Annotated in this window: 96 protein-coding genes, 1 tRNA gene, 1 pseudogene and 1 riboswitch; of the genes and pseudogenes, 36 read left to right on the forward strand and 62 right to left on the reverse strand. The window is 48.2% G+C overall.

The window, feature by feature from the left end; translation table 11 throughout:
- Positions 1-609 precede the first annotated feature (609 nt).
- Genes WH43_RS01210 through WH43_RS01220 form a run of 3 tightly spaced genes read left to right on the forward strand, consistent with a single transcriptional unit; the run spans position 610 to position 2,340 of the window.
- Positions 610-1,257 (forward strand): class I SAM-dependent methyltransferase, encoded by a 648-nt coding sequence (locus WH43_RS01210; RefSeq protein WP_053422842.1) that lies wholly within the window; start codon positions 610-612, stop codon positions 1,255-1,257.
- Between the two features lie 53 nt (positions 1,258-1,310).
- Positions 1,311-1,865 (forward strand): Der GTPase-activating protein YihI, encoded by a 555-nt coding sequence (yihI, locus tag WH43_RS01215; protein ID WP_053422843.1) that lies wholly within the window; start codon positions 1,311-1,313, stop codon positions 1,863-1,865.
- Between the two features lie 10 nt (positions 1,866-1,875).
- Complete coding sequence (locus tag WH43_RS01220; RefSeq protein WP_053422844.1) at positions 1,876-2,340, forward strand: DUF2489 domain-containing protein; 465 nt, start codon at positions 1,876-1,878, stop codon at positions 2,338-2,340.
- Between the two features lie 41 nt (positions 2,341-2,381).
- On the opposite strand, the gene WH43_RS01225 is transcribed toward WH43_RS01220, so the two are convergent.
- The 3 genes from WH43_RS01225 to WH43_RS01235 form a co-directional block, all read right to left on the reverse strand.
- Positions 2,382-3,662, reverse strand: a complete 1,281-nt coding sequence (locus WH43_RS01225; RefSeq protein ID WP_053422845.1) for a metal-dependent hydrolase family protein — start codon at positions 3,660-3,662, stop codon at positions 2,382-2,384.
- A 126-nt stretch (positions 3,663-3,788) separates the two neighbouring features.
- Entirely contained in the window at positions 3,789-4,325 is a 537-nt protein-coding gene (locus WH43_RS01230; protein WP_053422846.1) for a DUF1285 domain-containing protein, read from the reverse strand.
- Positions 4,326-4,435: 110 nt separating this feature from the next.
- Positions 4,436-4,511, reverse strand: a tRNA-His gene (locus WH43_RS01235).
- A 168-nt stretch (positions 4,512-4,679) separates the two neighbouring features.
- Here WH43_RS01235 and WH43_RS01240 point away from each other — a divergent pair.
- Together WH43_RS01240 and WH43_RS01245 are read left to right on the forward strand one after the other, a co-directional pair.
- The gene (locus WH43_RS01240) at positions 4,680-5,498 is read left to right on the forward strand and encodes a mechanosensitive ion channel family protein (protein WP_053422847.1); all 819 of its coding nucleotides are present in this window, start codon (positions 4,680-4,682) and stop codon (positions 5,496-5,498) included.
- A gap of 3 nt (positions 5,499-5,501) precedes the next feature.
- Complete coding sequence (locus tag WH43_RS01245) at positions 5,502-6,272, forward strand: DUF481 domain-containing protein (RefSeq protein WP_053422848.1); 771 nt, start codon at positions 5,502-5,504, stop codon at positions 6,270-6,272.
- A 189-nt stretch (positions 6,273-6,461) separates the two neighbouring features.
- Here WH43_RS01245 and WH43_RS01250 read toward each other — a convergent pair whose 3' ends face one another.
- From WH43_RS01250 to WH43_RS01275, 6 genes are all read right to left on the reverse strand, one after another.
- Positions 6,462-7,058 (reverse strand): response regulator transcription factor, encoded by a 597-nt coding sequence (locus WH43_RS01250; RefSeq protein WP_053422849.1) that lies wholly within the window; start codon positions 7,056-7,058, stop codon positions 6,462-6,464.
- Positions 7,058-8,113: a sensor histidine kinase gene (locus tag WH43_RS01255; RefSeq protein WP_053422850.1), complete on the reverse strand. Its 1,056-nt coding sequence runs from the start codon at positions 8,111-8,113 to the stop codon at positions 7,058-7,060. Before WH43_RS01255 ends, WH43_RS01250 begins: the two co-directional genes overlap by 1 nt.
- Positions 8,114-8,161: 48 nt before the next feature.
- Positions 8,162-8,854, reverse strand: coding sequence for a tetratricopeptide repeat protein (locus tag WH43_RS01260; protein WP_053422851.1), 693 nt, complete (start codon positions 8,852-8,854; stop codon positions 8,162-8,164).
- A 118-nt stretch (positions 8,855-8,972) separates the two neighbouring features.
- Positions 8,973-12,332, reverse strand: a complete 3,360-nt coding sequence (locus WH43_RS01265; protein ID WP_053422852.1) for an AAA family ATPase — start codon at positions 12,330-12,332, stop codon at positions 8,973-8,975.
- Positions 12,329-13,573, reverse strand: coding sequence for an exonuclease subunit SbcD (sbcD, locus tag WH43_RS01270; RefSeq protein ID WP_053422853.1), 1,245 nt, complete (start codon positions 13,571-13,573; stop codon positions 12,329-12,331). Before sbcD ends, WH43_RS01265 begins: the two co-directional genes overlap by 4 nt.
- A 73-nt stretch (positions 13,574-13,646) precedes the next feature.
- Positions 13,647-14,648 carry a M20/M25/M40 family metallo-hydrolase gene (locus WH43_RS01275; protein ID WP_053422854.1) on the reverse strand — a complete coding sequence of 334 codons (1,002 nt, stop codon included), beginning with the start codon at positions 14,646-14,648 and terminating at the stop codon, positions 13,647-13,649.
- 152 nt (positions 14,649-14,800) lie between these two features.
- On the opposite strand from WH43_RS01275, the gene rhtA reads away from it, so the two are divergent.
- The 4 genes from rhtA to WH43_RS01295 all read left to right on the forward strand — a co-directional run bounded on the left by rhtA (position 14,801) and on the right by WH43_RS01295 (position 18,995).
- Entirely contained in the window at positions 14,801-15,682 is an 882-nt protein-coding gene (rhtA, locus tag WH43_RS01280; protein ID WP_053422929.1) for a threonine/homoserine exporter RhtA, read from the forward strand.
- Between the two features lie 210 nt (positions 15,683-15,892).
- On the forward strand, positions 15,893-16,723 hold the full coding sequence (locus WH43_RS01285; RefSeq protein WP_053422855.1) for a hypothetical protein: 831 nt from the start codon (positions 15,893-15,895) through the stop codon (positions 16,721-16,723).
- Positions 16,724-16,896: 173 nt separating this feature from the next.
- A complete protein-coding gene (locus tag WH43_RS01290; RefSeq protein ID WP_053422856.1) occupies positions 16,897-18,591 on the forward strand; it encodes a S41 family peptidase in 1,695 nt (564 codons plus the stop codon).
- Positions 18,591-18,995 carry a hypothetical protein gene (locus WH43_RS01295; protein ID WP_053422857.1) on the forward strand — a complete coding sequence of 135 codons (405 nt, stop codon included), beginning with the start codon at positions 18,591-18,593 and terminating at the stop codon, positions 18,993-18,995. Before WH43_RS01290 ends, WH43_RS01295 begins: the two co-directional genes overlap by 1 nt.
- Positions 18,996-19,009: 14 nt before the next feature.
- Here the strand turns inward: WH43_RS01295 and WH43_RS01300 are convergent, their stop codons facing one another.
- The gene (locus WH43_RS01300; protein ID WP_053422858.1) at positions 19,010-19,255 is read right to left on the reverse strand and encodes a Cro/Cl family transcriptional regulator; all 246 of its coding nucleotides are present in this window, start codon (positions 19,253-19,255) and stop codon (positions 19,010-19,012) included.
- A gap of 280 nt (positions 19,256-19,535) precedes the next feature.
- Complete coding sequence (locus tag WH43_RS01305; RefSeq protein WP_053422859.1) at positions 19,536-20,069, reverse strand: AidA/PixA family protein; 534 nt, start codon at positions 20,067-20,069, stop codon at positions 19,536-19,538.
- 219 nt (positions 20,070-20,288) lie between these two features.
- On the opposite strand from WH43_RS01305, the gene WH43_RS01310 reads away from it, so the two are divergent.
- Positions 20,289-21,647: a phosphohexomutase domain-containing protein gene (locus WH43_RS01310; protein WP_053422930.1), complete on the forward strand. Its 1,359-nt coding sequence runs from the start codon at positions 20,289-20,291 to the stop codon at positions 21,645-21,647.
- A 27-nt stretch (positions 21,648-21,674) separates the two neighbouring features.
- On the opposite strand, the gene WH43_RS01315 is transcribed toward WH43_RS01310, so the two are convergent.
- From WH43_RS01315 to flgB, 38 genes are all read right to left on the reverse strand, one after another.
- Positions 21,675-22,226 (reverse strand): SRPBCC family protein, encoded by a 552-nt coding sequence (locus WH43_RS01315; protein ID WP_053422860.1) that lies wholly within the window; start codon positions 22,224-22,226, stop codon positions 21,675-21,677.
- Between the two features lie 97 nt (positions 22,227-22,323).
- Entirely contained in the window at positions 22,324-22,746 is a 423-nt protein-coding gene (locus WH43_RS01320; protein ID WP_053422861.1) for a hypothetical protein, read from the reverse strand.
- A gap of 4 nt (positions 22,747-22,750) precedes the next feature.
- On the reverse strand, positions 22,751-24,076 hold the full coding sequence (locus WH43_RS01325) for a FliI/YscN family ATPase (protein ID WP_053422862.1): 1,326 nt from the start codon (positions 24,074-24,076) through the stop codon (positions 22,751-22,753).
- Positions 24,069-24,710, reverse strand: a complete 642-nt coding sequence (locus tag WH43_RS01330; RefSeq protein ID WP_053422863.1) for a FliH/SctL family protein — start codon at positions 24,708-24,710, stop codon at positions 24,069-24,071. Before WH43_RS01330 ends, WH43_RS01325 begins: the two co-directional genes overlap by 8 nt.
- Before the next feature lies 1 nt (position 24,711).
- Positions 24,712-25,731, reverse strand: coding sequence for a FliG C-terminal domain-containing protein (locus WH43_RS01335; protein WP_053422864.1), 1,020 nt, complete (start codon positions 25,729-25,731; stop codon positions 24,712-24,714).
- On the reverse strand, positions 25,712-27,454 hold the full coding sequence (gene fliF / locus WH43_RS01340; protein ID WP_053422865.1) for a flagellar basal-body MS-ring/collar protein FliF: 1,743 nt from the start codon (positions 27,452-27,454) through the stop codon (positions 25,712-25,714). Before fliF ends, WH43_RS01335 begins: the two co-directional genes overlap by 20 nt.
- Before the next feature lie 12 nt (positions 27,455-27,466).
- Positions 27,467-27,784, reverse strand: a complete 318-nt coding sequence (gene fliE, locus WH43_RS01345) for a flagellar hook-basal body complex protein FliE (protein ID WP_053422866.1) — start codon at positions 27,782-27,784, stop codon at positions 27,467-27,469.
- Positions 27,785-27,803: 19 nt separating this feature from the next.
- The gene (locus WH43_RS01350; RefSeq protein ID WP_053422867.1) at positions 27,804-29,117 is read right to left on the reverse strand and encodes a sigma-54-dependent transcriptional regulator; all 1,314 of its coding nucleotides are present in this window, start codon (positions 29,115-29,117) and stop codon (positions 27,804-27,806) included.
- Positions 29,118-29,134: 17 nt separating this feature from the next.
- The gene (locus WH43_RS01355) at positions 29,135-29,971 is read right to left on the reverse strand and encodes an OmpA family protein (protein WP_053422868.1); all 837 of its coding nucleotides are present in this window, start codon (positions 29,969-29,971) and stop codon (positions 29,135-29,137) included.
- A 194-nt stretch (positions 29,972-30,165) separates the two neighbouring features.
- A riboswitch (cyclic di-GMP riboswitch) is annotated at positions 30,166-30,254 on the reverse strand.
- A gap of 331 nt (positions 30,255-30,585) precedes the next feature.
- Positions 30,586-32,658 (reverse strand): flagellar biosynthesis protein FlhA, encoded by a 2,073-nt coding sequence (gene flhA, locus WH43_RS01360; RefSeq protein ID WP_053422869.1) that lies wholly within the window; start codon positions 32,656-32,658, stop codon positions 30,586-30,588.
- The gene (gene flhB / locus WH43_RS01365; RefSeq protein WP_053422870.1) at positions 32,655-33,809 is read right to left on the reverse strand and encodes a flagellar biosynthesis protein FlhB; all 1,155 of its coding nucleotides are present in this window, start codon (positions 33,807-33,809) and stop codon (positions 32,655-32,657) included. The genes flhA and flhB overlap by 4 nt, the downstream gene beginning before the upstream one ends.
- A gap of 14 nt (positions 33,810-33,823) precedes the next feature.
- Complete coding sequence (fliR, locus tag WH43_RS01370) at positions 33,824-34,600, reverse strand: flagellar biosynthetic protein FliR (RefSeq protein ID WP_053422871.1); 777 nt, start codon at positions 34,598-34,600, stop codon at positions 33,824-33,826.
- Positions 34,601-34,607: 7 nt separating this feature from the next.
- The gene (locus tag WH43_RS01375) at positions 34,608-34,877 is read right to left on the reverse strand and encodes a flagellar biosynthetic protein FliQ (RefSeq protein ID WP_053422872.1); all 270 of its coding nucleotides are present in this window, start codon (positions 34,875-34,877) and stop codon (positions 34,608-34,610) included.
- On the reverse strand, positions 34,874-35,611 hold the full coding sequence (gene fliP, locus WH43_RS01380; RefSeq protein WP_053422873.1) for a flagellar type III secretion system pore protein FliP: 738 nt from the start codon (positions 35,609-35,611) through the stop codon (positions 34,874-34,876). Before fliP ends, WH43_RS01375 begins: the two co-directional genes overlap by 4 nt.
- Positions 35,604-35,960: a FliM/FliN family flagellar motor switch protein gene (locus tag WH43_RS01385; RefSeq protein WP_152342756.1), complete on the reverse strand. Its 357-nt coding sequence runs from the start codon at positions 35,958-35,960 to the stop codon at positions 35,604-35,606. Before WH43_RS01385 ends, fliP begins: the two co-directional genes overlap by 8 nt.
- Positions 35,960-36,841: a FliM/FliN family flagellar motor switch protein gene (locus WH43_RS01390; RefSeq protein WP_053422874.1), complete on the reverse strand. Its 882-nt coding sequence runs from the start codon at positions 36,839-36,841 to the stop codon at positions 35,960-35,962. The genes WH43_RS01385 and WH43_RS01390 overlap by 1 nt, the downstream gene beginning before the upstream one ends.
- A gap of 3 nt (positions 36,842-36,844) precedes the next feature.
- Positions 36,845-37,273 (reverse strand): PilZ domain-containing protein, encoded by a 429-nt coding sequence (locus WH43_RS01395; protein ID WP_053422875.1) that lies wholly within the window; start codon positions 37,271-37,273, stop codon positions 36,845-36,847.
- A gap of 1 nt (position 37,274) precedes the next feature.
- Positions 37,275-38,264, reverse strand: coding sequence for a flagellar motor protein MotB (locus WH43_RS01400; protein ID WP_053422876.1), 990 nt, complete (start codon positions 38,262-38,264; stop codon positions 37,275-37,277).
- Positions 38,264-39,121, reverse strand: coding sequence for a flagellar motor stator protein MotA (gene motA, locus WH43_RS01405; protein WP_053422877.1), 858 nt, complete (start codon positions 39,119-39,121; stop codon positions 38,264-38,266). Before motA ends, WH43_RS01400 begins: the two co-directional genes overlap by 1 nt.
- A gap of 18 nt (positions 39,122-39,139) precedes the next feature.
- A complete protein-coding gene (locus WH43_RS01410; protein WP_053422878.1) occupies positions 39,140-39,859 on the reverse strand; it encodes a FliA/WhiG family RNA polymerase sigma factor in 720 nt (239 codons plus the stop codon).
- A gap of 8 nt (positions 39,860-39,867) precedes the next feature.
- Complete coding sequence (locus WH43_RS01415; RefSeq protein ID WP_082335624.1) at positions 39,868-40,299, reverse strand: flagellar basal body-associated FliL family protein; 432 nt, start codon at positions 40,297-40,299, stop codon at positions 39,868-39,870.
- A gap of 22 nt (positions 40,300-40,321) precedes the next feature.
- Positions 40,322-41,542 (reverse strand): flagellar hook-length control protein FliK, encoded by a 1,221-nt coding sequence (locus tag WH43_RS01420; protein WP_053422880.1) that lies wholly within the window; start codon positions 41,540-41,542, stop codon positions 40,322-40,324.
- On the reverse strand, positions 41,542-41,877 hold the full coding sequence (locus tag WH43_RS01425) for a hypothetical protein (protein ID WP_053422881.1): 336 nt from the start codon (positions 41,875-41,877) through the stop codon (positions 41,542-41,544). Before WH43_RS01425 ends, WH43_RS01420 begins: the two co-directional genes overlap by 1 nt.
- A gap of 230 nt (positions 41,878-42,107) precedes the next feature.
- Positions 42,108-42,497, reverse strand: a complete 390-nt coding sequence (gene fliS / locus WH43_RS01430) for a flagellar export chaperone FliS (RefSeq protein ID WP_053422882.1) — start codon at positions 42,495-42,497, stop codon at positions 42,108-42,110.
- Between the two features lie 13 nt (positions 42,498-42,510).
- Positions 42,511-43,800: a flagellar filament capping protein FliD gene (fliD, locus tag WH43_RS01435; protein WP_053422883.1), complete on the reverse strand. Its 1,290-nt coding sequence runs from the start codon at positions 43,798-43,800 to the stop codon at positions 42,511-42,513.
- A 90-nt stretch (positions 43,801-43,890) separates the two neighbouring features.
- Entirely contained in the window at positions 43,891-44,766 is an 876-nt protein-coding gene (locus tag WH43_RS01440) for a flagellin N-terminal helical domain-containing protein (RefSeq protein ID WP_053422884.1), read from the reverse strand.
- A 154-nt stretch (positions 44,767-44,920) separates the two neighbouring features.
- The gene (locus tag WH43_RS01445) at positions 44,921-45,934 is read right to left on the reverse strand and encodes a hypothetical protein (protein ID WP_053422885.1); all 1,014 of its coding nucleotides are present in this window, start codon (positions 45,932-45,934) and stop codon (positions 44,921-44,923) included.
- A 15-nt stretch (positions 45,935-45,949) separates the two neighbouring features.
- Entirely contained in the window at positions 45,950-46,846 is an 897-nt protein-coding gene (gene flgL / locus WH43_RS01450) for a flagellar hook-associated protein FlgL (protein ID WP_053422886.1), read from the reverse strand.
- 10 nt (positions 46,847-46,856) lie between these two features.
- On the reverse strand, positions 46,857-48,191 hold the full coding sequence (gene flgK / locus WH43_RS01455) for a flagellar hook-associated protein FlgK (RefSeq protein WP_053422887.1): 1,335 nt from the start codon (positions 48,189-48,191) through the stop codon (positions 46,857-46,859).
- Positions 48,188-48,625, reverse strand: a complete 438-nt coding sequence (locus WH43_RS01460) for a rod-binding protein (RefSeq protein WP_053422888.1) — start codon at positions 48,623-48,625, stop codon at positions 48,188-48,190. The genes flgK and WH43_RS01460 overlap by 4 nt, the downstream gene beginning before the upstream one ends.
- A gap of 2 nt (positions 48,626-48,627) precedes the next feature.
- Positions 48,628-49,731: a flagellar basal body P-ring protein FlgI gene (locus tag WH43_RS01465; protein WP_053422889.1), complete on the reverse strand. Its 1,104-nt coding sequence runs from the start codon at positions 49,729-49,731 to the stop codon at positions 48,628-48,630.
- An 11-nt stretch (positions 49,732-49,742) separates the two neighbouring features.
- A complete protein-coding gene (gene flgH / locus WH43_RS01470; protein ID WP_053422890.1) occupies positions 49,743-50,414 on the reverse strand; it encodes a flagellar basal body L-ring protein FlgH in 672 nt (223 codons plus the stop codon).
- Positions 50,415-50,424: 10 nt separating this feature from the next.
- Entirely contained in the window at positions 50,425-51,210 is a 786-nt protein-coding gene (flgG, locus tag WH43_RS01475) for a flagellar basal-body rod protein FlgG (protein ID WP_053422891.1), read from the reverse strand.
- A 13-nt stretch (positions 51,211-51,223) separates the two neighbouring features.
- Positions 51,224-51,952 carry a flagellar basal body rod protein FlgF gene (locus tag WH43_RS01480; protein WP_053422892.1) on the reverse strand — a complete coding sequence of 243 codons (729 nt, stop codon included), beginning with the start codon at positions 51,950-51,952 and terminating at the stop codon, positions 51,224-51,226.
- Between the two features lie 19 nt (positions 51,953-51,971).
- Positions 51,972-53,348, reverse strand: a complete 1,377-nt coding sequence (locus WH43_RS01485) for a flagellar hook-basal body complex protein (protein ID WP_053422893.1) — start codon at positions 53,346-53,348, stop codon at positions 51,972-51,974.
- Positions 53,349-53,359: 11 nt separating this feature from the next.
- Positions 53,360-54,031, reverse strand: coding sequence for a flagellar hook assembly protein FlgD (locus WH43_RS01490; RefSeq protein WP_053422894.1), 672 nt, complete (start codon positions 54,029-54,031; stop codon positions 53,360-53,362).
- 10 nt (positions 54,032-54,041) lie between these two features.
- Complete coding sequence (gene flgC / locus WH43_RS01495) at positions 54,042-54,458, reverse strand: flagellar basal body rod protein FlgC (RefSeq protein ID WP_053422895.1); 417 nt, start codon at positions 54,456-54,458, stop codon at positions 54,042-54,044.
- Positions 54,459-54,460: 2 nt separating this feature from the next.
- Positions 54,461-54,835, reverse strand: coding sequence for a flagellar basal body rod protein FlgB (flgB, locus tag WH43_RS01500; protein WP_053422896.1), 375 nt, complete (start codon positions 54,833-54,835; stop codon positions 54,461-54,463).
- A gap of 79 nt (positions 54,836-54,914) precedes the next feature.
- Between flgB and flgA the strand changes: the two genes are divergently transcribed.
- The 3 genes from flgA to flgN all read left to right on the forward strand — a co-directional run bounded on the left by flgA (position 54,915) and on the right by flgN (position 56,476).
- The gene (gene flgA / locus WH43_RS01505; protein WP_053422897.1) at positions 54,915-55,673 is read left to right on the forward strand and encodes a flagellar basal body P-ring formation chaperone FlgA; all 759 of its coding nucleotides are present in this window, start codon (positions 54,915-54,917) and stop codon (positions 55,671-55,673) included.
- An 84-nt stretch (positions 55,674-55,757) separates the two neighbouring features.
- Entirely contained in the window at positions 55,758-56,045 is a 288-nt protein-coding gene (gene flgM, locus WH43_RS01510) for a flagellar biosynthesis anti-sigma factor FlgM (protein ID WP_053422898.1), read from the forward strand.
- Positions 56,042-56,476 (forward strand): flagellar export chaperone FlgN, encoded by a 435-nt coding sequence (gene flgN, locus WH43_RS01515; protein ID WP_053422899.1) that lies wholly within the window; start codon positions 56,042-56,044, stop codon positions 56,474-56,476. Before flgM ends, flgN begins: the two co-directional genes overlap by 4 nt.
- Here the strand turns inward: flgN and WH43_RS01520 are convergent.
- A complete protein-coding gene (locus WH43_RS01520) occupies positions 56,473-57,675 on the reverse strand; it encodes an acyltransferase family protein (RefSeq protein ID WP_053422900.1) in 1,203 nt (400 codons plus the stop codon). The genes flgN and WH43_RS01520 overlap by 4 nt on opposite strands.
- Positions 57,676-57,799: 124 nt before the next feature.
- Between WH43_RS01520 and WH43_RS01525 the strand changes: the two genes are divergently transcribed.
- Positions 57,800-58,693: a LytR/AlgR family response regulator transcription factor gene (locus WH43_RS01525; protein WP_286049386.1), complete on the forward strand. Its 894-nt coding sequence runs from the start codon at positions 57,800-57,802 to the stop codon at positions 58,691-58,693.
- 216 nt (positions 58,694-58,909) lie between these two features.
- On the opposite strand, the gene WH43_RS01530 is transcribed toward WH43_RS01525, so the two are convergent.
- Positions 58,910-59,860: a LysR family transcriptional regulator gene (locus WH43_RS01530; protein ID WP_053422902.1), complete on the reverse strand. Its 951-nt coding sequence runs from the start codon at positions 59,858-59,860 to the stop codon at positions 58,910-58,912.
- 98 nt (positions 59,861-59,958) lie between these two features.
- Between WH43_RS01530 and WH43_RS01535 the strand changes: the two genes are divergently transcribed.
- From WH43_RS01535 to WH43_RS01565, 7 genes are all read left to right on the forward strand, one after another.
- The gene (locus tag WH43_RS01535) at positions 59,959-60,393 is read left to right on the forward strand and encodes a DMT family transporter (RefSeq protein ID WP_053422903.1); all 435 of its coding nucleotides are present in this window, start codon (positions 59,959-59,961) and stop codon (positions 60,391-60,393) included.
- Between the two features lie 9 nt (positions 60,394-60,402).
- Entirely contained in the window at positions 60,403-60,882 is a 480-nt protein-coding gene (locus WH43_RS01540) for a DMT family transporter (RefSeq protein ID WP_053422904.1), read from the forward strand.
- A gap of 470 nt (positions 60,883-61,352) precedes the next feature.
- Positions 61,353-64,442, forward strand: a complete 3,090-nt coding sequence (locus tag WH43_RS01545; RefSeq protein WP_082335625.1) for a TonB-dependent receptor — start codon at positions 61,353-61,355, stop codon at positions 64,440-64,442.
- 162 nt (positions 64,443-64,604) lie between these two features.
- Positions 64,605-65,342, forward strand: a complete 738-nt coding sequence (locus WH43_RS01550) for a SapC family protein (RefSeq protein WP_053422905.1) — start codon at positions 64,605-64,607, stop codon at positions 65,340-65,342.
- A gap of 23 nt (positions 65,343-65,365) precedes the next feature.
- Positions 65,366-66,397 carry a cupin-like domain-containing protein gene (locus tag WH43_RS01555; RefSeq protein WP_053422906.1) on the forward strand — a complete coding sequence of 344 codons (1,032 nt, stop codon included), beginning with the start codon at positions 65,366-65,368 and terminating at the stop codon, positions 66,395-66,397.
- A gap of 39 nt (positions 66,398-66,436) precedes the next feature.
- Positions 66,437-67,918: a tryptophan halogenase family protein gene (locus tag WH43_RS01560; RefSeq protein WP_053422907.1), complete on the forward strand. Its 1,482-nt coding sequence runs from the start codon at positions 66,437-66,439 to the stop codon at positions 67,916-67,918.
- Positions 67,897-68,604, forward strand: coding sequence for a DUF6445 family protein (locus WH43_RS01565; RefSeq protein WP_286049387.1), 708 nt, complete (start codon positions 67,897-67,899; stop codon positions 68,602-68,604). The genes WH43_RS01560 and WH43_RS01565 overlap by 22 nt, the downstream gene beginning before the upstream one ends.
- A gap of 87 nt (positions 68,605-68,691) precedes the next feature.
- On the opposite strand, the gene WH43_RS01570 is transcribed toward WH43_RS01565, so the two are convergent.
- Genes WH43_RS01570 through WH43_RS01590 form a run of 5 tightly spaced genes read right to left on the reverse strand, consistent with a single transcriptional unit; the run spans position 68,692 to position 78,204 of the window.
- Positions 68,692-70,611 carry a sialate O-acetylesterase gene (locus tag WH43_RS01570; protein ID WP_053422909.1) on the reverse strand — a complete coding sequence of 640 codons (1,920 nt, stop codon included), beginning with the start codon at positions 70,609-70,611 and terminating at the stop codon, positions 68,692-68,694.
- Positions 70,612-70,624: 13 nt separating this feature from the next.
- Positions 70,625-73,213 (reverse strand): glycoside hydrolase family 3 protein, encoded by a 2,589-nt coding sequence (locus WH43_RS01575; RefSeq protein ID WP_053422910.1) that lies wholly within the window; start codon positions 73,211-73,213, stop codon positions 70,625-70,627.
- Between the two features lie 22 nt (positions 73,214-73,235).
- Positions 73,236-75,686 carry a glycoside hydrolase family 3 N-terminal domain-containing protein gene (locus WH43_RS01580; RefSeq protein ID WP_053422911.1) on the reverse strand — a complete coding sequence of 817 codons (2,451 nt, stop codon included), beginning with the start codon at positions 75,684-75,686 and terminating at the stop codon, positions 73,236-73,238.
- Positions 75,687-75,710: 24 nt separating this feature from the next.
- A complete protein-coding gene (locus WH43_RS01585; protein ID WP_053422912.1) occupies positions 75,711-76,712 on the reverse strand; it encodes a glycoside hydrolase family 43 protein in 1,002 nt (333 codons plus the stop codon).
- A 4-nt stretch (positions 76,713-76,716) separates the two neighbouring features.
- On the reverse strand, positions 76,717-78,204 hold the full coding sequence (locus tag WH43_RS01590; protein WP_053422913.1) for an MFS transporter: 1,488 nt from the start codon (positions 78,202-78,204) through the stop codon (positions 76,717-76,719).
- A gap of 174 nt (positions 78,205-78,378) precedes the next feature.
- Between WH43_RS01590 and WH43_RS01595 the strand changes: the two genes are divergently transcribed.
- From WH43_RS01595 to WH43_RS01610, 4 genes are all read left to right on the forward strand, one after another.
- Positions 78,379-79,875 (forward strand): sugar porter family MFS transporter, encoded by a 1,497-nt coding sequence (locus tag WH43_RS01595; protein ID WP_286049388.1) that lies wholly within the window; start codon positions 78,379-78,381, stop codon positions 79,873-79,875.
- Positions 79,876-80,034: 159 nt separating this feature from the next.
- A complete protein-coding gene (locus WH43_RS01600) occupies positions 80,035-80,967 on the forward strand; it encodes an aldose epimerase family protein (protein ID WP_053422914.1) in 933 nt (310 codons plus the stop codon).
- A 41-nt stretch (positions 80,968-81,008) separates the two neighbouring features.
- Positions 81,009-82,136: an endo-1,4-beta-xylanase gene (locus WH43_RS01605; protein ID WP_082335627.1), complete on the forward strand. Its 1,128-nt coding sequence runs from the start codon at positions 81,009-81,011 to the stop codon at positions 82,134-82,136.
- A gap of 477 nt (positions 82,137-82,613) precedes the next feature.
- On the forward strand, positions 82,614-82,994 hold the full coding sequence (locus WH43_RS01610; RefSeq protein ID WP_053422915.1) for a hypothetical protein: 381 nt from the start codon (positions 82,614-82,616) through the stop codon (positions 82,992-82,994).
- A 160-nt stretch (positions 82,995-83,154) separates the two neighbouring features.
- Here WH43_RS01610 and xylA read toward each other — a convergent pair whose 3' ends face one another.
- Together xylA and xylB are read right to left on the reverse strand one after the other, a co-directional pair.
- Positions 83,155-84,474 carry a xylose isomerase gene (xylA, locus tag WH43_RS01615; protein WP_053422916.1) on the reverse strand — a complete coding sequence of 440 codons (1,320 nt, stop codon included), beginning with the start codon at positions 84,472-84,474 and terminating at the stop codon, positions 83,155-83,157.
- Between the two features lie 273 nt (positions 84,475-84,747).
- Positions 84,748-86,202, reverse strand: coding sequence for a xylulokinase (gene xylB, locus WH43_RS01620; protein ID WP_053422917.1), 1,455 nt, complete (start codon positions 86,200-86,202; stop codon positions 84,748-84,750).
- Between the two features lie 245 nt (positions 86,203-86,447).
- Between xylB and WH43_RS01625 the strand changes: the two genes are divergently transcribed.
- The 8 genes and pseudogenes from WH43_RS01625 (at position 86,448) to WH43_RS21160 (ending at position 97,146) form a co-directional block, all read left to right on the forward strand.
- Positions 86,448-87,644 carry a XylR family transcriptional regulator gene (locus WH43_RS01625; RefSeq protein WP_053422918.1) on the forward strand — a complete coding sequence of 399 codons (1,197 nt, stop codon included), beginning with the start codon at positions 86,448-86,450 and terminating at the stop codon, positions 87,642-87,644.
- A gap of 169 nt (positions 87,645-87,813) precedes the next feature.
- Positions 87,814-88,796 (forward strand): annotated as a pseudogene (locus WH43_RS20185) (glycoside hydrolase family 43 protein); the annotation flags it as partial.
- A 135-nt stretch (positions 88,797-88,931) separates the two neighbouring features.
- Positions 88,932-89,507, forward strand: coding sequence for a beta-xylosidase family glycoside hydrolase (locus WH43_RS20190; RefSeq protein ID WP_286049389.1), 576 nt, complete (start codon positions 88,932-88,934; stop codon positions 89,505-89,507).
- Positions 89,504-92,368, forward strand: a complete 2,865-nt coding sequence (locus WH43_RS01635; protein WP_082335628.1) for a glycosyl hydrolase 115 family protein — start codon at positions 89,504-89,506, stop codon at positions 92,366-92,368. Before WH43_RS20190 ends, WH43_RS01635 begins: the two co-directional genes overlap by 4 nt.
- A gap of 52 nt (positions 92,369-92,420) precedes the next feature.
- Positions 92,421-93,362: a transaldolase gene (gene tal, locus WH43_RS01640; RefSeq protein WP_053422919.1), complete on the forward strand. Its 942-nt coding sequence runs from the start codon at positions 92,421-92,423 to the stop codon at positions 93,360-93,362.
- A gap of 9 nt (positions 93,363-93,371) precedes the next feature.
- Positions 93,372-95,360, forward strand: a complete 1,989-nt coding sequence (tkt, locus tag WH43_RS01645; protein ID WP_053422920.1) for a transketolase — start codon at positions 93,372-93,374, stop codon at positions 95,358-95,360.
- 89 nt (positions 95,361-95,449) lie between these two features.
- A complete protein-coding gene (locus WH43_RS21155; protein WP_053422921.1) occupies positions 95,450-96,280 on the forward strand; it encodes a glycoside hydrolase family 9 protein in 831 nt (276 codons plus the stop codon).
- Positions 96,281-96,294: 14 nt separating this feature from the next.
- Complete coding sequence (locus WH43_RS21160; RefSeq protein WP_053422922.1) at positions 96,295-97,146, forward strand: glycoside hydrolase family 9 protein; 852 nt, start codon at positions 96,295-96,297, stop codon at positions 97,144-97,146.
- 46 nt (positions 97,147-97,192) lie between these two features.
- Here the strand turns inward: WH43_RS21160 and WH43_RS01660 are convergent, their stop codons facing one another.
- On the reverse strand, positions 97,193-98,371 hold the full coding sequence (locus tag WH43_RS01660; protein WP_053422923.1) for an MFS transporter: 1,179 nt from the start codon (positions 98,369-98,371) through the stop codon (positions 97,193-97,195).
- A 98-nt stretch (positions 98,372-98,469) separates the two neighbouring features.
- Here WH43_RS01660 and WH43_RS01665 point away from each other — a divergent pair, with 98 nt between their 5' ends.
- A complete protein-coding gene (locus WH43_RS01665) occupies positions 98,470-99,396 on the forward strand; it encodes a LysR family transcriptional regulator (RefSeq protein ID WP_053422924.1) in 927 nt (308 codons plus the stop codon).
- 47 nt (positions 99,397-99,443) lie between these two features.
- Here WH43_RS01665 and WH43_RS01670 read toward each other — a convergent pair whose 3' ends face one another.
- Positions 99,444-100,379, reverse strand: coding sequence for an alpha/beta fold hydrolase (locus WH43_RS01670; RefSeq protein ID WP_082335630.1), 936 nt, complete (start codon positions 100,377-100,379; stop codon positions 99,444-99,446).
- 126 nt (positions 100,380-100,505) lie between these two features.
- On the opposite strand from WH43_RS01670, the gene WH43_RS01675 reads away from it, so the two are divergent.
- Positions 100,506-101,120, forward strand: coding sequence for a CGNR zinc finger domain-containing protein (locus WH43_RS01675; RefSeq protein WP_053422925.1), 615 nt, complete (start codon positions 100,506-100,508; stop codon positions 101,118-101,120).
- Between the two features lie 59 nt (positions 101,121-101,179).
- Here WH43_RS01675 and ssb read toward each other — a convergent pair whose 3' ends face one another.
- Complete coding sequence (ssb, locus tag WH43_RS01680) at positions 101,180-101,839, reverse strand: single-stranded DNA-binding protein (protein ID WP_053422926.1); 660 nt, start codon at positions 101,837-101,839, stop codon at positions 101,180-101,182.
- 11 nt (positions 101,840-101,850) lie between these two features.
- The gene (locus WH43_RS01685; protein ID WP_053422927.1) at positions 101,851-103,218 is read right to left on the reverse strand and encodes an MFS transporter; all 1,368 of its coding nucleotides are present in this window, start codon (positions 103,216-103,218) and stop codon (positions 101,851-101,853) included.
- A gap of 216 nt (positions 103,219-103,434) precedes the next feature.
- On the opposite strand from WH43_RS01685, the gene WH43_RS01690 reads away from it, so the two are divergent.
- On the forward strand, positions 103,435-104,535 hold the full coding sequence (locus WH43_RS01690; RefSeq protein WP_053422928.1) for a DUF5694 domain-containing protein: 1,101 nt from the start codon (positions 103,435-103,437) through the stop codon (positions 104,533-104,535).
- The last annotated feature ends 185 nt before the right edge of the window (positions 104,536-104,720 follow it).

Below are 104,720 nucleotides of genomic sequence, written 5' to 3' on the forward strand. Positions count from 1 at the left end.
CCTGCTACATCTCTGTTGCAGGCCTTTATACATCAACCACTGGATCGGTCAACCGGTCTGAAAAATGCTTATCTGATCGGCATTAGGCTTTATGCCTGGTTTTTTTATGCGTTGCTTTAAATTCTTTACTTCCGGGTGAGATATATCTCACAACCATGTAAGAGATAACTTACACCACAAAAAGCAGACCACAAAATATATGTAACATATTGATTTATAATTACATTACAAAAAAGTTCATTTTTTTTGTACTTTTTTTATACCGCTGTATTGCCATTCTGAAAAATCGGAGTAGATTTAAGTCCGTTACATTTAGTAACCTTTGAAAACATGGAAAGCAGGCACGGAAAGCAGCAGTGCATCAGTAAGTTTTTGCAGCATCAAGATGATGACAATGTGTATTTTACACAGCGCAAGGAAGGACCACTAAGTATCAGGATGATCGCGAATAACTATCTTTATAGGGAATTTGCGTAAAAATATAGGGAACTTGTGCAGACAGGGTGTTGAACTCCCGTCAGGACGACTTAAAGCAGATTATGTGTCGCGCTAGACACCTTATATAGAGGGCGGTAACATCTTATACCGCCCTTTTTATTTACCCTCATCATGAATTCAGTTTGCCCTTTATGTCAGCATTCACAAACCCAGATTTTTTGCAGCGACAAAAAACGCGCTTATTTTCAATGCCAACAGTGTTTTTTAGTCTTTGCTGATCGTACGACTTTGTTGACTGCCGAACAGGAAAAAGCACAATACGATTTACATCAAAACCAATTGGATGACCTAGGTTATCGTAAATTTTTGTCTCGCTTGGCTTCCCCCCTGCTCAGCATGCTGAGACCTGAGCAAAATACCGGATTAGATTTCGGTTGTGGCCCGGGGCCTTTATTGGCACATATGCTCCGGGAGGCGGGCAAAGAGATGCAGGTGTGGGATCCCTTTTATGCGCCGGAACCCATAGCTCTGCAGCGAAAATATCATTTTGTCAGTTGCACTGAGGCCATAGAACATTTTATTAATCCGGCGAAAGAATGGCATCTGTGGTTGAATTTATTGCAGCCTGAAGGCGTGCTTGCTCTGATGACCAAACGTTATACGGATAAAAATAGCTTTCATAACTGGCATTATAAAAATGACCCTACTCATATCAGCTTTTTTCACCAACGTACTTTTGAATTTCTGGCACAACGAGATCGGTTGGAGCTTGAATTCCCTGCGGATGATGTAGTGATATTTAAAAAACGAAATACCTAGGTTTTCTCAGATAAACTGGTTAAAATACGCGCCCTTTTTTGTAGGTAAAAGATATGACCCGGATTAAAAAAACTCGCACCTCAGGCCCACTTGGTACCAGGCACAGACCGGCTGAAGAAGCTCGTCAGGATCGCACGCGCGCGCCTGAAACTAAAAAGAAAGGTGCAGGCTTAAAATCCGGTAGTCGCCATTCTCCTTCAGCTGAAGATAAACAAAAGCAGTCGTCCAAAAGCTCGAAAGATCCACGCCACGGTAGTAAAAAGCCTATAGCGCTGATCGTCACAGAAGCAGAACAAAAGCTAATGGCACAGCCAAAGCAGTTCAAGCCTGTAGTCCAGTTGACTAAAGCAAAAGAGCCGGAAATGCCGCCGGAACAGGAATTAGCGCTGCTTGAAAACGATGAAAAACTGCTGGAATTATTAGATAAAGTCGATCAGGGCGAAATACTGACCGGCAAAGATGCCAAATACTTTAATGCCAAAACAGCACGCCATGCCGAACTTGTTGCCCTGTTAGGTTTAGATCAGGACGACGAGGAAGAGGAAGAGCTGGATCCACTAGCCAAATTAGAACGTACTGACTGGCGTAAAGAATTTTTAGGTGAATAGGGGATAAAGTTTGACCTTCAACTGGATACTAGCCACCTTAGCGGCAGTTTTGATTATTGCTGGTCTGAGTTTTTATCTCGGCCGTTTGTTATGGTTGATTAAACAACAACAGCTGCAACAACAGCAGTTGGTTGACGCCAAAAACGCTGATCTGACTCAAAGCATAGTCTTAATTGCCAAAGCTATGCGCGAAGAGCAGTGTGAATTGTCTGAAGGCGCATTGCGGATTTGGGTATTGCTGGACCATCTGCAACTCCCCAATAAACCCGATGCAGTACAGAGCTACCCTGGCTTGTTTAAAATGTATGAAGTGGTCAAAGATATGCCGACTCATCAGGCGCGCAAAGAGCGGGATAAAAAAGAAATCCGCCATCTGGATCACCTGCGCGAGCAAGCGGAAATTGATTTAAAGGCTGAAATAATGGCCGACGTACATAAGTTGCTGGAGTTTTTCCATCACCAGCAACAGAAGTAGAAAAGGCAGCTAACGCTGCCTTTCTTATTGTTGAACTGCTGTTATTGCTTGTACACAACTCCGGCTTTCATCACAAAACTGACTTTCCCCATCAGCTGAATATCTTGCAACGGATCGCCAGGTACTGCCACTAAATCAGCCATCTTACCCGGTGTTACAGACCCCAGTTCCTGTTCTACTTTTAGCAAGCGGGCTGAGTCGATAGTCGCAGCTTGTATAGCTTCCAACGCTGGCATGCCGGCTTCAGTCATAAAAACAAACTCACGCCAGTTGTCGCCATGGGCACCCACTCCTGAATCTGTACCAAAAGCTATTTTGACGCCTTCTTTGTAGGCGTCAGCAAAGGTCTGCTGAATTTTAGGGCCTATAGCTAAGGCCTTGGGACGAACTAACTCAGGGAAGAAGCCTGGCATCGCAGCTTTTTCAGCAGCCCATTTGCCTGCACTGATGGTGGGCACATAATAAGTGCCATGTTTTTTCATCAGTTTCATCGTAGCTTTATCCATCAAAGTGCCGTGTTCTATCGAATCCACACCCGCCTCAATGGCTCTGTCCATGCCTTCTTTACCATGCGCATGCACAGCTACTGTCATACCATAGTCTTTAGCCGTCTCAACAATAGCTTTTAACTCTTCACTGTTAAACTGCGGGTTCGAACCACTTTTGGCCACACTCAGCACGCCACCTGTGGCCGTGATTTTAATAAGGTCTGCACCCTCTTTATAGCGCTGGCGCACCGCTTTGCGAGCTTCATCAGGACCATTGACCACGCCATCTTTTGGACCAGGATCGCCCATCAGCGCATAAGCTACGCCATTAGTCGGGTCAGCGTGCCCACCTGTTGTAGCAATAGATTTACCAGCTGTGTAAATACGTGGACCTGTGACATACCCCGAGTTAATAGCTTTACGCAGCGCAGTGCTGGTGTGATGGGTATCCCCCAGTTCACGCACTGTAGTAAAACCTGCCATCAGGGTTTTTTCGGCAAAAGTAGCGCCACGTAAGGCCACATCGGCTTCATTTAGTAAAAAATCTTCGGTGTAGGAGCCCGGCCCCATTTGACTGGAGAAGTGAGTATGCATATCCATTAAACCAGGCATCACCGTATGATTTTTTAAATCTATAACCTGGTCACCGTTGGCCGGTGTTTTATAACCAGACTCCACGGCTAAAATTTTGTCATTTTCCACAATCACAGTCTGTTGTGTCAGCACTTTGTTTGTGTCAGCAGTAATGAGTTTACCGGCATGAATTAAAGTAGCGCCCTGCGCAGTTCCTGCTATCAATAAAGCGCTGGTGATAAAGCTAAGTTGCAGTTTCATTCTATCTCCTGGTGGATAAACACAGCTTTTTCCAGCTGCTTTACATCGACTATGAAACAGGAATGTCAAAGCAGCAAGCACAGAAAAAATGAATGCGATACAGAGCCTTAGATCTGGGATTAATGGTTAGTCCAAGGCACCAAGCTCAAAACTGAGCCCGGCAGAGCTGATCTGCAACACATCTTTGCCATTGCACTCCACAACAGAGGCTAACTCCACCAACTGATAATAGGTATTTCTGCTGAATTTAGCCGTCAAGCCACGCCATAACCGCATATAAGGCAGTAACTGACCGTCCTCTTGCTCCTGCAAAAATAACGGATATTCAGCGCCAATTAATAACTGCTGGCCTAAGTTGGTGGTCGCTATCAGAACAGGATCGGTTTCCTGTTGTTCCAGCGCTACAATCAGAAAAGCTGCGTCTTCCACCTGGATCCGGACTTTTTCCACAGGTGTCAGCAAAAAGTAGTCTTGCTGTTGCCGGGTTAATACAGAGGCAAAAAGCTGAATCAGTTCAGGACGCTGAATTTTAGAGTCCAGATAAAACCAGTCACAGTGCCGATCGATACGAATAGGGATATCACCGCAAAAAGCTGGATCCCAAAGTTCCACAGGGGCTAAATGGGGCTGCTGCAAAGATAACTGTAGTTGTTTTAAATCCATGATGATGCAACTAAATAAACAAGAACCTTGCAAAGCATAACAACAGAATGGCTTCAAGGATATTTGTGAGAACTAGTAGTTTGGGATTATGGATGTCTGCTGAGGATAATTGGGGTGACTGATGGGGCTCGAACCCACGACAACCGGAATCACAATCCGGGACTCTACCAACTGAGCTACAGTCACCACAAGCGGCGCGGATTCTAGCGAAATTCTGTGATGAAGCAAAGTTATTTTTTACGAAACATAGCGCAAAGGCCCGTTCGGCTTGGGTCGGGCTGTTGATTATGCTAGGGTATGGCCGTCAGATGAACCGATATTGATGAGACCAGCTGCTCGAAAATGGAGAAAAACATGCAACAATTCCTGGATTTTCTGGAAAAAAATCAGCAATTAATTTTAAGTTACAGCGTCAAAGTTCTGGTCGCTTTAGTCATCTTATATCTGGGTCGCTGGCTCTCAAAAAGTCTGACCCGCATGCTGGAAAAAGCCTTAATTCACCGCAAAGTAGACAGGGCTGTAGTGTCATTTTTAAGCGGAATTATTCAAGCCGCCATTATGGTCGCCACCATCCTGATTGCATTGTCTCAGGTCGGCATTCAGACTGCGTCTTTTATCGCCATTTTAGGTGCCGCAGGTTTAGCTATAGCTTTGGCCTTACAAGGTTCGTTATCCAATTTCGCATCCGGCGTACTGATTATTTTATTCCGCCCTTTCCGAGCCGGTGACTTTGTCGATGCGGCAGGTGTTTCTGGTGTGGTAGAAAAAATAGAAATCTTTCAGACAGTGCTGAAAAGCCCAGACAATAAACGCATTATTGTGCCGAACTCGCAAATTACCGGCTCGGCTATAGTGAATTATTCAGCCGAAAAAACCCGCAGAGTCGACTTAACAGTGGGCATTAGCTACGACTCTGATCTGAAAAAAGCCAAAGAATTACTGGAACAAATACTCAAAGCAGACAGTCGTATTCTGGCCGAACCCACTGCTGTCATAGCTGTTGGCGCTTTAGCCGACAGTTCAGTCAATATTTTAGTCCGTCCATGGGTCAACGCAGCCGACTACTGGCCTGTGTACTGGGACACTCTGGAAAAAATCAAATTGAGCTTTGATCAGCACCAGATTGTGATCCCTTTTCCACAAATGGACCTGCATTTCAAAAAGGAAAAATAACGCATGAAAAAAACTCTCTGCTCTGTGTCAGTGTTGAGCAGTCTGTTCATTCTGAGCGGCCTTGTCACAGTCCAAGCCGAAGAAAGTGCTTCCAACGAGACGAAACTGGGTTGGAGTACATCGGCCGAATTAGGTGCTATCACCACCTCCGGTAACACCAAGGGTACATCCATCACAGGAAAAATCGACTCCAAACAAGAACTGGAGCAGTGGTCAAACGACTACACTTTCAGTGCATTTTTTAAGCGCGACGAAACCGAAGCTGACGATGGTCAAACCCTGGTAGAAACCTCAGCCGAAAGATATGCAGCCTCTGCCAAAGGCGGTTACAAACTGAATAAAGACACAGCACGGTTGTTTATTTATGGCTCTCATGTTGATGACCGTTTTGGTGCGTATACTGAATACACCACTGTCGCTGTAGGGTACGGCGATGAACTGTTTAAAACTGACACTATGTCGCTGGAAGGTGAAATAGGTCCGGGTTATTACAGAGGCAAAACGGACCTGGAAGAAACCGAAAATGGCATGATAGTGCGTAGTGCCGCTACCTATCGTTGGCAAATCAGTGAGTCAGCCCGCTTTAAACAGACCCTCAGTCTGGAGTATGGTGAAGACAATAAACGTACTATCGCTGAATCGTCGTTAACCGCCAAAATTAACGGCCGGATGCAGATGAAAGCTGCTTTTTTAGTGCAAAACGACTCGAAAGTACCTGTAGGTAAAAAGAAAACCGATACCCAAACTTCTTTAACTTTTGTGTATTCGTTTTAATTCGTCTGTTTTTATCGGGGCGCGGTCTATACCCAATGGATTTCAAGCTGCTCGTAGGCGGCAAGTGACTGAATCCTCATGAGCATAGAGATCCTATGTGATTGAGGTGAAGGCGCGCGGCCAACAACCGAGCATCTTGAAAGACGAAGGATATATTCGCGTCCCTGGCTGCAGCTTCAGGTCTGGTTATCATAACCAGCCTTTTTGCCGTGCAATTCTGGCTGCATCCACCCGGTTTGCTGCATTTAATTTGCTGATAGCCTCCGACAAATAATTTCGGGCTGTACCTTCGGCGATATAAAGTGTGGCCGCAATATCAGCAGTACTTTTGCCTTCTGACGCTAAACGCAGAGCTCTACGCTCCTTGTCACTTAACGGGTCTTGTTCACCCAAAGCTGACAAAGCCAGCTCAGTATCTATCACCCGTTTTCCAGCCATCACCTGATAAATCGCCTGCACCAGCTGCTCTGACGGCGCGTCTTTCAGTAAAAAGCCTTGCACACCAGCGCTAATAGCACGCTGAATATAACCGGCTCGGCCAAAAGTGGTGATCACTATCACTTTCGTCGGATTTTGTTGCTGCTGCAGATAAAGCGCCAGCTCCAAACCGGTTCGGCCCGGCATTTCAATATCAGTCAACAGCAAATCAAAGTTCTGCTGCTTCAAAAGTGCCAATGCCTGATCGCCATCGGCCGCCTGAGTGATCTGAAACTCTGAATTCAGCCCCAACAAAGCGGCTAAGGCCCCCCGCACCATCGCCTGATCTTCAGCCAGTAAAATATGCATCAGGCCTCCTTAGGCAAAGTAAAACTAAAGCGACTGGGCGATAATTGCCATTCCAGTTGGCTGTTCAGCGCAGCCAGACGCTCCTGAATGCCAGTCAAACCATGGCCTTGTTTCAGTTCACTGAGTTTGCCGTTATCCGACACCATCAGTTGACGCCCCTGCTGATTTTCGCTAAAGCTGATCTGCACTTCATCGCCATTACTATGTTTTAACACATTGGTGACCAGCTCAGTCAGGATCAACACTACAGCAGTTTCTTCCCGAGCTGACAGCGTCGGGATTTCGCCCTGAACATCGACTCCAAATCCGGCTTCACGTAACTTAGTGCTTAAAGCCTGAACCTCGCCTGCCAAACCTTTATGTTTATAACCGGACACCGTCTGACGCACCTGACTTAAACTTTCACGCGCAATCTGAGCCAGCTCCTGCAGTTGCTGGTGGGCAGCCTGAAACTGCTGCTGTTGTAATAACTTATCGGCTAAATCCGCTTTCAGCACTATGCCAGACAAACTATGTCCCATAATATCGTGCAAGTCGCGCGCTATGCGTTCACGCTCCACTATAGTGGCCAGTTGCTTAATTTCTTCTGCACTGCGCTGCTCTTTCAACAAACTATCACGCCTGGCCCGGTCGAGCACACCAAATACCCCTATGGCGAGTACCAAAGCTGAACCGTAAAGCAAGAAATAAGGCGCACCTTTGACAAAAAACTGATCCAGCAGCACCAGCACACAAAGCAAGGCAGCAACACCAACTAAAAATTGACGGAAATTATAGGCAAAACCAATAAAAAAACTGACATAGGCAAACATCGCGATAGAGCCATAATTCAGCGGCGTGATCACACTGGCGATCAGAGCCATCAGCAGGATAGGCACTAACATCTGTGAGCTGTGACTGCGGTAAACCCAGTAATAACAACCAACAAAAGCCACTAAGGCCACTGTCATCCAGAGATACTGAAGCGGACTGTAATTGATGTAAAAAAATGGCGCTATATAGAACACCAGATTGATGAGATACACCCAGGATAAACGTTTTTCCAGCTCTAACATCTTCGACTCCTTCAGAGCGGGGCTCAGCAGAGCCCCGTGCCAGAAAAATTAACGATTCTGACTGTAACTTTGTTGTTGTGTCAGCAGAAACCTGGCCCAGCTATAAGAAGGTTCCACTTCTGTCGCTTTAGTCCAATCGGCAATAGCACCGGCTTTATCCCCTAGTTCTTGTTTCGCTAAACCCCGCCAGGTGTAAGCTTCAGCATGACCCCAGCACAGCTGCTGACAAGGCTGGGCATAGAGTTCAATGGCCTTGCTGCTCAGGTCAATAGCACTTTGTTTGCTGCCGCCAAAAGCAGCCGGGGTATTGTAAGCTGAGATGGCTTTGATCAGAGCAACACGCGGATTCGCCGGGTCCAGCTTGGTTGCCTGTTGAATAGCTTTGTTGGATTTTGGACCATACAACGCACCTTTTAGTGGATTATTGCCAATCTGCATGCCATACACGCTGGACAATAAAGCCAGACTCTCGGCTTCAGGCTGGGCTGAAGTCAGTTGCTCCAGCGTCGACTGCGCTACATCTAAAGCTTGTGCAGCCTGATCCTGTTGCCCTGTAAGACCCGCCATAATGGATAATCGATAGTTGGCATAGGCTTTGTTGTAATCGGCCGGATCTTCAGCAGCATACACAGCCAGCTGTTTCAGATCCATGCGGTTCGAAGCCGCATCAATTTGTTCCACAGTGGCCGCCTGAGCCGCAGTCAAAGTTAAAATGCTGAACGTCATCAGTAAAGTTTTCATCGTGATAGTCCTTGTGCTGTTTCACCTCAGTGGTGTGAACTCAGTATCAAAGAACTACAGAAAAAACATCAGACACAAAAGTCATGACTTGAGCATGACTTTTGTCATCCAACCAAATTTAATAACTTAAACTGCTGTACCCCAACCCCTGCTGCTTCTGCAGTTTAATCTGTACCGGAATACGCTCTTTTAACGCCTCCACATGGCTGATAATGCCGATCATCTTGCCACTGGCATTCAGTTGGTCCAAGGCGGCCAATGCAGTTTCCAGCGTGTCCGGGTCCAAAGTGCCAAAACCTTCATCCAGAAATAAAGATTCTATGCGGGTTTTGTGGCTGACTAAATCCGACAAAGCTAAAGCCAGAGCCAGACTGACTAAAAAGCTTTCGCCACCGGATAAAGTTTTAGTATCCCTTGTGGTATCAGCCTGCCAGCTGTCCAGCACTTGTAGTTCCAGCTCAGCGTCGGCTTTACGTGCCAGTTGATAACGACTATGTAGTTTATCCAGTTGCTGATTCGCTAAGCCCACCAACTGCAATAAAGTTAACCCCTGAGCAAAACGGCGGAACTTAGCGCCATCGGCAGAGCCTATTAAGCTGTTGAATTTATGCCATTGCTGCACCAGTTGCTGTCGTTGCTCAATCTGGTTATACAGCTGTTGCTGCTGCTGTTGATGCTGCTGATCACTTTGCAGTTGTTGCCTGCATTGGCCAGCCTGCTCCAGCGCACTAAATAACTGCTGTTCAAGCTCTACGCTTTGTTGCTGCAACTGCTCCAGGCTTTGCTCTGTCAATTGCTGCTTTTCTAAAGCCTCCACTTGCTGCTTCGCTTGCTCCAGCTGGCTTTGACAACGAATTTTTTCAGCGGCCAGCTTGTCTTTTAACTCTGTTAACTGCTGCACTTGCTGCTCAGTCAGTAACATAGCCAAAAAGCTGGTTTCGCTGCCAAATTGTTGCTGTTCCAGCTGTTTTTGCCAGTCTTGCTGCAATAGGGTTAACCTCGATTGCAACTGCTGCAACTGGGCCTCGCTTTGTTGTTGCTGGCCGGTTTTTTGCTGCAGTTCGTTGCTTAAGACCGTGAGCTGCTGCTGCACTTGCTCAAGTTCTTGCACTGGTACTGCACTCTGACTGGCCGATACCTGCGCTAAACCCGCCTGTTGTAGCTTATCTACCCAGCTTTGGTACTGTCCATCAGCCTGTTGCTGCTGCATCAGCGCTTTATCCAGTTGCTGACTCTGGCGCTGTAACTCTTGTTGCCACTGCTGCCATTGTTGCGCTTGTTTTGACCAACCTTGCCAGGCCTGCTGTTGCTGAGCCGCTGCGGGCAAAACAAAACCAAAAGGCTGAAGCTCTTGTTGCCACTGCTGTTCCAGTTGCTGCACGTAAGTTTGGTTTTGTTGCAAAGCCTCGCCTAGCTGCTGCTGATGCTGCTGTTGCACAGACAGTTGCTGTTGCAGCAGTTGCTGCTGATGGGCCAGTTCATGTTGCTGCTGTTGCCAAAGCTGGCGTTGCAGCAATTGTTTCTCCGTCTGCAGTTGTAACTCCAAAGCCTGCTGGGCCTGCTGCTGAAATTGCTGCAATAACGCTTTTTTTAAGCTGGCCTGTTGCAGTTGTTGTTGCTCTGCTGTTGGCAGATTTTGCAGTAACTCAGTCCATTGTTCACTTTGCTGCTTAATATCTTCAGCCAGCTGCTGTAACTGATGTTGCTGTGCTTTTTGTTGCTCTTCCAGCTGTAGCTGCTTCTCACGTAAGGCTTTGCCCTGCTCTTCGACCTGTTTCAGTTCAGTAGTTAAGGCCGCCAGCTCTGTTTCAGTCTGTGTTAGATCCAGTGCCTGATAACTGCTAACCGCGGGATGGGTGGTGCTGCCACACAGCGGGCATTCATCGCCTGGTTGCAGTTTGGCTCTGTGACTGCTGAGTTCAGCAATAAGTCGCTCCTGCTGCACCAGTTTCTGTTTATCTGCCACTCTGTCGTTGTACAACCTGAACTGCTCACGTAATGCCGCTATTTGTTGCTGCAACTGCTGGCTGTCGCTTTGTTTTTGTTGCAGTTCCAATTGCTCTGTTTGCTGTTGCTGCAATTTTTGCTGCAAAGCAGCGGCAACCCGCAGTAATAACGGGTACGTATGCAACTGAGTTTTGTAATGCTGTAGTTGCTGTTGTAACTCTGACAGCTCAATGGAGAACGCAGGAGCACTCTGTTGCAACTGCTGCTCCAGTTGCTGTAATTCGGCCTTTACCTGCCGCAGCTGTTGTTGCAATACCACAATGTCCGACTGGCTAAGCTGCATCTGCAGGTTTTTCTGCAGCTCTAAGCCTTGTTGACGTTGCTGCAATAAAGGTTTCCAGCCCGCAACTGCGGCCGCGAGATCGGCACCTAGAGGCTGTTGTGCCAATTGTTCAGTTAGAATCTTCCCCTGTTGCTGCAGTTGCTGGACCTGTTGCTGAAGCTGCTGCTGTATTTGCAGCGCTAAGCCCTGACCTTGTTGCAACTGGAGTTGTTGCTGATGCTTTAAATCATCTAACTGGCGGGACTGCAGTTGCTGCTGCTCTTGTGCTTCTGTTACAGCCGAACGTTGCTGCTGCAACTCTTTGTACAAAGGCAATAACACTGCGGCTTGTTGATAATGCTGTAACTTAGCCAGCGCACTTTGTTGCATCGCCTGTTCTTGCTCAAACTGCTGCTGCTTCAGCTCTGCCTGGTGCAGTTGCACTACGGCCTGCTGTTGCTGCTGACGCCAGGCTAATAAAGGGGCTTGTTGCTGCTGTTTTGTTTTCAGCTGCTGCTGTTGTTGTTCTAACTCCGCCAACTGCTGTTGCAACAACTGGCGCTGCTCTAAATCCAGCAACACCAGACCCGAGGCTTTGGCCTGTAATAATTCCAACGCCGTTTTATGCTGGCGGTTTTGTTCAAACACCTGCATCGAAATCTGACCATATATCTCAGTACCGGTCAGCTCTTCCAATAGCTCTGCCCGCTCATTGGCCGGCGCATTTAAAAAGGCAGCAAAACCGCCTTGAGCCAACAGCATCGACTTGGTAAAACGGCCAAAATCCAGACCAGTAATCTGTTCCGTCAGCCTGAGCTTTTCGTTGCTTTTATCTGTCAGTATTTCGCCATCGGCTTTAGCCAGTTCCACCTTGGCAGCCTGCAAGTTGCCATCCACTGCACCACGGGAACGACGCTGACTCCAGAACGCGCGGTAACGCTGGTCGCGTACCTGAAACTCCACTTCAGCCAGGCATTCGCTGGTATGGCGGGTCATCAGCTCGTTGCTGCTTTGCGACAAGAGTTTTAAGCGCGGCGTCTGGTGATACAACGCCAGGCAAATCGCATCCAGTATGGTACTTTTGCCTGCGCCTGTTGGGCCTGTAATAGCAAACAAATTACTTTGATCAAAAGGCGGCTGGGTGAAGTCAATTTTCCACTCGCCTTTTAATGAATTTAAATTTTGCAGCCGCACCGATAAAATTTTCATGACAACACCTGCGGTTCTGGCGGCTGATCAGCTTGTTCCAGCTGCGCCATCACCTGTTGTAGCATCAACTGAAATTCCGCTCTTTCGTCGTCAGTGAGCTCCTCTGCCGCCAGTCGTCGCTCCAGCACCAGATCCGGTGTCATCTCATGCAAAGACTCTTGTTGTTCTGCGGTTAGAGACGCTACTGCCGCGACTCTGGCGCGACGTAGTTTCAATAACTCCACTGGCAAGCCATCCAATTGCTGCTGCACCTGACTTTGTAAATCACTCAGGTACCCATCACTGCCGGTTAATACCAGCTCTAACCAGAGTTTTTGTTCTGCTTTAAGCTCTGCCAGAGGTTGCTGTAATAAGGAATTCAGTTCAGGTAAGCTGCATTTCAGGCTCAAAAGCGGCTGAAAACAAGGGATAGGCAACAACTCAATCGCACCTTCAGCAGCGGTGAAATCCAGCAACACCATGGATTTTTGCTGTTTGGCCTCATCAAAACTTAATGGAATAGGCGAGCCGCTGTAACGGATATGAGGTTTGCCAGCCACCAATTGCGGCTGATGAATATGGCCCAGGGCTATGTAATTAAATTCTGGAAAAGCGCTGGCAGGAAATGCCTCTAACGAGCCAATATAAATCTCCCGCACCGACTCACTACTGCTGGCACCCACTGTGGTCAGATGCCCTGTGGCTAACAAAGGCAGTTCCAATCCGAGTTCAGCTTTGAGTGCCTGAGCTTTGGTAAAACACTGCTGATAACAGTCTGCTATGGCTTGTTGTAACTGCTGTTGTTTATCGCTGGCCTGCTGGCCACTCTGGCTTTGTAACAAATCGCGGGCACGCAAAAAAGGTAAAGCGGCCAGAATAGCACCGTGCTGACCTTGCTTATTCTTCAGTACCATCAGATGAGACTCTGCAGCGCCCAGCCAGCCTGGCACCACCTGAGTATGTAAACAGGCCAGCAACTCTTTGCTTTCCTGCAGCACAGCCACCGAATCGTGATTACCACCCAGCATTACCAGTTGGCAGCCTGTGGGCTGCAAATCCACAATCAACTGGTGATACAACTCGCGGGCATAACTAGCTGGAGTGGCGGTATCAAAGATATCTCCGGCTACGATCAGGGCATCAACCTGATGAATTTCAATCTGTTGTTTTAACCAGCCAAACAAAGCTTTGTGCTCGTCTGCCCTGCTTTTGCCAATAAAATGCTGGCCTAAATGCCAGTCGGAGCTGTGAAGAATTCGCATAAAAACTGAAAAGTCGCCGCACTATGCCGGAATAGGGCCAGCATAGCACAGGGTCCTGAGTTTCATAAGTTGGTTAGCTGGCGTCAAATAACAGTACAGCATCCAGCAGGGTTTCACTCACTTCGCGGTAAAACTCTGGATCAATATTTTCAGCTGTATCGCTCGGCTGATGGTAGTGAGCATGGTCCGGCACACCAAAATAGACAAAGGGTACAGCTCTTTTGTGGAATTCTCTGTGGTCTGAACTGAAAGTCCAGTCCTGATGAGTTCCCACTAGCCAGGCGGGTCTGTCATAGCCCAATAATAAACGCACTGAACTTTGTTGTTGCAGTTGTTGTAAAGGTTTCTCTAATTCTGGGTAATGATAAGAACCCACAGCAATCAGCTGCTGTTGGGTATTCTGACTTAACATATCCATATTAATATTCAGCTTGATCTGTTCTGGTTTGAGCAGCTCTTGCTCAAACAACATACGGGCGCCCCACATGCCAGTTTCTTCGTTGTCCAAAGCAGCAAATAACAGGGTATGACGAGGTGGATATTGCTTAAAATAACGCGCCATTGCCAATAAAGCGGCAACTCCTGATGCATTGTCATCTGCACCAAAATAAATCTTGCCCTGATGTAGACCTAAATGATCATAATGCGCTGTCAGTACCAACATAGGTAAAGCCGGGTCTGAACCTTCAATCCGACCTAACACATTGGCGGCGCCCTTCATCAGTTGAGCTTTGCCTGTAGTAGGCTGATAAGGCTGTAAATAACCTGCTGTGCCAGCTGCAACCAAACCTATGTGAGTGAACTCTGCCACCAGCCATTGCTGAGCTTTAGCTCCACCGGGTTGTCCTGTGCCACGGCCCGCCAATTCATCGGACGCCAGATAACGTAAATCTGCCATCTGCCGCCCAAAATCTAGCCGTTCCGGCATCTGCTCAACCACAGGTTCAGGCTGAGCCAACAGACGTTTTTGTTCCATCTGCATCATTTGTGCTAACAGATAAGGATGAAAAGCATAACCCAGGCCTGCAACTACAAATAACAACCACAGCCAGAGCGGAATACGGAATAACTTCATAACTATCCTGACAAACAAAAAAACAATGCAGCAGACTAGCGCAAACTGCATCAGCCCACCAGTCAAAGACTTTGAAAGATCTGATATTTTCTGTCGCCCGACAGCGGCTTTGAGTGGTAAAATCTGCTTTTCCCAGTGATTCCGAGAATGTTATGCCACACAGCCGTAATGCGTCATTTTGGTGGGCCATCGCCAGTGTCTTAGTGGCTATGGTGGTGATCCAATCTGGTGCCTCTTTAGCTAAAACCCTATTTCCTGTGATTGGGCCAGAGGGCACCACAGCATTAAGGGTGGGTTTTGCCGCTTTGATCTTGTCCTTAGTGTTTCAGCCCTGGAAAAAGTGGCCCGCCAAACAGGATCAAAAAGCTCTGTGGTTTTACGGCATAAGCTTAGGGGGGATGAACCTGATGTTTTATCTGGCGATTGAACGAATTCCTTTAGGAATAGCAGTCGCATTAGAGTTCACCGGTCCTTTAGCTGTCGCTTTACTGTCATCCAAACGTAAACTGGATTTGCTTTGGGTGGCTTTAGCTATGGCAGGTATAGGCCTGTTGTTGCCCTGGCAAACCGAAGCCACAGCCCTGGACCCACTGGGTGTAGCTCTGGCTCTAGGCGCAGGCGCCTGTTGGGCTGGTTATATTATCTTTGGTCAGAAAACCGGTGGTGCTCTGCATGGCGGTACTGCTGTGGCTTTAGGTATGGCTGTGGCGGCTTTATTTTTATTTCCTATCGGCTTAGTCTCTGCCGGAAGTACACTTTTTAGCTGGAGTGTCTTGCCTTTTGCTTTTGCCGTCGCGTTGCTATCCAGTGCGATTCCGTACAGTCTGGAGATGGTGGCACTCAAACGTTTACCAGCGCAGAGTTTTAGTATCTTAATGAGTATGGAACCCGCTATAGCCGCTTTAGCTGGTTTGATTATTCTGGCCGAACAATTAAGTCTGTTGCAGTGGCTGGCGATCTTTTCTGTTATCGCGGCCTCATTGGGCAGTAGTCTGACCGCAGGGAAAAAACCTGTAACAGAAGTAGTGTCATAACTGTATTCAATAGTTGTATGGCCAGAGCGCTATAACGTCTGGGATTGCAGTTTTTCCAAATAAAGCGGTTTGAACACAAAAACAATGATCGGCAGCAACACTGGTCAGGCTTTTTTAACTTTTTCCGCTTTCAGCCATTGTGAAAGTCTGAGTGACTCAGTTACTTTAGAGACTTAAATTTTACAGCAAATTTGTGCAGGTTTTATCGATATGCAGCCAGTTGAGGAACATCAGTCAGCATTAATTCTGGCAGCAGATCTGACACAACAACAAAAATTACAAACTCGCCAGCAGTGTTTTTATGGCTGTGTTTTCTGTGGCGCCCCTGTATTTCGTTACTACCAGCAGCCCAATCATCAGTCTGCTGTGCTGATTTGCCCCTTGCATGCAAAACAACTCAACAGCACCTTACTGAGCCGTTCCACTCTGGCGGAACGTGTTAATCAGCCTTTTAACCAACAACGTATCAATAAACCTGGTTTTAGTTTTGATCCACATCGCAGGGTGCAGGTCTCTGTCGGGATGAATACTGTCTATGCTGACTTTGCTGCTACGGAAACTGAACAGTATTGTATTTGGGTGAACGGGCAAGAGTTTTTTACTCTGTATTCAGAATCCGGCTGGTTATGTTTTTCTTTTATGATGTCAGATGCTGCAGGTCAGGTGCTGATCGACGTGGAAAAGGGTGAACTCAAACAAAGCCCCGAACACTGGGAGTACAGCTATGAAGTCAATACTCTGAAAATCAGGGATCAGCAACGCAGATTGCAGTTTACTGCTCAGCTTTGCAACGACAGAGTCCTGCTGACCAAGGGACATTTTGTCGATCCGTCGGGAGATGGTTTTGTCGTCGAAGGTAACAGAGTGATCGCCATGCTGGATGGGCAAAAAGGTGGCCAGTATATGCATCGTATTGAACCCGGACGCTACAAAGGAGGCTGGGCTTTGTTTAATAAAATTCGCCATCCAGATTTAGTGATGCCCGGAAATTTTGCTTTTGTCTGTGCGGCAAAACGAAAGTATCCCGGCACAGAGCGCTAAGACTGCTGATTCAGGCCCTGCCGTCTGATGTAAATATACTGACACAACAAGCTCCGGAAGCTTTACTATCTGAACAAACCAAAATCATAAAGCTGGCATACACTGACAGAAGATCCGTTGAGGCATAAGGCGTGCAGCGCCAGCCTTGTGGTGCAGTCAAATGGAGAGATAGAATGTCAAAGAATGTTAAATTAACCTTATCCTTTTTCTTTGCTCTGACAACCTTAATTGCATGTGGCGGTGGCGGTTCTGAGAGCGGCAGTACCGGTAATACTGCTGGAACTGGTAATACCGGTGGCACGGGAAATACGGGGGGTAATGGTGGCACTGGCAGCACCATTCCGGCGGCTCCCATCTGGACTGCAGGTCAATTTAATGATGAATCTCAGTTTAAAAACTTTTGTGTAGCGCCGCGTTCAGGCACAGATCCTTTCAATGGAGGAGCCTACCCGGATAAAGCAGGCACAGCCATGCACGAGAAAATGTGGTTACGCTCCTGGAATAACAGAACCTACCTTTGGTATCGCGAAGTTGCCGATGTGGATCCCGCGAGCTACAGCATCACGGCTTATTTTGACTTGTTAAAAACAACAGCAGTCACAGATTCCGGCGTCGCTAAAGATCAATTTCATTACACTGAAAATACCGCTGAATACCAACAGCAATCTCAATCCGGTGTCAGCTCTGGTTATGGCATTAAATGGTCAGTTGTATCGACCAGTGCACCACGCTCTTTCACTGTGGCCTATACCGAACCCGGCTCTCCCGCTGCTCAGGCCGGGGTCAAAAGAGGTGACTTTTTACTTGAAGTTGATGGCATAGATTTTGTGAATGAAAACAGCAGAAGCGGCGTCAATAGCTTAAATGCCGGCGTGTTTCCCGACAGTGCAGGCGAAACACATAGTTTTAAATTCAGGACCGTCGAAAATACCGACGTCAGTTATCAGCTCAGATCAGCGGATGTCGCGTCCAGCGCGGTACAGAATGCAAAAGTGATCAATACCGACTCCGGCGCTGTGGGCTACTTTCAATTTAACAGCTATATAGTGCCAGCGCAGCAGCAACTGATTGACGCTGTTGAGTTGTTCCGTGAATCTGCTATTTCTGAGCTGGTGGTGGATTTACGCTATAACGGCGGCGGTTTGTTGGCCCTAGCCTCACAATTGGGTTACATGGTCACGGGTCCGGATATTATTCAGGGCAGATATTTTGAACGTTTGCGGTTTAACGATAAATATCCTAATACAGACCCAATCACAGGTGACAGCTTAACCCCCACTCCTTTTTACAGCCGTGAAATAAACTACGAAGCAGGGACTTTAACCAATACCACCTTGCCCAGTTTAAATTTAAGCCGTATTTATGTATTAACCACAGACAATACTTGCTCCGCCAGTGAAGCTTTTATCAATGGACTGAGGGGAGTTGATGTGGAAATCATTCAGATAGGGGGCAAAACCTGTGGCAAACCTTATGGTTTTTATCCACAGGACAACTGCGGCACAACCTACTTTAGCATCCAATTCAGTGGTATTAATTTCAAAGGATTTGGCGACTACGCAGATGGGTTTAATCCAACCAACAACCCTGTCTTTAGTGCCGATGTGAAAGGCTGCCCTGTGGCCGATGATTTATCTAAAGCCTTAGGCGACCAGCAGGAAGATATGTTAGAAGCTGCATTGTATTATATGGAAAATAATAGTTGCCCGACTCTGCCAGCTTCTGCTGCGACTAATAAGTTTGGAGCCAAAACCACTCTGGCTACTGCTTTATCAGGCGCCGCTGTAGCAGATGGCTTCGCAGTCAAAAATCCAACAGACAACGTATTCAATAATAGTATTCGTCAACCCATCAGAGACCAGCAGTAGTGAAGACAACCTTATTTTTAAAATATGCCACTTTAGGCAGCATGTTGCTGATAGTCAGCGCTTGTCAGCAAGTTCAGGCAGTAGCAGAACCAGCAGTATTGACAGAAACCTCACCAGAAGTGAAGCTGGAACTACAGCAACAGATCCAAAAAGCCGTAGGCGGCCCTTTGGTAAAGTTGGCCGACAATGTTTATTTATTTGAAAGCCAGATCTGGGTCGAGTCTGCCGTGCTACGGGATGATAAAGGTCGTCCTTTGGATGGCCGTCATATGGATTTAGCCAACTTGTTTATCCTGCAAATTGAGCAGGGACAGTGCCAGTTGAAACACAATAAATCAGGACAACTATTTACATTGACCAAAGCAAAATGTATGGCTGAAAAACAACGTTTTCCTGAAAAGTAACGCTCAGAATCCGGCTAAACCTGGCCGGAGTCAGCTGATTCCTGCTGTACCAAAGACAAAGCCGGCACAGCGTAAAATGCGGACAATTCCCGTACTGTGCGGTAACTGACTTTTTTGCCTGTCTCCGCCCTTTTAATGGTCGCCAATGAGACCCGCAACGAACGCTGCTGGCAGGCATTAAATAGATCTTCCTGACTAAGAAAACGTTGCTGCCGCAGTGATTTAAGCAACTCCACTTTTAACACCAGAGCTTCTTGCATAAGGCCTTCACTCCATGAATTGGAAAACAGAATGGCGGTAGTTAAGTCTGCATGATTTTGTTTTCAAAAAAGAGACAAAATTATGAACCTGACACTACTTTTAGTCCAGCTCAAAATTTACATATGATTAACCTGAGACCAAACTGATACGAAATTGCCCCCTAAACTGTTATGCAGCAACGAGGCTTAATCCTGATAGACCAGCGGAGCGTTAAGCAGTGTGGCTTTGCAGCAGACTGAAAAAAGGCCTGAAATCTCAGGCCTTGTCTGCAACAACAATTTAGTTCGAAATACTGATAAATGGATCCCAGGTGAAGTAGCCAATAATGGCTCCGGTGCTGTTGTTGACCAGTTTAAAGCTCAGGGTGTATTGAATTTTCTGACCAGCTTCAATCACAGTACCTTGGGTCGCATAAGCATTGTTGTGGAACAGCTGTAAAGTACCATTGACCGGATCTGAGCCACTTGGCAGATAAACACTGGTATGCATATTAAAGTAATTCAAAGCCGTAATGCTGGTAGACGGATTAAAACTGCCATTGTATAAAAACGCTGTGTAATCTGTGTCTCCGTCAAAAGTACTGACAGTCCAGCGTACTGTATCACCTGAGTTCGCTTTGATATCCAGCTCAGAACCCCCCTGATCACTGGCAACATAGCTGTTTTGAGCAATCATAGAGACAAATACATCAGAGCCTCCCCAGGCCCCTAAATTGGTTGGACTGCTGACAGAACCAGGCTTCATAGAACCATCAGCTAAACGTGATGCCAGTTCAGAGGCATTCACTGCAACAAGAATATTGATAAGAGCCATGATCATTCCTTTTTCATAGTGAAATAAATAATTAACTGAGTTGCTGTTGCCCCATCCACTTCCCACCTTGATGGTAGATAGTTTTGGGTACAGAGAGCTTATCCGATGCAAACAAAAGGTCAGTCTCAGAACAGCGTCAGTTTGGTGTCAGCCTCAGATGTCGGTGGAAATAAAAAGGCGGTATACTCTGGCATTATTGACGTCAGAAAAAATGAACTTATGTGGCCAGTCTCCTGTTTTAAAACCTATGATATTCGTGGCACTGTGCCAGAACAGCTGAATGAAGAATTGGCCTGGCGGATAGGCCGGGCTTTATGTCAGGTGTTAGCAGCAAAAACTGTGGTAATTGGGCATGATATCCGCTTGTCCAGTCCGACCTTAAGCGCAGCATTAGCGCAGGGCCTCACTGAAGGTGGTGCAAAAGTCATAGATATTGGCCTTTGTGGCACTGAACAAGTGTATTTTTCGGTGTTTCACCTCAATGCAGATGCCGGTATTTGTATCACCGCCAGCCATAATCCGGCCCATTACAATGGTATGAAACTGGTCGGAAAAAATGCTGTGCCTTTGAATGCGCACACTGAACTGGAGCAGATCAAACACTTAGTCGCTACGGCTGACTTTAGTCAGAGCGCCGTGCAACAGGGGGACCATCAGCAGCTCTCCACCTTGCCAGCTTACATCGAACACGTGTTGACTTACATTCAGCCCGACAAATTCAAGCCACTCAAAGTAGTGATGAATGCCGGCCATGGTGGCGCAGGGTTGGTCGTTAATGCCTTAGCGCCAAAACTGCCGTTGCAGATCATAGCGTTAGAATTTGAGCCTGATGGTACTTTTCCAACTGGCGTACCTAATCCTTTATTGGTCGAAAACCGGGCTGTGACCAGTCAGGCGGTGCTTGAGCACAAAGCGGATTTTGGTGTGGCCTGGGATGGCGACTTTGACCGCTGTTTTTTCTTTGATGAACAGGGTCAGTTTATTGATGGTTATTATGTCGTAAGTTTGTTGGCGCAGTCGTTACTCAGCGCCAACCCAAAGCAAAAAATTGTGCATGACCCCCGTTTGTATTGGGCCACCCAACAAAGTGTCGCCGAAAGTGGTGGCATCGCAGTGCCAAGTCAGACCGGTCATGTTTTTATGAAAGAAAAAATGCGCGCTGAAAATGCACTTTATGGCGGTGAAATCAGCGCTCATCACTATTTCCGCGACTTTGCCTACTGCGACAACGGCACTATTCCCTGGTTACTGGTAGCACAGTTGCTGTCGCAGCAGTCAGTGCCACTCTCGGCACTGGTGAAACAACTGCAACAGCAATTTCCATGCAGCGATGAAATCAACTTCAAGGTGAGAGACGCAGATGCGGTCATGCTGTCGATTCGACAGCATTATCAGGCCGAATTGCAGAGTATCGACCTGCTCGATGGTCTGGATTTGGTGTTTAACGACTGGCGGCTGAGTTTACGCAGCTCCAATACCGAACCTTTACTGCGGCTCAATATTGAAACCAGAGCGGATCGTGAGTTACTGCAACAAAAAATCACTGAAGTATCGGCACTGATTACTGCATTAGCCTAATCGACAAGGGGACCAGTTCCCCTTGATTTAACCTGCGTCGGGTTGTTCCAGCATCAGTTTCAGCTTATCCAGGCCTTGTTGTAGGTCATTACCTATCAGTCCTTCCATATCCATCACCAACAGCAACAGGTTCATCGGATATGGCATATGACCCTGAAAGCCCCAACGAACTGTGGTTTGTTCGGCCTGCGGTGCTTCAAGTTGCATATAAGCCTGTGCCACAGACGCAAAAGGTTGTAAAAACCTCAATTCGTATTCAATACGTTCACCGGCTTTAATGGCTGTGATTTCCTGCTCGCCTGAACCTACTTCCTGTTTTTCACTTTGCCAGACTGAGACAAAACCTACAGTGCCATCTTCACCCTGATAGGTTTTTTTCACATTTGGATCCAAAGCCATCCAGACGCTGAAGTTATCCTGATTTTTTAACAGTACCAGATAACTGAACACCTGATCTTTGGGTTTATTTATAGTGACGCTGCGTTCCACCTGATAGGACGAAGGCAACACCAAAGCGGCCAGCAACACCAGCGCCACAGCCAGCAAAAAACCAATCAGTATTATTTTTATAAGTTTCATAAGGACTCTCTTCTGGTGATAAAGGCTAAACACAGCCCTCTACCAGTGTAGTCCGAAAATTTTGATATAGAAAAGAGTGACTTAAGCTATGCTAGGTTCAGGCTGGCTTTCTTAGCTTCAACTGAAACAGCTGCATCGCAATTTCATCGGCTTGCTGTTGCTCGGCTTTTTGCTGTTTTTGCTGAGCTGTAAATTCACGGTTATGGATCACAGCTTCTATGCCTTTGCTGTACGCCACTTGTTTTTGGCAAACTTGCTGCTGTTGTTGTAATTCAGCGTAAGCTGCCTGAGTTTTATGCTGTTGCTGCTGTTGCATGTCCTGCAACACAGTTTTCATCGACGCCAGATTCTGTAAACCCAAAGCCGATTTCATCTGATAACTGCGTTCCATCCCGGAAATATGCTCAGTCAGCAGTTGCAGACGCCGCTCTTCATTAGCGGCCTGCTGATTCAGCTGCTGCTGGCGTTGTCCCATTTGCTTTAAATTGGCTTGCTGTTGTTCCAGGTATTTTTTCAACATAGGCTTAACTCAACAATTTAGTTAAATCGGCTTGGGATTGCTGAAAATCAGAGCTTTGTTGTAAGCCCTGACATAAAAAATGTTCGATGGCCGGATAAAGTTGCACCGCTCTGTCGAGCTCCTGATCTTTGCCCATCTGGTAAGCGCCCAAAGGGATTAATTCCTGCACCTGTAAATAACGTGAATAGAGTCGTTTCAGGGCATAAGCATGTTTTAGCTGTTGATCCGGTACTATTTGTGGCATCACGCGGCTAATAGAAGCGCCAATATCAATGGCTGGATAATGTCCACGTTCGGCTAAAGTCCGGCTTAATACCACATGGCCATCCAGAATAGCGCGCGCTGCGTCTGCTATCGGGTCCTGCTGATCATCGCCTTCGGCCAACACGGTATAAATAGCCGTCATACTGCCTTTGCTATCGGCACTGTTGCCTGCTTTTTCTACCAGTTGCGTCAGTTTGCTAAAAACTGACGGAGGATAACCTTTGGTGGCTGGCGGTTCTCCGACAGACAAGGCAATTTCACGCTGCGCCTGAGCATACCGGGTGAGTGAATCGACCAGCAGCAAGACGTTAAAACCTAAGTCGCGATAATAAGCCGCCAGTCTGTGACTCAACTCTGCCGCTTTTAACCGCAGCAAAGGCGACTGATCGGCTGGTGCTGCAATGACGATGGCTTTTTTTAATCCTTCAGGTCCCAGGCTGTGTTCGATAAAGTCTTTCACTTCCCAACCGCGCTCGCCAATCAGGCCCACTATTACCACATCGGCCTGGGTATAACGGGTCATCATGCCCAGCAACTTACTTTTACCCACGCCTGAACCGGCAAATAAACCCATGCGCTGACCCTGCCCCACAGTAAACAGCGAGTTAATGGCGCGAATGCCTACATCCAAAGGGGCGCTGACGCCTTTCTTTTGTAATGGATTCACCGCAGGTAATGCCGCGCTGATGCGATCGCCGGTTTTGATGGCAGGCTTACCATCAAGCGGGCCCATTAAACCGTCCAGTACCCGACCTAATAATTCGGTGGAAACCAGCAACTGACTGGCTGTTGCGACAGTGCGGACCCGGGCGCCAGCCCTTAAGCCATCTACTGCAGTTAATGGCATTAAAAACGCCTGATCGGTATCAAAACCTACCACTTCAGCGTCAAACCACTGACCATCTTCGCTTTCAATCTGACAGCGCTGACCTAAGGTAAAACTGTGACCTGCGGCGGATAAGATCATGCCGTTGACGCGCAACAAACGGCCATAACTATGCACCCAGTCCGGTGGCTGAATTTGCGCTCTGGCCAGACTCAGGCTGTCGCTGAATGACTTACGCATCTTCGCCCAACAACTGCCGACGCACAGGTACCATGGCTTGTTCTAAACGCTGCTGAAAATCCAGCTGATGCAATTGCTGACGACCATTAAACTGCACCCGGCCTGAGGGCAAGGCGGCATCAAACTGCAACGGGATCTGCTGAATATGGCGGATACCGTTAAAAAGCGACGCATCGGCCTGAGACAACTGGATCGAGACTAAAGGATCCGTTGCGCCCAGTTGTGGCAACAACTGATCAATCGCCAGTTGTAACAGAGACGGCTGCAACACCAGTTCAGTCTGCAACACTGTGCTGGCCAGTTGCTGTACCAGCAATAACAATTCCTGTCCCAACTGTTGCTCTTTATGTTGGAGCTGCTGATTAAATTGTTCGGTGAGGAAATCCAAAGCCCGCTGTTGCTTTTGCTTCAGTTCGTTTTGCTGTTTTTCCAGCTCTTTTTGCCAGAACTGCTCTAGTTGCTGCTGACCCTCAGCCACACCACGCTGATAAGCTTCTTGCTCAGTCGCAGCCACACCAGCCTGGAAGCCCTGCTGATAAAACTGCTCGCTGAGTTGCTGCGCTGTAGCGCTGCCATCCTTGCGTTGTAACACGGGAAAGCGAAATTGTTGGTCCTGCTGCAGCACGGCGCTCATATCAACCTACCGTCTCTTCAGGATAGAGGCGATATTCCAGTCGCCCTGCAGCCATCATTTGTTTGACTATAGTCATGATCTCAGCACGGGCCGCTTCGACTTTACGCACAGGCTGAGGTTTCATCGTCTCAATTTGCTGACGGTAGACCTGCGCCAGACGTTTGGGCAACACAGCCAGAATACTTTCGGTCAGCGCCACATCGGCGCCTTTGAGTGCGGTGACCCAAAGCTCGTCCGGTATATCGGTCAGCAACTGATTCAACACATCTTCGCTTTGGCGACTTAAGCTGTAGAAGTCATACATTTTGTCTTCAATAGCTCCGGCCATCGCCAGGTCGTGCATTTTTAATAAATCCATTACCTCAGCTTTATTGCCGCTGTACCTGTTCATAATGTCAGCCACTTGCTGCACACCATTAATACGGGCACCAACCTGTTCGCCAACATACTCAATACAACGTTCCAGCGTGTACCGTAAATCTTCGATCACGTGCTCGCTGACTTCACGCATATTGGCAATGCGGAACAAAATATCGTCGTGTTTTTGCGCCGGAAATAAACCTAAAATAGTGCTGGCCTGCTCGGCTGGTAAAAAGGCCAGAATCAGCGCCTGCATCTGAATATGTTCCTGCTCCATAAAACGCACCAAAAGCTCAGCAGGTACCCATTCCAGACGACGTACATCATCAGCCAAAGCGCCACCGTAAATATCATCCAGCATGCCACGGGCTAATTTGCGGCCTACAGCTTTATCCAAAGCCCGTTCCAGATAGACACGGGACGCGCCGCTGACACCACTCTCGGTGCGGTACTGGTCAAAAAAATCGGTCAGAATAGTAGCAACATCGTCCTGAGTCACATTGGCAATTTTGGCCATACGCTCCGACAAAGCACGCACTTCATTACGGCCTAACTTCTTGATGATACAGGCTGCGTTTTCCTCGCCCATACTCAGCAGCAGGATAGCGGCTCTGTCCAGATCCGAGATTTGTTTACTTTGTTCAGCTCTTAACGGATTCAATGCTGACTCCTCGTTCAATCCAGTATTTGATCACTGCGGTCACCCGGTCCGACTCACGGTTGGCTAGTAATTGCAGATGGTTGATTTGCTGGGCAAATTCAGAGCCCACTTCAGGCAAATGAATACTGTGTTGCGGCCCTGTCGCCTGAGCATTCGGCAGAGCCGGATCGGCTTTGGCATCCAGTACGGCTGGCCCTGTCGCCAAGTCCGCATTTTCCATTTGAGCCTGGTCCTGTGCACCAGCTATGCCCTGAAATCCAGTAGCATTGTGTTGTTCTTTGTTTTTACGGCTGACTAAATGATTGACCAAAGGACGAACACCAAAAATCACCAGAGCCAGGCCAATAATAGCGCCGATCAGATAACGCAAATATTCTTTCATTTCAGGCATCTGCCACCAGGCCATGCCTTCCATTTGAGTTGCAGCATCGCTGGGGACAAAACTGAAACTGGTGATATTGAACTGATCACCCCGTTCAGCCTGATGGCCGGTCGCGGTTTTGATCATTTCGCCTAACTGAGCTAAACGCTCTGGAGTCCAGGGTGTTGCACCTGCAGCAGCTTCATTCACCAGCACGGACACACTTTGACTGCGCACCCGGCCTATTTCATAACGGGTATGGGTAATGGCTTTGCCGGTATCAAATTCACGGCGCATTTCATTACGTTGTGAGGTACGTTCATTGTTTTCAGCTGGCGCAACTGCACCTGGCTGTGCTGGTACAGGCGGCTGGTTGGCTAAAGAACCAGGAATACCCATCGCCAGCTGGTCGAGCATCGAATCGGTTTTACTGTTTTCACTTTTTAACACGCCTTCTTTATCCAGCGCTTCACGGGTTTCTTCCACCACGTTAAAGTCGACATCAGCCGACACCTGAATACGGTAATTGCCGTCGCCTAAAATAGGCAACAACATAATAGAAGCCCGCTCTTCGACGGAACGTTCCACTTTTTCAATAAAGGCGAGTTTTTTGTCGGTTTCTTTACCGACCGGAGTTTCATCATACAGATCGCCGCTGACTAACTTACCGCGTTGATCCACAACAGAAATATTGCGGCTATCCAAACCTGGAATGCTGCCGGCAACCAGGCTGACAATAGCTTCGACTTGTTCAGATTTGAGGTTATAACCAGGAGCTAAATCCACCATCACAGAAGCTGCAGATTTTTCTTCCTGCCGGCCAACAAACAAATTCCGTTTCGGAATAGCTAAATGCACCCGGGCATTACGCACCCCATCCATAGTAATAATGGTGCGGGCCAGTTCACCTTCTAAAGCGTGCTGGTACTGCATCGACTCCATAAACTGACTGGTGCCCATGGTGACTTTGTCCTGCATTGCAGACAAACCTTCAGGCATAGCCGCTTTAATACCACGGGCTGCCAGCGTAATGCGGGCATCGGCTAAACGTTCCTGTGGCACCATAATATTGCCGCTGTCGGTATCGATACGAAATGGAAACTGCTCTTTATCCAGAATTTCCACTATCCCGGCTTTATCGTAATGCTCCTGATTACCATACAAAGGCACAAAATTCTTTGCTGAAGTCCAGAGGATCACCACTATAGTGGCGGCAACTAAAGTCGCCAGCAAAGCAATGGATGCCAGGCTTTTATCGCCATTAGGTAACCAGTTTATTTTGCTGGATAAGTTAATCACTTTTTCCCGTAGCCTATTGTCTGAAGCCGCCACAGGCAGAGCTTTTGCCAATTCAGTTTTCATTTAAAACCCGCCTTACAGAGACATACGCATGATGTCATCGACACCATTCATCACTTTGTTGCGGATTTGCAACAACATCGAAAAACTTAAATCTGCTTTTTGGCTGGCAACCATAGCGCCTACCACATCATCACTACGGCCCGCATCGACCGCCGCCATCATTTCTGACGACAGATTTTGCTGCGCATTGATAGAGCGTAACGCTGAAGCAAAATCACCGGACAACAAACTGTCGTTTTGTGCAGGCATCACCTGCTCATTGCTGGCAATTTGCTGCAATTGGTCAAACTGGCTGAGTAACACATTTTGGGTATTTAACGGGGAAATCATAGCTAATCCTTCCTGCTGCTTAAGCTATTGCATCAATATCGACACCATGCTCACGCATAGCGGCCAGTTTGTAACGTAAGGCTCTGGTGCTTACACCCAAAGCCTCTGCAGCCCGGGTTCTGTGACCATTAAATTGGTTCAGTACACCCAGGATGTAATCAAATTCGGCATTCTTCTTGTTGAGTTTCAGATGGTTAATGCTGGCTGATTCTGGAGCTGTCACTGCTGGCAGAGGCAAGTTCAGGTCAATGGCCTGGACTTCAATACCACGTGCCATCACCAAAGCACGCTGTACTACGTTTTCCAGCTCCCGCACATTGCCTGGCCAGCTGTATTGGCACAGTGCTGCTTTGGCTTCTTTGCTCAGCACATATTTGCCATCGGCATACTTCTGTACAAAAAATTCAGCCAGCGGAATAATGTCGTCTTTGCGTTCGCGTAACGCTGGCCAGCTCAGTGGTAATACGTCCAGCCGATAAAATAAGTCCTGACGGAACAAGCCCTGGTCTACCAACTGACGCAAGTCTTTGTTACTGGCCGCTATCACACGCACATCCAGCTTAATTTTACTGTTGCTGCCTAAACGTTCTAATTCACGCTCCTGCAATACCCGCAGTAATTTGGCTTGTAATGGAAGTGGTAATTCAGAAATCTCATCCAGTAGTAAAGTGCCGCCATTGGCGGATTCAAACTTACCAATTTGCTGACTGACGGCACCGGTAAAGGCACCTTTGTTGTAACCAAACAACATGGCTTCGAGCATATTGTCGGGAATTGCAGCACAGTTCACTGCGACATAGGCCTGATCACGACGCGCTGACACATTGTGGATATAACGGGCCAAACGCTCTTTACCTGTGCCCGACTCACCATGTAGCAGCACTGTTGCGTCAGTTTGCGCAGCGCGATTGGCCAGTTGCAACACCTGCCGACTCCCTAGCGATACAGCCACTAAGTCTTTTAAGCCGCGGCTGATCGAAGATGCATTGCGGATGGTGTTTTGTAACTGCTGCTGGTTAAAAGGCTTCAGCAGATAATCAATAGCGCCGTAGTTCAGGCTTTCTGCTGCCACTGCATGTTGATCTTTTTCCACCAGCACTATGATTTGGCAAGAGGGGTACTGCTTCTTCAACAGCACCATTAAGTCTTTTGTACGTATCTCGGCCAGTTCCGCAGCCATCACTACGATATCCGGTTGATGCAAAGAGCAAGAGTTCAGCACGGCACTCAGATCTGCGGCGTGATTTAACTGAAAACCTTCAGCTTTGACACAAAGCATCAGGTCCTGTCCCGGCCGGCATTGTTCAATCCAAAGTAAATGTTTCATGTTCATGGGTTCACTCTTGTCTTTCAGCTTTGAGTACGGATCAAACGGACCAGTACTCTCCTGTTGTGCGATTGTGTTTTGTTACCAGCAGCCGCGGGATATCTGTTGCCGTGGGCACGGATTTCCAGTTTGTTTTTGCTGACACCAAATTCAATTAAATGTGACGCGACTTCGTCGGCGCGTTCTTCAGACATCACTCTGTTGGCGATGCTGCTTCCCATATCGTCGGTATATCCGTCTATCAGTACTTTTTTTACTGCTTTGTCTTGCTGAATATAAAGTGCCAGGGTTTTCAGGTAAGCCGCGTCATCAGCCGAAGGCTGGCGTTCATTCAGCGGAAAAAATAGTTGGAATTCGCGGGCCTGAGCCCAGGACAAAGGTAATAAAGCGTCAATACAGCTTTGGAATTTTGCGAGGGCTGAAGTGGATTTGATATTAGGCACTGTCAGGGTGATTTCCTGACCTGGCAGATCCAGCATCAGTTGTAGCCAATACCCCTGCTGTAACTGCTGCATCACAACAGGCACCTGCTCAATAAAACGGGCTACTTTGGCATTAATAAAAGTGGGGGAAAATTGTACCGCAGGCGCAACCTGCTCAGGTTGCCAGCCAGCAGTGACTACATGGCCCTGCACATCCTGTAACTCGAGATGCGCGGCATGCATAGTCAGTTGCATTTCAATAGCACGGGCAGGCTCTTTACTAAAAGCCAGAGTACCCATAGCGCCCAGATCTTGCTCCATCCGGCACTGAAACTGATCTCCGCTGATACGCCACTCTGATTGATCCATAGCGGGCGTGTACTGCGGAGCAGTAGCTACAGCCGATGTTAGCCAAAGACCTAACAAAGAAATAATCACAGGTTCATCCTTTTAAACCGCCCAACCGCAATCGACAAAAACGTCAACCACAAACAGTATTAAAAGGCAAAAAAAGCAGACAGGCATACAGCCAAATCCTGGACGGATCTGTGGTGTATCCACCTGAACAGGCAAAACCGAGGCTCGACCAGTATTGATCAACCTACAGGTTCACCTTTTGGGTGACCGCTTGCTAATGCAACCCCGCTATCGTAGATCCTTTTGGATCCTTAGACCGGAGGCTTTGCGTCCTGACCTTTAGGCCAGTTTGCCTTTTAATTTCTAAGCTTGTTAGAAAAATGAGGTTCTGAACAAAAATGAACTCTCACTTAATACTCTACAATAAACAAAAAAAAACTGGCTGCAAGCTTTATTTTATGGCGTTCAATCATTTAGTCAAAAAATAGCCATAAAGCTGCATCTGGTTTTATTGTAAAAGCATGTCAAAAAAATATTTACAGTTCAATAACATACGAATTCTAACTATAGTACATGACCTTTTGGTGACAAAATCAGACCTTAGTCTGAATTCAGGCTGAATTGCGTTCAGATCCCGATTTCAAGCGACGAACGGATCAACACCAGATCCTTTTTTGTTGTTATTTGGTCTCCTTTTATCCCAAAGTACCTAACACATTGACCCGAATTTGCTCTGGAATTTCGTTATAAGACAACACTACCAGCGAGCCTTGGGTAAAAGTACGGGCATAACGCGCCAGTAAAGGCCGCAATTGTGGTAAAACTACCAACACTGGCTGATAACCCTGTTGCTGCATTTGCTCTTTCACCTGCGGCATAGCACGCTGAAATTGGCTGAGTAAATTAGGCGCCACAGGGAAACTATCCAGCGCCACCTTACCTGCCTGCATCGCCTGATTTAACGCACTTTGTAAGGTTTGCTCCAGCTTTTCATCCAGACTATAAGCCGCCAGCTCTTCCCTCTCTCCCAACACTTGTTTTACCAGCACTCGTTGCAGCGCACAGCGCACATCACTGGTCAGTAAGATCGGATCTTTGGTCACTTCAGCACTATCCACCAAAGCTGTGGCTATGGTCACCACATCGCCTAAACTGACCTGCTCCTTGAGCAACAAACGATAGACTTTAAGTTGCAGATTAGGGGTTAAGGCCTTTTCCAAACTCTCAGCCAGAGTAGGAGCCACTTGAGCCAGACGCTTATTAAATTGCTTAATATCCTCAAATAAAAATAAATCAGCCAGATTCTCTTTGATCACTTTGCCAACATGAGTAGCAATGACGGTAGCGGCATCCACTACTGAATAGCCTAAATTTAACGCTTTGGCTTTTTGCTCTGGTTCAATCCAAACCGCTTCTAAGCCATAGGCCGGATCAACAGTTAACTCGCCGTCCATCTGACCGTAAATATCACCTGTATTCAGAGCCAGCAGCTTTTGTGGTTGCAATTTACCCGATACCAGCGGCACTCCCGCCAGTTTAATCCGATACTCCTGAGGATTTTGTTTTAAGCTGTCGCGCACCCGCACTTCAGGCAATAAAAAGCCGGATTGCTCTGATAAGGTTTTACGTACACCTCTTAAGGTTTGTAATAAAGTTTCACCCTGCTCTTTATCGGCCAGATAGACCAGGCGGAAGCCCAGCTCGACGGAGACCCGATCGATAAAAGGCAAATCTTCCCAGACCAGAGCCGCAGGTTCCTGACTGATTTTTTCGGTCAGTGCTTCAACTTCAGTGTAACTGCGGCCATCCGCTTTTTGCTGCAGGCGCCAGGCGGCAAAATATAAAGGCGCAGCAAAAATTAAAAAGGCGGCTGTTGGCATACCTGGCACTAAACCCAGCACTGTCATAATCAAAGCCGCGGTCAGCAAAACCCGGGGGGAGGCCAATAACTGTCGGCCCACTTCGTCCGACATTTCACCTTCGTCATTCATCCGGGTGACAATAATAGCGGCAGCAACGGACATCAGTAATGAAGGTACCTGTGCGACTAAACCATCACCTATAGTCAATAAGGCAAAACGCTGGAATGACTCGCCTAAGCTCAGTTGGTGCATAAATACGCCTATGGCCACACCACCTAACAGGTTAATCACTAATATGACTAAACCTGCTATTGCATCACCACGAACAAATTTAGAAGCTCCATCCATAGAGCCATAAAAGTCCGCTTCTTTGGCTATGGTTTGACGACGTTCTTTGGCTTGCTCCGGTGCTATTAATCCGGCATTTAAGTCGGCGTCTATCGCCATTTGTTTACCAGGCATCGCATCCAGCGTAAAACGGGCCGCCACTTCAGAAATACGCTCGCCACCTTTGGTAATCACGACAAAGTTGATGATCATCAGAATGATAAAAACCACCATACCGACCACATAGTTGCCGCCTATCACCACTTCACCAAAAGACTGGATCACATTACCAGCCACATGAGTGCCTTCATGACCGTGTAACAACACCACCCGGGTGGACGCCACGTTCAGCGTCAAGCGCATTAAAGTCGCGACCAGCAACACAGTCGGAAACACAGAGAAATCCAGCGGTTTTTGGCTGGAGACTGCCACTAACAGTACGATGATCGACAGCACTATATTAAAAGTAAATAACGCATCCAGCAGCCAGGCCGGTAAAGGCAACACCACCATGGCCAAAATGGCCAGCAATAACACTGGAATTGCGGTGTAAGGTTGAGTTAAAGAACGCCAGTTCACAATGTACTTCCTCGCTCATTAGCCTGTTTCTGCAGGCTGGACGGAATAAAAATATCGGGAATAGGCGCAGGTTTTTGGCCTCGCCCCTGTTTATAAGCTTTGAGTTGCATCACATAAGTCAGTACATAAGCTACGGCTGTGTACAAACCTTTAGGCACTTCCTGATCAACACGGGTGGAGAAATAAATTGCCCGAGCCAGCGGTGGTAATTCAATGACTTCTAATTGATGAGTAGCCGCCAGCTCACGGATGCGCAGCGCCATTTGATCGACGCCTTTGGCCACCACATAAGGAGCTTTGGCTTTCTTCTCTGAGTATTTCAGCGCGACGGCGTAGTGAGTCGGGTTGGTAATAATCACATCAGCAGTCGGTACTCTGTCTTCAATACGTCTGCTCGCAATCTGGTACTGAATTTGTCGAATGCGGCCTTTAATTTCCGGGTTGCCGTCTGTGGATTTACGCTCGTCTTTCACTTCCTGTTTGGTCATTTTCAGCTTATTGGCCACTTTGAATTGCTGAAAAGGCACATCAATCACCGCCACAATCAGTAACACCAGCGCCAGCATCATCAGACTAAAGGACAACACTTCCAGGCCATCTTTGGCTGCTGTCGCCAGATCCATCCGCTGTAAAAACAACAAGCGGGTCGCCAAATGACTCATCAGGCCCCATAAACAGAACCCCAGCAATAAGACTTTTAAAATGGATTTGCAAAGCTCAACCAAACTTTCGCTGCCAAACATCCTGCCTAAACCGGCAATAGGATTCATATTGCTGAATTTAGGCCCAAGCAATTTACTGGAGAAAATCGCGCCTCCCGGCAAAATACCTGCGACCCAAGTGGCAATAAATAAAGTCAGCAGAAAAGGCAGGCTTGCACCCAGCATAGCAAGCAAGGCATCAGCGATAGCTCCTGTCATCAGATCACCTTGTTTCAGCGCATCTTTATCCAGTTGCCAGCTGCTTTGCACCAACTGATAAAACAGCTGCATAAACATATCTGCAAACCACAATAAAGCCGCACTGCCGAGCAACAGCAGCAGCGCCGTATTCAGCTCTTTTGAGCGGGCGACCTGCCCCTCCTCACGGGATTTCCTGAGCCGCTGCTCTGTGGGTTGTTCGGTTTTGTTCTGACCGGTATTTTCTGACATAACGACTTAGCCCCTCAGCTCATCACCAGTTGCATCACGCCCAGCACATGCTCGGCTAAGACAGAAAAGTGATTACCCATCTGACTTAAAGTCAAAAACACACAGACAAAGCCCAACAATAAGGTCATCGGAAAACCTAAAGAAAACAAATTCATACTCGGAGCAGAGCGACTGGCAATACCAAAAGTTAAGTTCACCAGCAGCATGGCAATAATAGCGGGCAAAGCGACCAGTAAAGCGGCACCAAACATCCAGCCAAATAAATTTATCAGTAGCATCAGATCCAACTGATACAAACTGGCACCAACAGGCCAGAGATTAAAACTGTCGACCATAATTTGCAGACTGATCAAATGACCGTTTAAAGCAAAAAACAGCAGCGCTGTCATCACCCAAAATAACTGACTTAGTACCGAGACGGAGTCTCCACTGGCCGGGTCCATCATCATGGCCATAGACAAACCCATTTGCATCGAAATCATCAGGCCCACCAGCGCCAGCACTTCAAACAACATCCGCACAGCGCCAGCCATAATGACGGCAAAAATCACCTGCTCCAGCGTCACTACAGCCCCTTCTAGAGAAAAAGGGTCTATGGCTTTCACCTCAATCGAAGGTGCCAGCAAAAAGCTTAAAAACAGAGCCAGAACAATGCGGGCTCTGGGGACCACAGCAGGATTATCAAATACGGGCAAGGCCCAGAAAAAAGCTGCCAACCGGACAAAAGGCCACCATAAGGTGCCAAACCACACCATCAGTTGCTCTGTTGTCAGGCTTAATAACGAGCTCATGAGTGACTCATCCCAAGATGGCCGGGATCATTTGACTTAAATTTGCAAACCAGTCGAGTAACTTCTGGATCAGCCAATGCCCGGCAAACACCACCATCAACAGTGTCAGCAACATACGGGGTAAAAAGGTCAATGTTTGTTCCTGAATCGACGTAGCCGCCTGAAACACGGCCACCAGAATCCCCAGAATCAAACCTGGTACTATCAGCACCAACAGCATTTCGATGATAGTGAAAATGGCGTCGCTGATCAGCTGTGTCGCCATACCCGGATTCATGGAGCAGCTCCAAAGCTTGCAGCTAAAGTGCCAGCCACCATAGACCACCCATCCGCGAGTACAAAAATCATCAACTTAAAGGGCAAACTAATAATCAAAGGCGACAACATCATCATACCCATAGACATCAGCACGCTGGCGACCACCAGATCGATGATTAAAAACGGAATAAACAACATAAAACCAATCTGAAAAGCTGTGGTCAGTTCACTTAATACAAAAGCCGGTAACAAGACGTCAAAGGTTAAATCTGCCGCAGCTCTGGTCGTCGGCTCATTGGCAATTTTTAACACCTGATGCAATTCGTTCTCACGAATTTGTGCCAGCATAAATTGCCGTACCGGCTGTTCAGCCCGGGCTATCGCCTGCTCTAGAGATAGGGTTTCAGCCTGATAAGGCTTAAAAGCATTCTGGTAAATATCCTGCCAGACAGGCTTCATAATCAGCAGACTCAACATCAAAGCTATGCCAATTAAAATCCGGTTTGGCGGGCTTTGGGCTAGGCCCAGTGCCTGACGCAAAATCGCCAGCACTATGATAATGCGGGTAAAAGAGGTCATCATCAGCACTATGCCGGGGATCAGGCTCAACACCGTCATTAACAGCAAAATTTGCAGTTTAACGCTGTAATCCTGCCCTGTTGCACTGTCAGTAACAGACAACAAGGTCAGATCCTGAGCTGACAACCCCAAAGGCAACAGCAGTGCGGCCAGAACCATTAAGATCTTAGGCATGACGGGTTGGGCTATTTTGTGTGGAGACAAACTTCAGGCCGTATTTACCGTTGACCATCACCACTTCAGCTTTAGCAAATAACACCCCATTGACTTTGACATCCAGAGGTTCACCAATAGGCTTATCCAGTGGCAATACGTCACCAGCTTCAGCCCCACTTAGTTCACCTAAGGTGACTTCGGTACTGGACACTTCTAAAGTGACAGTCAGAGGCACATCACGGAACATGTCCATACCCAATGCTCCGGCAGGTTTTTCAGTTTTGTCCTCACCAAATAACTCACCCATATCCAGCATACTGATGTCATCCATCATGCTGTCTGAATTTGTTTGCATATTACTCATCATTATTTCTCCTGTTTTTCCGTCACCTGGAACATTAATACCTGACCTTCTTCGGCCACAGTGCCATGAAACAGCACCTGTTTACCTAACTGGAACCGCATAGAGCTAAACAGCTCTATGGCCAATACTTCTCCCTGTAACCAGTCCTGCAACTGTTTGACTGTGACTTGCTTACGGGCCATTTCGACAGTGCAGCGCACCGGTACCTGCTGCCAATCCACCAGCAAAGCTTCGCCTTGAGAACTATCAGCGCTAAATAACTCATCGTTCTCCTGCAATAACAGCTCAATAGGTAGCCATAAAAACCAGCTGACCGCTTCTTTCTCCAAAATCAGCCGCACTTTCAGCGGTAAATAACTAAAAGCATCCAGCTGCAGTTTTTGCTTATACAAATGTGCAGTCAGAGGTAAATGCTGGTTAAACAGCAATTGCATCAGAGCCTGCACTTGTTTTTGCAACAAACGGCAGCAAATGCGGTTTTCAGAGCTACTGAATTCAACCTTTTCCTGGATTTGTGTTTTGTCCGTTAGCTGCCCACCCAGGCATAAGTCGGCCATATTGTGCACAGCCTGATGGTCAATCGACATGTAACACAGCCGCTCTTTGTCCAGCGGCAAAGCGGCGTCCAATAATAAAATCCCGGGTTCTGCCAACCAATTTTCCAGGCCTACACCACTGCATAAATTCAGATCCAGCTCAAAGACCACATCGGTCAGCATCCGACCCAATTCAGCCTGCAAAGCTTTACTTAGATCTGCCAGGCGGCTCTTGCATCTTTGGCTGGCAACTTCAAAACTGCGTTGTTGCCGGGTTAAGGCATAAGGCGCAGCGGCTAATGCTAAATCGCCGCTTAACAACTTCTGCTGTGTCTCTTTAAGAATCATCCGCTACCCTAAATTCTGCTGCTGGTTCACTTCGACCAGTCGAAAGTTATCCTGCTTTAATACAAAAGCGCGCCGTCTGAGTTTGCGTAATAACTTCAGTCGTACTGAACTGTCTTTGCCTTGCCACTCCAGACCTAAAAATTCCAGCTTGTCGTTAATAGTTTTGCGATAACAGACTCTGGCTTTCACTTTGGTGGTCTTGTCGTACAGCACCCAAAACTCATCCGGCACATTATCTTTCAGCGGAGCCAGTAATCCGGCGCCCCCCATACTCATATCTTTGACGACAGCGCTGCCAATCTCGTTACCAAACCAGCCCAGGCGCTTTAATTTCACCGCTATGCCTTTGGTTTGAGTTTGCAACGACTGCTCTGGGTCATAAAAATACCAACGGTAATAACTGCGGCCTGGCTGCTGACGTAAATACGGCATATCAATCCTGATAATCTGTGCGCAAAACGGGCTGATTCTGAAGGGCCGCATCCGCAGCCTTGTTCAGCTCATTACTTTTGTTCTCGCTGGAGAACATGTCTTTGAGCTGCTGCTCAGCTTTACTGGTCAGGATTAAAATCTCGATACGGCGGTTTTCACTGGCGCCAGGCTGAGCTTTGTTCAACAGCATGGTTTCAGCAAAAGCACTGACCTGAGCTACTCGCTGCACCGGCATACCGCCTGCGGCTAACACCTGACGTGCCTGTAAAGCTCGGTCACCGGATAACTCCCAGTTGCTGTATTGGCTGCTGTTAAAGGCCGTACCGTCGGTATGACCTGATATCAGCAGTCTGTTGTGAATGCGGGAAAATACTGGTGCCAGTTTTAATAACAAATCCTCGAAATAAGGTGTCATTTCGACCTGACCCCGCTGAAACATCTGGCGGTTTTCACTATCGCGGATAATCACACGTAAACCTGCAGGCATAGCTTCAATCACCAGATTAGCTTCGGCCTGATTGACCTCTGCAAAATTCTGAAAGGCCTGTGCCAACAAGCTTAAATCCGGTGGTGAATCATATTGACCGCTGATCAAAGAGTTCAGCTTTTCACCCACACCTGCAGAAGGTTCACGTTTACCTTCAGGGATTTGCAAATGTGCTGACATACCAGCAACAAAAGTCTGCTGAGGTTCATGTACAGAAACCGCCATTTCAACAGGGGACGGAGTGCCGCCTAAATCCACCGGATAAGGACTGTTCATCGCATCAAAAGGATGACTGTTCCCCCCTAAAATCGACTGAGTACGCATATAAGACGCTACCTTAGTGCGTTCCTTCACAGTGGAGACTTCTAAAATCCACAACACCATAAAAAATGCCATCATCGCCAGCGTAAAGTCAGCAAAAGCCACTTTCCATGCACCGTTACTTTTACGTCCGGCTTTAGCGCGACTGACCCGCCGTATTATGACTGGAGCTGTATCGTTCATCAGGCCGCCTTGTTATTGATCCAATCTTCCATTTCGGTGAAAGAAGGTTTCAAATCTTCGGTGATCAGTTTGCGGCCTGAATCTGTAGCCACTACAGCGACATGACCTTTGGCGTGGGCCACCAGCACAGCACGCACGCATTCAAAAACGGCAGTCTGTTTTTTGATATAAGCTTCCATGGCCGAACTTAAGGGTTCAAACAAGCAATAACAGGCAAAAATGCCAATAAAAGTACCGACCAGAGCAGCGGCAACGTGGTAACCAATTTCACTCAAAGGCCCATCCAGATGCTGCATAGTGATAATAATGCCGCCTACAGCAGCCAAAATACCAAAGCCAGGCATGGCTTCGGCTATGCCATGTAAGGCAGAAGATGGTTTCAGTTTTTGTTGCTCTATGGTCTGAATTTCCTGTTCCAGCAATGCATCCAGGTCATAGGCGTTAATTTTACCCATGCTGAGTAAACGCACGTTGTCGCAGACAAACACCAGTAATTCAGGGTTTTCCAATACGGCAGGGTATGAAATGAAAATAGAACTGACCTGTGGATTTTCGACATGATCTTCCAACTCACGAAACCCTTTGCTACGAATGGTCTCCAACAGCTGATACATCAGCATCAGCAGTTCTTTATACAACTGGCTTTGGTCAGGTTGTTTCACGAACTGGGCTTTGAGCTGTCCGAGCAGATCTTTGAGTACATAGCTGCTGTTACCTATAATCAAAGCACCAATACCAGCGCCTAAAATAATAACAAACTCAGCAGGTTGCCATAGCATGGCGACATTACCACCAGCCATCATAAAGCCACCCACTACAGTAGCCAGCACAACCAGAAAACCTATTAGTCTTTGCATTGTTTTTATTCCGTCCTTTTACCACTGGGCCAGTTTTTTATTCAGTAAATCAATAGCGTGCTTATGCAGCTGGCAAACTCTGGACTCGGTCAGCTCCAACACCAGCGCGATTTCTTTCATATTCAGCTCATGGCTGTAATACAGATGCAGCAACAAACGGCAGCGCTCCGGCAGTGATGCCATAGCTTTTTTTAACGACAACTTGAGCTCCAGTGCCGACAGACTGGTTGCACCTAACTGTTCGTGTTGCTGCTGTTCCAGTAATTGATCCAGACTTTCCATCGATTCAGCCTGAGTCAAATACATCAACTCGGACAACTGAGCCGCATCAATCTTTAAATGTTTGCCTAACTCGTCATGGCTTGGAACCCGGCCCAGCGTTTTAGTCAGCTCACGGCTGGCGTCACGAAACTGATGGGCTTGCTGGCGTAATTGCCGCGGACGCCAGTCGGTCCGACGAAACTCATCCAGCATGGCGCCACGAATACGCTTAAAGGCGTATGCTTCAAAAAACTCATCCGGGGCTTTGCCGTAGCGTCGTAACGCGGACAACAACCCCAGCAAACCTATTTGCTGTAAATCATCGGAATCCACCACTGGCCCTAATAAAGAACGCAAATGACCTGCGGCTCGTTTCACCAGAAAGCTATAGTGGCCCAGCAGCTGGTTTTCATTGCTGACAGCCAGAGCCGATGAGCTTTGTGTTGCAGTATCTGACCAGAGACTTTCCGCCAGCATCGCAGTACCTACTGAATAAAAATGTTAGTGATCAGCACGTTATCCAGCTGATCTTCAAACTTGTTGTCAGCAAGTGTTTGGTTAAAGCGGTTGAGTAACAGCTTTTGCACTTCTTCAATTTGCTGCATTGCCAGTTTCACTTCCAGATGACTACTTTTGGCAAAATGCTCCACCATAGCGTTACGTAATAAAGGAGTGGCTTCTTTTAAAGCAGTAACAGTATCTGGCTTATGGGTGACCAGCGTCAGCTCCAACACCAGATAACGGGAATTCGGATCGCTGTTAACGCTCATCACGAATTTTTCCATCGGGAAGAACAGTGGTTTTACACTGAGTTCCTGAACTACTGTTTTCGCTTGTTCTGCCTGAAACCAATAAAAACCTGCGGTGCCCAAGGCCCCAACCAATAAAACTCCAAGTAATACCACCATCTTATTCATTGGTTCTTCCCTTTTATCCTTGTTAAACCAGTTGATTCACTAAATTCAGTTTGTTGGGTTGTGTGGCTTCAGTCAGGGCTATTTCAGGCTCTGCATGAAAATTTGACTCAAGCTGTTGCACCAGGTGTTGTGGTGCTTTTTGCTGTTGCTGTTGCGAAGAGCTATCAGACCCCATCCGCAGTTCAATCTGTACATCAGCGCCTAATTTTTGTTGCAAGCTGGCTCTTAATAACTCCAGACCTTGCCCCATCGCATCGCGTAATTGCGTATTACTGCTGTGCATCTGTACTGTCAGGCGATCCCCATCCAGCTGCACTGACAATTCGATACTGCCTAAGGAAGGAGGGTCGAGCCGGATCATGGCTTTGTTCACGTTTAAACCCAGTTGCAGATCGACTTTGTCGGCAAGCATCTGCAGCAGGCGTTGGCCGAAGTGCTGACTTTGTGCAGGTAATGGATCAGCTTGCCAGACAGGTAAAGCAGACACCGCAGCACCAGCAGCCGAAGCGACAGCAGCAGTAGGGGCAAGCAGATCAGTGATGTTCGTTGTCTGATGCAAAGCTGCGGTCTTATTCTGATTTGCATTCAGCAGGCCGTTTTGGCTGAAATTAAATAACCCGGCACTCATTGCTGCATTTTGAGAGTTCTGTTGTAACGGCTTCAGTGCAGGCCAAAGATCCTGCGATTCAGTCAAATCCTGTGGTAACACAGCCTGACTTGCAGCAGCATCAGAGGCAGACTGTTGCGGCAATAGGCCTGGCATGATCAAAGGTGCAACCAGAGCCGAAGACTGCTGTGATTGGAGAAGCCCAGCTGCTGGCAAAGGGTTCTGGCTGGAAACAGCGCCGGCAGATGAAGATAAAGCTGATAAAGAGAGCGGAAGCCATTCTGCGGATCCTTCCGCTTGTGCAGAGCTCAAATCGCTCGTCATCAGAGAAGGTAGCGTTGTCGTATTCACCAACATAGCATCGAATTCAACCAACAAAGGTGCTGGTACCAGGCTTTGACTCAGACTTTGCACTTGACCCTGGTCAAGCAACTCTGCTGCTGTAGCCTCTGATAATTGCTGCATTTCGCTGTCCAGCTGGCTCAGCGCAGTTTCCATACCGGTCAGCAAAGCTGCTAAATCCTCAGAATAAGACTGCTGCTGACCTTCGGAATAATCCGTCAGCGCGGACTGTCCGCCGATGCCGCCCTGAGGCAAAGCAACCGGAGTCAACAAAGCAAATACCGGCATTGTCATCAGCTTTTCATCTCCATCAGTGCTTCAGTCGTCTGTTGGTAAGCCACCACAGCGGTTTTATTGTCCTGAAAACGTTGCATCTTTTGCTCTAACATTTGCTGCTGGCGTTTAGCCAGTTGCAGCAAGGCCTTATAACGTTGTTTAACCAGCTGTAATTCCACTTTCAACTCGTGATATTCCGCAGCTTGTTTGATCTGTTGCACCAAAGTGCTGATTTGACGATCGCAGTCCTGTACCTGCAGCCATTTACCCGCAACCATAGCTTGTTGCATCTGCAACAACAGGTGTTGGATCTGCATCAAGGCAGGGTTAGACTTCGCTACATACACAGACATCAGGTTCACCAAATTACCGAATCACCAACTGATTCAGCAAAAAGCACGCCACAAAATATCTATATGATTTATAAGGGATTAATAAGAATTAAACTTAGGAGGAGGAAGTAAAACTTCCGCAGGGCGGAACTGGGTAAAAAATTAGTTCCTCTATGAAATGCAAATTCGGGTTAGAGGCACATTAAACCGCAGTTTAACTTGCCTCTAACCCGAACCTGATCAAAAAGATACTAGGCCTTGTTCAGTAAACCTTGCCAGCCTTCTTGTAAGTTGGTCATGACTTCCCGCACATGCTCCAGTTCAGCAACATTATTTTTCATGCTGGCACGTAAAATACTGTGGCCACAATGCTGATACAAGTTGTGCATATTCAGCGCAACTTCGCCGCCTTTCTCCTGATCCAACGAAGCATCCAGGCCACCGAGAATTTTGAGTAACTTCTCGACACCAGCGGCTTTTTTATCGAATCTTTTGGCCTGAATATGGCCTTCTACGCGAGCCAGTTCATCCAAAAAACCTTCAAACAGCATCAACACCAGACTATGAATATCTGCACCTGAGGCTTTTACATTGACACTGGTATGTTGATAGGCCTGATAACCCTGAGCAAAATCTAACATCACTGAACCTCTGTTAACCAAACTGCGACATTGAGCTTTCTAACTGTGCTATGGTCACCTGCATTTGAGTGAACTGCGACAGATAGCGCTTGTACACTAAGTCCATGGAATAATCGTGCCGTTTTTGTTTTTCCGTCACCATATCAAGGCTGGCTTGCAAGGTTTGTTGCTTGTCTTTCATTAAGCCAAATCTTTTTGTGTAAGGCTCAAGTGAATCCTGTATGCCACTGAACAAACTGTTATCAGCAACCAGCATTTGTTCCACTTTGGCCGGATTCTCCGCTAAAGCTTGGGTCATCTTTTCACTGTTGACTGATAACACGCCATTACGGTCAAACTCGATCCCTACACTGCTTAAAGTGGCACCCTGATAAAGTTTCTGGAAAGACTGGCGCATCTGACTGCTGATGCTACGAGCCATAGTGTCCGATTTCAGCGAAGGGTCGGCATTGATTTGTTTCACCAATGCATTGTAACTGTCGACAAACTTTTTCAGTTTATCCTCTACCGCTTTTGGATCCTGTTGTACTGAAATTTGTACCGGCTGATCGGTTCCGGCCTGCATCTTCTTTAAGTCGATAGTCACGCCTGCAATAACGTCTTCGAGTTTGTTGCTGGCCGATGTCACAGTAATAGGATTCTGCGCGCCCACTTTGACTATGGCATCCTGGGCAGCTTTTAATTCTGTTGCTGCTGTCACTGCAGCACCTATGTCTGCACCTGAAGTGTCAGCACCAGGCACAAAATTCATACTGATGGCATTGGCTGCACCCGACTCTTTACTGGTTAACACCAGATAAGACTGAGTGCCGCTGCGCATCACAGTCGCCTGCACACCGCTATTGTCTGCTGCATTGTTAATAGCAGATGCTAAATCGGTCAGGCCAGCATTGGCTGGTAATGTAGATAAATCCACAGCAAAAGATTCGCCCGCTACTGTGAGCTCAAATTGTCCGTCAGCAGGTAAAGTGTCGGTGCTGTTAAAAGACAGCGACATCTGATGATTTTGTGCCAGTTGTTGGACGAAAATTTCATAGTTACCAGCTACAGCCTCACTGCCGGCTGTCACTGACAATACGGTGTCTGCACTGGTACTGGCCGTATTGCTCAATAATTCTTTGTCTTTGGTAAAGCTTTCCAGCAAGTCTTGCATAGATCCCAAAGAGGTCTCCAACTTCTGGTAAGACGACAGTAAAGTGGTAAAACGGGTCTGTTGTGCCTTCAGCACACCATCTTTACTTGAGCGCTCAATCTGAGTGTACTGCTGCGCCAGATAAGCCGGGTCGATACTGGAGAATGCCATGTCGTCTTCCTGCAAAACGCTTGAATGAAAACCCCACTAAGCCGAAACTTAGTGGGGCGCGGTTGGAGCTATCCATAGCCCCGGGCTCGATTAACGTAACAGCTGGCTTACCATTTGAGTGGTAGAGTTGGCAGTGCTCAGTACAGAAATACCTGAGTTCAGTAACAACTGCTGTTTAGTCATGTTAGAAGTTTCTTTGGCAAAATCTGCATCCATCAACTGGTCACGAGCTGAACCCGTGTTCTCAGTCATGTTGGATAAGTTATTGATAGTGTGATCTAAACGGTTCATGCTGGCACCCAGCTTAGAACGGGCAGCACCGATGTTCGCGATAAAGCTGTCCAGAGAATCAATCTCCGTACGCGCATTAGTCTGTGAAGTGGCAGCGTCCGTGTCCCACGCTAAGTCCAATAAATCACCAGCAGCGCCGCCTGTTACGCTAGTACGGATGTCTCCAACTTCAGTATCAATATCAACGGTTAAAATTTCAGCGGACGATGCACCGATTTGAAATGTAACGTCTGCGACGAATTTGCCAGTAGTATCTGCAAATAAATTTGTACCGCTACCAAACGAAGTATTATTCAAAATATTAGTCAGCTCAGATTTAAGCGCCGTATATTCAGAATCAAAAGCGGCATACTCAGTTTCTGAGTTCGTACCGTTGGCAGCCTGAGTCGCCAGTTCTTTCATACGAAAAGCAATGTTGGTCATCTCATCAAACGCGCCTTCAGCAGTTTGCAGCATAGAGTTTGCGTTGTTAGCGTTGTTGATTGCAGTTTCCTGACCTACTAACTGAGCGCTCAGACGACTGGCGATTTGTAAGCCTGCAGCATCATCTTTTGCTGAGTTGATACGGTAGCCAGTACCTAAACGTTCTAAAGCCACAGATAAACCATCGTTAGTACGGTTTAACTGGTTACGGATTGTAGTTGCAGCTGCGTTTGATTGAATTGATAAAGCCATTTGAGTTTGCTCCTATGCATGTTGCTCAAAACTATAAAGCGACACCTCAACACAGGAACTGAAATTTTTTTTCAATAATTTTTTAAACGGCTCAGATAAAAAAACGGCGCTGAACTGGTGACCAGTGCAGCGCCAAACTACAGGAAAGATCATTTCAATCAGCTAAGGCGAATTCCACTAAACTGCGTGTAACATTACCTTGCGCCATAATGGCGGATAAAGAGGAAGCAGCACCTTGTTGCATTTGTACTTTCAACTCCTGGCTAACCGCAGAAACCTGTTGTTCGCTTTGCTGACTGCCGGCCATACGCAATGCATTGAGTTTAGCCACCAGCACCTGACGCTCGGCCTGAACCTGCCGTAACATCTGTTGTAATTTTTGCTGCACCTGAGCCAGTTCAGCCTGATAAGCCTGCTGATTTTCCATCTGCTGCGCCTGTTGTGCCAGCACACTCAACTGGCCTTCAGGTTTTTGTAGTCTTAGCTGCACTGGGTTGCCAGCAGCAATACGAATACCTTCGCCCTGCATTTGCCAGGGCTGACTTAACAGATGACTTTGGCCGGCTGAGGCGCTGAACAACAACACAGGGCCTTGTTGTTTCAGTTCAATCTGATGTTTAGAAAATTCCTGCTGCATCATCGCCAGAGCGGCATCAGCCGATTGTCCTGCCGGAAAACTCAGTTGGATTTTTTGACCATTGGCCAGGCCAATACTGACTAACTCGGGTTGCTTACGTGGGCTTAATAAATCAATTTTGCTGTTTAGTTGCCACTGACTTTGGCCTGTGGGCTGGCTGCTTAACTGCAAGGCTGGCGTCAAAGCAGTGTTTTTTTGCTTTAGCTGATTTTCCAACTGTTGCAGTTGCTGACTGATCTGCTGCTTCTGGCCGATACTTTGCGGTAGCTCCAGCTGTTTTTTCAGCTGCTCTAACTGCTGATACACCTGACGAATTTGTTGTTCCGCCTGCTGGTTTTTTGCCAACTGGCGAGACACATCGGCACTGACACTCCAGCGACTCAAAGTATCCAGTTGCTGCTGCAATGCCCCAGTGCGGCTTGAAGCCGATTTGGTCTGTTCTGTTTCGACAGCCTGGGTTTTAACCGCTTTGCCCGCTGAATTCAGCGAGGCTGTGCTACTGGTTAGTTGTTTCAGGCTATCTATCAGCATGGCGCGATTCTCAACTTAAAGCTGACTAAACAAACTCAGCTGTGACACTGAACTGTAGACTTTTAAAGTAGATTCGTAAGACGCCAACGCATTATTCATCTCAATATAAGCGGACGGATAATGCACAGCTGTTAAATCATCCCGCAGATTTTCAGTGAACAGCGCTATATCCGTGTTGGTAAACTCCAGAGATTCCAGTGAACTGACGATACCACCTATTTTGGTGATAGCCGCAGTGGTATTGCCCAAAGTCGCACTGAGTTTATCCAGCATAGCGCGGGATTCTGTACCCACACCAGCAGCCGGAGGGGCCTGCAGCAAAGCCACATAATCCTGTAAATCATTCAGAAATGTCGCACCTGGTACTAAGTCACTGCCAACAATGTTGGCATCGACCAGTGTATTGGATGACACAGCCACTTTACGTACCAGCGAGTCGCCCTGATAAATATACTGACCTGTTACATCTTTTATAAAAGGTTGCTGATCAATTTCACTGCCGGCAAAAAGATGATTACCATTGCCATCTTTGGCGTTTAATAAATCGGCGATACCTGGCATTAATACCGCCAGCTCGTTGGCCATAGCTTTCAGTTCATCTTCACCATAAGAAGCATCAGCCGCTGCTGTCACTAAAGACTGCACAGACAAAAGTAAATTATTAATGCTACTTAACTGAGTTTCCTGCTGACTTAAGGTGTAAGTCACCAGTTCCATATTTTTGCCATACTGCTCCAGCGACGTCAGCTCTGAGTCCAGCCGCAATACCAACACGCTGCCCAGCGGGTCGTCTGATGGCTTAGTGATCCGCTCGTTGGTGGCCATTTGTACTGACAGTTGGCTGTATTTGGCACTGCTGGTCTGAATGTTCCGTATTGCTGTTTCATGGTACTGGCTGCTGCTTATACGCATCTTATTTTCCTCAGAACATCATCATCAGGGTGTCAAACATTTGCCCGGCGGTACTAATCACTTTGGCATTAGCCTCATACAACTGCTGGTAATACAACAAATTAGCAGCTTCTTCATCTCTATTAACACCACTGATGCTTTCGCGTGAAGCTACAGCTTTATCATTCAGCACCTGTGAGGTTTTGACACTGGCCTGTACCTGTTTACTTTGAATAGCCAGCTTACCGATCAGGCCGTCATAACCTGTGGCCACGCCTTTCATCGAGTCAATGACATTCACCAGATTGCTGTTATCACCTTTTCCGCCAGCAGGTAGCCAGCCACCGGCGCCATCCGATACCCGGCCACGAAACGCCAGCTCATCCGGACTCAAATCCGCATTCACTAAAATAGAACCTAAAGGATCGGCAGGATTAAAGGTGAATAAAGGCTCACCCACGTTGCCATTTAAATCAAAACCCTCGGCCAGCGCATCGTTGACCTGAGTGGCAATAGTGGTCACCAGATTACTTAATTCAGCGCGGGCCGGATCCAGTACTTCAGATTTAACCCGCAACAAGCCACCTAAACTACCCCCGGCCAACCCTGAAATTGGAAACTCTTGAGTATTAAAAGTTGAAGTCACCTCAGTCCCGGCTACAGACAATACAGCCGCCTTACCTGACATCACCAGTGGTGCACCATTGAGGGCAGAAATAGTCATAGAACCATTATCTTCCTGCATCACCTCAACCTGCACATAAGCAGACAGTCTGTTAATGGCCTGTTCTCGGGTGTCCAGCAACGTGGATGCATCGCGCCCTAACGCAATTTCTTTACTGATGTTCTGGTTTAAATCAGCCAGTTCCTGCAGCACTGAATTGACATTTTCTGTGACTGCTTTGAGCTCAAACTCCAGCTTGCGGACCTGACCTGTTAAAGCACCGTCTAACTGCTGTAAATCCTGCACCATCGCATTAGCCGACGAAATCACCTGTTGGCGATAAGCCGGGGATTCAGGCGCAGACAATGCAGCATTAAAAGCAGCGTTCAGCTCTGCGACCGCATCATTCAGATTCAGCGAGTCAGTGCCTAACACTTCTTCCAGATAACCCAGATAATCCTGATAACTTTCGTAATAATTTAAATCGGACTGAGTGCGCCAAATATCGGCATTGAGGAAGTTATCCACCACTCGCTCAAACTTAGTGACTTTGACGCCGTTAAGCGGACCATCGTTGGTTTGTAATACCACAGTTTGACGGCTATAGCCTTTGACTGCCGCATTGGATACGTTTTGACTAACCGCATTCAGCCCGGCATTGGCAGCGTTAAGTCCGGAGACTCCGTTCGATAACATACTCATTCAGTGCGCTCACTCTGACGAACCGGCACCTGCAAAGGCTGAGTTAAAGCCGCGGCACCATAATCCTGATACATAGACTCAGCGACAGCTTTGGCCTCTGGCTTAAATTTATTTTCAGAATTTTCCGAAGCCTGCGAAAATTGCTGCACTATTTGCTCAGCCAGACCGGTTTTACTGTTGCTGGCCATAGACTGCGCCATCTGACTGTCGTACATATCGCGGAACATCACTTGCTGATCACTGCTGAACATGCCTTCGTCGCCTGTCAGCGCATCGCTGGCAGAACGCATATTTTTCAGCACCATTTGCAAAAATAAGGTCTCAAACTGTTCTGCTACCTGCTGCAAAGACTCGCTCTCCGACTGGTTTTTACTGATCTGTTGACTAAACTGGGGGTCAAACGCCAGCTTCTGGCTCATGGCATCAAGTTTCATACTCAGATCACCACCACATCGGCATCCAGAGCGCCTGCTTTGTCCAAGGCTAATAAAATAGACATCAGTTCTGTTGGTGTTGCTCCCAGGCTGTTGACTGCTTGCACTATAGTGTCGAGCGAGGTGCCTTCTGGCCACACCATCATATTGGCGTTTTGTTGAGTCACATCCACACTGCTGTTTTGCAAAGGCACTGTTTCGCCTTGGCTGAATGGTAAAGGCTGGCTGGCGCCTTCCTGCTCACTGATGGTGATAGTTAAATTGCCATGACTGACAGCTGCACGTTTCACCCGTACTTCATCGCTAATCACCACAGTGCCGGTTCTGCTGTTAAAGACGACCCGGGGACGTTGCGAGCCTTCTTCCACTGTTAAGTCCTGCAGCATCGCCATAAAAGTAGTGCGATTATCGGCATCCCGTGGTGCACTGATCACCAGCTTTGACCAGTTTTCTGCCCGCGCCACTTTAGGACCAAACATCTCGTTGATTGCAGTCACGACATTGCGGGCTGTCTTGTAATTCGGCTTTTTCAGGTTCAGCACTAAATCGCCGTCCTGCTGCAAGTTTTCAATGCTGCGCTCAATAATGGCACCGCCAGGAATAATACCGGCTGTAGGCACATTGACCGTCACAGAGGAACCATTTAAACCTTCAGCTTTAATACCGCCGACCACTAAATTGCCCTGTGCTAATGCATAGACTTTACCGTCGACACCCCGCAGCGGAGTTAACATCAAACTACCGCCATGCAAACTTTTGGCATCGCCCAAAGACATAATGGTGACATCTATCGCCTGGCCCGGGCTTGCCATAGGAGGCAAAGTGGCCTGAACAGCCACAGCGGCAACGTTTTTAGATTTAGGTAATGAGGCCTCGTCCAGCTGCACACCAAATTGCTTCAGCATATTATTCAGTGACTGAGCGGCAAATTTAATCTGCGCTTTATCGCCTGAACCGGGTAAACCCACCACTAACCCGTATCCGACCAGTTGGTTATCCCGCACCCCCTGAATATCAACAATATCTAATAAGGGTCTTGTGGCAGCCTGAGTTTGCTGACTTAACAACAGCAAAACCACAGGGAGGATCAAACAAAACAAACGCATAAAGCCACCCGTTAAAATAAATTCAGGTAAGAAGAAAACAGCTTGGTGATCCAGCCGGGTTCAGCCGCATCCGCCATGCTGCCTTTACCGGCATAGGTAATACGGGCATCGGCGATACGCTGGGAAGAAATACGGTTGGTGACGTCAATATCATCGGGGCGGACTATGCCTTGCAGCCGGATATATTCATCGCCCTGATTCAGTTTGATCCACTTTTCACCGCGAATAGTTAAAGAGCCATTCGGCAACACTTCAGTCACCCGGACCGTGATAGCACCACGTAAAAAGTTCTGCTGACTGGCACTGCTTTCGCCTTCAAAGTTCTGCCCGTTGCGTAGTTGCATAGCTAAATCTGATACGTTGGCATTACCCAATAAAGGCACTCCCATAGAGATATCTGTGCTGCGATCCACAGCACTATCAGCGCTTTTACTGGATTGAGTGCGTTCGTTCAGCTCCACGGTCAGAATGTCACCCACTCTGTAGGCTCTTTTGTCTTCAAATAAGGTGAACATGTAAGACTCAGCATACAAGCTGCCGTCACTGGCAGGCTCTGCCTGCTGACTAACCAGAGGATTGGCAGCGCCACGTTCCCAATCGGCATCATCGGCCAGTGGACTGTCAGGCTTTGAGCTGCAGGCCGTCAGGCTAAACAACACAAACACCAGAAGAAAACGTAGCATAGTCAACCCCTTACATGCTCTGACTGATAAAGTTCAGCATATCGTCAGCCGCAGTCACCACTTTGGCATTCATTTCATAAGCCCGTTGCACTGCAATCATGTTGACCATTTCGTCTACCACACTGACGTTGGAACCTTCCAGCGTGTATTGCTGCAACTTACCTAAAGCTTCTTCACCTGGTATACCTTCCACCGCTTCACCTGAAGCTGCAGTAGCGCGGTACAAATTACCGCCCAGCACTTCAAGACCTGCCGGATTGACGAAGTTCACCGTTAATATCTGCCCTAAATCGACTAATTCATCCTGACCAGCCACTTTGGCTGTGACAGTGCCGTCCGTGCCAATAGTGACTTTGGTGGCATCCGGTGGGATCACAATATTTTGCGCCAGTGGCAAACCATTGCCATTGGTGATTAGCCCGTCTGAATTCAGATGAAACTGGCCGTTGCGCGAATACAGCAATTCGCCATCTGTATTTTCAATCTGGAAAAAACCCTGACCATCAATGGCGACATCCATTTGATTGCCTGTGGTTTCAGCGCTGCCATCGGTAAAAATCTTTTGAGTGCCATTGACCCGAACACCAGTACCTACCTGAATACCGGACGGCACCTGGTTTAATTCATCGGCTTGGGTGCCTGGTTGACGTTGCACCTGATAAAACAAATCTTCAAATACCACCCGGTCTTTTTTAAAACCTACTGTGTTGACGTTCGCCAGGTTGTTAGAAATGGTGGTCATGCGCATATCCTGCGCTGCTAAACCTGTTTTACTCACCCATAAAGCTGAATTCATTGCTGTGCTCCTCTTAACCGCTAATCAGTTTGTTGCCGGATACGGCCAGTTCATCTGCTGTTTTCATCATTTTCAGATTGAGCTCAAACTGACGGCTGATATTCATGGTACTGACCATCTCTTCGACGGCATTAACGTTGGAGCCTTCCAATACGCCGGAGCGTAAAGTGATATTTTCCGCCTGATCCAAAGGCTCGCCGTCAACAGCGCGGAATAAGCCATCGGCCCCTTTGACCATCACCGTATTGTCCGAGTCGACCAGCTTGATACGTTCCTGCTGTTCAATGACACCGCCACCGACAGGCAATAGGTTTAAGGTACCGTCCGGGCTGATATCAATATCGCCAAACTCAGGTAACTGAATAGCGGCAGCGCCCCCCATCACAGCAAAACCATTGACGGTGAGTTGACCATTAGCTCCTACCTGTAACTCGCCAGAGCGGGTATAAGCTTCATTGCCATTGGCATCCTGCACTGCAATAAAACCTTTGTCGCTGACGGCAACATCCAGATCGCGGCCGGTTTCCATCATGGCACCGGCTTGTAAATCAGTCGCCACCGGCATCAGCTGCGCCTGAAAACGGGTGCGGTAGCCTTCACCTGTGATTTGCAGCGACTTGGCTTGTTCCATATCGGCTTTAAAACCAACGGTATTGACGTTCGCCAAATTATTCGCCGTGATTCGAAGTGCGGTTTGGGCCAGCTCAGCCCCGGACACTGCGGTGTGGATCAAACGTTCCATAACCTAATCCTCTGAAGCCTTACACTGCGTTAAACAGCACTTGCATCATTTCATCTGCAGTACTGATGGTTTTGGCGTTGGCCTGATAACTTTGCTGGAACGACATTAAGTCGACCAATTGCTTACTGATATCAACGTTTGAGCCCATATAAGAGCCTGCCAGAATGCCGCCGAAACTACCTCCAGATGGCACACCTACTAAAGCTTCACCGGATTTTTGGCTGGCATACCAGGTGGTATTATTGGCGGTTTCTAACCCCTGAGGATTGGCAAAGTTAGCCAGCGCTATCTGGCCTTGTAGTTTCACTTCGCCGTTGGAGAAGGTGGCGTAGACTTCGCCATTTTCAGCTACAGCCACACCACTAAACTCACCTGAGGTATAGCCATCGGGATCGTTTTCATATAAACCAAAAGCGGAGCCAAATTGGGTGGTTTTTACTAAGTCCAGTTTGATGGACATGGCATCAGCGCCTGTCGGATTGAATGCCAGAGTGATTTCCCTTAATCCGGCAGGATCACTCACATTATTATCTTCGGTTGGAGCAGGTGTGGGTGTAAATAATGGCGAGAGCTGACCATCTGTACCAAAGCTCATACGCACTACCCCAACGTTATGCACTGCCGCTCCTGTGTCATCCAATGCTGAAGTTCTGTTAGCAACAGCAGCCCCAGTTGGTAAGTCGAGGTCGTTGGCAGACATAGGTTTGCCATCCATGTAATAAACAACATCCCATTGATTACCACCCACGTTGTTAAAATACTGGGTTAAGGTATGACTATTGCCCAAAGAGTCGAAAACTTCACTGGACTGCGAATAGTTGAACGAAGAGCCATCTTTTGGATCAAAAGACTGGGCTGCAGTAGGCACAGGAGTCGGAACTACGGCGTAGATTAACTTGTGATTCAATACATCACTACCCGAATTCAAATTCAGTGAAAAGTTAATATTGGTAGAAGCTTTAGCCGGGATATTACCCGCCTCAACTTTCAGATCAGTGAGCAAACCTGGGACTAAATTGCCCTGATCATCAATGCCATAGCCCTGCAATTTATCGCCATTATTAGTGACAATGCTGCGGTCACTGCCATCCATTTTAAACTGACCGGCCTGAGTGTAAGCCAGACGACCATTTTCGGAGATAATAAAAAAACCTTTGCCTGTGATGGCTAAATCCAGGCTTTGGCCAGTACCGACCAGATTGCCGGCTTTTTCAAAGTTTTCGCTGGTGGCTGAGACATTCACACCGTTGCGCTGACCGCCGCTGTACAAAGCAGAAAATTCAGTGCTGGTGGTTTTATAACCTGCAGTACCGGCGTTGGCGATATTGTTTGATGTCACTTCCAGTGCTTTTTGGGTCGAACTTAAGCCACTCAGGCCAATACTAAACATCGACATTATGCGGTTCCTTAACTCTGAGTTGTTTTAGACAACTGGTTGATATCAAAAAGGTAATGGTTACCTAAGCCGTTGACTTGCAAAATGATGTCGTCCGGGCCAGTGCCTACGGATACACGTTCCACTTCATTGGTCAGATAAGTCGGTACTTGTTGTTTGCTGTTATTGAGCTGGACTTCGGCCTGAATGCTGTAAGCACCGGCTTGTTGCTCAGGGAAGGCAAAACGCACTGTGCCTATGGCTGGGTTGTCCAGCGTCATTTCATCTGCCAGCACACCTTTGCTGTCATACAAACGCAGCACTACGCTGTCGACTTTGGCACCGAGGTTAATGGCGCCTTCGACTGTGTCATCCTGTTCCAGTGACAGAGTGTCGGCTTTGACATCCACCTTCTGGCCAACCAGACTGGTTGCTTCCATCGCCTGCATACTTTGCATGTATTTGATTTGCTGGCCGGACTGGATATTGAGGTTTTCTAAACTTTCCACGCTGCTGAATTCCGCCAGCTGGCTGACGTACTCTGTGCCATCCATAGGATTCAGCGGGTTTTGGTTACTGATTTGTGCCACCAAAAGCTCCAGAAACATGCTGGATAATCCAGCTGCATCGGTTTTACCATTGCTGGCGATTTGATCGCTGGATGTGGTCGTGCGCACAGGTGAGTTGTTATCCACAGCAGACATGGTTCAATCCTTATTGGCCCAGCTTCAGCAAACTTTGCTGCATGCTGGAGACTCGGTTCATCACTTCCACAGAGGTCTGGAAAGCACGGGAAGCAGACATCATGTCAGCCATTTCAGCGACTGGATTGACGTTGGAATAAAACACCATGCCATTGGCATCTGCCAGCGGACTGTTGGGTTCAAAACGTTGTTCGACAGTACGGTCAGATTTGACCACGCCTAAGGTTTGCACCTGAGCAGACATGGATCTGTTATCAAAATCCTGAGTATATAAAGCGGAGAACACTGGCTTAGTGGCGCGATAAGCTTCAGCCTCGCTGGAGGCCGCTGTGTCTGCATTGGCTAAATTCGAAGCCACTGTATCCAGACGCATCACCTGAGCACGCATAGCGCTGCCGCCTATGTCATAAATAGCGGAAAAAGACATGCTTATTCTCCCTTAATGGCTTTATGCAAGCCGTTAATTTTCATATTCAGAAAGGTCAGACTGGTTTGAAAGTCCATGCTGTTGGCAGCGAAATTCGCTTGCTCCACACTCAGCTCTGCCGTATTACCATCGGCCGACGGCTGGAAAGGTGTGCGGTATTTCAGCTCGTCTCGCACATCAGAGGCATTCATGCTGGCGCCATAAGGACTGGTTAAATCTGATTCGATAGTTTGCAAAATGCTTTGATAATCCAGATCACGGGCCTTAAAACCCGGCGTGTCGACATTGGCCAGATTGCCTGAGATAATCTCGGCTCTGTCGAGGCGAAGTTGCAGTGAAAACGGATGTACACCTAAAGCTTTGTTAAAAAATTCCATCTGAGTACTCTGTGAATGCAGCAGTAGTGGGGTTGGGAGGTACAAGCTTTATGCCATCATTAAAAGGCCATACAATTTAATGACTTACACTAAAACTATCGTAGAATCAGCTCTCAGAGCGGAAGTGCAGCTTCCGCTACGGAAGTGGTTATTTTTCCTCCTGCTGTGTTTTCCGCTGGCCGCTTTTGCGAATGCACAGCTGGAGCAACAGATCCGATCCCATATCAGTGCTGAAGTACAAACTTTTGCCCGCCAACTAGGTGCAAGAGGTCAGATCAAGCAGGAACTGGAACTCACTTTACCAGCGGGATTAGACAAACAAGGCCGTTGCAGCAGACTGGAGATCAGTCGCAGCAATAACCAGAAAGCCCCATGGGGCAGGGTTAGTTACAGTTTAAATTGCAAAGACAACAACAGCTGGCAAAGCAGGGCCACGGCCAAAGTCAGAGTCTGGTTGCCTGTAGTGGTCGCGAATCAGGCGATTCAAAAAAACCAAGTCTTAACTGAAGCCATGCTGGGCACCCGCCTGACCGAACTGACTCAGTCCAAACTCAGTATCGAATTACAACCTCAAGCTTTAGTGGGTATGCAAACCAAACGCCGGATCCAGGCCGGGCAAGTGATCAGCCGTCATCTGCTGGAACATAAACTCTTAGTGGAAAAAGGCAGCCATGTGCTTATTCGGGTGCAAACTCAGGGCTTTGAAGCCAGCACCAAAGGAGTGGCATTGGAAAACGGTCAATTAGGCCAGCGGATTAAGGTGCAGAATTTAAGCTCAGGCACTGTGCTCGAGGCCGATGTTGTGGCTGAAGCCACAGTACAAAGTATTTTTAAATAATATTAAAGTTTCCGTATCCAGCTGTCGCTTAACACAGATAGCAGCAGAATTTCGGATCAGGATCCGGTGAATCAGGTATCTATTATGGTAAAAATTGACCATTACAGTCAGGTGCAACCCCTGATCAAAACTGACCAGCAAGGCCAGAGTAGCCAGACAAAAAGTGCGGCCGCAGCGGCTCAGCCTGCTGAAGCGCAAGCTTCAATCAGCAGCACCACTCAAGCGGTGCAACAGGCCTTTGAGCAGTTGCAGCAACAAAGCGAAGTGGATATGGACAAAGTAGCCAAAATTAAACTGGCCTTGTCTGAAGGCTCACTGCAGCTGGATGATGACCAGTTAGTGCAAGCTATGCTGGATTTTCATAAAAAATGAATCAGACCGCTCTGAAGCATATCATTGCCGGCCTGCAGCATGATGCGGATTTGCTGCAGCAGCTAAGTCCAATGCTGCAAAAACAGTATGTGTTGATGAGCATGCGTCAAAGCAATGAATTGGAGCTGCTCAATCAAAAAGCGGCCATGCTGCTGGAGCAGTTACACCGTAATGCGACTGAGCGTTATCAGGCCATGAGCGTATTACGGCTTCAACCGACACAACAAGGTTTCGAACGCCTGTTATCTTCTTTGCCGGAAAAAATCCGCGAGGCCAGCCAGCAACTGCTGGACAAAGTGCAGCGTCATACCGAACTTTGCCAGCAACTCAACCAGAAAAACGGTGAACTGCTGGCGCACCAGCGCCAACTGATGCAAAACCTGTTGGGTATGGACAACAAAACCAGCTACCCGGATATGCCGCTGGGTTAAGCGGCTTGAGCCTGGCTTTGCCCCTCGGTGTTGCGAACAGGCGGTTTGAGGCCAAAACACCAGCTTAGTGCTGCAGAGCGACGTATCACTTCATAACCCAGCCAGCATCCTGCCACAGTCAATAGCAACACTAACGGAAACTCTGCCATGACGGGTATAGCCAAGGGTTTAAGCCAGCTGGCAAATAAAATAATTAAGGTCTGATGCAAAATATACCAGGGCAATATCGCGTCATTGCAATACCTCAACAGCGGGTTATTGATTATTGTCAGATAAGCGCCGGCATAACCTAAAACGGCCAGTAACCACAGCCAGTGGTTCAGGACCAATACAGAACCAAACACGGTGTTATGCAGAGTTTCGCTCTGGGTCGGGCCTGAATAATAGTCAAACCAGTCATTGCGTTCAGCGATAATCAGGAAATAGCAACACAGCGCTGTCAGCAACCATAACCTTCTATTCAAAACCAGCTGTTGCCACCACAGGTCCTGCCGGGCTAATAAAAACCCCGCGATAAACACCAGAAAATATTTAGCATGGTTATACCAGTCATCTACCAAAGCGTGAGTACTGGGAAAATCGGCCCTTAAAGTCCACCAGGCCCAAAACATCAGGCCTAACACCAGCACCAGGGCATAACGGCCTTGTAACTGCTGCAACCAGCCGGCTTGCGACATAGCGTTCAGCAACGGATAAAACACCAATACCAGCAGGCTGTAACACCATAAATACGGAATAAACCAGGCGTGGTTCCAGGTCAGTAAGCCAATAGGACTATGATGATCGGGCAATAAGTCGGTGACAGGATTGATGTACTGCCACCAGAACTGCAGATAACCTGGCTGGATCAGTTGCTGGCTTAAAGCCTCGTAATAAACTTGCGGCACTACGACAACAAACATGGTGAACAGCAAAGGGATCAATAACCTTTTGGAACGTAGCCCTAACAGTTTCAACCTGCTGATACGCGGCAAAACTAAACTCAGTGCCATACCAGAGAGCAGAAACAATAAAGACATACGCCATGGATTGGTCAGGATCATTAAGTCCTGCAGACCGGTAAAGGTCTGGGTGCTTTTAATATGCCAGCCCCAGTCGGCCACATAATACATACCAATGTGGTACAAAATCAGCAAAGCAAAAGCGATAGTGCGCAGCCAGTCGAGTTCGTATCGACGCGCGGTTAGTGATCGTGTCATTCTACTCATCCTATTGTGGTGTAATACTGGATTTGATTCTGTTTGTTGTGAACCCAAGCGCACAGGGTTGAATAGGTTAGTGGTGGAATTGAGGGATAAAAGGTGGTTGGTGGGGACGAACGCTGTGGCTAAAAACTGGTTTGAAAAATTTGAGCAACACAAGGTGCTGTATAGCTATGTAGCCTTTGCTTTGTATTTGCTGATCAACAACAGCATTAATGCCAGTTCGGTTTGGATGGAACACAACCGCGATCCTCTTTCTACGCTGCAATGGTGGGAGCCTCTGCTGTGGGAATACAGCAGCGCTATTGGTACTTTGCTGCTGACGCCGTTTTTAGTCTGGTTTTTTCACAAAGTACCACCCCGTTTTCACGCAGTGCGCTGGCAATTATTTCTGCATTTTGTCGCAAGTTTAGTGTTTTGTATTGGCCATATCAGCTTGATGGTCGTCCTGCGCAAGCTGGTGTATGGGCTACTTGGCCGGGGTTATGATTTTGGCCCCTTAGTCCGGGAATTCTTTTATGAATACCGTAAAGATGTCTGGGGTTATTTGTTTTTATTTACGTTGTTTCAGCTAGGACTTTTTGTTTATCGCCGCTTAAAGGGTGATGCCATGCTGATTGGCTCGGACCATAGCGAATACAGCGCCTCAGCAAGCCAAAACAACACTGCTCCTGAACATTTTCTGGTGCGTAAACTGGATAAAGAATTTTTGGTCAAAGTGGAGGATATTGACTGGTTAGAATCGTCCGGTAACTATGTCAACTTGCATAGCAAAGGCCGGATTTACCCGCTACGAGCCACGCTTGCCAGCACAGTGAATATACTGCAACACAAAGGCTTCAGCCGAATTCACCGCAGTCTGGCGGTGAATCATCATGCGATCCACAGCATCAGTTATGACCCCAGTGGTGATGGCGAAATTTTATTAAACAGCGGCGAGCGGCTGAATTTATCCAGACGCTATAAAGACGAATTCAGGTCTCGATGTCAGGCGGCGTCACTCAGGCAAAACTAAATTCCAGATTAATAATTACCCCTGCACCAGATTAAATAACGAAAAAATAGTGTTGGAGGTGGAGATAATGCCAATCTGCGCTTCGGAAACATGGCCAGACGTGGCAGTAGTTAAAGGCACTGAACCCGCCGGGCCAAAGCTTTAGCAACGACAATCAGGATGGAATTATGAATTGTTGTATCTTTATGTTTTGCCTTTATGGCCCCAACAGCAGATTTATTCCAACTGCCAATACAGCGGCGAGCCATAAACTTCAATAAAATAATCAATCAGCACACGCACATTCAGCGGCGGATGACGCACATGAGGGTAAATAGCAGCTATACACTGCGGTTCGGTTTTAATAGCGGCTTCATAGTCGGGCAACAACCGAACCAGTTTGCCTTGCTTCAGGCTGTCGCCAATCAGCCAGTCGGGAAACAGCACCAGGCCCATACCTGTCAGCGCTGCTGTATATAAGCTGTCCGCATTGTTGGAGGTTAAAATAGCCTTGACTGGCGCATGCACCCAATTGGTTTGTTTTTCACCCTGCTGTTTTTCCCGGAAGAGCCAGCGATTTGGCCCTGAAGATCCGCGATACACCAAAGCCTGATGCTGAGGAAGATCGGCTGGTGTTTTTGGTTCACCGTGTTTGTTTATATAGTCAGGAGAAGCCGCCAGATAATAAGTCTGCTGCCCGATAACCCGTGCATGAAAAGAAGAGTCAGCCAAAGCACCAATACGGAAAATAAGGTCGGCCGCTTCACGGTGAGGGTCAATAAAATCATCGGTTAAACTGAGCTCTATCTGTAACCTGGGGTATCTGTTGCTCAATTCCGCCAGCCAGGGCGCTATATGCTTCTGGCCAAAAAATACCGGCGCATTAACCCGAACCACACCGGCTGGCTGCAGTGTTTTGTCCTGTAACTCTTTTTGCGCTTCGCTCAACTGCTCAGCCATGGTTCGCGCATAGTCCGCAAAAATCCGCCCCGCTTCTGTTGGGATCACTGCCCTTGTATTGCGATAAAACAATTGTTGGCCCAGTGCATCTTCTAATTGCTGCACAGAACGCGACACCATAGAAGCTGACACCCCTTCCCTTCGCGCCACTATGGAAAAACTCTGTGCATCAAACACGCTGATAAAAAACAGCAAATTTCTGATGTTAATTGCATTTAAGTCATTCATTCGTGCAAATCCTGCAAAGGTAATTTCTGGATTATAGCGTTTTTCGCAACCAGGCACTGCTATATGCTGCGCCGCTTGAATCAGCAGCGGAGAAAGTTATGCAGATGTTGTTATTGCTACTGGTGGTAGCAGGTGGAATGGGATTGTCGGTGGAAGCGGGTTTACTAGGGCCATTGGGGCTTGAAGTGGGTAAGTTATGGGCCACTTTCAGTATTTTTGCTGTGGGTGCAGCCATCACTTTTCTGCTGATGCTGTTTTTTAGCCCACGTAACAGTCCGTCTTTTTTCGGCCAGCCGTCATGGCAACTGCTCGGTGGTGTTTTAGGGCCTGTTTATGTGGTGATTCTGACTCTGGCCACACCCATTATTGGCATAGCCATGACTATGGTCGGCATTTTGGCCGGTCAGGTGTTTAAAAGCTTAATCATTGATCACTATGGCTGGTTTGGGGTGCAACACCGCAGGATGGATACCAAACGTCTGATCGCATTATTTTTTATAGTGATTGCATTGATATTAATGGCCAAGAGTTAAGGAAAACCTATGACGATTTTAATGATTATTCTGGCGGTGATGGCTGGTGCAGTCTTAAGTATTCAGGCTGCTATTAATGGCCGTTTGGGCGCTCAGGTGGGGGTGTTTCGCTGTGCTTTTTTAACTTTTGCGTTAGGTGCATTAATCACAGCTTTATTGATCTTTTTCTTTGAACCTAAATACAGTATCACGCTGTTGGATGTACCTAAATGGCAATTACTCGGCGCACTCATGGGCGTGCCTTATATAGTGATTATGGTGTTTGCAGTGCAACGTATAGGCACTGCTATAGCCACAGTGGCGGTAATTTTTGGTCAGTTAACTATGAGTATGTTGATCGACCATTTTGGCTGGCTGGGTAACAGCGCCATGCCACTTTCAGAGCAGCGGCTCGGCGCTATTTTATGTCTGGGTGTAGCACTGTATTTCATTTATAGCAGTGGCAAAAACACCGCACCTAAGCCAAACAGTAACTTAGCTCAGGAATAAGTTCCCCGGCAGACCTCAGCTTGGCGTATTTACCGAGCTGAGGCCTTGGTTCATCGCTAAAGTAGCGACTAAAAACCGACCGAAAAGACACATCAGATCTGCACTTCTGTCTTTGCAACCACAATGACTCCTGCACTACCGCTCTTTATCCCTCTTGCGACAGATGATGATTTAGCTATACCTCCACACTAGCCTACACTTTTAACCGCTAAAGTCTTTGTTTGGTTTTTCACCAACTAAAAATATAAAAAAAAGCAAAAGACTAACGCATTTTGGCAACGTTAAATTTTCTTCACTGTCACTACAATTCAGCTTGGGGAGTTGGCAATTCGGCGTGGAAGTGGAGGAAGCCGGTAAGTTCAGCACCTTAAAAAAACAAACAACATAACGGCATTCAGCGGATGCAGTGCGTCTCGCTGGTTAGTTGTTTGATCCAGGTGACTATTACAAATCAAGAGGGTATGGATAGAATGAAGAATAATAAGATATTTACCAGAACCGCAGTGGCAAGGGCTGTCACCCTGCTACTGAGTGGCACTGCAGTACTGCCACTTTATGCGCAGGAAACTCAGCAAGCACAGGAAACCAAAGCAGCAGAAACCGCACCAGTTGAAATTATTGCGGTTTACGGTGTTCGCTCCAGTTTGCAACAAGCTGCAGAAATTAAACGGAATTCGATGGGGGTGGTCGACGCCATCTCTGCTGAAGATATAGGTAAGTTCCCTGATACCAACCTGGCGGAATCTCTGCAACGTATCTCAGGCGTATCTATCAGCCGCACTAACGGTGAAGGTACAGAAGTCACAGTACGGGGTTTTGGTGGTGACAATAACATGGTCACACTGAACGGCCGTACCATGCCAGCCGCCAATACCTACGCCGCGGGTTCAGGTGCAGATGGTTCAAGCCGTGGCGGTAGTGCCCGCGCTTTTGACTTTTCTAATCTGGCGTCTGAAAGTATCAGTGGTGTTGAAGTCTACAAAACCAGCAAAGCCAACGTCGCAACTGGTGGTATAGGCGCGACTTTAAATATCAAAACCAACCGTCCACTGGAAAACTCTGAAGATATCGCCAGCATAGGTGTAAAAGCTGCACATGACACCACCAACAGAGCTGGTGATGATGTGACGCCTGAAATTTCAGGTATTTTCAGCCACGCTGATGACGATGGTAAATTTGGTGTCAGCGTATCTGCCAGCCATCAACGACGTGATTCTGGTTATACAGGCGCGACAGTCAACGATTGGCAGGTAGGGTATTGGGATGATCTGGCCGACGCCGACCGCTTATGGAACAATGCGGACACACTAGTCACCAATGGTCCGGAACAAGGCCAGCTCTACGCCCGCCCTAACGATATTCGTTACGCATTTTCCGATTCACAACGTGAACGTGATAATGCCCAACTGACGCTACAATTTAAACCAACAGAAAAATTTACAGCAACAGGGGATTACACCTACGCTGAAAATAATATTGTTGAGCACAGAGGTGAAATCACTAACTGGGTGCAAACCGGTAGTAACACCAAAGAAATTGAATTTGATAACAATATTGTCAAAACTCCAACTTATATCAAGGAAGAGTATGCAAGTGCCGTGGATGAAGGCTACGAGCAACAATGGCGTGAACAAACCAATACGCTGAAGTCTGTAGGCTTAAACTTAGAGTACGACTACAACGATGATCTGACGTTTGTTTTTGATGCTCACGATTCCAAGATGCACAGCCGTGGTACAGGCCCACGGAATTCAGGTGAATTAGCAGTAGGTTTAGGTGCTCCTATAGTCGAATCCCGTGAATGGTTCTGGGGCGCGGATTTACCCACTTACCTGAACGTCTATAACGATGCAGCGCCAGGCAAAGGCGCCAATGCCAACGGCATGGTCGATGCCGGTGACGTAGGTTCATCTATTGCACGTATCCGTAACGCCAGTCAGGAAAGCGATATTCAGCAGTTTAAACTGGATGCCATTTACATGGTGGACAACGGCCGGTTCGACTTTGGTATCGAAATGCGCAATATGGAATCCCGTACCATTCAAACCGCCGGCAATAACATTGCTTTGGGTAACTGGAACGTAGGTAATCCTGGCGAGTTTGGCGATCTGATCCAACCATTTGATTTACCGGGAGAGTTCGACGATTTTACCGCTTTACCTGGCGGTTATGGTTTTATTGCTGACCCACGCGCTTTATACACCGCAGCTTTAGATCTGTATCCAGGCATTCCAACAGCTTCTGAAGCGTCTTTGTCTACTGACAATATAGTCAAAGAAGATACGATGGCTGCTTACTTCCAGATATCTTTGGGTGGTGAAATCGGCAAAATGCCATTTGATGTGCTCACTGGCTTACGTTACGAAGAGACTGAATCTGAATCCAGCTCACTGGTCAGCAGAAACTATTTCCGCTGGGAAGACAATAACGACATCGTCTCTTATGTCGACAGTACTGTACCGGCACAACCCTTTACTGCAGAAAACAAGTACGACTACTTGTTACCAAGCTTAGATTTTACCTTGCATCTGAGTGACGACTTGATCAGCCGTTTCTCCTTTAGCAAAACTATTGCCCGTGCAGGTTTAGGTAGCTTAGGTGTATCTGCGTCTAACTTTGGTGGTGGCGGTGGCTCAACGCTGTTAGGCGCTCAACCAACAGCCAACGCATCAAACCCTGCTCTGTTGCCACTGGAATCATCCAACTACGATTTATCGTTAGAATGGTACTACGACAATGGCAGCTATATGTCAGCTGGTTTATTCCAGAAAGACGTAGTGAACTTTATCGGTAGTCGTCAGGTAGACCAGCCCTTGTTAGGTATTCTTGACGTCACAGGTGGCCCTCGCGCTATTGCTGCGGCACAAGCTGTACAAGATGCAGGTTTCCCGCTGGATGATACTTATCTGTATGCGATGATGGTCTTTACTGAGTACCGTAACCATCCGGATATGATTGCCAAGTATGGTGCTAATCCACAGTTTACTGGTACTTCAGATCAAATTGACTTCCTGGCGAGCAATCCAGGTTTTGACTTAGTTGCAAATCCTGACGATCCGGAAATGGTATTCCGCACCAGCACACCGGATAACAACAGAGCCGCTAAAATCCACGGTGCCGAATTTGCAATTCAGCATTTCTTTGGTGAGACAGGCTTTGGTTTGCAGGCGAACTACACCATAGTCAGGGGCGACATTGGCTTTGATGTGAATGCCAACCCGGCTGAGTCTCAATTTGCATTATTAGGCCTGAGCGACACCGCCAACTTGATCGGTATTTACGAAAAAGATGGCTGGACAGCGCGGGTGGCCTGGAACTGGCGTGATGAGTATCTGGCAGAGGTCAACAAAGGCGGCTCGAACAACCCACGCTTTGAAGAAGCCTACTGGCAACTGGATACTAACCTCAGCTACGATGTAAACGATCAACTGACGGTGTTTATTGAAGCGCTGAATCTGACAGGTGAAGACAGTCGTTCTCATGCCCGCAACGAATCCATGTTGTGGTATCTGACAGACCTGGATGCACGTTATCAGGTAGGTATGCGTTACCAGTTCTAACCGTAAAAATATAGGTAGTATTTACCTAAAGTAATTGGAGTTGCAGCGCGACGACAAGTGATTGAGTCCCCAGTCACATAGTAGCCTATGTGACTGGGGTGAAAGAGCGTAGTCAACAAAGCTGCAGCTCCAAGTTCGAAGGGTAAACAGGAAAATAACTATATGACAAGGCATGTGTTACTCAATAATATCGACCATCAAGATACCCGCGTTATCCACTACTTTGGACCGGAGTTTGGCGACAACCTGCACAGCGCTCTGGTGTTTCCCACTGAATTTACTGAACTGCAAAAAGAATATCCGATCCTGCTGCGTAAAGATGATCCACAAGGCGCTTATCAGGCCATCGCTTTGTTAGGTTTTGCCGCAGCTGAAAATTTGTATCTGAACAACCAGCATGCCACAGGTTGGGATGCCCGTTATATTCCGGCCAGTATTGAAAAGGGTCCTTTTTTAATTGGTTTTCAGCGCTCTGGCGCTCTGCAGGATGAAAAGCCGGACGCCGTTGTCCATATTGACATGGCCCATCCCAAAGTCAGCTCAGTACAAGGCCAGCAATTATTTTTAGCTCAGGGCGGCAACAGTCCTTATCTGGAGCATATCTCTGCGCGACTGGATACTATCCATCAAGGCTCGGTCTTAGCACCTGTGTTTTATAAAGCGCTGGAACAACTGGAGCTGGTTGAAGCCGTCACTATCGAATTTACGCTCTGCACCAGTGAAAAGGTGCGCTTAACAGGCAACTATTGTATCAACGAGCAACGACTGGCAACTTTGCCTGCCGAGGCGTTAGTGCAGCTACAGCAGTCCGGCTTTTTGCCGCTGGTTTATGCCATGGTATTTTCGATGAGCAATATCCGTCATTTAATTGATCGCAAAAACAACAGCTTGCGCCAATAGAGCCCGGAGTAACATCAAAGGCTATGTTAAAAGTCAGTCGTACCACCACAGCAATTCAATGCCCAAGCGGCGAGATCCCAGCTGAAGTGCTGTCAGGCGCAGAGCCTGTGATCCTCAAAGGGCTGGTGAGTCATTGGCCTTTAGTGCAACTGGGTCAGCAAAGTTCTGCTGCTGTAGCAGATTATCTTTGCAGTCATTACAACGGTAAAACCACACAGGTTTTTTATGGCGCTCCGACGCTGAATGGCCGCTATTTTTACGATGAAAGCTGCCGCGCTTTCAATTATGAAACCCGATTGGGGCAGGTCGATCAGGTACTGCAGCAAATCCTGCAGTGGCAGGAGCTGGAACAGCCCCCTTCTGTCTACATCGCCTCTAATTTGCTCAGTAGCCATTTTCCATCGTTGCGGCAACACAATGATATTCAGTTGCCCAAACCGGCAGTGAATTACGAGACTGAGCCGGATAGAGTCAGTATCTGGCTGGGCAACAAGTCGCTGTCCGCTTGCCATTACGACTCCTCAGAAAATCTGGCCTGTTGTGTACTCGGCCAAAGGCGCTTTACTTTGTTTCCACCGGAGCAAATCAGTCATTTATATCCGGGCCCATTAGAGCCAACACCTGGTGGTCAGGTCATTAGTATGGTGGATTTTGATAAGCCGGATTTAGAGCGTTTTCCCGACTTCCCCAAAGCAATAGCGGCAGGCCAAATTGCTGAACTGGAACCAGGCGATGCGCTGTATTTACCCAGTATGTGGTGGCATCAGGTGGAAGGCTTAAGCTGCTTTAATATTCTGATCAACTACTGGTGGAGCACTGCACCCCGCTATACAGGTTCAGGTATGAATTTGTTGTATCACGCCTTGTTATGCCTGCGCGATAAACCTGAACACGAACGCAAAGCCTGGCAAGCTGTACTGAATCATTACATTTTTGACGATCCAAAAAAGGCTGGACAACACCTGCCAGAACAAGCCCGTGGTGTGCTGGGTGAGCTGGACGAGATGCAGGCCAGACAGCTGCGCGCCATGCTGCTCAACAGATTAAACCGCTGATCGATATAAACTTATTATAAAAATCACAGGGGATAGACAATGCAACAGGTTAAAAAAGTAGTGGTCGCAGGTGGTGGTACAGCAGGTTGGGTAGCAGCTGCGGCTTTATCCAAACGCCTGCAAGGCCTGATTGAAGTGGTGCTGATAGAATCTGAAGAAATTGGCACTGTAGGTGTTGGTGAATCAACAGTCCCCCCTGTACAGCTGTTTCATAATCTGCTTGGCATAGACGAACAGGAGTTTATGAAAGCCACAGATGCGACCTTTAAACTGGCCATTTCCTTTGAAAACTGGGGGCAGACTGGCGATCAGTATTTCCACCCTTTTGGTGTCACAGGCAAAGGTAGTTTTTTAACCGACTTCCAGCATTATTATCTGCATGGTTTAACTTTGGGCGTGGACGCGCCTTTTGGCGATTATTGCTACGAATTACAGGCCGCTAAACAACACAAATTTGGCAAAACCGACAAATCCAACATTAACTATGCGTATCATTTGGATGCCGGCCGTTACGCCCGCTTCTTACGCAAGTTCAGTGAAGATTTAGGGGCTGTGCGTATTGAAGGCAAAATTGCTCAGGTGCAGCAGCATGTTAATGGCGACATTCGCTCTTTAGTGCTGGAGTCAGGCCAGGAAATCACTGGTGACTTATTTATCGATTGCACCGGTTTTAGAGCCTTGCTGATAGAGCAAACCTTAAACACTGGTTACGATCACTGGGATCACTGGTTACCCTGCAATAAAGCTGTGGTTGTGCAAACAGAACCTGGCCCAAACATACATCCGTACACCAGAGCTATAGCCCATGACAGTGGCTGGCAGTGGAAAATCCCACTGCAACACAGAGGAGGCAATGGTCTGGTCTATGCCAGCGACTATTTATCGGACGAAAAGGCGAAGCAACGTCTGCTGGATGGACTGCAAGCTCCAGCCTTGTTTGAACCCCGCGTCTTGAGTTACCAGACAGGGCGGCGGAAAAAACTCTGGAATAAAAACTGTGTGGCTATTGGTTTATCCAGCGGTTTTATCGAACCGCTGGAATCAACCAGTATTTTTCTCTTTATGAGTGGCATTATCCGTTTATTACGACTCTTCCCCTTTAATGGCGTCACCCCAGCTTTGATGGATGAGTACAATCAGCAGTCTATTACCGAAGTGGAAAAAATCCGCGACTTTATTATTTTGCATTACCACCAGACAGAACGCAGCGACAGCCCGTTTTGGGATTATTGCCGCACCATGCCTATCCCAGACACACTGGCGCACCGGATTGAATTATTTAAAGAGAGCGCTCATGCCTTTCAGACCGGTGACGAAATGTTCCGGCTGGAATCCTGGAGCCATGTCATGCTGGGGCAACGGCTGAAGCCGAACAGTTACCATCAGTTGGTAGCGGCTTTAAATCAGGGCGAATTAAGCCGTCATCTGCACAGTATCAGAGAAACTATTAACGCAGCAGTAGACAGATTGCCGTCACACCGCGACTTCCTGCGACAGTATTGTCCATCAACTATCAGCTGATCACAGTCATGCAGATCAGCCGGTTAAAAATTGGGCACGAACAATCGCCACTGTTGGTGGTGGATAACTTTGTGCCTGCACCGCAAAGTCTGATCGACTATGCAGCCAGCCAGACATTTCTGGCCAATTCACCTTATTACCCCGGCATAAGAGCCGCAGCTCCTGCGGCCTACCGGCAATTTATGCTGCATAGCCTGCAAGACACTTTGCTAGAATTTTTTCAGCTGCCAGCAACAACACTTGGATTTTCAGTCTGTCATTTGTCTCTGGTGACCACGCCACCAGAGCAATTGAAACTACTGCAACGTATTCCACATTTTGATACCACAGAACAACATGCGCTGGCCGCTGTACATTATTTATTTCAGGGTGCTCAGGGCGGCACAGCCTTCTACCGGCATCGCAAAACTGGATTTGAATGCATAGATGAAAGCCGCACGCTTGACTATTACCGTGCTCTGGAAGCTGAAAATAACGGCCCCCATTTGCCAAAAGTCAGCGATGGTTATATTCAGGGCGATACGCCGCTGTTCGAACAAATTGCAGTGCAGCCCGGAGTCTTTAACCGCTTGATTGTGTATCGCCGCCATGCCTTACACAGCGGCGTCATTACCCAAGACACTAACTTGTCAGCCGACCCGAGGTTAGGCCGGTTAACCATCAGCAGTTTTATTGACCTGTCGTAACTTGTAGGGGCCGTGGCTTGTCCCGGCTCTGTCCATCTGTACCGCGGTATCAGTAGACGGGCGGATACAAGACCCGCCCCTACCGATTCATTTCGTTATTTTTGCTTCAAAAGGCCCGGCAGGTAAGCCTTCGCTGTTGAAAAGCACAGCCTCCGGATTATCGGCCCAGCCATAACGCACTTTAACTGGTGTTTTGATATCAGGGTGCGACAACACTAAGTGCTCACCTTTGAGCTGAACCTGTGCCCAGCGATACTGACCATCAGCACCTGCTATAGCGAAGCTGTTGCCAGTGCCTTTTAGCACTAATCCCTTAGCGCTGTGACTAAATTTAACTATCAGCTTGGTACCTTCTGCAGTCACAGCCGCCAGTTCCGGCCCCTTATAATCAACTGTTTCGCCCAAAGCCACAGCACGGGCTGTTAAGGCCAGCCGCTGGCCTAAAGTTTTTTTATCGACCGGATGAATATCGTTCCATTCGCCTGTGTCGATAGCTACCACCATAGCAGTGTTAGCTTCAGCCAGGCTTTGCCGCTGAGCTTCACGTAAACCAGCCCAGGCGCTGTCGACAGGTTCTGCTGTTTTTTCCAGGTAATTGGCCAGTTGCACAAATAAAAACGGGAATGGGTTGTACTGGCCTGTGCCTTGGGCCCACTTGGCGCGCCAATCGCGGATCATGGTAGTGAATCGTGGCTGATAGTCTTTATAAGCACCCACATTAGATTCTCCCTGATACCAAATCACCCCTTTGATCGGTAAAGCAGTTAAAGGCGCCAATAAGCCATTGTATAAACCCAGAGGTTTCCAGCGGATAAAGGTATCACCAGGTAAATTATTTGCCGTCGCTGCGGTTTGCATTTTCCATTCACCAGTCAAAGGGAATGGATTGGCGTCAGTGCCCAACCAATAGGGCTTGTCCGGCAGAAAACCTGTTTTGCCATTGGTCGCTGTTACCCGCACTGCAATCAGGTTAGTCCCGGCTTTTAACACTCCGGCAGGTAATTCATAACGACGTGGCGGATACATATACGTGGTATGACCCACTTGTTTGCCATTGATATAGACCTCGTCGGCATCCACTATTGAGCCCAGGCGTAAAATACTGGCTTCCTCTGCTTGTGCCGCTGTCAGCTCTATGGTTTTACGCAGCCACCAGACACCGGTAAAAGGCTCTGCTCTGAAGCCCGGCACTGTGAAACTTTGCCAATTACTGTCATCCAGAGTTTCGCTGAACCAGGGTGTTTTGCTGGTTAAACCCGGATCACGGCGCTGCAAATCACCATACCAGCTGTCATTTTTATTTTTGTCAGCCGCGGTAATGGACTGAATTAATTTGTCATCACGAAACCGGATCCCTTCAGCCAAAGCGTCAGGAAAAGGCCGCAATGCTTCCTCGCTCATCCAGGCTTCGACAGGCGAGCCACCCAGGGCATTATTTAAAATGCCGATCGGCACGCCGTTATGGCGGAATAAGTCGCGACCAAAATAAAAAGCCAAAGCCGAGAAGTTCGCTATTGTTTGTGGACTGGCGGACACCCACTCACCGCCACTGAAATCCTGTTGTGGCGCTTTAAAGTTGTACTCTTGTGGCACCTTAAACTGACGGACCAGAGGGTAGTTGGCACTGGTTAAGTCCTCTGGATAAGCCTCAGCCACCCGCGCCATTTCCATTTCCATATTGGACTGACCGGACGCCACCCAGACATCACCAAAATAAATATCCCTGAGCTCAATCTGGTTGCGGCCTTTAAAACTTAACTGGTGTGGCCCACCCGCCTGCTGAGCTGGTAATTGCAGTACCCAGCGACCCTGTTTGGTTTTGACCTGGCCCACTAACTGGCCATTAAAGCGAACTTCAATGGCTTCATCGGCAGCAGCCCAACCCCAGAGCGGAATAACAGTGTCACGCTGTAACACCATGCCATCACTAATCAACTTAGGCAGACGAATATCAGCTTGAGCTAAAGGGCTCAGCAGTAAAGCGGCAGTGAGTAAAATTCTGAACATAAAAACATCCTTGTTAGTTACCACACTGGCCCTGGCCTTCATTTTCTGCCAGCCGTACTTTCGCCAGTTGCAGCTTAAAGCCTGCTGTAGCTGTCAGCACTAAAGGCTGACTGATTTTGCTCAAATCAAAAGCGCTATTGGCTGCAGTGAAGCAGCGTAATGGGATCTTCAGGCTCTGCCAGCCTTTACCATTCATGCGACTGAAATAGCTGCTGAAATCCAGAGTAGATATACAGTTCTCGCCACACTGCATCGCTACACTCACTTTACCAGGAGTGGCAGCCACTACCTGATACTCCAGTTCCAGCGTCATATCGCCATTGGCCTGACGGCTTAGATCCAAAGTCACGCCCTGCGCATGATTTAAAGCTACAGCTGCGTCCTGATGGAAAGTCAGCAACACTGAATCTTCCTGTTGCAATCTGTCTGTGGCCACAGCTTCCAAAGCGCCGCCAGCAGATTTTTGCAGCGGTTCAGTCACTACTGTCCGCTGTCCCTTGTCCAGTAATTGCAGCTGCCATGGATTCACCGCTTTACCGGCGTGCAGATAACGGCTGAAGTTCAGCACCTGATCGGCACTGATACCCGACTCTTCGCTTAGTTTTGCCAGTTCGGTTTTGTCGCTGTAGCTTAAGCCATACCCATAAGCAAACTGCGGCTGATAATTTGTGTCACCCAGATTCAGCAACTCACCCGTCGCTTTGGCAGGCCAGGAGAAGGATAATCTGCCCTGAAAATCATGGCGGATTTCACCTTCAGCCGAACGGATCAGCAGATCCGCCACAGCACCCCCTTCGCTGCCTGGTAAAAAAGCGGCGACAAAAGCATCGGACTGATTTAATTCAGGATTAACCCACAAAGGCCGGCCCGATAAAAACACCGACACTGTTGGAATACCCTTAGCTTTTAATTCAGTCAGAATTTGTAAAGCCCGGCTATCATCAAAAGCTAAATGGCTGCGATCACCAACAAATTCGGCATAAGGTTCTTCACCAAAGACCACAACGGCCACATCAGGTTTGTCAGTAAAACGACCATTTTCGCTCAGCTCTGCGCTGCCACCCCCAGCTTCTACCGCTTTTTTAATACCGGCATAAATAGATTCACCGTTCGGGAAGTCAGAGTTTTTATTACCTGAACCCTGCCAGCTTAAAGTCCAGCCACCACTTTGTTTGCCGATATGATCTGCACCATCCCCTGCCACTAATACCTTGCTGCTGGCTTTAAGTGGCAGCAGCTGCTGGTTATTTTTCAATAACACCAAAGACTTACGCGCAGCCTGACGAGCAACAGCTCTGTGCTCCGGACTGCCAAGTAATTCATAACGCCCCGCCAAAGGCCGCTCTGAAGGTTTTACCTGCTCAAACAAGCCCATTTCGGCTTTAATTCGCAATACACGGGCTACGGCTTCATCCAGCCGCTGCATCGGAATTCGGCCATCTTTGACCTGGGCTAAAGTGTTCTGATACAACTTTTCCCAGCTGTCCGGCGCCATAAACATATCCAGGCCACCCAGTAGCGAATTAGCGCAATCTGTGGGGGTACAGCCCTTGACCTGACCATGACCATTCCAGTCACCTACCACAAAACCGTCAAAACCCATCCGCTCAACCAGCACATCATTCAGCATAGGCCGATACCCATGCATTTTTTCGCCAAACCAGCTGTTGTACGACGCCATCACTACACGAGCTCCCGCTGCTATAGCACTGTAATAAGGCGTGCCGTGGATATCGCGCAACTGGGCTTCGGTATGTTGGTTATCCCCCTGATCTTTGCCATCTACAGTGCCGCCATCCCCGAGAAAATGTTTCACTGTCGCCAGCATATGCTGGCCTTTTAAAAAGTCGGCAGAGCCGGGTACACCCTGAATGCCCTGCAGAATATGAGGCGCATAAGAGGCCACCAGTTGTGGGTCTTCAGCATAAGATTCATAAGTGCGGCCCCAGCGGTCATCCCGTACTACCGCAATAGTGGGCGCAAAAGTCCAGTCCAGGCCTGTGACCTGCATTTCTGCAGCAGTCACCCGGCCTATCTCGCGCATCAACTCTGGTTCACGCATAGCGCCCAACCCTATATTGTGCGGGAAAATAGTGGCGCCTTTGACATTGCTATGGCCGTGTACAGCGTCTGTGCCCCACATCACAGGGATATAAGGCCGGCCATCGCTGGTGTCTGTGCTGGCCTGCCAAAAAGCATCGGCCAGTTGCAGCCAGGCGGCAGCACCCGCTCTGTTGTCCCGCCCTGGTGCTGAGTTACCGCCATTGAGCACAGATCCCAGATAATAATCCCGCACTTGTTGTGGTGTGACTGAGGCTATATCGGCCTGAATAATCTGCCCCACCTTTTGTTCCAGACTCATCTGGGCCAACAAAGTTTTGATTTTGTTTTCTATCGCCTCAGTGCGGGCTATAGGCTGCGGCTGCAAAGGCCAGTTGGCAGGAACAATCACAGGTTTTTCAGCTGAGCTTTGACTGGCGGCCTGTTCAGGCACAGCTTCGGCTGTCTGCACCGCAGGTTGACCACAGCCCGTTAACGCCAAACCACCAGCCAGCATCAGCAAACCAGTGCTGAGTTCTTTCCGCTTCTTTACCTTCGCCATCGCCTTTGCTCCCGCCTGCCTGCTAATAAATACGTGCCTGACTTAAATACGCTTTGTTGGCACTGACCTCTGTGATTTTACCTGTGATCTGAAAGCTGCTGTTTAACCGGATATCTGCCGAAGAGCTGCCAATCATCAGTTTGATTTCACCGGGCTCGACCACCCAGTTCATTTGTTGATCAAAAAACGCCAGCAGGTTCACCGGCAGTTTAAATTCAACATTCTTCTGCTCGCCCGCTTTGAGCGGCACACGGACAAAAGCTTTCAGCTGTTTTACCGGACGAGTCACACTGGCCGCAGGATCCTGAATATACAGCTGCACCACTTCGGTCGCATCAAACTGACCGCTGTTACGCAGGGTCATGCTGACTGTCACTTCGCCATTGGCTGTGGCTTTGCTGTCATCAATCTTTAAAGCGCTGTAATCAAAGCGGCTGTAACTCAAACCATGACCAAAAGGATAAAGTGGGCTGATGTCATCAAACAGATAACCTCGTTTGGCAGAAATTTTATGGTTGTAATAACTTGGAATATGACCGGCGCTACGCGGGAAAGTCAGAGGTAATTTGCCGGAAGGGCTGACTTCGCCAAACAATACATTCGCAAGTGCGCTGCCGGTTTCCTGTCCCAGATACCAGGCTTCGATAATAGCTGGCATAGACAAGGCCAGCTCACCCAAAGCTAGAGGACGACCATTGGTTAATACCAGCACCAGCGGTTTACCCGTCGCCAGAATAGCTTTGGCTAACTCGACTTGATTGCCGACTAAATCTAAACTGCTGCGATCGCCCAAATGGCTGTCGGCCCAGGCTTCACGCGATAAACCCTCGTTTTCGCCTAACACCAAGACCACAGCATCAGAGTTTTTCGCCAAAGCCACAGCTTGTTGTAATAAACCTTTGCGGTCGTTGTCGTCAGCTAAAGCTATATCGTCATAATTCCAGCGCTGCATCGAATAAGTACCTGCTGCTTTGCTGCGCTCTGCTATATCGCTGGTGACAAAAGCCGCTTGTTTAGCCGGAGTTTTTGTTAAATCCTGAATCAGCTTAGTGCCTGGAGCAAATTCTACTTTGGCTTTGCCTTGCAGTTTTTGCCGAAGGCCATCGACAATACTGACGGTCTGGCGCGGAATACTGCTGTAGCCGCCTAATAACACTTCATCCGCATGAGGGCCAATCACTGCAAGTTGTCTGATTTTGTCGGCTTTTAGCGGCAAAGTACCGTCATTTTTCAGCAGCACCATAGACTTTTCAGCCACCTGACGGATAAAAGTCCGGTCTGAGGCTGCGCCCACTAGGGCATCCGCTTTACTGGCATCAACATAAGGCTGTTCAAACAAACCTAATCTGAACTTCAGCGCCAAAACCCGACTGACAGCTTTGTCTATTGCCGCTTCATCCAGTTGCCCCGATTTCACTAAAGCCGTTAAATGCGGGAAGGTTTTTGGATCCGGAGTTTCCATGTCCACGCCAGCTAACAAAGCAGCTTTGGCAGCAGCAGCCTCGCTGTCGTACAAACCATGCCGGCTACTCAATTCTTCAATGGCAAAATAGTCACTGACAATCACACCGCCAAAGCCCCATTGCTGGCGCACTACATCTTCCAGCAAAGGCTTATTGACATGAGAAGGTATGCCGTCAATTTCGTTGTAGGACGCCATAATACTGCCGGCATGTGCCAGCTTGACCGCTGCTTCAAAAGGCGGCAAAAACACTTCATGCAGCTCACGTTCACCAATAAAAGCCGGTGCTATATTAACGCCGGCCGCTGGCTGACCATGACCTGTCAGATGTTTTAAAGTGGCCACTACTTTATCTGCGGCAAAAGGGCCTGTTTTCCCTGTTTTGCCCTGAAAACCTTCAACTGCAGCCACGCCCATAGCCGACATCAGATACGGATCTTCCCCCATGGTTTCTTCAATCCGGCCCCAGCGTGGGTCTCGGGCTATGTCTAACACTGGAGTTAAAGCCCAGTGCGAGCCAGTCGCGCGCATTTCGCGGGCAGTCAGCGCATACAAGTCATGCATATCCTGCGGTGACCAACTACTGGCCAAAGCTATGGCCTGTGGAAAACTGCTGGCATCAAAAGCGGCATACCCATGCAAGGCTTCTTCATGCATCAGGGCCGGAATACCCAGTCTGGTATTTTCCTTTAACCAGCGCTGCAATGCATTGTTAAATTCTGCGGTTTGCTCTGGGGTTTTAAACTCGCTGGGGCGGCCTATATGACCAATACCCAGTGGTATTAATGCTTCGGCTTTTTCCGGCAGAAACTGTAGATTTTTATCTTCCAGAGTGCGGCGTTGTTGCCAGACGGTTTGCAGCTGAGCCACTTTTTCTTCCAGCGTCATGCGGGACAACAAATCCTCTACCCGCTGTTCTGTGGCTAAACTGGCGTTTTGATAAGGCTGCTGAGCCGAAGCTGCAAAAGCGACGCCTAAACCCAGCACCGCAGAGAGAAGTTGTTTACCCACTCGAACCTCCTGTGAAATCCCTGATTAATCCCGGTAGGGCTTTAAGGTTTGAATCTTGCCAGCCGCGTCATACTGAATTTCCGCCATCTTGACTGAACGTAAATGGGTGACGCCTTCGGACAAAATAGAGTCGTGGTAAAACAGATACCATTTCCCGTCAAATTCACAGATCGAATGGTGAGTGGTCCAGCCGACCACAGGTTCTAAAATCCGGCCCTGATAAGTAAAAGGTCCGTACGGGTTATCGCCTGTGGCATAACATAAAAAGTGTGTATCACCTGTGGAGTAAGAGAAGTAGTATTTGCCCTGATATTTATGCAGCCATGACGCCTCAAAAAAGCGTTTGTCTGTATCACCTGCTAACAGCGGTTTACCTTGTTCGTCCAGGATCAGCACTTCACGCGGCGCTTCGGCAAACTCCAGCATATCGTCGCGTAATTTAGCTACTTTGGGCCCTAAAGCCGGTTCCTTAGCTGTAGGCTCGGCATAATCTGCGCTGTACTGGTTGTTACGGTAATTTTGTAGCTGTCCACCCCAAATGCCGCCGAAGTACATATAAAAACTGCCGTCATCGTCTGCGAACACAGCCGGGTCTATCGAATAGCTACCTGCTATAGGCTCTGGCTGAGCTTTAAAAGGCCCCACAGGCGAATCCGCTACAGCCACACCAATCTGAAAAATGCCATCTGGTTTTTTCGCCGGAAAATAAAAGTAATATCTGCCGTTTTTTCTGGCGGCATCCGGCGCCCACATCTGACGTTCTGCCCAGGGCACATCCTTGATATGTAAAGCCACGCCATGATCCACAGCAGGGCTTTGCGGATTATCCAGCGACAACACATGGTAATCCTGCATACCAAAGTGATCGCCGTTGTCGTTAAAAGGGATACCCGCTTCAATATCGTGCGACGGATAAATATAAATACGGCCGTCAAACACATGGGCCGAAGGGTCGGCTGTATATATGTGTTCTACCAAAGGTTGAGAAATAGCCTTAGCTTTTAGAACTTTTAAATCCTCAGACATTGTCTTACTCCGTTTGAGCTAAACCAGCAGCAGCTCGACGTTCATTCATCTCCTGCTCAATCTGGGTTTCTTTGTGTTTGTTAATTTCATACAGACAGATGCAAGCCACACCAAGCAGGAAAGGCGCTGAGGCATAAAGGCTGACAGATAATTGGATACCATGAATAGTCTCTGGCGACTGAACCGCCAGCTGGGCGTCATAACCATAATGCGCCAGAATACCGGCCACCAAAGCGCCGCCTATACTCAGACCCAGTTTCAGACCAAAAATCATCGCAGAGAAAATAATAGCTGTGGCACGACGATGGTTTTTCCATTCGGAATAATCTGCCACATCAGCGATCATGGCCCACAACAGTGGAATAGTGATGCCATAAAAAAAGCCATGTAACAGCTGCGAACTAAACACCAGACCTATAGCGTCGGCAGGAAACAGATAAAACGCCATCACAAACAAAGTGGAGATAAAAAGCGCCACAGCAAACACATCTCTTTTGCCAAAACGATCGGCCAGCGGCTTGGAAAAGCCTATACCGAAAATCATGCAAATAATGCCACCTGCATTAAACAAGCTAAAACCTGAAGTGGCCGCATCTTTAGGCCAAAGGAATTCAGTCAGGCCCATGCCGGTCAGCATGGCGTTTAAACCGGCAATAAAGGCATTAAAACCGATATCTTCCAGAAATAAAGCAACTTGTTGTTCATTCAGGTAGTTTTCGAAGTAAAAAATATACATACCTCCTTTCAGCGCCAGCGTAATAAATACCAACACTGTCAGCACCAGCATAATGGCCCAGGGACGGTTTTTCAGCAGATCACCAATGTCCTGACGAATAGTTGAGCTTTGTGCGCTGCAGGTCATCACCCGCTCTTTGGTGGTAATAAAAGTAATAAGGAAAAACACAATACCAACGCAGGCAAACAGCGTCATGGTGTTTTCAAAACCTACGGCTTTATCGCCGTCTCCCAGAATCAGTACCAGCGGTAATAACAAGGCCTGAATAATAAACTGCGCCACCATCACAGCAACAAAGCGGTAAGCCGACAAGCTGTTACGGTCAGCCATATTGCCGGTCAGAACCCCACTTAAGGCTGAATACGGCAGGTTATTGGCGGAGTACACCAGCACCAGCACTACATAAGTAATAAAGGCGTAGGCAATTTTGCCTTCCGGGCTGAAATCCGGTGTGCTGAAGGCTAATAAAGCAATGACACCAAAAGGCACTGAAGTCCAGAGGAGCCAGGGCCTGAACTTGCCCCAGCGGGTTTGAGTGCGGTCGGCAATAATGCCCATAATAGGGTTAAAACAAGCGCCAATTAAGCCACCGATAAAAATAATAGTGGCAGCGGCTGCAGCCGGGATCTGGTACACATCTGTGTAGAAAAAAGCCAAAAAGGTCATCAGGGTCTGGAAAATTAAATTGGCCGCCAGGTCCCCGAGGCTATAACCGATTTTTTCGGTCACCGACAATTTTTGTACTGCTGTTTGCATATCAATTCGCCTGTTGCTGTTTTACGCCCGCTGCATGCCGGCTGTTTTTATGTTGTATACCTAAGTCATTTGAAGTTGCCACTAAGCTGCAGCTTCAAGGACGACAGGTATTTTCTGACCTTAACATACATCGACAGTTACCAAAGCGGACTAACGGAATGTACTGAAAGAATTATGATTTTTAACAAGCTGGCTGTATTTCAGTCAAACAGAACTTATGCTCAGGCTATGCGCTTACCTAAAGGAGTTATAATTTTGCAGCACAGCAACGAGCCGGCAGTTTCAGCAGACAACAAAGTTTTTATTCTGTTTATCAGCTTAGTCGCCACCATAGGCGGCTTTTTATTTGGTTTTGACAGCGGCGTAATCAACGGCACTGTCGACGGCCTGCAACAAGCCTTTAATTCCGCAAGCGTCGGCACTGGTTTTAATGTCGCCAGTATGTTGTTGGGCTGTGCTGTAGGTGCTTTTTTTGCCGGACGGCTGGCTGATATCAGTGGCCGTAAAACCATCTTACTGATCTCAGCCGTATTTTTTATTGTCAGCGCCTGGGGTTCAGGTGTTGCTGAAGGCTCCTTTGAGTTTGTTATTTACCGCATTTTAGGTGGCTTGGCTGTAGGTGCTGCCTCTGTTATTACGCCTGCTTATATTTGTGAAGTAGCTCCGGCCCGCTACCGTGGCATGCTCACTACGTTACAGCAAATCGCCATCATCTTCGGTTTGTTTATGGCTTTTGTCAGCAATTACCTGCTGGCTGAATATGCAGGCGCTTCTACTGCGGCGCTTTGGCTTGATTTCGCCGCCTGGCGCTGGATGTTCTGGATGGAACTGTTCCCGGCGTTCCTGTTTCTGCTGATGTTGTGTTTTATTCCTGAAAGTCCACGTTTTCTGGTGCTCAAAGGCAGTAACGATGCCGCAGCCGCAGTGTTGACTCGCTTGTATGGCAGCGATGCCGCAAGCCGTAAACTGGCTGAAATTCAACAGTCTTTATCTGCAGATCATCAACCCCGACTCACTGATTTATTAAGCAGCCAAACCGGTAAAGTGCGCAAAATTGTTTGGGTGGGTATTGGCCTTGCCAGCTTCCAGCAATTGGTCGGTATTAACGTGGTGTTTTATTACGGCGCAGTGCTGTGGCAAGCTGTTGGTTTTTCTGAATCTGACGCCTTACTGATTAACGTCATTAGCGGCGGTTTAAGTATTGCGGCTTGTGTTATTACCTTGCTGATTATCGACAAAGTAGGCCGTAAACCTCTGCTGAAATGGGGTTCAATTGGCATGGCCGTAACTCTGGGTTTAATGGTGCTTTGTTTTGCCAATGCGGGCCAGGATGAAAACGGCAATTTGCTGCTAGGTGATTGGGGTCAAGTGGCGTTGATCAGCGCTAACGCTTATGTGTTCTTTTTTAATCTGTCCTGGGGCCCGGTAATGTGGGTGATGTTGGGCGAAATGTTCCCGAATCAAATTCGCGGTTTGGGCCTTGCCGTCAGTGGCTTAGCCCAGTGGAGCTGTAACTTCCTGATCACTATGACTTTCCCTTTGTTGCTGGCAGGTATTGGTCTGGCTGGAACTTATGGCCTTTATACCCTGGGCGCTGCGCTTTCTATCCTCTTTGTGATCAGGATGGTGCATGAGACCAAGGGGACTGAATTGGAAGATATGCAAGGTTAAACCCTGCGTACTTGAAGCTGCAACGTTGTTGACCGCCTGATCTTAAAACGAAGAGGCGCCCCAGTCACATAGGTAACTATGCTCCTGGGGTCTCGCTCGCTTGTCGCCTAGTTGCAACTCCAATTACTTTGGGTTGAATTTTCGGGAGTGAATACATTTATGAACGTCTTTCATCTGACCAATAAAGCAGGCGACCAGCTCAGTATTCTTGAGCGCGGTGCGGCTATGCAGCGCTGGTCTACTGCTGTGGGTGACAGTCATCGTGAATTGATCCTCAGTTATGCCGATCCGGACTGTTATGCACAGGACCCTTTTTATCTCGGCGCTTTAGTAGGGCCTTACGCCAACAGGATCAGTAAAGGCCGTTTGCGGATTGGTCAGCAGTGGTATCAACTGCAACAAAATGAAGGACAAAATCAGCTGCATGGTGGCGCCGCAGGTTTACATCAAATGAACTGGCACCTACTGGAGCAGCAGCAATCCAGACTGGTGCTGGGCTGTGAAATGGCCGATGGTCAGGGCGGTTATCCTGGGCCGGTGTTTTTTCGGGTCACTTATCAATTGTCTGAACAAAGTGCTTTGGATGTAGAACTGGAAGCCAGCAGCAATGTGACTACGCTGGTCGGGCCCACTTTGCATCCATATTTTAATCTGGCGCCAGATCAAGCCCCAATAGACGAGCATAAACTTTGCCTGCATGCCGCCCACTACACTAGTGTAGATGCGCAGTGCATTCCAACAGGTGAACTGCCCAAAGTGCAGGGTAGCCCGCTGGATTTCAGCACAGCCAAAACCTTAAAGGGTGTGCAGATGGACTATAACTTTGTGGTCAATGGCGATCTGCATCAGGCCGCGGCTGAACTGATAAGTCCCGATGGTTTAGTGCGGCTGAGTGTGTATTCCGACTATCCAGGCCTGCAGGTGTATACCGGAGAGCATTTAGCCGGCCCCTTTAAATCACGTCAGGGTATTTGTCTTGAGCCACAGTTTTTCCCGGATTCACCGAACCAAAAAGGTTTTCCCTTTCACTTTACCCGTCCCGGCCAGCCTTTTAAGGCACATATCCGTTATCAACTGGATAAAGCCGGTTAACAGCAGCAGTTCTGCTTATTCATTACTTTTGGAGTCATCACATGCGATCTATGTCCTTTTGTATCCTATTAAGCAGCCTGTTGATAGGCAGTGCTTATGCACAAGAGCAAAGCTCCTCTTTAAAAGATACGTACAGCAAACACTTCAGTATTGGCACTGCGTTAAGCGCAACACAAATAGCAGGCAAAGAGCCGGGTACGCTGGACTTGGTCAAGCAGCAATTTAATGCGGTGACGGCAGAAAACGTGATGAAATGGGAAATCATTGAACCTGTGGAAGGCCAGTTCAACTTTGCCGCCGCCGATGCCATGATTGAATTCGCCGAAGCCAACAATATCAAAGTGATAGGTCATGTCCTGTTATGGCACGAGCAAACGCCAGCCTGGGTATTTCAGGACGCCAAAGGCCAACCGGCCTCAAAAGAGTTGGTGTTATACCGGCTGAAAAACCATATCAACGCTGTAATGGGCCGCTACAAAGGCCGTATTCATGGCTGGGATGCAGTGAACGAAGCCTTAAACGAAGACGGCACCCTGCGCCAATCCAACTGGTATAAAGCTTTGGGTGAAGATTACATAGCCACAGTCTTTGAGCTGGCGCATCAGGCCGACCCGAAAGCCGAACTCTATTACAACGACTTTAATTTATTTAAACCAGAAAAACGCGCCGGCGTGTTAAAGCTGGTGGCGGCGTTAAAAGCGAAAAATGTGCCTATCCACGGCATAGGTGAACAAGGCCATTACAGTCTGGATTACCCGGAACTGCAGCAAGTGGAAGACTCTATTGTGGCGTTCAAAAACACCGGCCTGAAAGTAGTGATTACCGAACTGGATATCTCAGTTTTACCCTTCCCTGAGCCGGAAAAAATTGGCGCGGATATCTCACTGAATATGCAGTTAAAGCAAGAGTTTAACCCCTACGCTGATGGCTTACCCAAAGCAATCAGCGACCAACTGAACCAAAAATACCTGCAATTGTTTGAGTTATTTTTGCGCCACAGCGACGCCATTGAACGAGTGACTTTATGGGGCGTGAACGACAACCAGACCTGGCGCAACAACTGGCCAATGAAAGGCAGAACAGACTACCCCTTATTGTTTGACCGAAAAAATCAGCCAAAAGAAGTGGTGCCACAGCTGATTAAACTGGCAGAGAAAGCTGGTAAATAACTTCATCCAATCCTCAAAAGGCTGGGGTTTCCCAGCCTGTCTGTTTTTACCGATTTAACTCCCAACGGGATCATCACTTTAGACCTGACACCAAAGGTTTTTTCGAAAACCTGTTAGCTTTGCTAGTTTACAACCCTATTCCATTTAATAAACTGGATGTGCTCTGACGGTATTCGCAGTGCAGCCTAACAGACCAAAGGTAGACCTGACACCAAGGACAAAGGTTTTTAAAAAGGACTAGAGATGAAATCATCCAGATTATTCTATGGTATTGGTATCGTTGTTGGCATATTGGTTGGCTTAGCCATAGGTTCATTTCTGACCGGAAATTTTTTTGAATTGCTGGATCGACTCCTCAACCATTTTTAGCTGGTAGCACTGTGTTGCGTAAGGGTATGCCAATGAGATCATCACTTAGACCTGACATTGAAATTCCTTTATCAAAGTAGACCTAACCCTGAGGGCTCTGTTACACCCATGCAACTTATCAAAAATCTTTTATGGATAGACTGTTTTGCTGGCGCAACTGCCGGGGTAATAGTGGTCCTGGCGTCAGCATGGCTCAGTGAGCTGTACTCTATGCCACAAAAACTACTGCTAGTGATGGGTGTTGTGAACTTGCTCTACGCCTGTTATTCGTTTTCTCTTGCAATTAGTAGCAAGCGCCCCGGATTTTTTATCAAAATGCTAATAGTAGCCAATGCAATCTGGGCTTTCGTTTGTCTTGGCATAGCCGCACGGTTTTCTGCAAGCATGACGTTACCTGGCTACATACATCTGGTTGGTGAAGCAGTATTTGTTGGTGGGCTCGCTTTTGCTGAGTGGAACTGGCGTGATCAATTAGTAACGCAAAACTGACAAAAGAACAGCCTCTGCGTTCTCACGAAGACGCCAGCTCAGGTATCAGGTATCAGGTATCAGGTATCAGGTAAATTTTAGTAAGAAATAGGGCGCAGTAGCTTCTCTGCGCCCGGATAAAATACCCGGCTAGCCGGGCAACGACAGGGTTCGGGATCCCTTACCTGAACAACACCAGATTCACCTGATTTTCCAGCAATTCCTGACGGCCGCTGACGGCTTTCGGGCTTAACTGTTCGCGCTCAACCAGAGCGGCCAGAGATTGCAGTGAATGCTCGCTGCTCTGAATAGCTTTCCCTAAAGAGCCATTCCAGCCGGCATAACGCTCTGCGACTGCTTTACCTAAAAAGTCTTTCTCAACCAGAACTGCAGCACGTTTTAATGCCATAGCCAGGTGGTCCATACCACCAATATGACCATGGAACATGTCGGCGCGGTCCATGCTCTGACGGCGTAATTTGGCATCAAAGTTAAAGCCACCCGTAGTGAAACCACCCGCCTTCAGAATTTCGTACATCACCAGACTCAGCTCTTCTACGCTGTTCGGGAATTGGTCTGTATCCCAGCCATTTTGGGCATCACCGCGGTTGGCGTCTATGCTGCCAAAAATTCCAAGCGAAATAGCAGTCGCTACTTCATGGTGGAACGAATGACCAGCCAGCGTGGCGTGGTTAGCTTCAATATTCATCGCGAATTCTTTTTCCAGACCAAATTGCTTCAGGAAACCATACACAGTAGCCGAATCGTAATCGTACTGGTGCTTAGTAGGTTCCTGTGGCTTAGGTTCGATCAGTAAGGTGCCTTTAAAGCCGATTTTATGCTTATGCTCAACCACCATTTGCATAAAGCGACCCAGTTGCTCACGCTCCTGACGCAGGTCAGTGTTCAGCAGAGTCTCGTAACCTTCACGACCGCCCCACAATACGTAGTTTTCACCACCTAAACGCTGAGTGGCGTTCATCGCATGGAACACTTGCGTAGCGCCGTAGCTGAAAATTTCTGGATTTGGATTGGTCGCAGCGCCTGCAGCGTAACGTGGGTTACTGAATAAATTCGCTGTGCCCCATAACAGTTTTACGCCGGTTTCAGCTTGCTTTTGCTCAAGATCATCCACCATAGCGGCGAAGTTGTTGATGTATTCTTTAATGCTGTTGCCTTCAGGTACAACGTCAATGTCGTGGAAGCAGTAATAAGGAATGCTCAGCTTGCTGAAGAATTCAAAAGCCACATCGGCTTTAGCTTTGGCTTGCGCCATAGCGTCACCGGCTTCTAACCATGGGCGGCCAAAAGTGCCCTGACCGAACACGTCCTGACCATTCCAGCAGAAGTTGTGCCAGTAGCAAGCTGCCATACGCAAATGCTCTGCCATGGTTTTACCCAGGATTTTTTCATTGGCGTTGTAATGCTTAAAGGCCAAAGGGTTGGTGCTATCGGCACCTTCATACTCTATTTTGTTAATCTGGTCGAAATACTGAGCCATGTTGCTCTCCTGTGTTACATCAATTCCAATGCTGCTAATGGTGGGCATAGCTGGCTTTAATCACAATTATGTTTTTTCAGAGCAACCTTATTTATTCCCGTCTCTTTACAGCCATGCGTTGTTGGCTCGACACTCCCCCCAGTCACATAGGTAAACTATGCTCCCGGGGTCTCGCTTACTTGCCGCCTAGCCACAACTGTAAATCCATAGGGAATATCCCAGATGCAGCTTTGTTGGCTCCAATTGCAATGACGCAGGGAAATAGTTGCAAGTTTAAAAATGCTCAGCCAAGGACTGATACAAGGCTTTAAATTTGTTGTAGCGTTTGGCCAGAGCGGCATGACGTTGAGCATTGGGTTGATGCTGGCTGACCACTGGCGGCGGTGGGCAAAGCAAATCCAGTGCTGTCTCTGGTTCCAGAGCTAAATGGGCCAGACGGGCTGCACCTAAGGCGGGCCCTACTTCACCACCTTCTCTGAAGGTCAGTGGCTGGTTCATTAGATCAGCCAGCAATTGCCGCCAGTAAGGACTTCTGGCACCACCACCTATCAGATTAATTTCTGTCGGCTCCAAACCGCTGGCATGCAAAGCTTCTGCGCCCTGGAACAAGGCAAAACTGACACCTTCCAGCACTGAATAGGTCAGAGCTTTTTGGTCTGTGTTGTAGTCCAGACCAAACCAGACCCCTTTGGCATTGGGGTTGTTATGCGGCGTGCGCTCGCCCGACAGGTAAGGTAAAAACAGCGGCAGCTGTTCACTATTTTCAGGCCCTTGCTCCAAATCAGCCAGCAAAGTCGCCACCGGAGTTTTCACTATGTGTTCGGCGTACCATTGCAAACAACTGGCCGCACTTAAGGTGACAGACATTAAATGCCAGGTATTTGGCAAAGCATGACAAAAGCTGTGTACCGCAGACTGTGGATTGGCCAGAAAACCATCACTAACGGCAAAATACACACCCGAAGTGCCTAGCGATAGCATGGCCTGGCCCGGATGCACTATGCCAGCGCCGACAGCACCGGCAGCATTATCACCACCACCTGCAATTAAAGGCACAGCCTGCATACCCCAACGCTCGGCTAACTCAGGCAACAAGGTTCCGGTGATCTGATTACCTTCATACAATGCGGGCATTTGATTGCGGCTTAAACCGCAAGCACAGAGCAGCTCGTCGTTCCAGTCCCGCTTGGCCACATCCAGCCATAAAGTACCGGCACTGTCCGACATATCGGAGGCAAAATCACCACTTAAGCAAAAACGCAGATAATCTTTGGGCAATAACACTTTAGCAACGCGGGCAAAAGCTTCTGGTTCCTGCTGACGTAACCACAACAATTTAGGTGCAGTAAAACCCGGCATCGCCAGATTGCCGGTGATCTGCGGCAAATCGCTAACCTTCAGCTCCAACTGCTTGCACTCGGCAAAAGAGCGGCCATCGTTCCATAAAATCGCTGGGCGAATAATCTGATTTTGCGCGTCCAGTAAGGTTGCGCCATGCATCTGGCCCGCTAAACCTATGGCTTTCACCGCTGCTAACGACTGACGCCCTCTTAGCTGGTCCAGACAAGACTGCAACCCAAGCCACCAATGCTCTGGGTTTTGCTCTGACCATAAAGGCAAAGGCCTGCTAACGGACAACTCAGCACTGGCGCTATCAATGACTTTGCCGTTTTCGCCCAGCAAAATTACTTTGATGCCCGAAGTACCTAAATCTATGCCTATATACATACTCTGAAATCTGTTCTGACTTTTGGTGAGCTAATACTTGGCGAGGGATTGCTGAGCAGCAATTACGAAAATTCATAATTCGGTGCTGAATTCTGTTTTACCGTTTGCCAAAAAAACCCAGCTGGCTAATATTTAACCCGCTTAAATACAAAAACAAAAAAAGATAACGATAAATACTCAAAAAAACTGAAGCTACGACTTCAGGTACGAAGAGTATAAAAAATGACAAGACGGGGACAGGTTATATGTTTAAAGCTAAACACAGCATTACCTTGTTGTTTAATGCTAACAAGGTATTCGACAGGCAAGTGATCGAAGGCATAGGTCATTATCTGCAATCATCAAAAGTGGACTGGGACGTGTATTTGGAGGAAGACTTTCTCTGTCGTCTCGAACACATTCACGAATGGGGTGGCGACGGTATTATCGCCGACTTCGACGATATGAATATTGAACGCGCTTTGGCCGGAACCAGTAAACCTATAGTGGGTGTAGGCGGTTCTTACAGCAAAGCTTCCGATTATCCTACCGTGCCTTATGTCGCCACCGACAACTTCGCGCTGGTCAGTGCGGCTTACGAACACCTGAAACGCAAAGGTTTAGACCGTTTCGCCTTTTACAGTGTGCCAACCGACGATCAGCACCGCTGGGCCACTGAACGCGAGAATGCGATTAAAAAATTAACAGCGCAGGACGGTTACGATTGTCAGATTTATCAAGGCCATTGCACCAGACCTGAAACCTGGCAATACGCCATGAATCGTCTGACCGATTGGATCCAAAGTTTACCCAAACCCATTGGCATTATTGCCGTCACCGATTCCCGCGCCCGCCATCTGCTGCAAGCCTGTGAACATTTGGGCATAGTGGTGCCGGATAACATTTCTATCATTGGCATAGATGACGACGATATAGCCCGCTTTCTGAACCGCATTAGTTTGAGTTCTGTGACTCAGGGGTGTTTTGAAATGGGTTATAAAGCAGCCAAACTGCTGCACACCCAACTGAATAATATAGATGTAGGTAATAAACGTATTCTGGTGCCGCCCGTGGGCGTGGCGTCCCGCCAGTCTACAGACTTTAAAGCGCTGCGCGACCCTTATGTCATTCAGGCCATGCACTATATCCGCCGCCATGCAACCCGTGGGGCTAAAGTGGAGCAAGTCACTGACTTTGTCGGTATTTCCCGATCCAATCTGGAACAACGCTTCAGAGCAGAACGGGGACATTCGATCCACACTGAGCTGCATAACCAGAAGCTGGTCAAAGCCTGCAAAATGCTGCTCGACACTCAGGTGAACCCTATTGAAATAGCCAATATCTGCGGCTATCCGTCACTGCAATACATGTATGCGGTGTTTAAACGCCATTTTTGCCAGACCCCGAAAGAATACCGGGAGAGCCGTGGTGAAGCGATGAATCATCTGGCGGTAAACGACTGATCACTCACTGATTTGCAGGGCGTATCTGTGGTTCGCGCCCTGCAACTTTTTAACTCCTGCCACCGAAAAAACGCACTAAGCTGACGTATTTTCATAAAGCTGAAGCCTTTGATGATCATGGTATTTTTCTGTTTAAACCTGACACAAGCAGTCAAAGGAACAGCGAAAAATGCACACAATCTACACTTCTGCGCTCCTAGGCCTTGGCCTGTTACTCAGCGGATGTCAGCCGGAACCACCGGCTCAGCCACAACGCACCACAGCTACTTTTCACTGGTTTGATTATCAGGGCCAGGACACGATATTTGCCGACCCTGTAGCCAAAGGCAGCTACCAGAATCCGGTTGTTGCAGGCTTTTTTCCGGATCCAAGTATTACCCGCCGTGGTGATGACTATTACATGGTGACCTCGTCTTTTTCCTACACGCCGGGTTTACCCATTTTACACAGCACAGATCTGGTGAACTGGCAGCTGATAGGCCATGCACTGAGCCGTGCCTCGCAAGTGGATATGTCGGGTATGCAAGTCTCCCGTGGTATTTTTGCCCCTACTATTCGCTATCACGACGGCACGTTTTACATCATCACCACTGTCGTGGATAAAGGAGGCAACTTTATTCTGACCGCCACAGACCCGGCCGGGCCCTGGTCTGACCCTATCTGGTTGCCTGAAGTGGAAGGCATAGACCCGGATATCTTTTTTGATGACGACGGCAAAGTCTACATCAGCCATAACGGCGAGGCGCCGGGCGAGGCTTTGTATGAAGGCCACAGAGCTATTTGGCTGTGGCAATACAACCCGGTAAAAAAAGCTGTATTGCCAGAGTCAAAACAACTGCTGGTCAATGGTGGTGTCGACTTAAGCACCAAACCGATTTGGATTGAAGCACCGCATATTTACAAGCACAACGGCTGGTATTATCTGGTCTGTGCCGAAGGTGGCACAGCCGATCAACATTCAGCGTGGTATTCAGAACCCGCAGCCTGACACAACCTTTTGTGCCTTATGGCAACAACCCTATTCTGACGCAACGCGATTTACCAGCTGACAGGCCCAACCCTATTACCACAGCGGGTCATGCCGATTTAGTGCAGCTACCGGACGGTCAGTGGTGGGCTGTATTTCTGGCCACCCGCACTTATGACCAAACTTTTTTTAATACTGGCCGCGAAAGCTTTTTACTGCCGGTCAGCTGGCAGGACGAATGGCCCACTATTTTGCCCAAAGGCCAGGCTATTCCTTATCGCCTTGCGGCACCTGCTGGCCTTGTCAGCAGTACCAAAGCTTTGAGTCAGACCAGCAATTTTCACTGGCGTGATGAATTTGATAGTTCGAGCTTAAAACTGGACTGGAACCTGCTGCGTGAGTTTGACCAAAGCTGGTTCACACTGGATGGACAAAACCTCAATATCAATGCCAAAGCTGTCGGTGTGGATTCGTTAGCACAACCAGCCTTTATAGCGCGTCGCCAGCAACATACCAGCTTTGAAACCAGCACCAGCCTGGTGGTGCCAAAAGGCAAGATTTCAGCGGGTTTGGTGGCCTTTCAGAATGAGCAGTATCACTACTATCTGGGCGTAAAAACAGTGGCAGACAACACTACTGTCTTTTTAGAGCAAGCCAAAGGCGGTAAAGCTGTTGTTATCGCCAGTCAGGTTTTAGCCGCAACGACCGAACAACTGCAACTCAGAATTCAGGGTAAAGCCGGAGAAATCAGCTTTTTCTATGCGAAGCCACAAGGCGACTGGCAGCAATTGGGTGAAGTGCAGGATGCCAAAATCTTAAGTACTCAGGTTGCGGGTGGTTTTGTCGGCACGACCTTGGGTGTGCATGCCCGACAGGAACAAGAGGCCGCACCATGAAGATCCGTTTTGCCTTCAGCTTAGTTTTCGCTTTATTCAGCGCTGCAGTCACAGCGTTACCCGGCGATTATCTGGCGCAACAACCCACCAAAGGCGACTTTGCTTTGGTGGGAAAAAGTTCTGTGGCCCAAATTCAACTGGATGACAAAGACCATAAAGGCTTAAAACGCGCCGTACAAAGTCTGCAACAGGATATCCAAAAGGTCAGTGGTAAAAGCTTAAGCATCAGTACCACAACACAAGCCAAACAGCTGCTGATTATCGGCAGTCTGGGTAACAACACTCTGTTGGACCAACTGATAGCAGCAGGCAAGCTGGATGTAAGCGCCATTCAGGGCCGCTGGGAAGCTTATTTGATTCAGGTGGTTGAACAACCACTGCCGGGCGTAGAACAAGCGTTGGTGATAGCGGGCAGCGATAAACGTGGCGCCATTTTTGGTGTTTATGATCTGGCCGAAACTATAGGAGTCTCGCCCTGGCACTGGTGGGCCGATGTGCCGGTGAAACAACAACCAGAGCTTTATATCAAAGCAGGCACAAAACTGACCGATGCGCCCAAAGTGAAATACCGTGGCATCTTTTTAAATGACGAGCACCCGGCTTTAACCAATTGGACCACCGAAAAATTTGGCGGCTACAACAGCAAGTTTTATCAGCATGTGTTTGAGCTGTTGCTGCGGCTAAAGTCGAATTTCCTTTGGCCTGCCATGTGGAATAACGCCTTTGCTGATGACGACCCACAAAACGCTATTTTGGCTGATGAAATGGGCATAGTGATGAGCAACAGCCACCACGAACCTATGATGCGCGCCGACAAAGAGTGGAACAGATACGGCAAAGGGCCGTGGGAATACTCCAGCAACAGAGCCAACATCTACAAGTTCTGGCAAGAAGGCGCAAAGCGGCATCAACATCTGGAAAGCATTTATACCCTTGGCATGCGGGGTCAGGAAGATGAGCCAATGAGTGAAGGCGAAAACATCGGCTTGCTGGAGCAAGTCGTAGCCGACCAACGCCAGATCTTAACGGACACCTTTAAAGACAGGCCGATCACTGAAGTGCCACAAGTCTGGGCTTTGTACAAAGAGGTACAAGGCTTTTACGAACGTGGCATGCGGGTACCGGACGATGTCACTTTGCTCTGGGCTGATGATAACTATGGCAATATCCGCCGTCTGCCCACAGCAGAAGAGCGTGGCCGCAAAGGTGGCGCTGGTGTGTATTATCACTTTGATTATGTTGGTAGCCCGCGTTCTTACCGCTGGATCAATACAGTGCCCATGGCAAAAATCTGGGAGCAGATGAATTTAGCCTGGCAATTTCAGGCCGACCGTATCTGGATAGTCAATGTTGGCGATTTAAAGCCGATGGAGTTTCCTATCGACTTTTTCCTGCGCATGGCCTGGAACCCGCCGGCTTTTAAAGCCGATAACTTAGAACAATTTGCTGTCAGTTGGGCCAGCCAACAATTCAGTGCAGAGCATGCCGCAACCGTAGCTGAATTGATTCAGGGCTACACCAGACACAACGGCCGTCGTAAACCCGAAGCCGTGGAACCTGATACCTACAGCATTTTGCATTATCAGGAAGCGGAACGTGTTAGCGGCGAACTTGCTGCTTTAGTGAAAAAATCCGATGAGTTGTACTCTCAACTACCGACTGAACAAAGGGATGCTTATATCCAGCTGGTATCACATCCGCTCAAAGCCAGTCAGGCTGTGTATGAATTAAACCGTGCCGTAGCGATGAATAAATTGCATGGCGAACAAGGCAGGGTCACTACTACGTATTGGGCTGAACAAGTGCGTTTCTGGTTTAAGCAGGACGCTGAACTGACGAATATTTATCACAACCTCGGCAATGGCCGCTGGAACCATATGATGTCGCAGCCTCATATTGGTTTTACCTACTGGCGTAACCCACCTGCGAATTTAATGCCTGTGGTTTCAGTAGCCGAACCTATGCCAGTGGCAGATATGGGCGTGGCGCCTGAAGGCTCGGCTTTTTCATGGCCCATCAGCGAATACAAAGGCCAGCCGTTAGAGCTGGACCCTTTTTACCCTCACGGCCAAAAACAGCGCGCTATTGAAGTCTTTAACAAAGGCAGTTTGCCTTTTGAATTCAATGCTAAAGCATCAACCGATTGGATCCAGCTCAGCCAAACCAAAGGCCAGATTGAAGTGGCTCAGACGGTTCAGGTCAGCATTGACTGGAGCAAAGTGAAAACCGGGCTGAATGTCGGTGAAGTGCATGTGCAGGGCACGGGCTGGGGCGGGGCAAAAATTAAAGTATCGGCTGTGAAACCTGACACAGAACCAACTTCAGGTTTTGTTGAAGCAGACGGCTATATAGCGCTGGACGCCGCCAGTGCCAAAGTGCAGGGCAACAACAATCAAAGCTGGTGGCAACTGATCCCAGGCCATGGCCGTGGTGAAGCCTCAATGGCAGCTATGACGGAGCTGGATTATCAAATCAAAGATAGTGGCAAAGCCCCTTATCTGGAATACCCGCTGTATTTCCATTCCACTGGTGAATTTACCTTGCATAGCGTGATAGCTCCGACTTTGGATCTGGTGCCTGGCCGTGGTTTACGTTTTGCTGTGGCGCTGAATAATGACAAGCCCGAATTGATCGACAGTCTGGCGGATAAAAGTCCGGCGGTTTGGGATAAGGCCGTATTGGATGGCGTCAGAACCATCAAAAGCACACTGAAAGTGGATAAAGCAGGCGAACACAAATTACGGATTTATCTGGTCGACCCGGCTTTAGTACTGCAAAAACTGATCATTGATACAGGCGGCCTGAAACCCAGTTACTTGGGGCCAGAGCAAAGTAAAAGAATCGTGAACACGGATAAATAACAGAAGAAAATTAGACCCCAAAGTAATGCGAACGAAGGGGAAAGGAATTGAAATGAATCAGCTAGAACAACTCAGCAAACTAACGGTGGTAGTGGCAGACAGCGGTGATATTGCTGCTATAGAGCAGTTGCAACCGACCGAAGCCACTACCAATCCATCGCTTATTTTACAGGCCAGCCAGCAGGCGGATTATCAGCATTTATTAGTCAGTGCACTCAAAGGCAATGAACAGGACATAACCGCAGCCTGTGAGCAAGTCACAGTGAATTTTGGCTGTGAAATTTTGCGCCATATACCGGGCCGGGTATCGACTGAAATTGACGCCCGCTTGTCTTTTGATACCGAAGCCAGTGTGGCTAAAGCTTTGAGTATTATTGGGCGCTACCGCGCAGCAGGAGTGGACTCAAACAGAGTACTGATTAAACTGGCTGCCACCTGGCAAGGCATTCAGGCCGCAGCCCGACTGGAAAAATTAGGTATTCACTGCAACCTGACGCTGATTTTTAGTCTGGCTCAGGCCAAAGCCTGTGCTGACGCTGGTGTAACTTTAATCTCGCCTTTTGTCGGCCGGATTCTGGACTGGTACAAACAAAATCAGCCAGAGCAGGATTTTTCCGGCGACAAAGACCCTGGCGTTATATCAGTTAAAACTATTTATAACCATTACAAGAACCATGGTATCCCTACTGTCGTCATGGGCGCTAGTTTCCGTAATGTCGATCAAATTCGCCAGTTAGCAGGCTGTGATCTGCTGACTATAGCCCCAAACTTGTTACTGCAACTGAAAGACTCGACCGAGCCTTTGCCTGCAGCTTTACAGCCGCAGAGCACTCAAAGCCCTGCCACAGCCAAAGCCCTGAGTCAGGCCGAATTTTTATGGCAACTGAATGAAGACGCTATGGCTACTGAGAAACTGGCCGAGGGTATTCGTAAATTTGCCGTGGATCAGCGCAAGCTGGAACAACTGTTACATCACTTAGCTCAAAGCCGTTAGGATTCTGCCATGCATACTGATCACCAAACCCGCGCCAACGCCATCCGCGCTTTAACTATGGATGCAGTACAAAAAGCCAATTCAGGCCACCCGGGTGCGCCTATGGGTATGGCCGATATTGCCGAAGTCCTATGGCTGCAATTTTTAAAACATAACCCGGCTAATCCGTCTTTTAGTAACAGAGACCGTTTTGTGCTGAGTAATGGCCATGGCTCTATGCTGTTGTATTCCTTACTACATCTGACGGGTTATGAGTTATCTATCGAAGACTTGAAGTCTTTTCGTCAGCTGCACTCGAAAACCCCGGGCCACCCTGAATTGGGTTACACCCCAGGTGTCGAAACCACCACAGGTCCTTTAGGTGCAGGTATCGCCAATGCGGTGGGGATGGCCATCGCCGAAAAAACGCTGGCGGCGCAATTTAACCGGCCTGATTACCCGGTAGTGGATCATTTTACCTACTGCTTTTTAGGTGATGGCTGTCTGATGGAAGGCCTATCACACGAAGCTTGCTCTTTGGCTGGTACTTTAGGCCTTGGCAAGCTGATTGCCTTTTGGGATGACAATGGCATTTCTATTGATGGTCATGTTGAAGGCTGGTTTACTGACGATACGCCAGCGCGTTTTCATGCGTATGGCTGGCAGGTCATTCAGGTAGATGGCCATACCCCTGCGCAAATTGCTGATGCCATCAGACAAGCTCAGGCCGAAACGGCCAGGCCTACTTTGATTTGCTGCAAAACCATTATCGGCTTTGGCAGCCCGAATAAATCCGGCTCACATGACTGCCACGGCTCTCCACTGGGCGACAATGAAATCGCCAAAGCCCGCGAATTTCTGCAATGGCCTTATGCACCTTTTGAAATTCCGGCCGAAGTTTATGCCGCCTGGGACTGCAAACCCAAAGGCGCCGCTATTGAACAACAATGGACAGAGCTATTTGCCGCTTATAAAAACGAATACCCTGAACTGGCCGCAGAATACCAACGCCGGGTGATAGACAGAGTGTTACCCGCTAATTTTGAAGAAGCCACACAAAGTTTTATCGAAAATTGCCAGAACCAGCAGCAGGATATCGCCAGCCGCAAAGCCTCTCAGCTTTGTATCGCGCACTTTGCAGCACTTGTTCCTGAAGTTTTAGGTGGCTCAGCCGATTTGGCAGGTTCTAACCTAACCTTATGGTCTGGCAGCAAAGGCCTGACGAAAGACGATAGTTCCGGCAATTATATTTATTACGGCGTACGCGAATTTGGTATGGCGTCCATAATGAACGGCATCACAGCCCACGGTGGTTTCCGCTGTTATGGCGCCACTTTCCTGATGTTTATGGAATACGCCCGCAATGCAGTACGGATGTCGGCGTTAATGAAACTGCCGACTATTTATGTCTTTACTCATGACTCTATTGGACAGGGCGAGGACGGCCCAACTCACCAACCGATAGAACAGCTGACCAACTTACGCACTACGCCCAATCTGGTGACCTGGCGGCCTGCTGATTTAACTGAAACCGCAGTAGCCTGGAAATCGGCTTTAACCAGCACAAGTTCGCCTTCAGCTTTAGTCTTTAGCCGACAAAATCTACGTCAATTCCAGCGCAACCCAGAGCAAATCAACCTGATCAGCAAAGGCGGTTATATTTTAAAAGACTGCGGCGGCGCGCCAGATATAGTGCTGATAGCCACGGGCTCTGAACTGCAACTGGCCTGTGATACTGCCGAACAGCTGAGTGCAGTAGGTAAAAAAGTCAATGTGGTGTCTATGCCAAGCACTACTTTGTTTGACCAGCAATCTGAGTTTTACCGGGATTCGGTGCTACCTGATCAGGCGAAACTTGTTGCGATAGAAGCAGCTCACCCAGATTTCTGGTACAAATACGTCGGTAAAAAAGGCCTGATTATTGGTATCAGCAGTTTTGGTGAATCAGCACCTGGCCCTGCCTTGCTGGAATATTTTGGCTTTAACGCAGAGGTCATAGCAGCTAAGATTCTGGCCTGACTTCATAAATCTGAAAACAAAGACTTCAGCCTTCTCTCGCCTTTGGCGCAACAAGCTTGAAGTCTGACTCCCTGAACAAGGATTTTGTTATGCGTCTGGCTTTTCCTGTGTTTTGTTTTGCCTTTGTTGCCACTTGCGGCGCAGCAGAGCCACCCGCTTTGCTGAAAGTGAATCAAAGTGGCTACCAGAGCCAGGGCCAAAAACTGGCCGTGATCCCAGGGAAAAACCAACACACTTTTCAGTTAGTCGCTTTACCATCAGGCAAGATGGTCTTTAAAGGCCAAAGTTCAGAGGCTCAGCTTTGGGCACCTGCAGGCGAAACCGTCAGCCTTGCTGATTTTAGTCAGGTACAAAACAATGGCCGTTATCGCTTGGAGGTTGCAGGCTATGCCCCGGTTGAACTGCAGATTGCCGCCCAACCTTATGCCCAATTGCATGATGCAGCTATTAAAGCTTATTACTTCAACAGAGCTTCACAGCAGCTGGATCCGGCTTATGCAGGTGTATGGGCCAGGCCTGCCGGACATCCGGATAATCAGATAAAAATACATGCCTCAGCCGCTTCAGCCAGCCGCCCCACAGGCACTGTAGTTCAGTCGCCCAAAGGCTGGTATGACGCCGGTGATTACAATAAATACGTGGTGAATTCAGGCATCACCACCTACACCTTGTTAGATGCCTGGACTGATTTCAAAGACTTTTACCGCGAGCGACAATGGACTATTCCTGAATCCGGCAACAATATGCCCGACTTGCTGGATGAAGTGCTATGGAATCTGGACTGGCTCAGCACTATGCAGGACCCAGCCGACGGCGGGGTTTATCATAAACTGACTAATCTGAATTTTGATGGCACTGTGATGCCACACCAGGCAGTAGCACAACGTTATCTGGTGCAAAAACCACAGCAGCCAGTTTAAACTTTGCCGCTGTCATGGCTAAAGCCAGCAGAGTACTCAGCGAATTTGAAGCGCAGCAGCCCGGTAAGGCGGCTCTGTTCAGACAACAGGCCATTCAGGCATGGCAATGGGCCAGTAAGAATCCGGCTATTTATTATCAACAACCAAAAGATGTCAGCACAGGTGCTTACGGCGATCAACATCTGGCCGATGAATTCTCCTGGGCTGCAGCTGAGCTTTATTTACTGACAGGGGAACAGTCTTATCTGCAGCAGTTTTTTCAATTAGCTCAGCCAGCACAAACCGCCTCATGGGCTTCGGTCGCCGCTTTGGGCTATTTCTCATTGGCAAAACAAGCAAACCAGCTGACACCAGAGCAAAGCCAGTTGGTATTCAGCGCTATCGCCAAAGTAGCCGATCAGTTTGTCGCCCAACATCAGGCTTCAGCTTATAAAGTAGCCATGTTACCGGGCGATTTTGTCTGGGGTAGCAATGCGGTGGCGATGAATAAGGCTATTTTGCTTTTTAAAGCTAACCAAATCTCAGCTAAAGCCAGCTACATAGAGGCAGCGCAAGGTTTGCTGGATTATGTGCTGGGCCGTAATCCGCTGGATTTAACCTATGTCACAGGTTTTGGTATAAAAAGTCCACAACATATCCATCATCGCCCTTCTGAAGCGGACGGAATTCAGCCTCCTGTACCAGGTTGGTTAGCTGGTGGTGCTCAGCCTGGGCAGCAGGATAAATGTAAGTACAGCAGCAAGTTACCCGCTAAATCTTATGTCGATGATTACTGCAGCTATGCCAGCAACGAAATAGCTATCAACTGGAATGCTCCGCTAGTCTATATGCTGGCTGCTTTTTCTCAGCCCATTCCAAAACCTTGATACAACAAAGCAGCCTGAACATTCAGGCTGCTTTAGACTCTTCTGTTTAATTAGCCGTAACCGGACTTTGTTGGCTGCCTTGCTGACGGCCACGCCTGAACCACAACACCATCACAAGCCCAAGCAAGGCGGTACCAGCACCAGCCAAAGGCACATAACTTAAGCCTAAACCTGCTTTGATAATGGCAGCACCCAGCACAGCGCCCAAAGCATTCCCCAGATTAAAAGCTCCGATGTTCATAGCTGCAGCTAAATTAGGCGCTGCTTTGGCTTCCTGTACCACCAGAGATTGCAGTGGCGGCACCAAGGCAAAACTGGCGATGCCCCATAAAAAGATTAAAGGCGCGACTATCATCGGCGATGACACTGTGACGGAGAACAGCGCTAATAACAGAGTGACAGCCACCAAAGAGGCGATCAGAGTTAAATCCAGCGAGCGGTCGGCAAAACGGCCGCCCAGATAATTGCCTAGCGCCAAACCTGTACCGTACAACACCAGCATGGAGGTGACAAAAGCCGTCGAGGCATGAGTCTCATCCTGCAATATAGGCACTATGTAGGTAAAAACAGTAAACATTGAGCTTGAGCTGACTACTGTTAACAGTAAGGCCGCTAACACAGAGCCTTTGCTCAGTACTCTGAGCTCATTACGCACATTGGCTTTGCTTTCATTCGCCAGTGGCGGTAATGACAAACGCAGCGCCAGCATAGTCACTACCCCTATCACAGCCATAGCAAAAAAGGCAGGACGCCAGCCAATCACTTCACCAATGTAAGTAGCCAAAGGTACCCCGCCTATAGTGGCGATGGTCAAACCAGAGAACATAGCAGCTACGGCGCCAGCTCGCTTTTCTGGCGGCACAATACTCATAGCAACCACTGAGCCCACACCAAAAAAAGCGCCGTGATTAAATGAGGTGACAATACGGCCAAATAACAACAGGTTATAGCTATCCGCCATAGCAGAGATCAGATTACCCAGAGTAAAAATACCCATAGACAACAGCAGCAGGTTGCGACGGCTCATATTGGCAAAAACTAAAGTCATTAAAGGTGCGCCAATCAGCACACCAAAGGCATAGGCGCTGATTAACATACCAGCAGTTGGAATAGAAACTGCCAGGTCATTGGCAATCACAGGTAACATCCCCATAGGGGAAAACTCTGTGACACCTATACCAAAAGCCCCCAAAGCAAGGGCCAGTAAAGGAATATTGATTTTCATGCAAAGTCTCGCTAATTTGTGACGCGAAGGAATATAAATAATCACAACACTGAGAAAAAGTAGCGCAGGATACATTCAGTTTTGCCGTGGAGTCACAAATGAGCGCTGAAAAGACAGGAAAGACAGACCGAACAGCAGAAATGGAGACCTTTTTGTCCGTTGCCTGCACCGGCAGTTTAAGTGCGGCAGCCCGTGAACTGGATCTGACGCCATCCGCCGTCAGCCGTATTATGACCCGCCTTGAAAAACGTCTGGGAGTCAGGCTGATAGTGCGCAGCACCCGCAAATTGCGTTTAACCAGTGAAGGCGAGTCTTATGCGCTGGCCGCCCGGCGAATTTTAAAAGATTTAGCAGATACAGAGAGCAGCATTGCCAGCAGGGGCAGTCCAAGTGGCAGTATTAAAGTGACGACGGCAACGGCCCATAGCCGCCTGACTATAGTGCCGCTACTGAAAGAGTTTTTGCAGCGCTACCCGGATATTCGTATTGAAATCGATGTATCAGACCAAATCCGCGATGTTCAGGCAGGCCATGTCGACGTGGCAATTCGTTTTGGCCAGTTGCCAGATAGCGGCCTGCATGCCCGTCGTTTGGGTGAAACGGGCCGTGTTGTGCTGGCTTCCCCCGACTATCTGGCCAAAGCCGGAGTCCCACAAACACCAGCTGATTTAGCCCATCACAATTGTCTGGATTTCAGTTTCAGGCGCTTAGAACCTGGCTGGCCTTTTCGTGAAAATAATCAGGACTATATGCTCGCCGTCAGCGGCAATGTGATAGCGAATAATGGAGAGACCCTGGTCGAACTGGCGCTGCAGGGCATAGGGATAACCCGTGTCGGTTGTTTTCATGTACAGCAGGCACTGGCCACAGGCCAACTGGTGGCTTTACTTGAAGACTACAATCCGCAAGACCGCGAAGCCATTCATGCGGTTTTTATTGGGGGTCACACTATGCCTGCCAGAGTCAGAGTCTTTGTTGATTATCTGGTAGAGAAAATGACGGGCAATGCAAAAACTGCAGATTAAAATCATCAAAGCGGGCCTTAAGCCCGCCGTTGTGATAGTGGTCAAACTTAAGGTTTGATACTACGGTTCAAAAACTCCAGCATAGCTGCTGCTATTTCCTTGCCGTGGGTTTCAATAGCAAAGTGACCACTATTTACAAACTGCACTTCAGCTTTTGGATTATCACGCTGGAATGCTTTGGCGCCAGCAGGAAGAAAAAACGGATCTTTTTCACCCCAAATCGCCAACAAAGGTGGCTGCTTGGCGCGGAAGAACTGATGCAACTGCTTGTATTGTTTCACGTTACTGCCGTAATCCACCAATAAGTCCATCTGTGCATCCACCCCATGGCGCTCAATAGCAGCATAAGCCAACTGATAAGGTTCAGGTGCAATGACGGAGGTATCTTCGACACCTTCAGTGTATTGCCACTTCAGCATCTCTGCGGTGTTGAACTTACGCAGAGCTTCGCGGTTTTCCGCTGTTGGGTTAGCCCAGGCTTTGCGCATATCAGCCCAACCTTCACTCAGGCCCTCTTCGTAGCCATTACCATTTTGGCTGACAATAGCTGTGATCTTGTCCGGGTTCTTCACCGCAAGACGCCAGCCGACAGGAGCACCATAATCAAACACATACAGCGCGTAACGTTCCAGCTTTTTAGCCAGGGTAAACGCATCAATCACTGAGGCCAGATTATCGAAGCTATAGGTAAATGCTACGCCAGGCTTGATGGTGGTTTGACCAAAACCAGGCAAATCCGGTGCTATCACATGATATTGTTCTGCCAGTTTTGGCATTAAATCCCGAAACATATAAGACGAAGCGCCAAAACCATGCAACAACAACAGGGTTGGTGCTTGTGGCGAACCCGCCTCGCGGTAAAACACATTCACACCCTGCACATCCAGGCTCTGATAACGCACTTGCGTCTTATCTTCTGCGGCTGTGGCAGAAAGAGAGGCAGTTAAAGCGGCAGCTGCCAGTAACAGTTGTTTCGTGTTCATAGTGACTCCGTAAAGTTAAAGTTGGCAATATCACTTAGTAACCCGTATAATTTAAATTAATTGGTTACTTGAACTCAGTCTGGCCCAAACAAAGTAACCTGTCAAATATATTTTTAGAGGTTACTTATGATTGTTTCAGAAATTCTGCATGAAGAAACTTTAACTGGCGCACCTATGCTGGGCGATCATTTAGCAATGGACTTGCTCAATACAGAAGCCCGTAATGATGGTAAAGCTATTGAATTCTGGAACAGTGACGATGATGTGTTGCAGTGGCTGGCACGCTACGACATTACCCTGGCAGCAGAGGGTAAGACTTTTGCCGCCGGTGAACTGCTGACTCAGGCCAAAGCCCTACGGTCACTGGCGCGGCAACTCATCAGCGCATTTAAAGAAGAAAGACCACTGGAGATCAGCGAGTTAAATCAGTATCTACGCGCTTTCGATACTGCGCCTCATCTGGTAAGGGATGCAGAAGGCAAGCTCAAGTTGAGCCGTATTTCACACAGCAACGGCATTGGAACTTTATTAGGCCCGGTCGCACAAGCTATCGCTGAACTACTGGTCGAAGGCAAAGTTGATTTGGTGAAACGATGTGAACACCCCGACTGTATTTTGTGGTTCTACGACCGCACCAAAGCCCACAAACGCCGCTGGTGCAGCATGGCTATATGCGGCAACAGATATAAAGCGGCACAGTTTAGGAAAAGAAGTAGCAGTTCAGATGCTGCACCGGAATAAATAACATAAAAAAGCCTCTGATGTCAGAGGCTTAAATTTACACTTTCAAAAGCGGTGAGTCAGAACGGAATATCGTCATCAAAGTCGATTGGTGGTTCCATTGGGCCACGTTGTTGTGGTGCTGCCTGATTAAAACCGCCTTGTGGCTGGTTAAAATTGCCCTGACTCTGGAAGCCGCCCTGAGCTGGACGTTGCTGGTAACCGCCTTGTGCCGGTGCTGCAGCAGCTGGAGCTTGCGGGGCATAACCGCCCTGAGCCGGAGCTGCTTGTGGCATACGTTGTTGTGGTGCAGCGGCAGGTTGTTGATAACCGCCTTGCTGACCCATAGGAGCACCGCCACCCATAGCCGGAGCCTGACCCATGCCAGCGCCTTGACCTTCACCACGGCCATCTAACATTTGTAGCTCATTGGCAATGATTTCGGTGGTGTAACGCTCAACACCTTGCTGATCCTGCCACTTACGGGTACGCAAACGACCTTCGATATAAACCTTGCTGCCTTTACGCAGATATTCACCGGCAATTTCAGCCAAACGCTGATAAATCACGACACGGTGCCATTCGGTATTTTCTTTCTTCTCATTGGTAGTTTTGTCCGTCCAGCTTTCGCTGGTCGCGATCGTCAGGTTGGCTACTGCACCACCTGTCGGCATATAACGGACTTCAGGATCTGTCCCCAGGTTACCAATGAGTATTACTTTATTAATTCCACGAGCCATGCGACTTCTCCTTAACTTTTTTGGCTGCTCTCAACCAAAGACTGTGCCTCTGCCAAATCAAATTGTTGCTGGCCGACTTTTAAATACAAACGTTGTTCCGCAACCACCACTGTGACTTCCAACACTCCGTTGAGTTGGGTCAGGCGCTGCGCCAATTGGGCTGCGGCGGCTTCATCGGCCACTTTGACAGGCAATGACAGTCGTTGCGATCGCGCAGGCACTGTCATGCGGCTGGCATAAGCTAACCATAGTAAACCAATCAGGGCAGCCACGGCAAACAAGGATTCACCGCTGCTGAAACTTGCCACAGCACCGCCTAAAATACCGCCAGCAAAGGCGCCAAAAAACTGCGCACTGGCATAAGTACCCATAGCAGTACCTTTTAATCCAGCAGGGGCAATACGCGACAACAAAGCAGGCATGCTGGCTTCTAAATAATTAAAACCAACAAAAAACAACAACAGCGCCAGGGTGATCGACCACAACTGCTGATTGATTAAAATTAACACAAAACTAACAATAAGCAGGCTTATTGCCAGTAATAAATAGCCTTTTTCCTGTTGCTTGCGGCCGGCCAAAATCATCAGCGGCACCATCAGAATAAAAGCCGCAATTAAAACAGGCAGATAGAGTTGCCAATGTTGTTCTGACAGGAAATTTTGCTGCAGCAGCAAAGTGGGTAACACCACAAAAATAGCTGTTAATAACAGGTGCAGAACCAATACACCAAAGTTCAGTCGCAATAATTCCGGGTGACGAAATAGCGCTGCGATTTGGCCTTTGGTAGCCAAAGTTTCAGAAGCTGGCGCTTTACTGACGGCTACAGGCACCACTTTCCAGACCAACAACAAACCGGTAATGGCCATCAAAGCAGTGCACCAGAAAATACCACTTAACCCGCTGGCCGCTGCTATAGCAGGCCCTGCCACCATAGCTATAGTGAAGGACAAACCTATGGTCATACCAATCACAGCCATGACTTTGGGTCGTTGTTCTTCACGGGTCAGGTCGGAAGCGAGCGCCATCACAGCGCCGGAAATAGCACCCATACCCTGCAGTACCCTACCAAAAGTCACCATATAGACAGAATCTGCTAAAGCCGCGACCACAGAACCCAGCACAAAAAAGCTAAGCCCCAGCAGCATCACCGGCTTTCTGCCCCACTTATCGGACAGCCAACCCATAGGAATTTGTAACAGCGCCTGAGTTAAACCATAAGCACCTATAGCTAAGCCTATCCACAAAGGCGAAAAGCCGATCAGGTCTTTACCAAAAATGGCAAAGACGGGGATCAGCATAAATAAACCAAGCATCCGGAAAGCAAATACCAGTGCCAAAGACCAGGCGGCACGTTTTTCCAGTGGATTCAGATGGGACATCCGCGACAATTCTCCGGGTTAAAGCGGGCGGCGATTGTAGCACAAAGTTTGGATTCGGAGTCGGGCTCAGGGTCTGACTCTGAAGCATTTTTTTTCGAGCAAGAACTTTGTTACAAAAAGCATGAAGGCGTTACAGTTCGCTGGTTGGCGCTGCACTGCGGCCCAACTAGAGTAGTAACAGTTCACCTGATTACATTCCACAGCTTTGGAGATTTTATGCTTACTACGTTATTAGTGGCTGCTTTACTCAGCTCAGCCGAAGCACCAGCTGCAGTAACAAATCCAAAACCAGACACTGAATTCGCTCAGGCAGTTTATCTGGCCGATAAAGCTGCAGCAGAGCGCGGTGGGCTTAGCCAAATCGCCGTGCTGGGCACTTCACATTTATCTTCCCTGCCGACTGATTTTGATAAGAGCAGGCTGACCCCCTTGTTGAACCGGTTGGCTACTTTTGCCCCTGACAAAATTCTGATTGAAGCACTTTCTGGTGCACAGTGCGATTTTCTGCGGGATTATCAGTTTGCTTACCCCGACACGGCAGAGCAGTATTGTTACGATCCAACGGTGGCCAGACAAGCACTTAAGCTATCCGGTGCCGAAGCCAGTCAACAGATAGCCAGGCTCTTAGCTATCCCAACCACCAATCGTCCGCACTCAGAGCGTCGTCGGTTGTCTGCGTTATTTATGACGGCAGGTAATCCGGTCTCAGCAGTAGTGCAGTGGTTACGATTACCAAAAACAGAACGGATCAGCGCCGATGGCCTGACTGCAGAGCTGGTGGCTCAACTGGAAAAACGCAGCTTACAGATGAATGAAAATGTCAGTATTGCCGCGGCATTGGCGGTGCAACTAGGCCATGAACAGGTGTATCCGGTAGATGATCATACCGGAGATGCGGCTATTGGCCAGATGGATGAAAAAGTCTTTGAGCAGGAAATCAGGCAAATTTGGAATAACGAGTGGACAAAACAACGTGCAGCCTTGTTTGAGCAGCAGCACAAACATTTCGTTGAAAATAAAGAAGCCAGCGTGTTGGAGTGGTACAGCTCTACTAATTCGGTAGAGGAGGCTCGTCGGGCCGTCGCAGGTGACTTTGCTGCTGCAGCGGGTGCACAAGTGCCAGGGAATACAGGGCGCAAATATCTGGCGTACTGGGAAACCCGTAATATGAGAATGGTCGCTAATATTCGCGAAACTATAGGCTCTGGCAGTAAAGCACTGGCCATTGTGGGTTCATCACACAAGGCCTATTACGAGCGTTATCTGGGCGTCAGCAGCGACTTAAGCATTGTCGACATCCGCCCGCTGTTACGTTAACTACAATAAAAAATCGGAGCGCAGCCAGTCAGGATTGGGGTACATCGCATCTACTGAATACAAGCGCTATCTTGTTAATAAAAGGCAGCAGGGAGGCCTAATGCCAGTCAGTTAAGCTGACTGGCATTATTTTTTGTACGCATATTTGCTGGATTTCCTTTTGATTTGCCTTGGATAACTTCGCT

The organism is Rheinheimera sp. KL1, assembly GCF_001275035.1.
GTDB classification, from domain to species: Bacteria; Pseudomonadota; Gammaproteobacteria; order Enterobacterales; family Alteromonadaceae; genus Pararheinheimera; species Pararheinheimera tangshanensis.

Coding starts and splice junctions, on each gene's coding strand:
- WH43_RS01210 (WP_053422842.1), top strand. CDS start 610: ATGAATTCAGTTTGCCCTTTATGTCAGCATTCACAAACCCAGATTTTT.
- yihI (WP_053422843.1), top strand. CDS start 1,311: ATGACCCGGATTAAAAAAACTCGCACCTCAGGCCCACTTGGTACCAGG.
- WH43_RS01225 (WP_053422845.1), bottom strand. CDS start 3,662: ATGAAACTGCAACTTAGCTTTATCACCAGCGCTTTATTGATAGCAGGA.
- WH43_RS01230 (WP_053422846.1), bottom strand. CDS start 4,325: ATGGATTTAAAACAACTACAGTTATCTTTGCAGCAGCCCCATTTAGCC.
- WH43_RS01240 (WP_053422847.1), top strand. CDS start 4,680: ATGCAACAATTCCTGGATTTTCTGGAAAAAAATCAGCAATTAATTTTA.
- WH43_RS01245 (WP_053422848.1), top strand. CDS start 5,502: ATGAAAAAAACTCTCTGCTCTGTGTCAGTGTTGAGCAGTCTGTTCATT.
- WH43_RS01250 (WP_053422849.1), bottom strand. CDS start 7,058: ATGCATATTTTACTGGCTGAAGATCAGGCGATGGTGCGGGGGGCCTTA.
- WH43_RS01255 (WP_053422850.1), bottom strand. CDS start 8,113: ATGTTAGAGCTGGAAAAACGTTTATCCTGGGTGTATCTCATCAATCTG.
- WH43_RS01260 (WP_053422851.1), bottom strand. CDS start 8,854: ATGAAAACTTTACTGATGACGTTCAGCATTTTAACTTTGACTGCGGCT.
- WH43_RS01265 (WP_053422852.1), bottom strand. CDS start 12,332: ATGAAAATTTTATCGGTGCGGCTGCAAAATTTAAATTCATTAAAAGGC.
- sbcD (WP_053422853.1), bottom strand. CDS start 13,573: ATGCGAATTCTTCACAGCTCCGACTGGCATTTAGGCCAGCATTTTATT.
- WH43_RS01275 (WP_053422854.1), bottom strand. CDS start 14,648: ATGAAGTTATTCCGTATTCCGCTCTGGCTGTGGTTGTTATTTGTAGTT.
- rhtA (WP_053422929.1), top strand. CDS start 14,801: ATGCCACACAGCCGTAATGCGTCATTTTGGTGGGCCATCGCCAGTGTC.
- WH43_RS01285 (WP_053422855.1), top strand. CDS start 15,893: ATGCAGCCAGTTGAGGAACATCAGTCAGCATTAATTCTGGCAGCAGAT.
- WH43_RS01290 (WP_053422856.1), top strand. CDS start 16,897: ATGTCAAAGAATGTTAAATTAACCTTATCCTTTTTCTTTGCTCTGACA.
- WH43_RS01300 (WP_053422858.1), bottom strand. CDS start 19,255: ATGCAAGAAGCTCTGGTGTTAAAAGTGGAGTTGCTTAAATCACTGCGG.
- WH43_RS01305 (WP_053422859.1), bottom strand. CDS start 20,069: ATGGCTCTTATCAATATTCTTGTTGCAGTGAATGCCTCTGAACTGGCA.
- WH43_RS01310 (WP_053422930.1), top strand. CDS start 20,289: ATGTGGCCAGTCTCCTGTTTTAAAACCTATGATATTCGTGGCACTGTG.
- WH43_RS01315 (WP_053422860.1), bottom strand. CDS start 22,226: ATGAAACTTATAAAAATAATACTGATTGGTTTTTTGCTGGCTGTGGCG.
- WH43_RS01320 (WP_053422861.1), bottom strand. CDS start 22,746: ATGTTGAAAAAATACCTGGAACAACAGCAAGCCAATTTAAAGCAAATG.
- WH43_RS01325 (WP_053422862.1), bottom strand. CDS start 24,076: ATGCGTAAGTCATTCAGCGACAGCCTGAGTCTGGCCAGAGCGCAAATT.
- WH43_RS01330 (WP_053422863.1), bottom strand. CDS start 24,710: ATGAGCGCCGTGCTGCAGCAGGACCAACAATTTCGCTTTCCCGTGTTA.
- fliF (WP_053422865.1), bottom strand. CDS start 27,454: ATGAAAACTGAATTGGCAAAAGCTCTGCCTGTGGCGGCTTCAGACAAT.
- fliE (WP_053422866.1), bottom strand. CDS start 27,784: ATGATTTCCCCGTTAAATACCCAAAATGTGTTACTCAGCCAGTTTGAC.
- WH43_RS01350 (WP_053422867.1), bottom strand. CDS start 29,117: ATGAACATGAAACATTTACTTTGGATTGAACAATGCCGGCCGGGACAG.
- flhB (WP_053422870.1), bottom strand. CDS start 33,809: ATGTCAGAAAATACCGGTCAGAACAAAACCGAACAACCCACAGAGCAG.
- fliR (WP_053422871.1), bottom strand. CDS start 34,600: ATGAGCTCGTTATTAAGCCTGACAACAGAGCAACTGATGGTGTGGTTT.
- WH43_RS01375 (WP_053422872.1), bottom strand. CDS start 34,877: ATGAATCCGGGTATGGCGACACAGCTGATCAGCGACGCCATTTTCACT.
- fliP (WP_053422873.1), bottom strand. CDS start 35,611: ATGCCTAAGATCTTAATGGTTCTGGCCGCACTGCTGTTGCCTTTGGGG.
- WH43_RS01385 (WP_152342756.1), bottom strand. CDS start 35,960: ATGATGAGTAATATGCAAACAAATTCAGACAGCATGATGGATGACATC.
- WH43_RS01390 (WP_053422874.1), bottom strand. CDS start 36,841: ATGATTCTTAAAGAGACACAGCAGAAGTTGTTAAGCGGCGATTTAGCA.
- WH43_RS01395 (WP_053422875.1), bottom strand. CDS start 37,273: ATGCCGTATTTACGTCAGCAGCCAGGCCGCAGTTATTACCGTTGGTAT.
- WH43_RS01400 (WP_053422876.1), bottom strand. CDS start 38,264: ATGAACGATACAGCTCCAGTCATAATACGGCGGGTCAGTCGCGCTAAA.
- motA (WP_053422877.1), bottom strand. CDS start 39,121: ATGCAAAGACTAATAGGTTTTCTGGTTGTGCTGGCTACTGTAGTGGGT.
- WH43_RS01410 (WP_053422878.1), bottom strand. CDS start 39,859: ATGCTGGCGGAAAGTCTCTGGTCAGATACTGCAACACAAAGCTCATCG.
- WH43_RS01415 (WP_082335624.1), bottom strand. CDS start 40,299: ATGAATAAGATGGTGGTATTACTTGGAGTTTTATTGGTTGGGGCCTTG.
- WH43_RS01420 (WP_053422880.1), bottom strand. CDS start 41,542: ATGACAATGCCGGTATTTGCTTTGTTGACTCCGGTTGCTTTGCCTCAG.
- WH43_RS01425 (WP_053422881.1), bottom strand. CDS start 41,877: ATGTCTGTGTATGTAGCGAAGTCTAACCCTGCCTTGATGCAGATCCAA.
- fliS (WP_053422882.1), bottom strand. CDS start 42,497: ATGTTAGATTTTGCTCAGGGTTATCAGGCCTATCAACATACCAGTGTC.
- fliD (WP_053422883.1), bottom strand. CDS start 43,800: ATGGCATTCTCCAGTATCGACCCGGCTTATCTGGCGCAGCAGTACACT.
- WH43_RS01440 (WP_053422884.1), bottom strand. CDS start 44,766: ATGGCTTTATCAATTCAATCAAACGCAGCTGCAACTACAATCCGTAAC.
- WH43_RS01445 (WP_053422885.1), bottom strand. CDS start 45,934: ATGCTGATAGATAGCCTGAAACAACTAACCAGTAGCACAGCCTCGCTG.
- flgL (WP_053422886.1), bottom strand. CDS start 46,846: ATGCGTATAAGCAGCAGCCAGTACCATGAAACAGCAATACGGAACATT.
- flgK (WP_053422887.1), bottom strand. CDS start 48,191: ATGAGTATGTTATCGAACGGAGTCTCCGGACTTAACGCTGCCAATGCC.
- WH43_RS01460 (WP_053422888.1), bottom strand. CDS start 48,625: ATGAAACTTGATGCCATGAGCCAGAAGCTGGCGTTTGACCCCCAGTTT.
- WH43_RS01465 (WP_053422889.1), bottom strand. CDS start 49,731: ATGCGTTTGTTTTGTTTGATCCTCCCTGTGGTTTTGCTGTTGTTAAGT.
- flgH (WP_053422890.1), bottom strand. CDS start 50,414: ATGCTACGTTTTCTTCTGGTGTTTGTGTTGTTTAGCCTGACGGCCTGC.
- flgG (WP_053422891.1), bottom strand. CDS start 51,210: ATGAATTCAGCTTTATGGGTGAGTAAAACAGGTTTAGCAGCGCAGGAT.
- WH43_RS01480 (WP_053422892.1), bottom strand. CDS start 51,952: ATGGAACGTTTGATCCACACCGCAGTGTCCGGGGCTGAGCTGGCCCAA.
- WH43_RS01485 (WP_053422893.1), bottom strand. CDS start 53,348: ATGTCGATGTTTAGTATTGGCCTGAGTGGCTTAAGTTCGACCCAAAAA.
- WH43_RS01490 (WP_053422894.1), bottom strand. CDS start 54,031: ATGTCTGCTGTGGATAACAACTCACCTGTGCGCACGACCACATCCAGC.
- flgC (WP_053422895.1), bottom strand. CDS start 54,458: ATGTCTTTTTCCGCTATTTATGACATAGGCGGCAGCGCTATGCGTGCT.
- flgB (WP_053422896.1), bottom strand. CDS start 54,835: ATGGAATTTTTTAACAAAGCTTTAGGTGTACATCCGTTTTCACTGCAA.
- flgA (WP_053422897.1), top strand. CDS start 54,915: ATGACTTACACTAAAACTATCGTAGAATCAGCTCTCAGAGCGGAAGTG.
- flgM (WP_053422898.1), top strand. CDS start 55,758: ATGGTAAAAATTGACCATTACAGTCAGGTGCAACCCCTGATCAAAACT.
- flgN (WP_053422899.1), top strand. CDS start 56,042: ATGAATCAGACCGCTCTGAAGCATATCATTGCCGGCCTGCAGCATGAT.
- WH43_RS01520 (WP_053422900.1), bottom strand. CDS start 57,675: ATGACACGATCACTAACCGCGCGTCGATACGAACTCGACTGGCTGCGC.
- WH43_RS01530 (WP_053422902.1), bottom strand. CDS start 59,860: ATGAATGACTTAAATGCAATTAACATCAGAAATTTGCTGTTTTTTATC.
- WH43_RS01535 (WP_053422903.1), top strand. CDS start 59,959: ATGCAGATGTTGTTATTGCTACTGGTGGTAGCAGGTGGAATGGGATTG.
- WH43_RS01540 (WP_053422904.1), top strand. CDS start 60,403: ATGACGATTTTAATGATTATTCTGGCGGTGATGGCTGGTGCAGTCTTA.
- WH43_RS01545 (WP_082335625.1), top strand. CDS start 61,353: ATGAAGAATAATAAGATATTTACCAGAACCGCAGTGGCAAGGGCTGTC.
- WH43_RS01550 (WP_053422905.1), top strand. CDS start 64,605: ATGACAAGGCATGTGTTACTCAATAATATCGACCATCAAGATACCCGC.
- WH43_RS01555 (WP_053422906.1), top strand. CDS start 65,366: ATGTTAAAAGTCAGTCGTACCACCACAGCAATTCAATGCCCAAGCGGC.
- WH43_RS01560 (WP_053422907.1), top strand. CDS start 66,437: ATGCAACAGGTTAAAAAAGTAGTGGTCGCAGGTGGTGGTACAGCAGGT.
- WH43_RS01570 (WP_053422909.1), bottom strand. CDS start 70,611: ATGTTCAGAATTTTACTCACTGCCGCTTTACTGCTGAGCCCTTTAGCT.
- WH43_RS01575 (WP_053422910.1), bottom strand. CDS start 73,213: ATGGCGAAGGTAAAGAAGCGGAAAGAACTCAGCACTGGTTTGCTGATG.
- WH43_RS01585 (WP_053422912.1), bottom strand. CDS start 76,712: ATGTCTGAGGATTTAAAAGTTCTAAAAGCTAAGGCTATTTCTCAACCT.
- WH43_RS01590 (WP_053422913.1), bottom strand. CDS start 78,204: ATGCAAACAGCAGTACAAAAATTGTCGGTGACCGAAAAAATCGGTTAT.
- WH43_RS01595 (WP_286049388.1), top strand. CDS start 78,379: ATGATTTTTAACAAGCTGGCTGTATTTCAGTCAAACAGAACTTATGCT.
- WH43_RS01600 (WP_053422914.1), top strand. CDS start 80,035: ATGAACGTCTTTCATCTGACCAATAAAGCAGGCGACCAGCTCAGTATT.
- WH43_RS01605 (WP_082335627.1), top strand. CDS start 81,009: ATGCGATCTATGTCCTTTTGTATCCTATTAAGCAGCCTGTTGATAGGC.
- WH43_RS01610 (WP_053422915.1), top strand. CDS start 82,614: ATGCAACTTATCAAAAATCTTTTATGGATAGACTGTTTTGCTGGCGCA.
- xylA (WP_053422916.1), bottom strand. CDS start 84,474: ATGGCTCAGTATTTCGACCAGATTAACAAAATAGAGTATGAAGGTGCC.
- xylB (WP_053422917.1), bottom strand. CDS start 86,202: ATGTATATAGGCATAGATTTAGGTACTTCGGGCATCAAAGTAATTTTG.
- WH43_RS01625 (WP_053422918.1), top strand. CDS start 86,448: ATGTTTAAAGCTAAACACAGCATTACCTTGTTGTTTAATGCTAACAAG.
- WH43_RS01635 (WP_082335628.1), top strand. CDS start 89,504: ATGAAGATCCGTTTTGCCTTCAGCTTAGTTTTCGCTTTATTCAGCGCT.
- tal (WP_053422919.1), top strand. CDS start 92,421: ATGAATCAGCTAGAACAACTCAGCAAACTAACGGTGGTAGTGGCAGAC.
- tkt (WP_053422920.1), top strand. CDS start 93,372: ATGCATACTGATCACCAAACCCGCGCCAACGCCATCCGCGCTTTAACT.
- WH43_RS21155 (WP_053422921.1), top strand. CDS start 95,450: ATGCGTCTGGCTTTTCCTGTGTTTTGTTTTGCCTTTGTTGCCACTTGC.
- WH43_RS21160 (WP_053422922.1), top strand. CDS start 96,295: ATGGCTAAAGCCAGCAGAGTACTCAGCGAATTTGAAGCGCAGCAGCCC.
- WH43_RS01660 (WP_053422923.1), bottom strand. CDS start 98,371: ATGAAAATCAATATTCCTTTACTGGCCCTTGCTTTGGGGGCTTTTGGT.
- WH43_RS01665 (WP_053422924.1), top strand. CDS start 98,470: ATGAGCGCTGAAAAGACAGGAAAGACAGACCGAACAGCAGAAATGGAG.
- WH43_RS01670 (WP_082335630.1), bottom strand. CDS start 100,379: ATGAACACGAAACAACTGTTACTGGCAGCTGCCGCTTTAACTGCCTCT.
- WH43_RS01675 (WP_053422925.1), top strand. CDS start 100,506: ATGATTGTTTCAGAAATTCTGCATGAAGAAACTTTAACTGGCGCACCT.
- ssb (WP_053422926.1), bottom strand. CDS start 101,839: ATGGCTCGTGGAATTAATAAAGTAATACTCATTGGTAACCTGGGGACA.
- WH43_RS01685 (WP_053422927.1), bottom strand. CDS start 103,218: ATGTCCCATCTGAATCCACTGGAAAAACGTGCCGCCTGGTCTTTGGCA.
- WH43_RS01690 (WP_053422928.1), top strand. CDS start 103,435: ATGCTTACTACGTTATTAGTGGCTGCTTTACTCAGCTCAGCCGAAGCA.